Below are 115,343 nucleotides of genomic sequence, written 5' to 3' on the forward strand. Positions count from 1 at the left end.
CCATGTCATCCCTTTGAGTTTTAAGTATAACCTGTCTATGGTTATTGTCATTGGGCCGATGGAGCAGTACAACGTAAGATATTTCTCAAAGAGCATTGGATATTGTCTTGTCTTTATGGAAGTGTAGTTATATTAGAAAGTGGGCTGGGCTGAAAAGCCCAGCAATAGGAGTAGTACAAGCCTTATATGGATTTCGGCTGTTGCTGAGTGATGCAATGAATACCACCACCACCAGCAAATACATCCAAAGCATCGATTTGACTTATATGGTGGTTTGGAAAGAGCTTAGTGAACAATTCATAGGCGGCTTTATCTTGAGCTTCATAGCCAAAAGCGGGCATAACAATGCCTTTATTGGCTAAATAAAAGTTAATATAAGATAAAGTCAGTCGCTCACCGTGCATATAGGTTGCTGGTGGTTGCTCTACCGTATAGACCTCTAATTTTCGCCCTTGCGCATCCGTTGCTGCTTTAAGAATTTCCAGGTTTTCATGCAAGGTCGCATAATTTGGATCCTCCTTATCGTGAGTAATCAGACAAAGAACTTTACCTGGGGCGATAAAGCAGGCTATTTCATCGATATGGCCATCGGTTTCATCACCTAATAATCCTTTGTTCAACCAAATAATTTGCTTGCCGCCAAGGAAATCAAATAGATAGTGTTCTATTTCTTGTTGGCTGAGTTGCGGATTGCGATTTTCGTTAAGCAAACATTCACGGCTTGTTAAAATAGTCCCTTCGCCATCAACATGAAAAGAACCCCCTTCCATTACCAAGGGAGCCGAAAAAGATAATGCATGGGTTTTACTAATGACAGCAGCTGATATTTCATTATCTAAAGCACAATCCTTATAATTCCCACCCCAGGCATTATGAATCCAATTTACCCCTGCTAACTTTTTCTCTTTATTCAACAAAAAAGTAGGTCCTGTATCACGAGTCCAGGAATCATTAATTGGTAATGTATGAATAGTCACATTATCCCCACATAACTCTTTTGCTAAGTCTTCATCGCCGGGATTTACGAGCATGGTTACCGGCTCATACTGGGCGATTGAATTGGCAACAAGAGCATAGGCTTTACGTGCCTTCTCTAAGCCAATTTTAGACCACGTCTCAACATGACAAGGCCAGGCCATCCAGCATTGTTCATGTGGGTGCCACTCTGCGGGCATAAAAAAGCCACTTTGTTTTGGTGTCATTATTTGTTACTCCGTATGCTCAGCATCAAGATAGGTTAGTTGGGAAAAAACACTTCTTAATTCATTCAAATAAAATAAGGTTTTTTCTCGAGATAACCCGGCTTGGATAAGTTGTTTTTCATAGGACTGACTCAGTTTCTTGGTATCAAAATGAGCCAAATTCAATACATTAGTAACCGTATCCCCGCTGACTAGATCATTTAACTCAAAGGTGCCATCATCAAAGAGCTCGACGTCCAATGAATTGGTATCTCCAAATAAATTATGCAAATTACCTAAGATTTCTTGGTAAGCCCCTACTAAGAAAAATCCTAGAGCATAGGGTTTATTACTGTCATAAGGGGGCAGCATTAAGGTTGAATTTACGCGAGAGCTACCCAAGTATTCTTTAATCGTACCATCCGAATCACAAGTTAAATCTTGTAGGATGCAGTGCATTTCAGGAGCAACATTCAATTGAGAAATGGGTGCGATGGGGAAAATTTGTCCAATAGCCCAGGCATCGGGAATGGATTGGAAAAAAGAAATATTACAAAATATTTTTACCGCCATATCCTCATTTATTTTTAATAATAAGGCTTGTTCGCTGGGATTCTCCTCTGTTAAACGTTCCCTGAGCTCCATGCAAATATTGGTATAAAAAGACTCAACTTTTGCCTTCTCCTGCATGCTAATTACCCCATGTTTAAATAGGGAATGTGCTTCGTGCAATGAGTGTACAGCATAGTTATAGATTTCGATTGGTGAACTGTTTGTGATTGCTTGATAGGTGTCATAAATATCACGAATGACATGCGAGTCTTCTTCCTCAACACCGGGTAAGGCAGGGGATTTATCAACCATTTCAATATCCGAAATATCCGCAATAACCACGGCGTGATGTGCGGTTAAGGCGCGACCGGATTCAGAAATGATGTTGGGTTCAGGAATTTTTGCATCAAGACATAGGTGCTTTATGGCTAACAGAATATGGGTTGCGTATTCATTGAGGTTGTAATTCATCGAACAACCTTTATTCGCGCGCGTTCCTTCATAATCCACACTAAGCCCACCACCCACATCAATAGTGTTAATTGGTGCTTTTAATTGGCGTAGTTCGACGTAATAGCGTGCTACTTCTTGCATGCAATGGCGAATATCGTGAATATTGGCAATTTGTGAGCCTAAGTGACAGTGCATTAATTGCAAGCAATCTAACATATCATGTGCTTTTAATTGGGCGATTAATTCAAGCACTTGTTTGGCATTAAGACCAAATTTGGATTTTGAACCACCACTATTTTCCCATTTACCTGCACTTTTACTTACAAGACGAATACGTACTCCAAGAGTTGGTTTAATTTGTAGGCGTGCAGATTCTTTTAAAATGATATCCAGCTCAGATTTCTTTTCAATAACAATAAAGACTTGATGGCCCATTTGTTGTGCGATTAATGCAGTGCGAATATAGCTACTGTCTTTATACCCATTACACACAATGGTGCTGGATTGATTGCTGAGCATGCCAATTACGGCCATCAGCTCAGGTTTTGAGCCTGCTTCCAAGCCAATCGAGTTATTGGGTGATTTTAATAATTCTCTGACCACACTTTGCTCTTGGTTTACTTTAATGGGATAAACCAATTTATAAGAGCCTGTATATTCATTTTCGGTGATGGCATCAGCAAAGGCCTGATAGATGCGATGTACGCGATCATGCAAAATATCGGTACAACGAATTAATAAGGGTAAATGTAGGCCGGTTCGACGAGCGGCATCCACGATGGCCTGGAGTTCCACCCCTTTTTTTCCAGGTGCTTGGCTTATTTCAATATTCCCTTTGGAATTGACACTGAAGTATCCCTCACCCCAGTTTTCAATATTATATAAATTTGTTTCAGTTAATGAATTGTTGTTCATATGGTTTGAAATTCCAAAAAAAATTAACGAGCTTTAATGAGCTCTTGATAGGTTTCAGGTTCACGTTGTTGAGCAAAGGGAAATAGGCGTCCCCATAATGCCCGTTGGTTAAAATCTAATTCAGCAACCAATACCGCGGGTTGATTACGTGGTGCTTGTGCTAAAATTTCTCCCATGGGTGTGCTAATAAAACTGCTGCCGTAAAACTCTAGGTCGTCTTCACAGCCAATGCGATTGGTCGCGATAACAAAAGTATTGCTCATGATGCCTTGGGCGATCATCACTTTTTGCCACATGGGTTGGCTGTCAAAACCAGGTGCGGTTGGCTCCCCACCAATTGCGGTAGGATAAGTTAATATTTCTGCACCTTTTAAACCATAGATACGGGATAACTCTGGGAACCATTGATCATAGCAGGTTGGCAAACCCCATCGATGTCCAGCTATTTCATGCACGGGATAATCGGAATTCCCAGGTTTAAAGTAAAAATCTTCGTGGTATTTTTCGCCGCTGGGAATATGTTGTTTACGTGTTATGGCAATAAGTTGGCCCTGACTATTGTATGCTACGGCAGTGTTATAGCCGGCTTTTTCAAATAAGGATGAGGTAATCGAAACATTATAGGCCTTGGCGACTTTACTAACGAATTGGGCCGTGGGACCTGTATGAATGTCTTCCATATAGGGTTTGCCATCAACATCAGATCGGGTGCAAAAATATGGGCTTAGGGTTAGCTCTTGCAGACAGACTACGGTTGCGCCTTGTTGTGCGGCCGCTTGAATTCCTGCTTCCAGCTTGTCTTGGTGTTCTTTAGGATTTTCGTGCCATTTTTCTTGGACGAGTCCTACGGTTAATTTAGAGGTCATGCAAATACTCCTATACTGCGGTTATGGATCATAAGAAGCCCTTACAATGTAAGGGCATAGAAGTTTAAAAATGGGGTTAAAAAAATAAATCATAGACTAAGGCTTGAGTGCTCTGGGGATGGGGTTGCATTTGATACTGTTGATGAGGAGGCTAATGGGGATGTGCCATACAGGCTGTTACTATTAGTGCCAATAGAAACACGTTTGGCATTCATTTCCTTAGCAATAAGATGAAATGGGTCGGCACTATTAAATGCAGATGAAGCTAACAGCTCTAATTTATAACGTACAGCAGAGCGCACCTCCGTGCTTTTTTTAGATAATTTGCTACCAATTTCCGCTTCTTGTCCCGCTAAAAGCTTGGAAAGCATGGTGGAAAATTTGAGGCAGTTGTCTCTGCTAAAATCGCGATCGGTAAAAAATACTTCCGGTGTATCCCCGAGTAATTGTCCCATACTACGTCTTAAGGTAAATGCCGCATTGACCTCTTCCGAAAGGGCGCTGTTTGGAAAAATATTGCGGATGGTGTGCGCTAATCGGCTGCGATGCTCATCCGGTGTTAATAATGCCAGACGTTCGGCAATAGCTATTTCATTGTTTTCTAATATTTCGCATGCTAAAACATTAAAACGTTCAAGCAAGTCTGGAGTATTTTCTTCTAATAAAAATGCATGCGGTTGTGTATTTTCGTTATCCAGGATACCCAGAAGGCGTATTTTAGTTTGTAGGGCATCGTCAATGACCAAATAAAAACAGGTATCAGTTTGTACTGGTGAGTATAATGCTTTTGCTGCGCCCTTCAACTCGGCTAATTTATCTTGCGGGCAGCCACTTACCAGTTTAATCGCAAACTCGAGTTGTTCCTCTTCCGACAGTTCCGCATCTAATACGTCTTGGTGTTCGGCGAAGATGTCTCCTGCATCGACATCATTAAATAAGTCATAAGGTTTTTTATGTTCTAATAAATCAAGACGACTATAGGTCATTTAAATCTCCTTAATGTTAATGGTTGGGAAGTTTTCCTACATCGCTACAGTGTTTCAATTAAGTATTTTAAAGTTCTTTGGCGATAAATAAAAACTATGTCTAAACTTATAAAACATAGGTTTATGTGGTTTAGATCGCACGTGCATGAAGCATTTAAATCTCCCAAAGACCCAAGATTTAAATTTGTACAGATATAGTAACGGAATAAATTACAGCTGTCATGAATTTAAGCTAAAGTTTTCTGAGAAAATGTCGAATAAGTTATTAGATGCACGTTTTGCCTTTTAAAATTACAATAACAACAAGGAGTGGGCAATGTCTAAAAATCATTTATTACAAGACCCCTTTTTAAATGAGTTGCGTAAAGAAAAGGTGCCTGTTTCCATTTTCTTAGTCAATGGAATTAAATTGCATGGTGTTGTGGATTCTTTTGATCAGTATGTAGTGATGTTAAAGAACTCCATTACCCAAATGGTTTATAAACATGCTATATCTACAGTAGTACCATCAAGGGCGGTAAAAGTTCCTACTGAGGATGGAGCTGGTGGAAGCGAGGGAACTGTGGCAGACTAGGCATTTTTAACAACATAAATTGGGGATATCCCAATTTATCCTAAAAAAAGCTGTGGGTTTGCATTAAATATTCCTCGCTTTTTTTAGGTTAGTTGGCCTTTTTTGTCGGAGAATAAGTTTTGTTTGAACGTCCGCAAGGTGGTGAACGAGCTATACTCGTGCAATTGGCGCTGCCTGGGGTTGATGCTGAAAAAGCATTACAAGAATTTGAAGAGTTGGCATGTTCAGCGCAGGCTGAAATATTGGATTGCGTTTTAGGCACGCGTGCCACACCTGAAGCTAAATATTATATAGGTAAAGGTAAGGCGGAAGAGTTAGCACAGCTGGTTAAAGCCCTGGATGCCGAATTAGTCTTGGTCAACCATGAGTTATCTCCTTCACAAGAGCGCAACTTAGAGCGTTTGTTGGAATGTCGGGTCGTAGACCGTAGTGGCCTTATTCTCGATATTTTTGCACAACGTGCTCGTACCTTTGAAGGTAAATTACAGGTTGAGTTGGCGCAATTGCAACATTTATCTACCCGATTAATCCGCGGTTGGACCCATTTAGAACGGCAAAAGGGTGGTATTGGCTTACGCGGTCCAGGTGAAACTCAGTTGGAAACTGACCGACGTTTATTACGTGAGCGAATAAAATACATTAATAAACGCTTAGAAAAAGTACGTTGTAGTCGAGATCAAAATCGGCAGGCGCGTCGTAAAGCCTCTATGCCAACGGTTTCTTTGGTAGGTTATACTAATGCGGGTAAATCAACTCTATTTAATGTCTTAACCGGTGAAAGTATTTATGTAGCCGATCAATTATTTGCGACACTAGATCCTACTATGCGGCAATTAAGTTTACCAGGCTCCTCTTCGGTTATTTTAACGGATACTGTAGGCTTTATTCGGGATTTACCGCACCATTTAGTGGAAGCTTTTCGCGCTACTTTGGAAGAAACGCAACAGGCGGATTTATTGCTGCATGTTATTGATATTTCCGATCCGCATTGGCGCGATACGGTCTCCTCGGTGCAACAAGTTTTGGATGAGTTGGGAGTATTAGAAGTTCCGGTAATTCACGTATTCAATAAAATTGATTTGAAAGAAGATTGGGTGCCTAAGATTGATTACAATCAGGAATGGTGCAAAGTATGGATTTCTGCGGCGGCTAATCAAGGTTTGGATTTATTAAAAGAAGCCATTAGTACCCAGTTGCATGGTGCCATTTTGGTGGAAGATGTTCTATTGAAGCCTACACAAGCCAAACTTCGAGCCCAGCTCTATGAGCTAGGGGCCATTTTAAAAGAATCGATTAGTGACGAGGGTGAGTGGTTGCTGAAAATTCGCATCACACAGGCGCAAAAACAGCGTTTGTTTTTAAGTGAGACATCCTAATAAGCTTAATGAACGGCACTACATCGTAGTAAAACATCCTCATTTTAGGGAGGTTTTATTGTAGCGTAGGTACTATTTTCTCCCTGAGAGTTCACATTATACCTCCTTAAAAACTAATTTTGATTATAGATACTAAATTTTGACTATAAATGGATCATTTTTTATTGTTCTTGAGAAAGGTTTTCTAATGCGGGCACATTTTGATAGCAAAAAAAGTAGTAAAGTAGCAGCATTAATAATGCCCCTATATAGAAAGGGAGGTTAATTGATAATCCCAATAATGGGCCTGAAAGGAAACTTGCCGCAGCCATACAGATACCGATAATACTGGCCTGTAGCCCCATGGTTACTCCATGGTTCATTTCCGAGGATAGTTTTGACATAGTTGATAAATATAAAGGCATTAACACCGATGCAGCGAAAATAATGCATACATTTCCTAAGATAAAAGTTAGGTAATTGCCAAAATAACTGACATAAAGTAGAGAGGCGATAATAGTGCATACCGAGAGTTTTTTCATTGCTAAACTTTCAAGTTTGGTGCTGGGTAACTTATTGGTGAGGTTTAATGCGAGCATGTAAAAAACTACCATCGAAGAAAACAATACCCCAATTTGATAACTATTAAAGCCAAGTTTTACCATGGCAAAAGGGACTATGGTAAGAAAATAAAAATACCAAGCGAGTTGATAAAGGAAAAACTCTTTAAACACAGGATGATTATAGGTATTTTTTTCAGCAGAGGGCTCTTCCTTTTCGGATTCATTAGCTACGGGTTGTAAAGGACCTATTAAGGTAAAGTTCATAATTTTCATGGCTAAAATCAAGAATAAGGGGGTGGCATAATAGTAGAGAGGAACTGTGCCGGTAAAATTAATTAAAAATCCGCAAATGACCGGTCCAATAAACAAGCCTCCGGCATTCATGATTTCGGTCTTCCTAAATATCTCTGTTTTAGATTCTTTAATATGTGAGAGTAAAGACATAATTGCGACGCGCCCAAGCGTAAACCCCTCCAGGATTTTACTGAGAATAAAGATGCTTAAATTGATGGTAATAAGACTATATATCCCTAGACTGGTCGCGATAATGGCACCTAGAAAAAAGTAGAAGAGAATTTTTTTCTCGCCATAACGATCCGCTAAGTATCCGCATATTAGCCCTCCCACCGTAGAGCCCAAAAAATAAGCACCAAGGGTTAATCCATAGATATTCAGCTTGGTATTTTGCGTTACGCCGGACAAAAATTCATTTTGATGTAAAAAAATAGCTCCTAATAGGATTGGTAGCATACTGGAACTTATGCTGATAAAGAACAACATAATAAAAGGAACATTAGATGGGAAAAAATTTTTAAAAAACAACCGGATAGAGGATTTCATTATGTTTCTGTATGTTTTTTGAACAACTAGTGTTTGACTATAGACCATAGAACTATTTTTTTCCACTGTTCATCTTAACATGATAACTGTTGCAAGGGCTGCTTAGGGAACCAAGTTTTTTCTTGCCATTGTCAATGTTACCTCTCTGTTTGACATACAATGGATCGCGCTATTTATAAGTAGAAGTGATAAGCAAGTGTAGGGATACCGCGGTCAAGCCGCGGGAATTAAGGTCACATAGTTCTTATTAGCAAGTATACTTAAGTAAGTTCCCTAAATTGTAAGCTCCCAGATTACATCATATTAATTAGATGGAGCGGGGGGGCTTGAGCTTTCTGCTTGGCTTTCCTGAGCTTGTCTATCACTCGATGGCGATTTTTTATGTAAGAACCTTGGTAGTCTCAAAGAGGAAGATCTTTTCAATTTTTTCGTTTGGAGATGGGTCATAAAATCTGCATTTTCTTCTAAGTTGTTATACGTTAGTTTTTCAACATCATGAATTAGTTTTTCAAATCGGTCCAGTACTTCCGTTTTATCACGTTGGTGTTTTTGATATTTCTTATAAGTACTTAGGAATTTCTTTTTAAATACCTCCTGATTGACGTTGATTACCAAGTTGCCAGCGTCGCCCTCATTGGGCGTAAGGTAGGTAAGCACTATACTTTGTAGACGGGAATCAAATTTTTTACTACCAGCTACCCGGTAGCTGTCTTTTAAAAAGGAATAGAGTTCTATCATATTTCTTTGTTTAAAAAAGCTAAAAAATACTTTCTTTTCATCCGTTATAATAGAATCTTTGATGCGATGACATAAACAGCTTTTACTCTCGATACACATGAAAATTATCCTTAATTTATAATTATAAAATTCGCAATTTTTATTAAATATAGCTTCTTTTTTGCCAATATGTTGTAGAAACAGATTCTCTAATCATTATAAATACATCGATAGATGAAAAAATTTCAGTGCCAAGAAAAGTAATTCATGTGGAGATGGATTGTTTTTATGCTGCTATTGCAATGAGAGATAATTGATTACGTATCTAGGAACATTCGGCTGCTTTTTTAATAAAAATTACTTATTAAAATAAAAAATAGCGATTTAAAGTGTTGTCTACAGAGATTAAAAGTACCCAGCTTAGTTTTGAATATGATAGGAAATTATTTCAGAAAATTACCCTTATACTACCCTAAGCTCACCCGCTTACTGGGTTAGGGGCCATTATCAACAGCAACCTGTAGAAGAAGAGTCGTATTATCAAATATCTTTGTTTGATTAGACTACCCAACCATGGCCTCTTCCAATGCTCTGACATCTTGCCCACCATAGAGAGTATTTACCAGTTCTCCTTGGGGATTAAACACAAAGGTAACAGGTACTCCAGTAATATCACCTAAGCCCAAGGCAAAGGCGGGATCGGTGCGTAGTGAGGGGTATTGGATATTCAATTGCCTAATTAGACGGTGTTGTTTATCCAGTGGTAGTGCATCGTAATTTACAGCAAATAAGGCTACCGAATCATGCCCATGCTTGCGGTAAAACCGATTAAGTTCGGGGATTTCTTCAACACAAGTTTTACACCAGCCCGCCCAGTAATTAATGAGCACCCATTTTCCTTTCAATGAGGCAAAAGAAATATCCCGTCCTTGAATATCACGCAGCAACACATCCGCTTGGCTTGCTGTAGTGATCGTCATTAATAGGACAGCAGATAGTAATGTTTTTATTAGCGCACTCACGATTTACCTTAATAGCCAGGATTTCAATATGTGGATAGTATAGTGAATTCGCTATAAAAAAATAATACTATTTTTAAAGTGGGTACTATTTTTTACAAATAAGCGTCTATACTTCTCTATGATTTCAACATAACTAAGGAAAGTAATCATGTACAAGAAAATTTTAGGAACATTCGTATTAGCATTTTCTTTAATTCTTTGCTCTACGGCATTTGCTCATAATGGATGTGGGGAAGGCATGAAGCAAATGTTGGAGTCCTTAAAACTGGATGATGCACAAAAACAAAAAATTAAACCTATTTTGGAAAGCATGAAATCAACTATGCAGCAAAGTGGGGAACAGATGAGAGATTTAAGTAAACAAATCAATGAACAAGCTATTTCACCAAATATGGATCAATCTGCAGTGAGTGCTTTAATTGATAAAAAGACTAAGCTTCTTGGTGATATGATGAAAGCTAAAGTTTCTGCTAAAAATCAAATTTATGCAGTGCTCAATGATCAACAAAAAGCTCAATTACACGGTATGATGAAAAAAATGGAAGAAAAAATGGCAGAGAAATTTAAAAGCTGTCATGACGAAGAATAATTATTCTACATATCCTGTTCATTTCAAGGCATCCAGAATATTCTGGATGCCTTGTTGTTTCGCGAAAACCATCTAAACCTGACCTTGAATTTTGCATTCATCGCATCCATCTAGAAAAATACCACGGTGGGAAAACGTTTTTTTTTGAACTATGCTTAAATTAGGCAGCCAAATAAAATCAATTTTCCGTTTGAACCGGGATTTTTGATTTAATGAGGAGGTGGCGCCATGCGTGATATTAAAGTAGAGCGATTAACTTATGGCATGATGATCCGTGAAGGTGCGGGTGTTAAGTTGCATCGCTACATCGGGATTGAGCGTACGGATGAATTTGAGCCGTTGCTTTTACTCGATTATTTTGACAGTAATAATCCTATGGATTTTATGGCCGGTTTTCCACCCCATCCTCATCGTGGTTTTGAAACCATTACCTATTTACTCGATGGAAGTATTACCCATGAAGATAATAAGGGGCATAAAGGAACTATTGGGCCGGGAGATGTGCAATGGATGACTGCTGGTAAGGGAATTGTCCATTCTGAAATGCCCTCCGCAGAACATGGGCGCTTAACGGGTCTGCAATTGTGGTTGAATTTACCAGCTGCAGAAAAAATGCGGGAGCCTCGTTATCAAGAACTTCAAAGTGCGGACTTGCCTTTAGAGCATCATGATTCTGGGGCGGTAATCAAAGTGCTTGCGGGTACTACAGACAAAGGGACCACCTCACCAATTACCGATATTGCGACGGCTCCTTTATTTTTTGATATTAGCCTGCCTCTAGGAACAAGCATTCAACAACATATTTCTGCAGATTATCAGGCGGTATTATTAGTCATCTCTGGTGCAATTTTGGTTGGTGAACAATTGATACCACAAGGTGGGTTAGCCAAGCTGAGTGTAGGTGACGTGTTAACTTTAACCGCTGAAAAAGATAGCCAGTGTTTGCTTATTGCTGCGGCGAAGCTGCATGAACCGATTGCGCGTCATGGGCCTTTTGTCATGAACACCCCTGGAGAGGTTATGCAAGCATTGGATGATTTTCGCCAAGGCCGGTTTTAAGATTTAGCCTGGAGGGTATAGGAAATTCAAAGGTGAAAAGGAGTGATTTTTTGTACAGTATAATCGTCTTCATTTATCTGCGATTGCGGTGTGATGAGCTAGGTGAGGTCGATGGATAAGGATTAATTTAATTCAGACAGGATAGTTAATTACCGTATTAAAAAAAGACGAAGTAATCCCATTAATTGATGCGAATGGGATTTTGGAGCGCGATTTGAGCGGTGTAATTTATGAGCTGTCGAAACCTGGTTGTTTCGTTGCCTACTCTCAAGACGTGTTAACTAATGGCCAACCATTCGCCCAACAATGACTCCATGGTTTTACGTGCTTGTTGCAATGAGTCTGGATCATTCACTGATGGCCTACGCAAATCATCGCAATGTGCAGCACCGAAAATTAGTTGATAATTTAAATTAGAGTTGGTGGCATTGCCATTTTTGTTCGCCAATGACAAGGTTGACCAGGGATCTTGCTCTCCATTAGTAAAGAAAATTTTAGACACTAAACTATCCATTAAGGGATAATAAAGAGTTGAGTTTAGGTTTGACGTTTGTGCAGGCTGAGTCAGTTGAAATAAGCGCTTACATACCTGATGATGATAATTTAAATTGATTAAGGTCGAACGCGTGGATAGCTCCGTATTAGGATGGGCGTTTTGCCAGTAGCCATATTCTGTACAAGATTGATAATACCATTGGCGCATCGATAATCCGGGGGTAGTCGTATTAACCGTTTCATCCATCGCTCCTTGCGGGGTAAAGTCCACTGCATTAAGTCCAGAGCTTTGGTACAGTTTATGCGCCATTTTTGCATAGCCCACTAGTGGACTTGTATTGGATGAAAGAGCAGTACAGAATTCATCTTTTTCCCCATATTGCACAGCACCTGCCCCAATATCTGCAATTAGGTAGAGAAAATCCACTGGATCATCTACTTGACTTGCCCCAAAAAGTTCTTTTATTTGTGCCAAGTGACCCACGTCGTCTAAGCTTTCTTCTACGGCATGGAATACCTCGCGCATTTGCTCGGCGCAACGAGGACCAACTACTTCGGTAACATGTTGATCATATTCCACAAAATCCTCTTTAGCCATCACCGGTGCAGATGAAGCCAGGGCACCTGCCACTAAATAGGGGAATTTTAAACGATAGTAGGCAGAGAGAGAGCCTGGGTACGAACCACCAAATGCGATCCAGCGTCCCGTCCAGTTATTTTTCTGACTGATATGACGTTGAAAATAAGCCAAATCATTTAATGCTGCGTCAGTAGTTAAAAAGCGTAAATTTTTGGCAGATAAGCTGGTAACCGGCACACTGGCACCGTAGTAACGGTGTTCTAAGGCAATGAGTTTGGCATGAAATTTTTGTGCATAATGCCTAATTGCGCCATTAAGTGCATTCGGGGTGCATGTGGCTTCGCCACAAATGTAGAAAAATACGGGGGCGTCATCTTCCGGCCCGTAACGTTCATCGATGTAGTAACGTTGAGCAAAGGTGCCCTTGGTTGGAGTGCTATGGTCAATAAGTTGTTGGAAATTGTATTGTTGGGTTGTTGCCTCGGTTTTGAAGCTGTATTTTGCCTCCAGTTGCTGTTGCATATAACGCTCAACGGCTCCCGCATGGCTTGAGAAACTCAGCGCGCATAAACTTGCACACAGGGAAGTAAATTTAGTATTAAACATCATCATCCTTAATTGTGTTCAGATCGTTTTTATGGCATTATGTTCAAAATGTAATTAGTAAGGAAGATTTATGTTAAAAAAGCTTCTTGGAATCACATTGGTCTGCTGTGCTGCCGATGCTTTTGCAACGGAAACTGTAAATTTATATCATGCGCCATTAAGTAATTTAAAGCATTTTCCTTTTAAGCAAGGCCCAAAGAAAATGGCCGCTCGTGCCATGAGCAATTCTACTCCAGACACAACAAATAATAGTGTTTTACAAGAAGTAAACCAAACTAAGGACAGGTCACAAATTACTACGCGCTATCAACAGTTATATCACGGCATCCCGGTGGTGGGAGCGCAAGTGATGGTTAGCACAGGTGCAAATCAAAAGGGTTTATCCAACAGCAATGCTCAGGTGAATGGGCATCTTTTAGACCACATCCAGCTCAATATTCAGCCTGCTTTTAGCAAACAACAAGCACTAGAAATCGCTAAAAAGTCCTGGTTCAATTTTAATCCTCAGACACCGATACAAGCCGAGCAAATGGAGCTACAAATTCGTGCGCAGTCCGATACTGAATTAAAACTGGTTTATCAGGTTTCTTTTAAGAGCATTGAATCGAATAGCAAACCTGCTTGGCCATTTTTCCTTGTTGATGCTCAAACTGGTGAACTCATCAAGCAATGGAATAATGTGAAGAGTTTTGCTGACATTGGACCCGGTGGTAATGAAAAGGTTCATGAATATTGGTACGGCAAAGAGGGCTTACCCGCATTAGAAGTACAACAAGCGGGGGATGTCTGCACTATGGAATCCCCCACGGTGAGATTAGTAAATCTAAATTTCGCTTGGGATTGGAGTGGCATGATATCTACTCCTTTTAGTTATCAATGTAACAACAACCAAGAAGAGCTCATTAATGGTGCTTTTTCACCCAAGAATGATGCCTATTATTTTGGGCATACCATTGTGAATATGTACCGTGATTGGTATGGGGTAAATGCTTTACAAAAACCGGATGGTTCACCCAGTCAATTAGTCATGCGGGTGCATTTTGGTTCGAGTTACGACAATGCTTTTTGGGATGGACAATCCATGTCTTTTGGCGATGGTGCTGAGATGTATCCTCTCGTGTCTTTGGATGTAGCCGGTCACGAAGTAACCCATGGTTTTACCGAACAGCATTCTAACCTTGAGTATTATGATCAATCAGGCGCTTTGAATGAGTCTCTATCGGATATGGGGGGCCAGGCTGCACGTGCTTATTTATTAGAAACGACACCCCTGCTGTATAATAAAGTGTATTTACAAGCGGATGTGATCACTTGGGGAATAGGCGAGACCATTATGCGCGAGGAGTTTGGCAGGGCGTTGCGCTTCATGGATTACCCCTCATCAGACGGAAGTTCCGCCGATTGTATGGATAAGAATTTGGCGCAAAGTAATGGTGCTTATTGTGCGATTAGCTATGATGATGTCATGGCTTTTGCCCAGGAGAATATTCCTGAACCACAAAACCAACAAAACTTTATTGTGCACACTGCCAGTGGCATATTTAATAAGGCATTTTACTTAATGGCGAAAAGCATCGGCATTAAAAAAGCTTATCATGTGATGGTGATTGCTAACAGTAAGTATTGGACTCCTACCACTAATTTTGCACAGGGAGCTTGCGGAGTACTTTATGCAGCACGTGATTTAGCGGTTGATACCAATTTGGTGAAAACGGTTTTTGGTCAAGTAGGTGTTCCAACCGATACGTGTGCTTTTTAATCCAACTGGCTCAGTATATAGCAAGTGGGTAGAAAAGTTGGTTAATAGCAACCATGGATTTTTGCGTATAAGTACACGGGTTTTGTGCGTCAACATTTATCTTTTAGGTTGTTTTTTGTTCTAAATGCTGTCTGCCAGTCAAAAGTTAGTGTATAATAACGCTCTATTTTTATTTACTTTTCTCTTTTTTCAAGCAGGAATTGAATGACTAACTTTTTGATTATCTTGGGTATATTAGTATTAACCTTGATTTGTGTTGGCGTGATGGTGGTTAAAATTTATCGCCAACCTGCAGAACCACTCTCTTTTGGGCAATATTTGAAGCTTACGGTAAGTGGAATTATTGCTTTTATTGCGGATACCTTAGGTGTAGGTAGTTTTGCGGTTAATATTGCCTTGGCCAAATTAATGGGTACTTTTCGTGATGATGAAATGCCTGCAGTGAATAATGGTGCCCAAGTAATTCCCGGAACGATAGAGTCTTTATTTTTCATGCAATTAATCAATGTGGACATGACCACACTGCTGACTTTGGTTGCTGGGACCTGTGTTGGTGGTTTATTGGGTGGTTTTGTGATGAGTCGTCTGAGTAAGCAGGCTGTTCGTTTGGCCATGATGTGCGCTTTTGCCTTGATAATCTTTTTATTAATATCCCATCAATATCGATGGCTTCCTATCGGTGGTGAATTAACCGCATTACATTCTTGGAAATTAGTTATCGGATTTTTTGCCTTGATGGTCTGCGGTGCCCTAACCTCCGTTGGTGTGGGCTTATTTGTGATGGTGCAGGGCGTATTGTTTCTGATGAATGTATCTCCAGCCGTTGCTTTCCCTATTATGACCACCGCCGGAGCAATGCAGCAGCCCTTAACGACCCTCGTATTTTTACAACAAGATAAAATTCCTTTAAAGAAGACCTTAATATTAAGTCTCTCAGGATGTCTTGGTGTTTTCATGACCATTCCCTTATTTATGCACTTAACGGTTACTTGGTTGCATTTATTACTCTTAGGCATCCTCGTTTATAATTTCCAGGGGGTTACGCGTACCTATTTACGTAATCGGTCTGGCAAACGCTATACTCCTGTTACTGCTTCCACACCGCTCGCGGCTGCTGAATAGTAACGTGTTTGCTGGGTAGAAAAGCCCAGCAAACACTGTTTTTTCCGTTCCCAATGCTGGGCTTTACACCTCAGCCTACATTTATGATTTGCCACGAGAATAATCATTAACATAATGGCTTAAGTAAGTACTATTAGTTGTTTATAGATACCCAAAGACAACAAGCATTTGGGAGTCGCTTGGGTATATAGTATAATTAGTCCCCATTTTATTAAAAAAAGTATGTACTATGGATGAGCCAGTTAGTAAATCACAGAAAAAAAGAGACGCCGATTCTTTACAAAAAATAGGTGTGAAATTTATCGACCTTAGCTTGGCTAAGCTGGATTTATTACCTCTTCCAGATAATCTTTATAAGGCAATTGTTGATGCGAAAGCCATTAAAAGCCATGGTGCGACAAGAAGACAGGCACAGTTGATTGGTAAATTGATGCGTGCCGCTGATCATGAAGAAATTCTTGCTGCTTATGAACGCATCCTAGATGAGGAAAGTTCGGTTACCGCCTCATTCCATGAGGTGGAAGTTTGGCGTGATCGCTTAATTAATGAAGGCAAGACGGCATTAACCGAATTTATCGAAGCCTATAATCCAGAAGAAGTTCAACAATTAAGACAATTAATCAAAAAAGCAGTTGATGATCAGCATAAGGAAAAAAATACCGGTGCTGCCAAAGCTCTTTTTCGCTATTTAAGGTCCTGCATTCTATGAATTATTCCTTATTTGTAAGCTGTCCCCGTGGATTAGAATATCTATTGGAGGCGGAAGTGAAAGCGTTAGGCTTGGTGGTAACTCGTGTGAGCCCGCAGGGGGTCTATGGCGAAGCCAGCCTTACAGTAGTTTACCAATTATGCTTATGGTCACGCCTTGCCAACCGTGTGCAACTTATCCTGTTTAGCGGTTATGGTGGTACCGAACAAGCGCTACATCAATTGTGTACGGATTTTCACTGGCAGACGGTTTTTTCCTCAGACAAAACGTTGGCTATTGAGTTTCATGGTAGCTCGGAGCATATCCGCAATACGATGTTTGGTGGGCAAGTAGTTAAAGATGGAATCGTAGACCATTTTCGTCGATTGAACGGCGATCGCCCTTCGATTGATAAAGAAAAGCCACAAATTTTAATTCATGCTTATTTGAAAAATGATGAAGTCACGGTGAGTTTTGATTTAACCGGATATAGCTTGCATCAACGAGGTTATCGAACTCAATCCGGTAAGGCACCCATAAAAGAAAATGTGGCTGCTGCCTTATTAATCCGTGCTAAATGGCCAGAATTGGCGGCTCAAGGATATACTTTTCATGATCCATTTTGTGGCTCGGGGACCTTGGTAATCGAAGCTGCTATGATGGCAACTCATGTTGCTCCGGGCTTATTGCGTCAGGATCAATCGCTGCAATACTGGGCTCAACATCAAGAATCATTATGGGAAAAATTACGCTCCGATGCGCTACACCTGGTTAAGCCATTAACCGGCAAATTATTAGGGACAGATGCGGATCCTAAGGCAATCGAACTTGCTCGCGCGAATGCTGAACGGGCCGGTGTGGCTCCTTTAGTCGAGTTTACCATATCGGCTATGAATCACATTCAAGCACCAGTAGAAAAAGGTTTACTCGCTTGTAATCCTCCTTATGGTGAGCGTTTAGGCGATACCACGCAATTAGTGCCAATATATCAGCAGTTAGGCAAGGCTTTGCATGAGCATTATCAAGGCTGGAAGGCTGCAGTAATTACCTCCAGTCCTATTTTAGCCAAAGCAATAGGCTTGCGTTCTAACAAACAATATACCCTGTATAATGGTGCTTTAGAGTGTAAATTGTATTGTTTCGACATTAGCGGTACGAATGAGTTGAAGGGGGCGATGAGCGTTACTTTGTCGGAAAATGCGCAAATGTTATTTAATCGCTTGGAAAAAAACTACAAGCATTTACATAAATGGGCGCAAAAAAATCATATTTCGTGCTATCGAGTTTATGATGCAGACTTACCTGAATATGCTTATGCTATTGATATTTATAACGGGCATGTCGTACTTCAAGAATACGCTCCCCCAGCAAGTGTTCCGCCACATAAAGCAGAACGCCGCAGCTTAGAAGTACTGCAGGTAGTACCGCGAGCCTTGGGCATTGCGGCAGATAAGGTCGTGGTGAAACAGCGTAAACAGCAAAAGGGCAGTGAGCAGTATCAAAAGCTAAGCCAAACTCACCACACCATGGTGGTGACTGAAGGACAGGCGAAACTTAAAGTAAATTTGTATGATTACTTAGATACCGGTTTATTTTTAGATCACCGTCCGCTGCGTTTAAGCTTTGCGAAATTAAAACCTGGCATGCGTTTTCTTAATTGTTTTTGTTATACGGGGACTGCAAGTGTGCAGGCGGCGCTGGCTGGCGCGCAGACGACGAATGTGGATTTATCCAATACCTATTTGCGATGGGCGGAAGAGAATTTTCGCTTAAACCATTTAGATTTATCGCGACATCAGTTTGTGCAATATGACTGTCGTGAATGGCTGCGTACTTCTCGCGATCGTTTTGATGTGATCTTTCTCGATCCGCCAAGTTTTTCTAATTCGAAGCGTATGAATGATACTTTGGATATCCAACGCGATCACGTTATGCTAGTGAACGAAGCGATGCGCTTATTAAACCCAGATGGAACCTTATATTTTTCAACTAATTTTCGTCAGTTTAAGCTGGATCCGCAGTTGATGGAAAAATATGCGGTGCAAGATATTAGTGCGCAAACGATTGATCAGGATTTTAAGCGAAATCATAAGATTCATTATTGTTTTAAAATTAGAATGCGGCAATTTGCGTAGCGGCTACTAGGTGGAGGTTGGGCCATGTGTTATAGACCATGGGCCCAACCTAAAATTCCTACAATTTATTTTCTTCAATAACCCCACCATAAATCTGCACCTGCAATGATTTCATATATCCTGCCATGAAAAAAAGTTCTGCAACCAGAAACAAAGGAGCAATCAAAAGTTGGGATAAATTATCCATAAACGCAGGTTTTCTGCCTTCGATGTAGTGACCATAAAGCTGTAGCCCCCAACCGGCAATAAAAGTAATGATAAACGCCCAAATACCCAAAGTTGTTGGGCCTTCGGCACTAAACCAATGTGCTATCCATAATAAAAACAACATAATTGGTGTAATGGCTAAAGCTAATTGCCAATTTAAGAGGAAATAGTAAACTAAGATGGCGATAGTCGCGAACCAGGCTAGGTTACTGGCGAATACCCCAGGAATGATAATTTGGATGAAACCTAATAAAATCATCAAAGAGAGAACAATCAGTGGCACCCCGGCAAAATGCGTATAACGAGTAGTGGCGTTTTGATGATAAGTTGCATAAAACTGTGCTTGTTCAACAAAAGATTTCATTTTTAAGTGTCCTAGTAGTAGTTTTACTCTTAAAAACATAGCACATAATCTTGAAAAGCACATTTCACTTTTCCGTCAAAATCAATTCATTTGAGCTCGAGTTAGCGAAATGTAAACAGACTCTAGCTAGTCAAAAGTATAAGTTCCTACCACGTAAAGCACATTACCATTGGTAGACGAGCCTGGAATATAAGCTGCTTTTAGGGATACTTTGTGGATAAAGAAGCCTGCCCAAGGAACCGCGCCGGGGAATGGAATATTATGCATTATATCTGGGCGCGAAGTGATCAGGACTGAATAGCCTAACCCCGCTTTAATGTTTTTGTTGAGAGAGGCCACAAATAAATGGGCATAGCCAATCACGGGCTCCACATTTTTATGAGAGTCAAGAAATGCAAAGGCATAAAGGCCGTGCCAATTGCCGCGTTCATCAAAAAAGCCTTTGCCTAATCCGCCGCCCCATGCCAATTCATTATATTTTTTCTCGCGTATGCGCTCGGGGCTATAAGTATAGCGGTTGTGCCATGCGTATCCAGAAATGTAAAGGTCAGTTTTACCTTCGGTCCAAATTTGGTGAAAGCGTAGGCAAACGGGCTTAAAGAATGTGAGCCAATGGCTGCAATTTTCTGTTTCTTCGGCAGAAAATGCATTTAGGGAAAACAGCATTAATACGCCGATAACTAACTTTCTCATTTAATTTTTAACCTATAACTAGGCTTTCAACTAGAATTAAAAGCATAGTTCTTAATGCAATGTGTAACGGTAAAATCATAAAACAGGGTGCATACTATCATGGACTTGTTTCGCAAAAAAGAGATTAGTAGCTCATTGGAGAGTGAATCGCATTTAAACAGGTGTTTGACGGCGTTTGATCTTATCTTTTTTGGGGTCGGGGCGATTATTGGTGCCGGGATTTTTATTTTAACCGGGGTTGTTGCCGCAACCAAAGCAGGGCCGGCAATTGTTTTTTCCTACGTGCTTGCGGGCGGGGCCAGCATTTTTTCCGCCTTGTCTTATGCGGAGTTGGCTGCAATGATTGGTGGCTGTGGAAGTGCTTATGGTTATGCTTATGCTGGTTTTGGTGAGTTAATTGCTTGGATTGTGGGCTGGGATTTGCTGTTGGAATATGCCATTTCGGTATCCGCAGTTTCTGTAGGCTGGGGAAGTTATGCAAATGACTTTTTAATGGCCATTAAAATTCATATTTCTCCTTTACTTTTGCAGGGACCTGTTTATGGGGGTATTTTAAATTTACCTCCCGTACTTATCATTGCCTGCTTAACTGCATTATTAATTGCAGGAGCAAAATCCAGTTCGCGAATGAACAATATTATTGTATCGGTTAAATTATTAGTAGTTCTTTTATTTATCATTATTGCGACAAGAGAGGTTCGTGTTGAAAATTGGTCACCTTTTCTGCCTTTTGGCTGGATTGGGGTAATTGACGGCGCGGCATTAATATTTTTTGCCTACATTGGCTTTGATGCAGTCTCTACTGCTGCGGAAGAGGCGATTAATCCACAACGCGACATGCCACGTGGCATCATTGGTTCTTTGGTGATTTGTACCGTTTTATACATTATTGTAGCAGGACTGCTTACAGGGATCGCTCCATACTCCACATTAAATGTAGCCTCTCCCATTAGTCATGCATTATTACACCTCGGCTACAAAATTGCTGCAGGGCTTATTAGTGTGGGAGCGATTGCAGGTTTGACTACCGTAATGTTGGTGTTATTTTATGGCTTAACCCGAGTTATTTTAGCAATGTCGCGTGATGGTTTATTACCAAAAGCGATTGCCCACACTGTAGGATCTCATCATACACCGGCACGTATTATTTTACTGTGCGGCTGTATCATGGCCATCTTATCAGCCTTTGTCCCCATTGATGTTTTAGCTGAGTTAGTGAACATTGGTACCTTATTTGCATTTATTATCGTTTGTATTGGTGTGTTGTATTTACGCTATAAGCGACCAGAGTTAGAACGACCGTTTAAAACCCCAGGTATGCCTTATGTGCCGATTTTAGGCGTATGTAGCTGCCTGTATTTAATAATCCATCTGCCTGGGGTGACCTTGATGCGGTTTATTATTTGGATGGCTATTGGCTTGGTTATTTATTTTATTTATAGCCATAAGAATAGTGTCTTAGCAAAGAATAGCCGCTCATCCTGAGTTCATTGCCCTGAAAATGTCAATACTTTTGGGGCAGACGCTATATTTTTTCATTTTTCGTTTATTTGACACCTAATCTTTCATTGAAAAAGCATCCAAAAGGGTACAAACTAGGGCCCTCTTTGGTTAAAGACGACAGGAGTTGGTAACGAAATGGAACAGTTACAATCAGTGCATGTTCAAGATAAGCTTAAAGCTAATGGCCGAGGCAATACGGATAAGACGTTGATTACCATTGGGAATGGGTGTCGATTGACGATAGCGTCGTCCCAGCTTTTGACGCAACAAACGACCTCAATCGCTTTATCATTACAGGCTGCTCAATCTGTTGATGCCGCATATCAATTTTTAAAGGTTCATGTTGACTCTCGCATACCTATTTACGGGGTCAATACCAATTTTGGTGATCAAGTTCGTTATATTGACGCAGCAATTAAAGAAACCGAAGCTATGGATTACCATAGTGAGATTAATGAGCGTCAAGAAAACATTATACGCTCCTTATCTTGTGGTTTAGGAACCATTGTGTCACCTCATATCGTGCGGGCAACCATGATGCTGCGTGCCCATTGTTTAGCTCAAGGTTATTCTGGGGTTCATCCTGAATTAATTAATACGCTTTTGGATTTTATTAATGCGGGAATTACACCCGTTGTACGTTGTTATGGTTCTATTGGTGCCAGCGGTGATCTCATTCCTTTGGCAATGATTGCTGCTGCATTAATCGGAGAGGAGGTTGCGGTAAGTTATCAGGGCAAAGTAATGATGGCTCCGGAGGCAATTCAACTAGCAGGGCTTAAGGCGTATAAACCGGTAATGCGTGATGGCTTAGCATTGATAAATGGCACCTCCTTTATGACGGCAATTGCCAGTTTAGCAATGTATGATTTACAACGTCTCTTCCCGCAAATGCTCGCAGCTATAGCGATGACTTTAGAAGCCTTACTGGTGATCAATAGTGCTTATCATCCCATGGTGCATCAATTAAAGCAGCAAGTAGGTGAGTGCGATATCAATCAATTTTTTATTGATTTTTGGCAAGGCAGCCAATTATTAACCGATTTAGATGAGTTGCGGGCAACCGACTGCTCGCATAAGCCAGTACAAGATTATTATTCAATTCGCTCCGTCCCCCAGGGTTTTGGCCCATTCCAGGAAAATCTGCAACGCGCCATTGTCTGGATTGAAAATGAAATGAATTCGGTCAATGACAATCCGGTTATTGATGTGACGGAACAAAATATCCACCATAGTGCCAATTTTATGGGGTTCTATGTGACCGATGCCTGTGATATTTTGAAAATGAATATGGCGCAAGCATCAACATGGATCCATGCCTTACTGGCAAATTTAGTCCATCCCCGTAAAAATCATGACTTACCGGTGAATTTGGTTCCTAATCCCAGTAAGCATAATGGTTTTCGTTCTATGCAACTTTTATCCGCAGCCTTAGCGGTACAAAATCGTAAATTAGCACAATCGCATCAAGCGTATACCTTACCGACCGAGGGAGATAATCAAGATGTGAATAGCTTGGGAACCCATGCGGCTTTGGATTTTCAGGAGTCAGTTGCTAACTTAGAGCGGCTTACAGCAATTTTATTCCTCGCTGCGAGCCAGGCGTTGGAGTTACGAGGCATTGAGAAAGCCAGCGAGAAAGCTCGATCTATTTATCAGGTAATTCGTCAATATTCGCCAACTATAGAACATTGTCGGCCTATGTCTGAGGAAATTGCAGTGATTATTAAGCTGTTAAAAGATGGAGTTATCTAATGCTGGTTTATATGTTTCCTGGGCAAGGTTCACAAAAACGGGGAATGGGCCAGGATTTATTCGAGCAATTTCCTGAATATACGACTCAAGCCGATGCGTTGTTGGGCTATTCCATACGATCTTTATGTTTGGAAGATGTACAGCAGCAGCTCAATAATACCCAATATACGCAACCGGCGCTTTATGTCGTTAATGCCTTTTCTTATTTAAAGGCATTAACCGACGGTCAGCCCAAGCCTGATTATGTCATCGGGCATAGTTTGGGTGAATATAATGCGTTATTTGCCGCTGGCGTTTTTGATTTTGTCACCGGTTTGGCTTTGGTTAAAAAGCGTGGAGAGTTAATGAGCCAAATGCAGGGCGGGGGGATGGCTGCTGTGGTTGGACTATCAAGCCAAGAATTGAGCGCCTTACTTGAAGAGCAAGGACTATCAGGGCTTAGGATCGCTAATTATAACTCTTATCAGCAAATGGTTATTTCAGGCCCTCAGGCGGATATTCAGCGGGCGCAACCACTGTTTGCAGGTAGGGATAAGGTTTCCTTTATTCCTCTGTCGGTGAGCGGTGCCTTTCATTCGTTTCACATGTTGAGTGCTCAACAGGCTTTCGCTGAGTTTGTACATGGTATCGAGTTTGCTACACCATGTATTCCGGTAATCGCTAATGTTGATGCTGCACCCTATCACCCAGCAGTAATTAAAAGTAATTTAATTCAACAAATAGCCCAACCGGTACTATGGACTAAAACAATTGAATATTTGCAGACTAAGCCTAATATTCACTTTCAGGAAATTGGCCCAGGAACAGTATTAAGTGGTTTGCTACGCCGTATTAACAATATGGCGTAGGACGTCATCCCAACGTGCAGCCTTTTTTCTATAAAATCGATCAATTGCCCATAACAATAACATTAGATACAATGACTTAGAACAATTTAATAAGGACGTTAATGTGCGCCAATTATCTCATTTATCCCTAGCCATTGCTTCACTGTGCAGTGTCTCTCAGGCTATAGCGTCTGACTTTAGTTTACCTTTTGTTAACTCAGCAGGATTAGGTGTTGCCTATGCGGATTGGGCTACTGCTGCAGATGATGCCAGTACGGCATACACGAATCCGGCTGGGATGGTGAAATTGCCACATCAACAGGTCGTTGTTAATGCATTAGGAATTACCGGAACTGCTAATTTTACCGGTAGCGCACGTACTCCCTCCTATTCATTTCCTGAACCAATCGTGCAGTCTGGCGTTGCTCATAGTGGAATTAATGCCTTCATGCCCTCCTTTTATTACACCGCCCCACTAAGCAAGCGGGTGAGTGCGGGTGTACATTTTACAACTCCATTTGGATTAGGCACGAATTATGGTTCCACTCCGGATGTCATCACGCGTTATGCCGCAACACGTTCACAGGTTGTTGGTATGGATATGGGGCCGAGCCTGGCAGTTAAGATTAACGAGCGTTTTGCGGTTGGTGCGGGTTTTGATGCGTTACGTTTGGCCTTTACTTTAAATAATAAATATGGCCCACCGCTGTCCTTTATGGGCGACTCTACCTTAAAAAATCATTTAACCGGCTGGGGTTATGGTTGGAATGCTGGCGCTTTGTTTGATGTGACTAGGCAAACCCGTGTTGGTTTTAGTTATAATTCGTTGATTTCTATTCACACTACCGGGCATAGTACGGTTTATGCACCTAATAATGGTCCTGCTCTATTTCGCACCTCGGCGCAAAAAACGGACGCAGCACTTCCTGCCCGCGCTCAGCTAAGTCTGCAGCACGATTTCACCTCACGCTGGACGGGGATGTTTACCGCATTTTATACCAATTGGAAAACCTTCAATAAAATCACCATGAAGCACACGCAGACTCCATTTGGGGTGCCCAGTTCTGTGACCATTCCTTTCAATTATCATAATTGTTTTGATTATTCCGTGGGGGCGACCTTTAAGGCAACAAATCAGTGGTTATTACGTGGTGGGCTGCAATTTATGAATACGCCGTCTAATAACCAAGACCGAGGGGTTGCTGATCCCATAGGCAGTGCTACTGTGGCTGCAGTTGGTGCACATTTCCAAGCTACGGAAATGCTAGGCTTTGACTTTGGTGTGGGGCATTCCTTCTTTAAGCAAATGCCGATTAATTTTGCTTCTCAATTGACGGCACTTAAAGGACATACAAACACCCAGACAACAGTAATCGGTGGTCAGATTAATTGGAGCATTGCTTAAAGGTTTAACTAAGAAAGGCAGGTTATTTTTTGAACTATAATTAAGTGTGGTCTTTATAGGATTCTAAAGAACTCAGGAGTAATTATCATGGATCTAAACAGTTTAATGAGTCAAAGTCCTAAGGTCATGAGGGTACTTGAAGCCATAAAAAATGATCCTGCCTTTATTAGATGATTTAAAAGCCAGTCCTCAAGAGGCATTGAGTAAGATAGGTGTTGAGCTCAATGAAGAAGAATTAACTATGGTACAACAACTAGAAGGTTTTGAAGAAGAAGCCGAAGGGATCTTCAATAAAATAAAAGGTTTATTTGGCTTTAAAGAGGCTAACTAAAATTATTCTAAGGCGACTGGTAATGATTTTTATTTAAGTTTTTCTTAGCCAAATAGGTACTATGAGGCGAATAGACGACCTATTACCGCGGTTTTAGCCCCTGTAATGCGTCAAGATTATTTGCCAAGAAAAATTTAAGTCAGTGCTATTAATTGGAATTAAATGTTCTTTTCTTCCCTCTCGCCTGAAAATGCAACCACGGCATTACGGCCTTTATTCTTGGCTGCATATAAGGCTTTATCTGCTAATTCGATAAGTCTTTCTGTATCCTCACTGTCGGTTGGGTACATGGCAATACCTATGGAAATACTTAGGGGGCCGATGGGTTGTGCGCCATATTTGAGGCGTATTTTCGTTACTGCAAGTCTTATTTGTTCAGCTCTTACTTTGGCGTCTTCTATATTTATGTTATGAAAGATGAGAACAAACTCTTCGCCACCATATCGGGAAGCCAAATCTCCAGTTTTCGTAGCATGCTCTAATAGGGAGCCAACTTCTTTTAATGCCATGTCTCCAGCATCATGGCCAAAGGTATCATTAATTTTTTTAAAGTGATCTAAATCAAGCATTAAGATGGCAAAAGAGCTCTTTTCACTTTTTGCTCGGAGTTTTTGTTTGAAAAGTCCATCTTCTAGAAAACGTCGGTTAAATAAGCCGGTTAATGGGTCACGTATGGATTGATGGCGTAGGTTATCCCGTAAGCGCACATTAGCCAATGCTAATGCAGTCAACTCAGCAAAGGCGGTGATAAGAAGCTGTTGATCTTGATTTAAGGTAAACGACTCTTTCGCGATTTCCATATACAGTAGGCCATAAATATCATTTTGTGCCATCAATGGTACGCACATGATGGTATGCATTCTCTCGTCTTCAGCATGGAAATGCTCACAAACTAATTCATGATGTGATTTAACAATTTTATGGGGGCGCCCAAGCCTGATTGCCCAGCATTGTTCTGGGTTAAAAATAGATTCCTGAGCGGTCGGAGTTCCCCAGCGGCCTGCCATTTCTAAGTAGTTTTTTGACGGATGCATCACATAGAGATAGCCGCTGCAAAAAGTGAGCAATTGTTGGGCATATTTGCCCATGATACTGCTTAATTCTTTCAATGAGTTGGTGGCAAGCATAATGTCGCTCATATCAATCATTAGGGTTATTTGTTCATTTTTTATTTCTAATTCTTTGATGCTGGCGGTTAGTTTTTTATAGGATTCTTCAAGCTCAGTATGTTCGCGTACGCGATTAGTAATGTCGCTCACATTATGGACTAAGCCATTGATTTCATTGCGTTCATTAATAATGGGACTAGAACTTAACTCAAAAATATTTTTTTTTCCCTCATGTTCAAACTCAAGAACCGTAATTTGTTTATCGTAACGTAGAGAGTTAAGCCAGGATTGAGTCAGGTTACGTTTGTTTTCCGGCACATTGACAAAAGCTTTTTCGAACGTCATTCCTTGGGTTAAAGAGCAATCAAATATTTTTTTGAATTGAGTTTGATACAGTTCATTAAAAATTTGCACTTGAGATCCTTTATCTAAAGCGGCAATACCATCACTAGTGCTTTCAAGAATTTGTTTTAAATAATTGCGTACATCACGGTTTTTGTACTCGATAATTTTGCGGTTAATTAACTCAAAGTTAGCCAGTATGAAGGGTATGATTAACAGCACCATGCTGAAAAGACTGCCATAAATGATGAAGAGTTCATTGGCATACACACCGTGCATTAAGGCTTCATTTCTAGTTTTCAACAAGACTTCTTCTATCGCTTTGATTTCTTCCCCTAAGCTTTTGATTTGCTCAGAAACTTCATTATTTTCATAAAAATTGGCTAAGCCTTGTGGGGTATTAAATTGAGCTTTGCTTTTCAGTTCAGCTAATTGCATGAGCACGGTTACGCGCTCTTCAGCTAATTTGGTAAATTGAAGTATGCGTTCATTTTGCTCTGAATTATCTCGGGTGAGGGTGTTGAGGTTGTTTAAATGATTATTCAAGGTGGGTTTGAATGTTTTTAAATCCTTTAAAAAATTGATGTTTTCGGTAATAAGGTAAGCTCGTTGAGCTGATTCCATTGCGGTTAAGGTATATAAGGCACTATCTACCTGTCCTATTACTTTATAAGTGTGAATAACCCAGCGATTGGTTTCGGTTAATGATCTGAGTTGCCAATAGGATTTACCGCCAATCATCACTAGAATTAATAAGGCGATAATAAATAAACTGTTTAATATGAATTTGTTTAACTTAATTGGCCTTATTTTCCAAAGAAAACTTTGGTTTCTTTGTTTGTTATCATGCCTATCCATTGCTGAGCCCACAAATTATGCGTCAAATTAAATTATAGCCGGATTTAATAAGTTTCTCGAGTATTATTAGGGAGTTGGTTTAGGGTGAGCCTGATTACATAGGGTCGGCTTTCCTAAAATCGGTAATATTGTGCAAAGTTATCGACAAGAAACGCTATTTCCTCTAAATTCCGTCTTTTGTTGATTAGTAGGTTCTAATGCCCGCATATCTGAATCATTTGAAAATTTGGTTTCCTAAAAAAGGAACCCATCCGCTTGGTGGCATCGTCAATGAACTCAGGCTAATTGAACAAAGCATGTCTTACCGAGAGCGTGGTGAGAAGCTCATTTTATTAACAGATTTTAGTAGTAATGCGGATAGGGATGTTCACTATGTGACTTCTTTTTGCAATAAATACGATATTGCCTTAATGACCACAGACTTTATCAAAGGGGAATTAGTCAATGGGAGTTGGAAGGATAAGAAAATACAACTGAAATTATTTGAGATGGCAATGTTAGAACTAACTCATCCTGCAGGTCATCCAGTGATTGCTTCAGATATTTTCAGACTATTATCACCCGTATTAACGTTGGGGGCCTATTCAGATCTTGATAAAAAGATTAACTATGGACCAGAACCAGCATCGATGAGTTCTCTCCCTGCTTTAGTTTTAAATCTAACCTTGGATACGACAGTGGCTCCTATGGAAATAGAGTACCTGAATACAGATTTTATCTATGCAAAGAATACGGAGCATGGTTTTCTGCTAAGTCATCGTAAAACGATTTATACCAACTACTTAAACATTGATTATATTGCTAATATTCCTTTGGATTATATTGTCTGCATTTTTGGAAAAACGGTCACTTTAGATGAAGCTGCCATCAATGATTATCGGCAATTTACGCAAAACTATTTTATCGCGAAGCCAGAAAGAACCGCGAATAACGTTTTAGATTTTAGACAGGCATTGAAAGCAGCCTTTCCTCAGCATTGTGAACAGTATTTTTATTTTTATGTTGTGGCTATTTCCGGCCCTGGTGCTCTTCTTGACACATTGAATAGTCAGGTTCTGAGGATGGTTAAAGAGATTGCTGGTTTTAGTGTTTCTAAAACGCCTATTCGTTTAATTAATGAAGCGTCCCAAGGGGCTAGTGACCTTTCATGGATGGAGGTAGGATGTGGGGTGCTTAGAGAGCAAGGAGATAAAGTAACTCAAGCGACGCAAACCCTACAACGGTTTTGGCGCAGTCATAAAAAAGAGCCTGCAGCAGAGGCGACAAGCTCTTATGCGCCATGTGGAATGCCTTAGGAAATGGCGGTTTGCTTTTATCCTAGTGATAGGTCCTCGTGAATGAGGCATAGGTAGGAGTATGAGTGAGCATATGCTACTTAAGCTCATTCAGGATGACATACCTATCCGTGACGCATATCAAAATTATTCTAATGGCAACTTACGAAAACTTATGGCCAGGCGATTCCAGCCATTAATAGCTATGATGGCCATCGTCAGATCGACTGCCTCTTGTTCATCAAAATGAGCACGCATTTCTTGGTACACTTCATCGGGTACATGCGTTTCTGATAATAAGGTCACTGCTTCTGCCCATGCTAGCGCTGCACGTTCACGCTCGGTAAAAAAAGGGGCTTCACGCCATACCACCACAGTGTTTAATCGTCTTTGTGACTCCCCTGCTTTAATCGCATCGGCGCAATGCATGTCGACACAGAAGGTACAGCCATTGATTTGTGAGACGCGTAGTTTGACCAGTTCGAGTAATAATTTATCCAAGTTGGAGCAGTTAACATATTTTTCAACACTCATCATTGCTTTGAGTGCTTCTGGGGATGTTTTATAAAAATCGATCCGTGTATTTGTCATTCTAAGCTCCATGTGATTAAGTAATACTCATTCTTATAAATGAACGAATTGCCGCGGCTTCTCCATTCGATGAGAGCAATTAAAAGCCCCGTAGCAAGGCATGGGGCTTACGTAATGATGTATATATGAGCGCATTGTAAGTAACCCAGTTACGTCGATTAAGAAACCAATACGACAATTTTGCCGATTTGCTCATTAGACTCCATGTATTGATGGGCTTCGACAATCTGCTCTAATTTAAATGTCTGGGCAATTTTCGGCTTAAGGACCTTATTTTTCAGATGCTCAGAAACATAATGTACGCCTTGGGCCAGGAGATGTGGCGTGCTTGTTAGTTCAAACAAGGTATAACCACGGATAGAGAAGCCTTTTGCTAAAGCATCGAATAAGGGATAGGGTGTGGGCTCATTGGATAAGACCCCGTACTCAAAGATTATCCCTTGATTTGCTACAGCTGCGGCAAGTTTTTCAATTCCTGGTCCGCCAATGGGGTCGAAAACAATACGAGCGCCTTTGCCTTGGGTAATTTCGTGTACGCGTGTCGGCAAATCTTCAATATCCGTGACAATGACATGATCTGCGCCGAGTGCTTTTAAAGCGGACTCTTTCTTCGCTGTACGTGTGGTTGCAATGCTAATCGCCCCTTGTGCCTTGGCAATTTCAATCGCGGCTACTCCTACGCTACTGCTGGCAGCTGTAATGAGGACATAGTCTCCTTTGCTGAGTTTGCCATAATGGACTAGCGCGCCATAGGCAGTTAAGTATTGCATCCAAATAGCAGTTCCTTCCGCAAAAGAAAGCTCTTCAGGGTATGCGGCAAGAGCGTATGCGGGCACAATAGCTACATCACCATAAACCCCATATCTGCTCATATTAAAACAGGGAATAGTACTGAATTTTTTACCAAGCAATTCCGAGTCTACCCCCATACCTACTGCTTCAACAATTCCAGAGGCTTCATAACCTATTTTGGAGGGGAGCTGTGGGTCCACTAAATACTGCCCTTTGCGAAACATGACTTCTGCTCGATTTAAACCAATGGCATGTACTCTTAAACGTACCTCTCCAGGAGCGGGATTGGGCAAGGGCTGCTCTTCAATTTTTAATACCTCAGCGTTTCCCGTTTCATGAAAGCGAACAACTTTAGCCATTTCCGTCATAATTTTTCCTTATTATTTATAGGCGCTGCTAAACAGTCCCTAGTTCATACGCTACTTCATTAAAATGACATAATGCTTCAGTAATTTTGTGTATAACCTGCGTTCTTATTTCTTTTTCTCTGATGAACAGATGGCCACTATTAAATGACTTAAATTCACAGCCTAACAGCGAATGTGTACTCCAGCCTTGATGGTCTTCGGGACTCACCCAGGTATCCTGTTGCCCTAAAAATACTGTAGTCGCTAACTGCAATGGTGGCTCAGGAATATAAGTATAGCTCTTTACAATATTCATATCTCCGACAAAAATGGGCAGTAAAACTTGAATGATGCTCTTATTCATTCGTTCATCACTGTAATCAACGATGCCATTATCTCTAAACACCATGGCTAAAGTACTTAATTGGTGCTCATCCAATTGTCCTAAGCGCTCCTGATCTAAATCAAATAAGTTCACCTGCATTTGCTTTAAGGTATGTAGTAGGTTATCCAGGCTCTTGGAGGGGAGGCGCGGATCGGGGTAGGCTGAGGCAAAAAGATGTACTGGCAGGTCTAGATGATGGCGGCGTAAATAGCGAGTGAGTTCAAAGCTGATAAGTGAGCCAAAGCTATGGCCAAAAAAGGCGAAAGGTAAATCAAAATAAGGGCGTAACTCGGTGGCCAGTAACGGAATCAGCGTATCAATATTGGTAATGGGGGACTCTCTCATCCGATTTTCCCTGCCCGGTAATTGAATTGGGCAAACCTCAATAAAGTCTGGGAATTCTTGTTGCCACTCGCGATAAATAGAAGCACCTCCACCTCCATAAGGAAAGCAAAATAGCCGTAGTTTCGCCTCCGGTTTTATTTTGCGACTGGCGAGCCAAAGGCTATTGTTCTTGGCCGCTGCCGGGGCTGTTTGGGGTTTGATGTTTTTATCCACTAATATTTGTTCCACTATTTCTTGAATGGAGGGGCCCTGCATAATGAAGGGTAGTGAATAATTAAGGCCCAAGTTTGCTTCAATAACCCGAATTACAGCTAAAGCCATCAATGAGTCCATGCCTAAATCATGCAATGAGAGGTGTATATTTACATCAGAAACTGGCATTGCGAAAATAATGGCGAATTGTTCCGTTAAATACTCAATAAGTTGCGTTTTGCATTCCGTAAAGGGCCGCGATGCATCCCATTGAAATTGGGCTTGAATGTGCATCATCTTGTCGATTTGCATGGTGTCATTTAGCTGGGTCATGCATAAATTGGCGCATTTCATCAGCACTTGATATTGTTCATCTAATAAATACCAGTCACCAATAATGGTTTTGCCTTCCGGGGGTAATTCTTTTAAGACGGTATAAATATACTTTGGTGTCGCATGGCGATGAATTGTAATTTGTCCTATCTGTGATGCAATGTAAGGCTTCATCAGCTGTTGTGGTAAGAGTAAAAAGAGGGTTTGAATACAGGCATCAATAATTCCAGGATGCATCTGCAGCATAAATTGCCCACTGCGATCCGTGATTTTAGGGGCACGTAATTCACTCAAGAGTTTCCTGTCTTTTGTCCAGAACTGCTCCGTCCACCGAATGCTGTCGCCTGCAGGCATACCCATATTGATAATGCGTTGGTAAAAAGACTCAGCAGTGCCGTGGTACTGATGGGGTAACTCTTGGTCTTTTAGAGCCTGGGCTGATGATTCTGGTTGTAGGCTCAGGATGCCAAGGGCATTTTTTATCCAATTCTTTTGGTTATCACTACTATAAAAACTAAAGGCTATGGGTTGGTTATTGCGGGTCGATTCAATAATAAGCTGAACCCATACGGTTTTTCCGGCGAGCACTAATAATGGAGATGAAAAACTTAACTCTTGAATGTTTAATTGTGCTTGGGGGGCAAGTTGCTTGGCCGCATAGGCCAGCATTTCCAAGTAATAGCCAGCATGTAAGACATAAAACGAATCTTGGATTTCGGGTAGGGCTTGATGATCGAAGACAAATTCAAATTGCTGTAATGATAAGGGGGAGGCGAGCATTTTGCCCCGCAAGGGATAGCTTACTACCGCTTCATGTTTATCCCCCGGCCCTAGGCGTGGCCAATATTTTTTATGCTGCCAGGGATATAAAGGCAAATCTATTGCTGCATAAGAACGCGGTTCTTCATATTTTTTCCAATCGATGCTTGCTTGACTCACATAGCTAATTGCTAAATTTGTTACATCTGAAAATTCGCTGATTTTCGCTGCATTATTATTCTTTTTTGCTTCAAAGTTAATAAAAACACCCTCAATGGCTTGCTGCGGATTGGCGCTCAAGGTGGTTAGTTTATGCGATAAATCGGCAATGGAGTTGCTAATAATAGCCAGCCGCAGCGGATAGTGGCTGCGGCGTAAATGTAAGTTATAGCAAAGCTGGCCTAAGTTGATGCCGGAATTGTTTTTTAAGTAGATTTGCCATAAGCTAATTAAATCTTTTAATGCGCCGGCATCTTTTGCCGACAGGGTAAATAATTCAGGGTGGCCACTGATTCCGGGAGCTGGTACAAATTGTTCACTTAACGACAATTCATGCAACACGATATGGGCGTTGGCCCCACCAAAACCAAAGCCGCTCACTCCGGCAACCGCAACCTCCCCATAGCGTGGTAATGGTTCAGGTTTTTGCGGAATGGATAAATGATATTTAGCAAAGGGGATATGAGGATTGGCTTGCTGAAAATTGAGATGGGGAGGTATGACCCCATTTTTTAAGATTAACGCAGTTTTGATCATACTGATAATTCCCGCTGCAGGTTCTAAATGTCCCACATTGGTTTTCACCGAGCTAATCCAACAAGGTTTTTGTTCTTCACGTCTTTTGCCGATGACTTCACCTAGAGCTTGTGCCTCGATGGGGTCGCCAAGAAAGGTGCCGGTACCATGGCATTCGATGTAAGAAATATGCGCTGGATCCGTTTGCGCATGGCGATAGGCATCACGTAGTAATTGTTCTTGCTGTAAGCCATTGGGCGCTGTAAGCCCATTAGTTTTCCCATCTTGGTTCACGGCACTGCCGGTAATGACCGCATAGATTTTATCTTTATCCTGCAAGGCGCGTGACAGTGGCTTTAACACAATAGCCCCCGCTCCTTCTCCTTGGACATAGCCATCCGCTTGCGCATCGAAGGTGTGGCATTGTCCCGTGGGGGACAGCATGGTAGCTTTCGCTAATATTGCATGAATCGAGGGTAGCAGATTAATATTAACGGCACTTACCAAGGCTTGATCACAAAGTTTGGCTTGCAAGTTTAAGCAGGCTAATTGTACAGCAATAAGGGATGATGAGCAGGCAGTATCTAAAACCATACTAGGCCCATGTAAATCTAAAATGTAGGAAATGCGATTAGCTCCCATACTGATGGCACTTCCCGTGGGAATCAGTAAGGCATCCATGTCGGAGTCGAGCTGTTGTAAATGGCTAAACTGGCTTGCATACAAGCTGGAAAAAACGCCAGTATTCGAACCGGTTAAGTTATCCAGCGTTAATCCGGCATCTTCCAGCGATTCATAGGCTACTTCTAAGAGCAGGCGTTGCTGGGGGTCCATACGCAATGCCTCACGAGGGCTAATGCCAAAAAAATAGGCATCAAAGGCATCGATATCCGCTAAATAACCGCCCCAATACGCTAAGTTGGGATTGCGTTGAGTTTTTTCCTGTGTTTCTTTGAGTAGTTCCCAACGCTCTTCTGGAATGGGGGTAATAATGTTTTTACCTAGCTTTAATAAATCCCAAAACTCCTGAAGATTACGTGCTTGTGGCAGGCGGCAACTCATGCCAATAATGGCGATCGGATCAAATAACTTTTCCTGCTGCTCTTGCAGTTTCTTTTTCAGTTTTTTGATCATCAGCAGAGCATTTTTTAAGGTCGTCGTATCAGTCATAAGCCAACTCCAGTTCTTTTAATTCCGCTTCAAGAAGTTCATTCAATTGGGCATAATCCAGCTGATCCAGATTTAACTCTTCTTCTTTTGTTAACGGGGGCGGTGTTGGTAAGATCTCAATCTGTACCCGTTGTAGGATGTACTCAGTTAATTGCTTCAGCGTGGGGTAGCGATATAAATCCATCGGTGATACCACATCCGGAAAGTGAGTACCTAATTTTTCGGTGTAATTAATGCCGGTAATGGAGTCCATGCCATACTGTTCAAAAGGTATTTCCGCATCGATTTCATTCTGTTCTAAGGCTAGAACATTGGCAAAGAGCTGCAGAACCAAGGTTGTGATTTGTTCGGGGTTGAGCTTAGAAATCACCGCTGTGTGGTTGTTTGGTGCATATTCGGCTGCAAAATGCGCAAAAAAGTCCAACTGTTTCGCGGTCGCATTCACTTGGAAAAACTTTTTCCACTGCATCTTACATACGGTAATTTCCCCGGGGTTACTGCGTAGCAGCGCATCCAAAATGCTCCGGCCATCTTTAATACTTAAGGACGCCATGCCCACGGCATCTAAAAAGGCATCATGATTATGGCGATGGCTCATGCCCTTTTCTGACCAGGCGACCCAGTTAATACTTAAGGCGGGTAATTGCTGACTGCGGCGGTAGAGCGCCAGGCCGCTGAGAAACTCATTGGCAACGGCATAGGCACTAAGCCCAGCCATCCCAAAATGAGGTACGGCGGCAATCGAGGAAAATAACACAAAGCTGGATAAGGGGACCTGCATGAAGAGCTCATGTAAAACCAGAGCACCTTGGACCTTAACCTTGAGTACGTCACGCCACAGGCTTTCCTCCATCTCGGCAATTGGTACATTATCAGTAGTGACTCCGGCTAAATGAAACACGCCATCAATCTGCTGCTGCCAAGCTTTTTCCGTTTCTTGGATAAGCTGGTACATCTTTTCTTGATCAGCCACATCGACAGCAGCATATTTAACCTGGACGCCCTTGGCTGCTAATTGCTGCAGCAAGGTATTTTTTTCGATAGTTTGCGCTGATAGCTCGGTTGCCCCAGTTAGTAAGACAAAGCGCGTGCCCTGGGCCACGACATAGTCGGCTACTTCATAACCGAGGGCTCCCAGTCCCCCGGTAATTAAGGCAGCGACAGGCGGAGTCCATGCTGGCAGATTAGCCGGCAATGATTCTGTGGTAAAACGAATGCTATAACGCTCCTGATCGCGATAGGCAATATGATTTTGGTGGGCTTGGAGTACACCCAGTTCCTGAATTAGGTTTTGCGCATTTTGGCGTAGGCTGGCTTTGGCATCTAGGTCTAAAAGGAGCACCTGATAATTTGCTTGTTCGGCGGCAAAAATACGGGTCATGGACCAGAGCGGATGCTGCCACATGTCGACGCAGTCAGAATTACTTACCTGTTGCGCTTCTTGAGATACTAGGCTAAACAATAATTGCACGGGCCAAGTGTGCTGAATCAGCGCTTTAAATAAATAGAATAAGGCCAAAGTCGGATCGGCTGAGGCACGACTATTTAAATAAATAATTCCTTGTAATTGCTGGGCATGTTCTTGATGAATGGCAGCAAATAGGAGCTCGTAATCTGTTTTTTGTTCTGGGTTAATGTAATACACTTGTTCGCTGAGTTTGCTATATTGTTCACCGGAAAAACAATAAATACATGCATTAGCCCCCAGTCCTTCTTGTAAGAGCAAACCTAATTCTTGATCACTAAAGATTAACCATTTCCCAGCAGAAATCTTGCTATCTTTTGTACTTGCAAGAGGAGTATTTTCCCAACGGGTGGCGTAGAGCCACTCTTGCGCATCTAACGAAGTCGGTGCTGCAATTACTGGTATTGGCCCTGTAACGGGAAGAGGAGTTACAGGCGCAATAGCCGGCTTCTCTACCTCACGGGTAGGAATCCAGCAACGACGCTTGGTAAAGGGGTAGGTTGGTAAAGAAACAATTTGTCGGCATTCTTGGGCATAGAGCTGTTGCCAATCGATTTTAACGCCTGCAACCCAATGTTGTGCTAATTCAGCATGGCGCCCCCCTTGAATTAAGGTAGCTAAATCAGCCGGTGGCATGCTATTGGCGGCTTGCAGATTGATCCACATATTGGGAGCCCTTTGTGGATAATGAGCCAGGGTGGTGAGCAACTCGGCTTTGGTCGCGGCAATAATCGCTAATCGTGCGGTCATTGCTTCACGGCCTACTTGTAAGGTGTAGCACGCATTTTGTAGCCAAGCTGGTACATCGGTATGCGGGTTATTTTGCAAATACTGGTACATTTGTTGTACGCGGGCGCTGAGCCGATCTTCATTCAATGCCGAGAGTACGAAGAGGTAGGGTCCAGTATTGGTAGTCATTGGCTGAGTGTTCGCTTGGTATTCCTCAACAATCATATGCACATTGGCTCCCCCCGCACCAAAGGAGCTTAATCCGGCCCGACGTGCCATATTATTCTCGGGTATCCAGTCTTTAAGCTCCCGTTGCACATAGAAGGGTGAATTTTGGAAATCGATAAAGGGATTTAATTGCTCTGCATGCAGGCTGGGCGCAAGTTGTTGATGGCGCATTTGCAATAATACTTTCGCTAATTGGGAAATTCCTGCTGCCGACTCCAAGTGACCGATATTCGATTTAACTGAACCAATAGCGCAATATTGCGTATCTTGGCTAAAGGTTTCAAAGGCTTCTTGTAAGCCGCGAATCTCGATTGGGTCGCCTAAGGAGGTTCCTGTTCCATGCGCCTCAATATAGGAGATGCTGCGAGGATTAATATTGGCTGTCTTTAGGGCTTGCAGAATCACCGCTGCCTGGGCATTGGGGTTGGGTACCGTATAGCCACTAGTTTTGCCCCCATGATTCATGCTGCTGCCTTTAATGACGCCATAAATTGTATCATTATCCGCGATGGCTGCATCCAATGGTTTTAGTAAGACCGAACCTACTCCTTCTGAAGGCACATAGCCGGTGCCTCCTTCAGCAAAACTGGTACAGCGCCCTTGTTCGGACATAAAATTGAAGCTGCCTAAGAAATGATATTTGCTTGGGTGTAAGGACAGATTTACTCCCCCGGCTATGGCCATGGCACATTCACCACGGAGTATGCTTTCGCAGGCTAAATGAATGGCGGCAAGTGATGAGGAGCAAGCCGTATCCACCACAAAACTCGGGCCGTTGATATCCAGGAAATAGGAAATACGATTGGCAATCGAGAAGGATTGAATATCTAAAGGAACCTGATTGCCCTTTTGCCATTCTTCGGCAATAAATAAAGGATAGAAATTGTAGGTAACCCCAGCAAAGACGCCCACCGCATTGTTGGTGCGGTGCTTTAATTTTTCCCGGGTATAACCGGCATCCTCTAAGGTGGACCAAACGGATTGCATGAATAAACGTTCTTGTGGATCCATTAGCCCGGCATCACGGGGAGAAATATTAAAAAAGAGGGGGTCAAATTTGTCGACATCGGGGATGAATCCTCCATGAGGGAGGTATTGTTCTTTACCACCAATCAGTACAGGATGTTGTTTATAATCCCAACGATCATTGGGTACTTCACCCACGCAATCGCGTCCGGAACTTAAATTCTGCCAAAACTCATCCATGGTGTTTGCCATGGGGAAGGTACCGCTTAAACCAATAATGGCAATGTCGCGGGAGCTGGGTGTTGGCGCTTCCGGCTCACTTATCGTTTCCTGAGCAATGGGCACTGCCGGGATTTCTAAATTAATTGCGGAGGTTTCGTGGGCGCCTAAGGCAATTAATTGTTCGCGGTGTTTTTTTACAAAATAAGCCGTTAAATCCTTAAGGCGATTGCGCTCATACAGTAGGGTTTTGGGCAGGGTGCCAAAGTCTTTTTCCAAGCGGTTGGTAATTTCCAAACCAATAAGGGAATCTACTCCATAAACTTCATAGGTTTCATTGGCATCGATGAGTTCTGGATTGGTACGAAGTTTTTCCGCAAAGATTTGTTTTAAGTAGCTCAGTGTCCAGCTGTTCAAATCGTTAGCGGTCAAATTATTTAGCGTCAGAGGCAGAGTTTTGCTGACTATTGTTGCAGGCTGCAACTCTAAATCATACCAATAGCGTTGTTTGACAAAAGGATATGCGGGTAAGGAGGCAATACGTTGTTTGGGCTCTTCGGCATAGAGAAGAGACCAATCAATAGGGTAATGCTTCGTATATAAGTCCGCTAAAATAAATAGCTTCTGGCGATACTGGCTTGTATCTGTTCCTTGTTGCAAGGCATTGAGGGTGGCTTGATAAACCTCATGTAAGACCGGGCCCTGCATGGAGTAGGTTTGCCCTTCATTTAACAGACAAAATTCGGGAGTTTCATCATTGCTTAAGCTGTTTAGAGCGGCTAATAGCTCTTCCACGGAAGCCACGACCAAGGCACAACGATGCAAGAAATGTGCTTTACCGACATTGAGGGTAAAGCTTAGGGAACTTAAGGATACTGGGTTTTGCTGTTGTTCCAGCCAGTGTTTTAACGCTTTGATCTTGTGCTGTAAGCTTGGCGCTTGTTTTGCTGAGAGGGTTAGTAAGTAATAAGGTTTTACTTGCTGGAGCTCTATCGGCTGCTGATGCGGACGGCCTTCTTCCAACACCATATGAGCATTGGTGCCACCAAAACCAAAAGAGCTAATTCCCGCGCGTAGTGGTATTTCCTGACCCGCATTGTTTTGGCGACGTGCCCAGCGTTGTGGTTTTTGAGCAATATAGAATGGGCTATCTGCCAAATTAATAAAAGGATTTAATTCATGTAAGTGTAAGAGACCGGGTAATTGCTCATGGGTCATTGCCAGGATTAATTTCATCAAGCCTGCAATTCCTGAAGCGGGTTCCAAATGGCCAATATTCGTTTTCACCGAGCCAAGACCAATGCTGGCCGATTTAGCTTGCTGGCCTAGCAAGCTTGCGAAGGCTAGTTTGAGTCCTTCAATCTCTGTCGGGTCGCCCAAGGCGGTACCGGTGCCATGGGTTTCAATGTAGCTGATGGTTTCGGGACTTATATTGGCTTGGGTGTAGGCATTGATCAGTAATTCACTTTGCGCTTTAGCATTTGGTGCGGTTAGGGATTGTGCTTTGCCGCCATGATTTACCGCCGAAGCCTTGATTACTGCATAAATATGATCCCTATCGCGTCGTGCTTGTGCTAAGGGTTTAAGTAAAATACTGCCAACCCCTTCACCTTTGACATAACCATTGGCTGATTTATCAAAGGTCTTACAACGACCATCGGCAGAAAGTGCCCCCAGTTGACTCGTTACAATCAGGGTATCGGGGTTGAGCATTAAACTCACACCACCTGCAATGGCAACCTCGCATTCGCCATAACGAATGGCTTGTACGGCACGATGAATGGCTACTAGCGAGCTAGAGCAAGCAGTATCCACCGCTTCACTAGGACCTTGGAAATTAAAGAAGTAGGAAACCCGATTAGCCAACATGCTGTGCGAATTTCCGGTGGCAATAAAGCCGTGGAAGTCTTTTTGTTGTTTGGCAATTAGGGTTTGATATTCGCTAAACTCGACTCCAGCAAAAACCCCAACTTTAGCTGAGCTCAGCTCTAGTGGGTTGTAGCCGGCATCTTCGATGCTTTTCCACACGCTTTCTAAAAAGAGGCGATGTTGTGGATCCATCAGGTTTGCTTCACGTGTGGAAAGGTTAAAGAAGGCGGCATCAAATTGATCCATATCCTTGATAAAGCCACCCCATTTGGAATTACTTTTATTCGGATGTTGGGTGCTATCCCCATAATGAGTGCGCCAATCCCAGCGCTCCAGGGGTACTTCCGTGACTAGGTCGTGACCATCGAGCAAATGCTGCCAAAAGCTGGTTAAATCTTCGGATTGCGGGAAGATACCATGAATACCAATAATGGCGATATCAGGACTGGTGTCAGACTTGATGTGCCGCACTTTAGGCGTATAGGTCTTACTGGGTAAGGGCGCGATGTTGTGATGCGCTTGCATAGTCGTCTCGGGAAATTGCGCCATAATGTATTGGCCAATTTCCAGAATGCTGCTGTGAGTGTAGAAAACTGCAGGGGTAAATTCAGCCTTATAGTGCTCAGCAATGCGTTTGGCTAATTCAATAAAGTGTACCGAATCCATGCCATATTCACCCAGACTTTTTTCTGCCACTAGGCGTTGGGGTGCAATGCTTAATAGCTGTGAGACCTGTCGTATTAAAAAAGCACTTACTTTCTCATTTGAGGTTTCTGAAGAAAGGACTGCCTGAGGTTGTAGCGGTACAGGGAAGTGTTCCGCATCGTTATACCAATAACGTTCTTTAGCAAAAGGATAGGTAGGTAATGCGATTTTTTGCCGTGCTTCATGCGCATGCACTTGCTGCCAATCGAGAGCATAGCCGTCAACGTAAAATTTGGCTAAGGCGAGTAAGTTGTCTTCATACTGTTGTCCTGAGGCTAATTGCTGCATCAGTAGGGGGATTAAGGTATTGCCGATTACTTCTTGCCCTGTTTTCGATTTGCCCTGCAATTGCATGAATAAATGAGTGGGCAGAGTTGGTGCATCTACTTGTTGAAGCAATAGGATGGCTTCGTTAACCGAGCTAGCCACTAAAGCGCAGCGGTAATCAAAATGGCTTCTACCGGCATTTAAGGTATAGCTAATCTGCTGCAGATTGACTGCAGGATTGCGTTCTAACCAGTGGCAGAGGTCGCTGGCACGTTGTTTTAAGGCTGCTTTTGTTTTTGCAGACAGGGTTAACAAATAGTGTGATTTGGCTTTGGATGCAGATGGGGCTTGGCTGGGTGCTTCAGCAAGAATTAAATGAGCATTGGCACCCCCGGCACCAAAAGAGCTAATCCCTGCGATGCGCGGCCCTTGTGATGAAGCAGGCCACTCGCTTAAACTTTGCTGTACGGTAAATGGGGTGCTTGACCAGTCAATATTACTATTTAAGGTTTCCGATAAAATTGAAGGCACTAGACGTTGATGCTGTAATTGCAGTACCACTTTAGCAAGCGCGGCAATACCTGCAGCTGCTTCGCAGTGACCTATGTTCGCCTTTACCGAGCCAAGAGCATATTTGCTGTCCTCATCGTGTTTAAAGACTTTATTTAATCCTGCAATTTCAATGGGATCACCTAAGGAGGTTCCAGTACCATGTGCTTCCACATAGCTAACCATAGAGGGGTGAATATTGGCTTGCTGATAGGTTGCTGCAATCAATTCTGCCTGGGCATTTGGATTAGGCACGGTGTAGCCATTGGTTTTGCCACCATGATTAAGTTGGCTGCCTTTAATTACTGCATAAATGGCATCACCATCTTCCAGGGCCAGGGATAGCGGCTTTAATAAAACAGCTCCCACGGCCTCACCCGGAACATAACCATCACCACCTTCACCAAAGCTACGGCAATGCCCATCACTGGCTAAAAATTTTCCATGACTTAATAATAAATATTTGTTGGGATGTAGGGATAGATTTACTCCACCAGCAAGAGCTAATTGGCACTCGCCTTCGCGTAGGCTTTGGCAGGCTAAATGAATGGCGGTAAGCGATGAGGAGCACATGGTATCTAAGGCGATGCTGGGACCATGAAAATCAAAGAAGTAGGAGACGCGATTGGCAATTGAGGCGAATACCGAATTTGTGGGCACAAATTGCGGTGTTTCTTGATATTCAGTGGCGAATAATTGATATTCCCCATACATGACGCCCACATAGACGCCCACGTTCCTCCCAGCCAATTGCTCGCGCGCATAGCCTGCATCCTCGATGGTTTTCCAGGCTGTTTCTAAGAACAGGCGCTCTTGGGGATCCATGAGTGCTGCTTCGCGAGGCGAAATATTAAAAAATAAAGGATCGAATTTATCGACATCACTTAAAAAACCACCCCATTTACTGTAGGTCTTAGCCTGCGTGTCTTTATCCGCATCAAAATAATTCAATAAATCCCAGCGTTCGCTGGGAATTTCCGTAATGCAATCTTTTCCTGTTTGTAAATTCTCCCAGAACTCTGCCAAGTTCTGTGCTTGGGGAAAACGGCCGCTTATGCCAATAATGGCAATATCATCTTTGCCAATCGAGGAGGCTGCTTTTTTGCTGCTCGCAAGCTGCAGGCGTTTCGTAGATATTGCTAAAGAAGAGGTTGGTGTCTTCTCTGGGGTTAGGGGGCTTGTTGTATTAAGGCGCTGTGCTAATTGTTGTGCATGATGCTTAACAAAATAATCGGTTAAGGCGGCTAGGTTTTGGTATTCAAAGAATAAGGTTTTCGGTAGGGCGCTAAATTCGCGCTCTAAGCGTTGATTCAATTGAATAATCATCAAGGAATCAATCCCATAATGTTCAAAAGCCAAGTCTTTATCTAATTGCTCTGGGGTTAGTTTTAAGGTTTCTGCAATTAAGGTTTTTAATAAAACTGCGGCCTGTGTATGCAGCTCTGGGCTGGTAATGGCCGTGGGCTTCGCGTTCGCTTTTGCGATGTGGGCATGACTTTCTAATGCTTGTCTTAATTGGTGTTGATATCCAGGTAATACGATGCATTGGGTATCTGCATGCTCTAAGGCATGCACAAAGGCGGCTAAACCTTGCATAGTGCTAAGGCTGATTATTCCCAAACTGCGTTGCAATTCCTGCAGGTATTCGGGAGCGAGGGTCATCCCACCTTCCTCCCAGAAGGGCCAATTGATGGTCAGCGTAAGTCCAGAACAATGTCCGTGGCTTCTTTGCTGCTCGCGTTCATGGGCAAATTCATCAAGGAAGCAATTTGCATAGGCATAATCACTTTGCCCCGCATTACCAAAGATGGAGGCGACGGAGGAAAATACGGCAAAAAAGTCTAAAGGCTCTTTGCTGGTGGCCGCATGCAAATAGCATACGCCTTGTACTTTGGGCGCTAGAACCGCAGCCATTTCTTCCGTGGTTTTTTGACTAATAAAGCCATCCTGTGTGATGCCGGCGGCATGAATAATGCCATTAAGGGTGCCAAAATGCTGCTTTGCTTGGCGAATCAGTGCTTGTGCCTCATCAGCACGTGAGACATCTGCTTGCACATAGAGTACGGAGGCACCCTGTTGTTCTAATTCGGCAATTTGCTTTAATTGAGCATTTGCTAGGGAGGAGCGCCCACTTAACACTAATTTTGCTTGATGATGGATAGCCAAATGTTGCGCTACTAAATGGCCCAGTCCCCCCATACCACCCGTAATTAAATACACACCAGCTTGTTTTATTCGCGTTGTAGGTATTGCCTTTGCCATAGGCAGGGGCATATAGGAATTGATGTAACGGCGATTTTGCTGATCATAACGTACTTGAATTGCATCTTGCTCCAGCTCCTGGGCAAGCATGTGTAAATCATGCATCTCAATGATTCGGCAAGCAATACGGGGTTGCTCCAAATGCAGGCTTTTGGCTAAGCCTGCTAAGGCGCGCGCAAAAATAGAGCCTCCCTTACTGATACACAGAATTTGTACCTGATGTTCGGGTTTTAATTTGATTACTTCTGCGACTAAAGAATGCAGCAAATAGTAGGTTTGTGCCAAATGTTTTTGGATCATCATGGCGATGGGCAAGTTTGCTTCATCATGTTCTTCCAGGGCCAACAGAATGTATTCAGGTAGGGGCTCTGCATTCCCTTTAATTTTGGATACATGGTAATTTTCAATAAGTTGCGTGCTGGCCTGTGTAAATTGCATTTGGATGGAATTGATGGTCGCTGGATTACTGCCCAAAATAAGAATGGACTTAGCTGCCGTAGTTGCAACAGGCGTCAATGGTGCTTCCTGCCATATGGGTTGATAATAGCTTAGCGTAGTTTCGGGTTTTATTGTATCCAGGGCGCAGAGTGTAAAGCCGGTGATTAACAATAATAAAACTCCCTCGCGGTCGGTGACCTGCAAATCAAAACTGGGGAATTGTTCTTCATGTGCCTCCGAGACTAACTGAGCATAGACATAACAGGTTTCTGGTAAGTTGGCATAAATATCCATTTGTTCGAGCGCAAAAGGCAAATATAAGGTATGGCGATTTTTCAGTAGTGCCTGAGTGCTGTGGAAGATGCCATCGAATAGGCTGGGGTATAAGCCCAATTCGGCAGTTTTTGCGTTGGGCAATGATAACTTGGCAAGTAAATGAGCCTCATCATGATGCAATGATTGTATCACTTGAAACTCAGGGCCATAGACTAAACCGGACTGTTTAAAGTAGGTGTAAATTTCTTCTGTACTTTGTTGTTTTGGTAAAGTGAGTAGCCGCTGCTGGAGGTCCAAAGAGGAAGCGATGGGCTGTGGTTTTTCTGTCTGATAGTGAATTTGCCCGCTGACGTATTCCTGAGTTTTTTCAGGATTGCTCAGCATAAAGGAAATTCCTTCTGCTTCCGGGGTTAAATGTATTTGTAGTGATTGTGCCAAATCAGCTGCTTTAATGGTTTTTTTCCAGAAAATTTGGCTTAAACTGGTTACTACTCCTTGATTAATTAAGAGCAGGTCGGCAGCAACGCGTGCCATCTCCAAACAGACTACACCCGGTAGTACCGACTCGTTATGTACTTGGTGATCACTTAGGTAAAATTCATTACCGGTAAATTGCTTACTAAATGCGGGTGCGTTTAAAGTAGAAATATTTTCATCAATGAGCGGATGTAAACCAGGGCGTACTTTGTTCTTTTTCTCAACCCAATGGCTTTCTTTCGCAAAGGGATAGCTAGGCAGAGAAATCCGCTCTTGGTAGGTGCCATATAGTTGCTGCCAATCAATAGGTTTTCCTTGCAAGTACGCATCACGCAGTTCTATTAAGGCGGCGGGGTGTTTGCTTACCGCTAAATTATGGGTGGCATCGGTCTCGGAGAGAATAAATTGCAACAGTTCCGTGAGTTCAGCAACATGCTCGACAATGACGGCAAAACGCTTGTCGAAATGCTGTCTCCCTGCATTTAAGGTGTAGCTTAAAGTGGCCATACAGGGTAAAGCAGATTGGCGTTGTAACCAGTTGAGTAAATCAGCCATGCGTTGTTGTAAAGCAACGCTGGTCATAGCGGATAAGGTAATCAAATAGGGCGCTGCAGGCTTGGTGGTGGCATTATTTTTCCTGGGCGGGCTTTCTTCCAAAATCACATGCGCATTCGCGCCGCCAAAACCAAAGGAGCTGATTCCTGCGCGCCTTGGATTTTGGTTTGGCGTTTTTGGCCAGGGCATGGATTGCTCTAGAATGTAAAAAGGACTGTCTTTAATTTCAATGTAGGGGTTTAATTCCTGCAAATGCAAGTTGGCGGGCACTAGTTCGTGACGCATGGACAGTAAAATTTTAATGACGCCAGCGACTCCTGCAGCTGATTCCAGATGGCCAATATGGGTTTTTAGGGAACCTAAACCACAATAGCTTGATGGTAGTTCTGCAAGCTGTTGTTCTTTGGCCAGCTGTTGGAATGCCTTTTTTAACCCATTGATCTCAATAGGATCCCCTAGTGGGGTTCCCGTACCGTGGGTTTCGATGTAATTGATGCTGTTAACCGGCACCTGTGCTCGTTGGCAGGCTGCCACAATAACTTCCGCTTGGGCATTGGGGTTCGGCGCGGTTAAACTGCTGGCATGGCCGCCATGATTAATGGCGGTGCCTTTGATTATCGCGTAAATATGATCGCCATCTGCAAGAGCATTGGTGAGTTTTTTCAATAAAAGAGCGCCTACCCCTTCACCGCGTACATAGCCGTTAGCTTGCTTGTCGAAGGTTTTACAGCGCCCATCCTCACTGAGCATGCCCGCTTTATGGGCAGAGATAAAGGAGGTTGGGGTCAGAAGTGTATTAACCCCTCCGGCAATGGCTAGTTCACAATCACCTTGAAGAATGGCATTCACTGCTTGATGAATTGCGACTAACGAACTGGAGCAGGCGGTATCAATGGCCTCACTCGGGCCGCGCAAATTTAAAAAGTATGAGATGCGATTAGCAATCATGCTATTCATGGTACCGGTAGTCAGGTAGGCATCCATCACCTCGTTTTGCTGTAATAATTCTGCATAATCATGATTAAATACCCCGACAAATAAGCCGGTCTTTATGGCAGCAATTGCGCTGCTGGTATAGCCTGCGTCCTCAATAGTTTTCCATACAGTTTGTAAAAACAAACGTTGCTGCGGATCAATTAATTCGGCCTCGCGTGGGGAGATGTTAAAGAAGCTGGCATCAAATTGATCTACGCTTTCCATAAAACCGCCCCATTGCACGGTAAGATTACGCCAATCCCAGCGGGAAGTCGGTATTTCACTAATGCAGTCTTTCGCTTGGCATAAATTATCCCATAGGGCATCTACATCCGCAGCCTTAGGGAAGGTACCACTCATCCCAATAATGGCAATGTCTGATGATGTATCTGGATTGGGTTGGCGGGTATTTATTGCGGCGACTTCCCCTTGGTTTGCTAAGACATCTGCATAAAACTCTGCCAAAGTTGCGTATTCATAGAGGCCTGCGGGGGATAGGTTTAATTGATAGTGTTCATTAAGCAGTGAAACCAATTGAATGATATTAATGGAATTAAAGGCATAGCGGCTTAAAGGCACATGCAAGTCGATTTGCTCGGAAGGAAGTTGCAACACTTTAGCAACTAAAGCGCTAAAGTGGGTTTTTAAAGCCCCATCATTTTGCTCAACGACGTGGGGGGGAATGTTATGGGGATGAAGCTTGATTAAGGTTTTTGCGTCAAAGGCTTGCTGGCATTTTCTCCGTTGTAATTTGCCACTATCGGTGCGAGGTATTGCTCCTTTGGGAGTGAAGAAAACCTCATGAACACCGACGCCATGTTGGCGCATCAGGCTATGATGAATGGCATCTTGAATGGGTTGCCACAAAGCTGAATCACTATTTGGCTCCAGCTCTTGCACTACGATAATTTTTTCTTGTCCTGCTATGTTAGTGGAAAATACGATTTGCGGTAAATTTAATTGGAATTGATGGAGTGTTTCGGCAATAGTGATTTCAAAATCTAAGGGGTAATATTTTTTCCCATAAATTACCATCACTTCTTTTAATCTACCAGTCAGATAAAGTTCATTGGCGCTAATAAATCCTAAATCACCGGTTTTAAAATAATGGAGTTGGTCGCCGGGAACTTGTGCATTAAAGAGGTCACTTGTTTCTTCTGGGCGACGCCAATATCCAGGGACCACGGATTTGCCCGATAACCAAATTTCGCCTATTTCTCCTGGAGCAACCTGGCGGCCACTTTCTGGATCTACGGCGATGGCGTGTAATCCACCTAACAATTTTCCGCTGCTTACGCGCTGTTGTCCATTCGAGGGTTTTTGTCCATAGGTAACGGCAATTGCTCCGCTCACTTCAGACATACCATAGGCGGAGGAAAAGTGGGTTAAAGAAAAACCACAGGCTTGGAATTTTGCTGCAAAGGTGGTGAGCGTTTTTTGTTGAACAATTTCCCCGCCATTGACGGCGACTTTCCACTGTTTTAAATCGAGTTCGGCAAGCTCAGTTTCGCTAATATCCCTAATGCATAAATCATAACCAAAATTAGGCCCACCGCCATGAGAGGCGCGGTATTTGCTGATAGCTTTGAGCCAGAGCACTGGTTTTTGCACAAAGGCTGAGGGTGCCATGATAATTGCCGGGCTGCCATGATATAAGGGGACTAGTAAGCCACAAACCAGTCCATAGACATGTGTGTGGGGGGCCCAATTGAGGGTGACACTTTTATTATTGTAATGCCAGGCTTTGATTGTTTGGCTTAGACTATGTTTTAAATTGCCATGGGTAATGATTGCTGCCTTGGGTGCTGAAGTTGAGCCAGAGGTGTATTGTAAATAGGCAATGCTTTCGTCTGTAAGAATGGTGGTTTGATAATTGGCGGCGGTGTTTAGGTCGAGGGTATCGCTCGCGAGGACAAGGATTTCTTTGGTTACCACCGCATCCAAGGCCTGACGATAGGTTTCGGTGGTCAAGACAATGGTGGCCTCTGCATCGTCTGCAATACTATGAAACAAGTCCAGGTGCTTCCGCATGTCCTCCACCTTAGGGCAGGGGACCGGAACGGCTATGGCTCCTGCATACCAACAACCAATAAGGCTTGCTGTAAATTCGGCGCCGGTGGGGAAGAATAAAATAACGCGATTGCCAGGCTTATTTTGGGTTTGTAAATAGGCGGCAATTGCTTTTGCGCGTTGGTCTAGCTCGCCATACGAGAGCCATGGTGTTTCATATTGGCCATCTTCTAAATAAAGAAGGGCATTACGGGCAGGAGATTTTTGTGCTCGATTTTTGAGCACAGTAACAATATTGTGCATAAACAATTTCCATTTGCAAAACGATCCCTTTTGATAGCGCCATGCTACCAATACTGTTAAATAAAGTCATCCATGAAATTAGGAAATTTTTTTTTGTTATTATTTAATAGATAGTTAGGTGCAATATTCTCGTATTGTAGCTGGATGCACAAAAAAACTTTCAATTAGTAGGAATTACTGCGGTTTGAGCCACAGCTAAGCTGGAATATGGGGATCAAGCCACGGTAATTTGCTGTCCTTAGGGGCAATTAGAGGAGTTAGCTTTAATAGCAGGCTTTTTAAATCAAAAATTCCTATAATAAGTAAAGGCATACGATAAGTTTTTTAGTAAGGGCGAAAGTCCACTAAAAATTTTCACTAAATATTGGATTATTTTAATTATTTTGCCTACGCTAAAACAGCAATGCTCACTACTATTTAGGTGTTTTTTATCAAAGGAATTGATAATGAATATTTTGAAAATACAAGTAATGCGAGGTCCTAATTACTGGTCAAACTACCGTAAGCATTTGATTGTAATGACGCTTGATTTAAAACAATATGAAGAACTCCCGACAAATTGCTTACCCGGGTTTAAAGATAAATTACTGAGCTATTTGCCAGGCTTAAGAAAAGATTTTTGCTCTTTAGGCTACGAAGGTGGCTTTGTCGACCGTATGGAAGAAGGAACCTGGTTAGGACATGTTATTGAACATGTTGCTTTAGTAATGCAATGCGAAGCAGGCATGGAGTGTGGCTTTGGTCGAACTTATGGGACTGACAATCATGGGGTTTATGAGGTCATATTTTCCTACGAGCTGGAAAAAGCGGGTCTTTATGCTGCCTATGCCGCGGTGAATTTGGTGAGTGCTTTAGCTGAAGGAAAAGAGTATCCATCTTTTGCAGACGACATGGCTCACCTAAAAGAAATAAAAAGAACCGACGGATTTGGTCCCAGTACTCAAGCCATCATTGATGAGGCACGCAAAAGAAAAATCCCGTATAAGCGCCATAGTAATTCCTCTTTGATTACATTAGGTTATGGGAGAAATCAGCAAAAAATATGGACGGCTCTTAGCTCAAAAACCAGTTCTATTAGCGTGGATATTGCCGCTGATAAAGAATTCACGAAACGAATGCTTGAGGATCATTTTGTTCCTGTGCCACCCGGTATTACCATCGAATCAGAGGATGAGCTACCAGGAGCTATTGAGCAATTAGGTTATCCTTTAGTGATCAAGCCTTATGATGGCAATCATGGCCGGGGAGTAACTACTAAGATTCATGATTACGAAAAAGCTATTTTTGGTTTTGAATTGGCGAAAGATATTTCTGATAAAATCATTATTGAACGCTACGTTGCAGGCAATGATTATCGATTTTTAGTGGTCAACCATAAAGTGGTTGCTGTAGCCCAAAGGACTCCTGCGATGGTTGTTGGTGATGGCCTATCCACCATTGAACAACTTATCCATCTCGCGAATATGGATCCTAATCGTGGTGATGAACATGAAATGCCATTAACTAAAATTACCATTGATGAAAGTACCCTTTTAATTCTTTGTCAGAATAATTTAACCTTGCGTACCGTTTTAGCGCCAGGGCAAATTGCTTATTTAAAAGAAACAGCAAATTTAAGTGCAGGCGGTACGGCTACTGATGTGACTGATAGAGTGCATCCGCAAAATTTATTTTTTGCAGAACGTGCGTCAAAACTACTTAATTTAGATATTTGCGGTATTGATGTGGTTTCCGCAAATATTCAAATTCCGCTTAATGAAAATCACGGCGCCATAATTGAGGTTAATGCTGGTCCTGGTTTACGCATGCACTTGGCTCCTACCTACGGCAAAGCAAGAAATGTAGCCGAACCCATTTTGGATATGCTTTATCCCCCGTCTGCCCAGGCCACAATCCCCATCGTCGCGGTCACGGGAACTAATGGTAAAACTACAGTAGTGCGTTTAATTGAGCATATGGCTTATCGTGCGAATCACGCAACTGGCGCAACGACAACCGAGGGAATTTATTTAAATACTAAATTGGTTTACCACGGTGATTGCAGTGGGCCACTAAGTGCTGACGCGGTTTTACGTGATCCCTGTGTTGATTTTGCGGTTTTAGAGTGTGCTCGTGGGGGGATTTTGCGTTCAGGTTTGGGCTTTGATGAGTGTGATGTCAGCATTATTACCAATGTTGGTAATGACCATTTGGGGCTCAATGGTATCAATACCCTAGAAGAATTAGCCGAGGTTAAAGCCGTAGTTGCTTTAAGCACGAAGAAAAGCGGATGTGCAATTTTAAATGCGGATGATCCCATGGTTTATGCCCTGCGTTCAGAGTTGAATTGTAAGATTGCTTTATTTGCTTTATCTGAAAACGCAGCGATCCAAGCGCATTGCGATGCGGGTGGCTTAGCCGCTTATATTAAAAATGGTTACATTGTGATTCGTACTGGCCTAAAGCGAGAAATTTTAGCTGAAGTGAAAGAAATTCCCATCAGTTTTAAGGGGATGGCAACGAGTATGATTCAGAATATTTTGCCCGCAGTTCTGGCTGGGGTTATTTGCCGATTTTCTTTAGAAACGATCCGCGATACGGTATTTAATTTTCACCCTACGCCGGAAAATCTGCCCGGCAGAATGAACCTATTTCATTTACCCAATAACTGCGATGTTTTAGTGGATTATGCGCATAATGAAGGAGCGTTCTTAGAGTTAAAGAATTATCTAGATACCATTTATCGTAAGAAAAAAATAGGCATTATCGGAATGGCAGGGGATCGCCGTTCAGAAGATTTTCATGCCATTGGTTGCCATATAGCCGGGATGTTTGACGAAATTATTATTCGCCATGATGTCGATGGCCGTGGACGGACGAACGATGAAATTACTGAACTGTTATTAGCGGGAATCAAGAGTTCTAAATTCCAGCCGGCAGTTAAAATTATTTCGGATGAAGTTGATGCTTTGGAAGTTGTATTGGATGGTAATTGCTCTGATACCTTTATATTTTGTGCGGTTGAAAATGCATTTAGGGTGACTGGCGTCATGCAAGAAAAAGTTAAAGACGCTTATGTAGAAAGTGAGGCTTATGATGATACCGAAGGCTAAATTGCTTCTTATTGGTGGGGCTGAAAATAAAGGTGATGCTCCACCAGATGTTTCTGAGCAAAAAAAGGAATTTAGACGTTATGAAATTTTGAGTGAATTATTGCCGCCCTCAAATAAAAAGATAGAAATCATTACTACGGGTTCGGAAATTCAAAATGAAGTAAAAAAAGATTATGAGCAAGTCTTTCAGAATATGGGGTATGGCAATATTGATTTTCTCCCTATTAAAAAAAGAGCTGAAGCGCGGGGGAAAGAATACCTGAAGCGGGTTGAGGAAGCTGGGGCAATTTTTTTTACTGGGGGTGATCAGTTTCGTTTGTCGACTATCTTAGGGGGAACCCCAATAGTCGATCTCATTAGAGAGCGTTATTATAAGGACAGTGATGTCATTATCGGCGGAACAAGCGCCGGAGCAATGGTGATGTCTTCGATAATGATTATGGGGGGTGGTTTGTCGGAGGCCTTAATTTATCGTAATTTATCCACCTGCTCGGGGCTTGGTTTTTTACAATCATGCATCATTGACACGCATTTTATTAAACGAGGGCGATTTAGCCGCCTTGCACATGCCATTATTATTAACCCTGGGCAATTAGGTATTGGGCTGGGGGAGGACACTGCCTTAGTAATAAAACATGGTTCTGATGCGGAATGTTATGGTTCGGGAATGGTGGTCATCATTGATGGCAGGGATATTAATCAAACAAATATTACTGACGTTGATGAAGGCGAGGCTGTATTTGTTGAGAATCTCAAGGTGCATCTCTTAGTCAAAGGATGCCAATTTTCTCTTAGTAATCGTGCATTGAAAAGTCCGGAAATTCCTGCGAAAAAGGAATAAAGTTCGAGGGATATTATGAATAAGATTGCGATCGCAGTACATGGTGGTGCAAGCGAAGACAGTAGCTTTTTGCGTGAGAATCAGCGAGATGTTGAGCAGGGCTTATCGCAAGCGGTGGAGCAAGCTTATGCCGTTCTGGAAAAACGAGGAAGCTCATTAGATGCCGTTGTTGCTGCGGTGCAAACGCTTGAGGATAATCCATTATTCAATGCAGGTTGTGGTTCTGCTTTGAATTGTCGAGGCGAGGTCGAAATGGATGCCTCCATTATGGAGGGAAGTTTGTTACAGGCTGGTGCGGTATCAATGGTTGAGTGTGTTAAAAACCCAATCAGTCTAGCTCGTTTGGTGATGGAAAAAACCTCACATGTATTTCTTTCCGGTTATGGTGCATTAGAGCTGGCTACGGACTATAAGCTGCCTTTAGAACCTAAATCTTATTTTATCAAACCTCACCAATATGAAGCTTTTCAACGCTTAGTGCTAAGCGAAACCAAGGAAGAGCGACGTAATAAAAAATTGACGGGCACTGTTGGTGCGGTTGCCTTAGATATTTATGGGAATATTGCTGCTGGCACCTCAACTGGGGGTGTAAGTAATAGTCTGCCTGGCCGAATTGGGGATAGCTGTATTATTGGTGCTGGCTGTTATGCCAATAATGAAACCTGCGCGGTTTCGGGTACGGGAGTAGGGGAATATTTAATTCGTGGTGTTGTTGCCCATACGATTTCGATGATGATGGAATTTAATATGCCATTACAACAAGCTTGCGATCATGTAGTTCATGAACGCAACCAGCGATTAAAAGGGGAAATGGGAGTAATTGCCTTAAATCGTCAGGGTGATTTGGGTTTTTCTTTTAATTCTGAAATTATGAAAAGAGCATGGAAAAGTAGTACGGAAGCCCTACAGGTAAAGATTGATAAATAGGTCGCATAGAAAGTTCACTTAATCACAAGGAGGATCGCTATGGGGTACATTATTGGATGGTTGCTGGGTATTCCTGTTAGTATTTTGGTCTTAATCTGGCTTGTTTCTCACATTTAATCACAATAAGGATATTAATTATGATGACCGATCATTCTGTAAATGTAGTCGAGGGCCATAAAATAACCTGCATGTGCTGGACGGCAGTTATTGCCGGGGCCTTAGTTGGTTTAGGCATTGGCTTTTTGCTGAATTTGTTTGGGGCTGCGATTGGTTTAAGCGCATATAAAATGAATCAAAGTGAAGCGGTACTTGCCATTGGCGGAGTTATTGGACTATTAATTGGTGTGATTGTCGCCATGGGAGCGTCAGGCTTTGTTGCGGGTTATTTGGGGCGTTTTCATCATTGCTATTGCCATGGGGGGGTAATTTATGGCTTCATCACATGGAGTCTGGCATTAATATTAAGTGCCTTGTTCGTAATACCTACTATGCGTTATGTGGGATTTTATGCGGACAATATTAATTCTGCATTGATTGCCTCCGAGATTTCTAATGCGGCAGGCGGTGCGAACCCTGCTTCAGGTGCAAGCGCTACCCCCGCAGCAACTAAGGGGAATGTAGCCCCAACTCCTGCGAATCCTACGGGGACTAAAGAGCAAGCCTCTGCTCCTAGTCAGCCAATTAAATATCCTGCATGGACTGGTTGGATTTTGTTTATTTTATTCTTCGTTGGAGCGCTTTCAAGCTGTATTGGTGCTTGCTATGGCATGCGTTGCAAAGGATGTCATACGGTAAATAATTAACGACAACGCTAGTATAATCAAGGTTTTCTAAGTCTGAATTAGAAAAACCTTGATTATGCTGCGCTGCATCTTGGCTACAATTCTGCTTTATGAAAGAACGGTCCTGTCAAATAATAGACATCTAATGCCTGCCCGCTTATACTCTGCCAAAAAATGAAAATGCAGTTATCGCTAAGGTTTTACATGCTTGATCATTTGCAACTCGCAATTCTTAGTAAACAAGTATATTACAAAAAAGAGATAAAATTAGGGGATTGGCAACGCGTGTTCTGGAGTAGCGCCGATGGGTTAGGGGTTGCTGTTTACCAGAATAATAAAAATGAGATGGTTATTGCATTTCGTGGCCCAGATGCAAGTACACTAACCGATCTTATCTCTAATATTAAAACGATTGTCCCCATGCTTTGGGGAAGCAAACCCAATACGTTGACTTCGGCCAAACAGCTGGTGGAGGAAATGCGTAATCAACGTGGGGTGTTCATACGCTTGTGCGAATTTATCCGTACCCAATCACATAATCAACTGTATTTAACTGGTTATTCGTTAGGGGGGGTATTAGCAGGCCTTGTTGGTTATGAGTTACTTAAAGAGAAAGGTAAAACCTATGTCGTCGTAACTTTTGAAAATCCAGGTTATCTTCAATATATCGAGCAAGAGGATAGGACGCGTTATGCTCAGGACTTCCAGGCGCGATATTTTACTTATCTAACTAATCCAAATTTAATTAATACCTTTAATGATCATATAGGTACTATTTATCGTGTTAAGCTCAAAGCGTATAACAATGATTTATTGTCGCAAGGAAATTATTATATGCGCCGAGGGATGGAATGTGTCATTGATGACTTCTTGCGGTTTATGTTACTCGCCTGTGCTTTAAATGCGTTGAGTATCGTATTTTATGGCCATGAGATAATTCCACTTAGTTTTTTTTATTTACTTAATAAATTGATTGAAAGCACAGGTAAATTCTTTCCTGTTTCCGAATTTGACCTTCATAATTTTCTAGCACTATTTGTTAGCGTGTTGGGGGCGGTAAGTTATCGTGCTGGAATGCAGCTAGTCGATAAAATGGTTATGGGGATTTTAAAAAAACATCCTCTGGATGGGATTATTCTGGAGTTATCTAAGGTACAAGGAACAAATAATATCTGTACCATTGAGCAATGGCCTAGAAGTGGGCAATACATGAGGCATCAGGCACAGCATCTTTTAACCTGGTTAAATCCTCAAGGGCATTCTAGTGTTTTGAATCTACCCCATCTTGAACGAGTAGACGAAGAAAATATTCTTGGTATGCCAGGCTATAAGCAGAAATAAACCATTTGGGCCCAACCTATAATTCATTTAGCTATTCGCAAGTTTTTTATGGGCTGTGTTTGAGTATTTTTTCAAGAGCTTATAAAATTCTTTAGCCTCTAGGGGTTCACTGAAATAAAATCCTTGCATAATGTGGCAGCCATTTTCTTTCAAAAATTTTACTTGTTCTATGGTTTCTACACCTTCGGCTAGGCATTTAATTTCCATACTATTGGCTAAGGCGATGGTGTTGCACACAATATTACGACTGTCGACGCTGACATCAATATCCTGAATAAAGGATTTATCAATTTTAAGCTGATCTACTTTAAAAATTTCAGATTGCTAAATTCCGAATACCCCGTGCCAAAGTCATCAATAGCCAAGGAAATACCCATTTCCCTGAATTTATTAACAATGGGGATGGCTTCATTCGTGAAGGCTTCTGATTCGGTTAATTCTAATTCCAGATATTTCGGATCTAAGTCTTGAGTGGCTAATATTTCTGCAATGCACTCGACGAGATTCGGCTGAGCTAACTGTCTTGCAGATAAGTTAACTGACATTTTGAAGTTGGTAAAACCGTTCTTTTGCCATTTTTTTAATTGTAGACAGGCAGAACGCAATACCCATTCGCCAATGGGGAGAATCATATTATTCATTTCCGCAATGGGGATAAATTCTACCGGTGAGACTTTTCCTAATATAGGGTTCTCCCAACGCAATAAGGCCTCAGCACCGCAGATTGTTCCTGTCTCTAAGTCAATAAAAGGCTGGTAATTTAGGGTTAATTCATTTTTTTCAATCGCTCGATAGAGTTGATTTTCTATATTTAGTTGTCGAGTGGCATCTGCATTAATCATGGTGCTATAAATACGCACACTATTTCCACCGCTTTGGGCGGCTAATACGCGAGCCGCTTCGGCATTGGTGATCAATGTATCTGCATCGCGGCCATTGAGGGGAAAGATACTTACGCCAATGCTCGCAGTTAATTTCAATTCTTGTTTGGCAACATATACAGGATCGTTGATTACCGCAAAAAAATCTTGGACGCTGGTGCTTATATCCAGCTCATCGGAAATCGCATCAATTAAGATTACAAAGACATCTTGGCGTAGTAATGAAATGAAATATTGATTATTTTTGCCAAATAGTAATGCAAACCGTTGGGCGATGCGATGAATAATGGTCGCTGCAGCCTGATGGCCAATACTGTCATTGATTTTTACCATTCCATTAAGGGAAAAGCAGGCGATGGCAAAACTATAATGATTCGTCATGGCATTTTCAGTGGCGATATGTATTTGCTCATAGAGTAAGCGTTCATTAGGCAATTCGGTTAACAAATCATGGGTTGCCTGGTAGGTGACTAATTTAAGTGAAGTTTCCAGTTCCTCAGTACGCTCTTTTACTCGCTGTTCTAGAATGGCATTCATACTACTTAGTTTTGCCATTAGTAATTCATTTTCATAACCTAGGCGAACGACTTGGCGGATAATTTTATTACCAATAAAACAGGCAATGGTCATGAAAAGACCAAGGATTAAAAAGGCAGTGGTAATAGGCATATTGATATGATGACTGTCTGCGATACCTGGAGAGATTGCTGTATGATAAATAATTGTGGGGGCTAGTAAGCAGACAATACTAGAAAGCCCCATAGTCAAATCCATCGACGTTGAGAACGCAAAGCAAATTAAGACGGCTGACAAAAAGATAATCGTAGTGAGTTGTTGTTGGGGACCATCCATAAATAAAATACCTATACTACCCCAGATCAAACAGATTGTTATAAGCAAAGAGAGAAACCCTTTGCGGCATTTACGGATTTCAGCGGTAGTAATATTGCTGTATTCAAAACGCAGCCCCCACATAACATTGAGTAAATTTGCAACGACTAGGATACAGTACCAATAGATACTTAATCGTGATTCAGCTGAATTATACAGTGCCAGAACATAAAGGAATGCTCCTATTATATTTGCAAATGCACCAAGTTTAACCATGCTATGAAAAGAGAGTGACGTTTCAAACTCTATTTTTTTATCAATTTCTCGTTGTTCACTTAATGTTAACTGCGGTGTTTTAGTAAATTTATGTTTATTAAGGGGCTTAGACATTTGTGATCCTTGCCATACCAAAAAATCCATACGCATTGTTGGTTTAATCAACATAAAATAATTTTATGCGTATTAAATCGCTTTTTTTAAGTATAGCGTAATCGGCAAAAAAGAAAGGGATTTTAAAAAAACGTTATTTTGATGGTGGTTATGGAGAATATTTTTAATTTTCCTCGCGCAAAGAGTATGCTCATTTTAGCTCGAATTATCAGGGCTGGACTGCGGTAATTCGGCCTTCTATTAGGTCAGGTACATTTAGACGAATTTGGATGCGTTTGCACGTTGTTCCTATGGCTAATCTTTAAATTCTCAGCAATATCAACGCAGCAGCAAGCAAACCTGCGGCAGGAATAGTCAATAACCAGGAAAAGAAAATTCGACGTATGACGTTCCAATGTGCACCCTTTAAACCTCGAGTTAGGCCGACACCAGTTATGGCCCCGGTTACGGTATGTGTTGTAGAAACAGGCACCCCAAAATGAGTAGCGATGAATAAGGAAACCGCCGCCCCGCTCTCCGCAGCGCAGCCTCTCATGGCATTAAGACGGGTAATTTTAGTGCCCATAGTATGGACAATGCGCCATCCTCCAAATAGAGTCCCTAGGCTAATTACGGCTTGGCATGAAATGACCACCCACATAGGAACATAGAAAGGGCCTTCAATCCACGCGTTTGAAAATAACAATACCGCAATAATACCCATGGTTTTTTGGGCATCATTACTGCCATGAGTCAAACTTAGCAACGCAGAGGTACACAATTGGGCTCCATTAAACACTCGTTTCAAACTTTTCTTGCGTCGGCGTGGGAAAAATTTTTTCAAACTGTAAGTAATGAAAAGGCCCACTAATAAACCTAATACAGGGGAAATAAAAATACCTGCAATGACTTTAGTAATGCCCACAATTTTCAATGAAGCAAAACCGCTTTTGGCAATAGCGGCTCCTGCCAGGCCACCGATAAGTGCATGGGATGAGCTTGAGGGTAAGCCATAATACCAGGTAGCTAAATTCCAAACTATGGCCCCAAGTAAGGCGGCTAAAATTACATGTGAATCAACAACCTGAGGATCAATTAGCTCTTGGCCAATGGTTTTCGCCACCGTTAAATTAAAGACTAAGAACGCAATAAAGTTAAAAAACGCGGCCCAGATCACTGCTTGTCGAGGACTAAGCACTTTGGTTGTCACAATAGTTGCTATCGAGTTTGCCGCATCATGAAAACCATTAATAAAGTCAAAACAAAACGCAATAAAAATTACGATGAGTATGAGCAAGGTGGTATGATCCATATACAATGACGCTCCTGTCTTTTATGTTGTTATATATGGTAGCTGCTGTGCGTCATCAACTTAGATACTAGACTCATTATCCGTTTAATCGGCATAGGAAGCTCAATGCCTCCAGACGCAATTGCCGCCGTTGCGTGCTGCTCTTCATCTGCTTGCATTTGTTTTAGTATAGCTTGCGTTTTTTTATCTTGTGTCGGTAACTTTTGCAAATGATGTTTTAAGTGTGCAGTCACTTGCCGCTCGGTTTCTGCAACAAAGCCCAGGCTAATCTTATCTCCTGCAAATCCCGCCAGGGCCCCGAGCAAAATGGAACCACTGTACCATATTGGATTAAGAAGACTGGGTTTTGAGCCTAATTCATAGAGGCGCTCTTCACACCAGGCAAGGTGATCCACTTCTTCAGCGGCAGCGTCGCTCATTTGTTGTTTGATGTGTGTCAATTGGGCGGTTAGGGCTTGTCCTTGGTAAAGGGCTTGGGCACATACCTCTCCGGCATGATTAACCCGCATTAAGCCGGCAACATGTTTTTTTTCTCGCAAGCTGAGGGGATTGTCTTCGATCTCCACTGCGGGAGAATGTCGAGTACTGACTCGTTTGCTAGGAGGTAATACTGTGCGTAGCGCGTTGTCTACTTCAGATATAAAGGCATCAAGAAAACTCATTGTGCGCATGATTGTCTTAGCTAAGATAAGGTTGTCCTATATTAGCTGAATGAAGCCAGCTTTTAAACTATTCATAGAGGATGACTTCTTAACTTAACGCGATGGGTCTTATTACTTCCATTATGGTTGTTATTGGCACAAAGCTTAAGAAAATATTAAGTGTTTTTATGGCTGTTTAATTTTAAATCATTTATACTTGGGGATTCTGGAATTATTGGCATCAGGATTGGCATGTTTTTTTGCGTTTTTTAGATTAATAGATAAAGGGTTAGTTCAATGAGAAACCTTAAGGCAGCTTATAAACATAATATAATTGAACTATTTGAATCACAGGTACAGCACGTGCCGCAGTACCCTGCTATTAGTGAAGGCGATAAACACTTTACCTATAATTCCCTCAATGAAAAAGCGAATCAGCTCGCGAACTGCCTAAAAAAGCACCACGTGCGCTCGGGTGAATTTGTGGGAATCTTATTAGAGCCTGGAATCGATTTTATTGTTAGCGTGTTGGCTGTAGTGAAACTTGGGGCAGCTTATCTGCCCTTAGATGCCTTGGCGCCACCAGGCAGATTGGTGGAGCTAATAGATGATGCTCAGCCGAAAATGGTCATTACTAATGAACAATACCTATCTTTACTTGGTGAAGATAAAGTAGCAGTTCATCTAATCAAAAATTTGAATAGAGAATCCATTAGTTTTTCGCGAGAAAACTTATCTATTCCTATTGCGGCTGACGCTCCCTTGTATATGATGTACACTTCTGGCTCTACCGGAAGGCCCAAAGGGGTTATTGTTCCGCATCAAGCTGTCGTTAATCTCGTGAGCGAACAAAATGATTTTCGTTTGTGCGCAGGAGATGTAATTGCCCAGTTTAGTAATCTTGCCTTTGATGCCAGTTCCTTCGAGGTGTGGAGCGCTTTGCTTAATGGCGCGAATCTAGCCATTATACCCTACGCAATCAGAACCGAGCCTTCTCAGCTTAAACAGTTTATTGCGGAGAATCAGGTACGCTATTTATGCTTGCCTACGGGTTTTTTTCATCAACTGATTAAATCGGCAGCGACTACTCTTGATGGCATTCGTGTCCTTGTTTTTGGTGGCGAACAAGTTAATGCCAGCTTAGTAAAAAATTTTTTAGCCTATCGTAAAGAGCAGGCTTTAGCTATTGAACTGATCAATGGCTATGGCCCTACAGAAGCGACTGCTTATGTATGCCGACAGCGTATAGATGAACATAGCAGGTGGTCGGATGATTCTCTGTCCAGTATTGGTACCCCTATTAATAATGTAAGGATGTATGTACTCGACGAAAATAAACAGCCAGTTACTGAGGGCGAGCTGTATATCAGTGGGATTAATTTAGCGCTAGGTTATCATAAGGCGCCAAAACAGAATGATGAAAAATTTATTGCTAATCCTTTTTGTCAGACAGAGCCGTTCCAACGTTTATATAGGACGGGTGATCGCGTGCGCCAATTGGCTTCTGGGGAATATCTGTTTTTAGGGCGTTTTGACGATCAGGTTAAAATTGGTGGCTTTCGTATTCATTTGAATGAAATTGAAAGGCAACTCATGCGTTTTCCCGAAATTAGTCTGGCCGCGGTTAATGTAGAGCTCGGTGGGGGCTCACACAAGATGCTTGCCGCTTATATTATTTTATCGACCCAAGAGACGATAGTCAGTGCAGATGAGATTCGCAATTTTTTAAGTGAAGTATTACCTCCTTATATGTTGCCGGCTAAGTACGTCATGGTGGAGGAATTGCCGCTGACTTTAGTCGGAAAGGTGGATAAATCTAAATTAGACTCCCTACCTCATACTGATTTATCATTTCATATTGATACTTCTTCATCCAGTATGATTGAAGAGGTGATCAAAAAAATTTGGCAACATTTATTAAATCGTAAGGTTATTGATGTCCATAAAAATTTATTTGAATTAGGAGCAAGCTCTCTGTTAATCGCGGAAGCATGCAGCAAAATTAACAAAGAATTGCAATCGGAATTGCAAGTCGCGGATATTTTTTCGTACCCAACCATTTATAAATTAAGTTGCTATCTTGAGGGACAAATCGAGGTTCTAGCGGTAAAAACAGTTCAAGCTGCCGTCAGCAATGACGTGGCTATAATCGGGATGGCCTGCCGTTTTCCTGGTGCTAATTCACTGCCGGAATATTGGGATAACTTATGTATAGGAAAGGAAAGCTTACAGCGATTTGATCGGGAGCAATTGCCAAACCAACCCAGCAACGTTGCCGAAAAACATTTCGTTCCAGTGCGGGGGATTCTCCGAGGAATTGAGCAATTTGACGCAAACTTTTTTGGCTTTAACCCTGGCGATGCACAAATCGCCGATCCGCAACAACGGGTTTTTCTTGAATGCGCTTGGGAGGCATTAGAACATGCCGCCATTGCTCCAGAAAAATTAGAAGCGCAATCGATTAGTGTTTTTGCAGGGATGTCGGATAGCACCTATTTGCAAGAGAATCTCTTAAAAAGTACTTGGTTTAATAAGGAGCATGATCTCTTACAACAGCGAATTGCTACCAGTGCGAGCATGTTTAGCACACAAGTTTCCTATCGCCTCAATCTCAAAGGTCGTAGTATCAATGTGAATACCTCCTGTTCTACGGGCTTAGCTACGGTAGACCATGCATGCCAGGACTTAATTCTTGGATACAGTGATATTGCCTTGGCTGGTGCTGCATCGATTGTGGTACCCCAGACAGAAGCGTATGTCTATCAACATGGGGGCATCGTCTCTCCTGATGGACATTGTCGTCCCTTTTCTGATGCAGCTAATGGCACGGTTTTTTCTAATGGTGTGGGAGTTGTTATTTTAAAACGCTTAGAGGATGCGCTTACGGATGGCGATACCATTTATGCTGTAATTAAGGGGCGTGGTGTTAATAATGATGGCTCAGACAAGCTAGGATTTACCGCTCCAAGCACCCGCGGGCAAATGTCATGCGTACGGGAAGCCTTGAGGCAGGCACAAATAACGGCGGATGACATGGGGTATCTTGAGGCCCATGGTACCGCCACCGCCTTGGGGGATGTGGTTGAAGTAGGGGCTTTAACCGCCGTTTATCGCGAACAAACAGAACGAAAAGAGTTTTGCTTCCTGGGCTCAGTCAAAGGTAATATTGGTCATACCGAGGTAACTTCCGGAATTGCGGGATTAATTAAGACGGCCTTATGTCTGTATCATCGTCAAATCCCCCCTATGTGTGGTTTTCTTAAGCCAAATCCTGATTTATTTTTGCAGGACAGTCCTTTTTTGATTAATACCCACCTGCAGAATTGGGAAGTTATGAGGGGGCAGCGTTATGCGGGAGTCAGCTCTTTTGGCGTCGGTGGCACCAACATTCATATGGTATTAACTGAGCATAGCCAAGAAGCTGGCTCGCTGAGCGTTAATAAAGAGCAACTCTTTATTGTTTCTGCGAAAACCAAACGCGCTTTGCAGCAAAATACGGAAAAATTAGTGCATTATTTAACGACTCCAGCGTCTGCAGGTAATTTAGCTGATATTGCTTATACCTTGCAAAAAGGTCGAGAAGATTTTTCCTGGCGCCGTTTTGCGGTGGGTAAAACAGTAGATGAATTAATTCACAGTCTAAATCAAAATCCCATTGCTCAATGCCACGAGCCTAGCCCCAATGTGGTATTTATGTTTCCAGGACAGGGTTCGCAGTACCATTTAATGGCGATGGAGCTGATGGAAAAAGCGCCCTTTTTTGCTTTGTTAGTCGAGCAAGGGGTAAATCTTGCTAAGAATTACATCAATTGCGATCTCTTAGAATTAATCCGCACTCCAGATGATGCACGCTTAAACCAAACTCAGTATGCCCAACCAATTTTATTTATTATTGAATATGCTTTAGCGCAATTATTAATGAGTTATGGAGTGCAGCCAGATGTGCTTATTGGGCACAGCATTGGGGAGTACGTCGCGGCATGTTTGGCGGGTATCTTTTCTTTTGAAGACGCGATTATCATTGTGTGTGAACGTGGCTTATTAATGGCTGGGGCCGAGCGTGGCGATATGCTTGCTATTGAATGCAGTGCAGAAGAGTTTACTGTTTATCAGCAGCTTATTCCTGTAGAGCTGGCTTTGCATAATGCCGGCAATCATTGTGTTGCCTCAGGCTCTGTTGCTGAAATTAGAGCCTTGATGCAACAGTTGTCACGTTTGGGTAAACGTTATCAACAATTGAATGTTAGTCACGCGTTTCATAGTCGTTTTATGGCGTCCGTGGAGCGGCCATTTAAAGAAATGCTGACTAATATCTCTTTGTCTGCGCCGACTATACCGATTATTTCGAATGTAACTGGTACCTGGTTGTCCAGGGAGGAAGCCACAAATCCTGACTATTGGTATCGCCATATGCGCCATACCGTAAACTTTTGTGATGGTTTACATACCGCGCTGGCAGATGCGTGCTCATTCTTTATTGAAGTAGGACCTGGTCGTAGTTTAAGTACTTTCCTCAAGGAAGTTGTCGGGGGGACGGCAGCGGGTATTTCTATAACGCAGGTTTTAGCCCATCCCCTTGTTCAGCCGCGGGATTACCAACAGCTAATGTCTGCCTTAGGCGCCTTGTGGCAGCGGGGTATTCGCATTGATTGGAACAGCATCCACGCCAATGAAAAAAGGCAGCGAATCCCATTACCAACCTATGCCTTTCAACGGCAGCGCTATTGGGTTGAGCCGGATAATGTACGGCATGGTGCAGCAGGTAATCAGCAGATGTATGTTCCAGCCTGGTCGCATCAACCGGCGTATTTGGAGTCTTTAGTACTTAGCATCAATGATATTGCGGCACATAGTTGGATTATCGTTTACGATCGACAGGGATTTGCATCCCAAATCGTAGATTTCCTTAGCGCATATGGAGTAACTCCGATTTCTGTTGAATTCGCGAAAGAGTACGTGGCTCATTCCTCATCTCATTTTAGTATCAATGCTACTGAAAAAGCTCATTATGAGGCCTTATTTAAAACGCTAAAAAATCGGGTGCAACGTCCAATTATCGTGCATTTATCTTCCTGTGATAATGACGCGGTAACTTTGCTTTGTAATGACGAAGTCGAACAGCAATTAGCGCTTAGTTTTCATAGCCTGCTCTATTTAACTCAGGCCTATTTGCAACATATTGGCGAGCATATGCCCTTGCAATGTGCGCTGATAACGCGTGGCACCCAACAGGTGTTGGGTACGGAAACAATGGTACCGACTAATGCCAGTTTGATCGGGGCTTGCCGGGCTATCATGCATGAACATCCAGCCTTAATGTATCGGGTCTTTGATCTTCATCCAGATGAGTTAGCCGCTGATAGCCCCCTGTTAGTGAATGAAATTGTGCATACTTGCCTTCAGGGACAATGGGAGCGCCATCGCCCGATTATTGCCTACCGTCATGGTTTTCGCTGGGAGCTGGCTTATACTGAAAGTAAGACCTCGGTTGCCAAAAATCGCTTTAAAGATGATGGAGTTTACCTGGTTACCGGCGGGATGGGGGGCGTCGCTTTTAGTTTGTGTTCCGCTATTGCCAAGAGCGTTGCTCGGCCTACATTTATTCTCTTATCACGTAGCCCAGTTATTGCTTCCTCAACATGGGGCCCTATTTTGCATGATAGCCAGCACCCGTTGTATGCAAAAGTAAGTCGTTTACAACAATTACAAGATTTAGGTGCGAGGCTTTTTTGCCACCAGGTCGATGTAAGCCATGAAGCACCTTTAGGTGAGGCCATCTCGTATTATAAGAAGCAGTTAGGTCGTATTGATGGCATGATTCATGCGGCGGGGATTGCTGGAGGTGGATTGATGCAGCTAAAAACCAAAATTAAAGCCGATGCCGTGTTGGAGCCTAAGCTGCAGGGAACTTATAATTTAGCTCGAGCATTGCACGGAGTAACGTTGGATTTTGTAGTTTTAACTTCCTCCCTTGCGGCAGTTACTGGAGAAAAGGGACAAGTTGATTATTGTGCGGCTAATGCAAGTTTGGATGCCTTTGCCAGTGCCAGACTGTTTTCTACGCGGTGTATGTTGAGTTTGAATTGGAATAGTTGGCGTGAGCTGGGAATGACGGTTGAAACTCAACGTCCGCATGATGTGCACTATTTGGGGCGTGGCAATGATATTTCTTCTCAAGAGGGCCAGCAGTTATTTTTACAGGCAATGGAGCGCGATCATGCTCAAGTCATCATTTCCAATTATGAACCGGAACGTTACAGCATGATGTTGTTGCAATCTCCCTTGTCAATGCCAATGGGACAACCGAAAATGACACGCCATGATTTGAATGTGAGTGGTCGTTATGAAGTGCCCACCAATGAGCTTGAGACGCAATTGGCGCAATTATGGCAAGATAACTTGGGTATTGAGGAAGTAGGTATCCATGATGATTTTTTTGATTTAGGTGGCTATTCCCTAAAAGCATTGAGTTTAATTGAAAAAATAAATAAAACCTTTGTGGTTTGTGTATCGATACACCATTTGTACACAGCGCCTACGATTAGGCAACTCGCTCAACTCATCCAGACGAATCAAGATTGCAGATAAGAAAGTATTGGGAATAAATAGATGAATATAACTCGACAAGAAATACCAAATTTTGGTAAGGCCTATGATTTACTCAATGTCTCTTTTATTATTCTAAATCAACAATTGCATATTGATTATATTAATGACGCAGCTCGTAACATTTTGCACTTAACACCAAAACAAAATCGCGCCGAGCAGTCTTTTTTTGAGTTATGGACAACGTTAAAACTTCCTTCGCTTTTAGATGAGCGTGGCAAAATAATTAATCAGACCCCGATTGAAATTAATGGCGTGTTTCTCAGTTGGAAATGCATTGCAGCTTGCATTGATAATGAGGAAAAACTCTTCCTGCTTGGGAAAGATGTTACGGAAAAGGAGCGAATGTTCCAATCGATGGAAAGTGCTTGTGAGCAGATTTTAGGTTTTAAATTTAAGCAACGATACGCGCTGCCTTATTATATTAGTGAAGTGTATAACTATTTAAATGGGATTATTAATAAGATCCCGTGTTATGTGTATTGGAAAAACCGGGACTTGCAGTATATTGGTTGCAATCAGATGGCTGCCAATTTCATTAATTTGCAATCGACCGAAGACATCATTGGAAAGACTGATTTTGATGTGTTTAAAGATTGGGAGTTAGCGAAAGAATATCGTGCAACGGATGAGCAGATTTTTGCGACCGGTAAAGCGGTAATTAATCAGCCGGGGGAATTGATTAATGATGAAGGGGATGTGATCCATACTTTAGTCAGTAAAGTACCTATTTTTAATCAGGCGGGCGAGATTATGGGGCTTGCAGGTATTTCTGTTGATGTAACCGATTTAACCAAAGCGCAAGTATCTTCCGAGTTAGCTAACAAAGTTAAAACCGAGTTTATTGCCAATATGAGTCATGACATCCGTACGCCTTTAACCGGAGTAGTCGGTATGGCCAAGCTATTAGAGGATAACTTAAGTGATGCTTCGCAAAAACAATATGCCCACTGGCTTGGTGAAAGTGGTACGCAATTGCTCTCCATGCTGAATGGAATTTTAGATGTAGTGTCTGCAGATAATGTGAATGAAGCAGATGTTCATGTAGAGCCCTTTGATTTGCGTCAATTGGTGCATAACATAGAGCAGTTAGAACGCCCATCGACCATGATTAAAGGATTGGATTTGGTGGTTCGTATAGATGAGCGGATTCCTTCGTGTTTATGCAGTGATGCGACTAAAATTCACCGCATTTTACTTAATTTATTGGGTAATGCGATTAAATTCACGCAAGCAGGGCGTGTTGAAATCACCCTAGACCTTTTAGAACAAAATGAAACGTTTGCATGGATTCGATTTCATATTGCTGATACGGGTATTGGTATACCTGAAGAGTTACAAGACAAAATATTCGATCGTTTTTATCGGGGAACTCCATCCAATAAAGGAACCTATACTGGGCATGGGGTAGGTTTGCATATCGCGCAGTCTTATGTGGAGTTGCTGGGTGGCGAAATTCAGGTAAGCAGCGAGCTTGGCAAAGGAACAACGTTTTATTTTGATCTTTCATTGAAAATTGGTGAGTCTCGAATTAACATAATGCCCCCTCGCTTATCTGATGAAATGAACGATAGAATGGAGACGGTTTCTGGCATTAATTCCCCTAAGGAATCTTGTAAATTATTGTTGGTTGAAGATAACAAAATAGCTTTATTTACCTTGGAAAATCTAATTAAACTAGCAGGTTATCAATTTACTAGCGTTATGGATGGTGAAAGTGCCTTGCATCTGGCAAAAAAACAAAGTTTTGATTTAATTATTACGGATCTTGGTTTACCTGGTTTATCGGGCATTGATTTGACCCGAAAAATTCGTGAGTTAGAACGAGAGCAACATAAAGAACCGATACCCATCATTGGGTTAACGGCGCATTCGGAAGGTAAGATAAAAAGAAATTGTTTAGAGGCGGGAATGAATGAAGTGTTCACCAAGCCGATGACCACCGATGTGTTAGTGAGAATTAAAACGACTTATTTTTCCGAAACAGCTGCTCTTACGGCCCTTGTTACTAAACCTAAGACTGAGGGAGCAAGCTCCGAGTTATCAGGCAGTGAAGGATATTTATTTCAATTAGATTGCTATAAGCTTTTTAATGTACAGCGGGCTTTAGATGATATGGGGGGAGATATTAATCTACTGAAGAGTATTTTAACCTCAATTATGGAAAAGGAAACTCCTGCTGATTTACTTGAACTTGAGGATGCACATCGCCAAAACGATTGGCATACAGTGCAAAAATTAGTGCATCGTATAAAGAGTGGTTTTGTGTATTGCGGCGCTGAAAAATTGGTAAAAGCTTGCCAGTATTTGGAATTTTATCATAAAGCAGGCCATAGTTCGTTGTTGGATGCTTTATATAAACAATTGCTAGCGGTGGTCGAGGAAACCATGGAGGCGGTGCGATCTTGGTTGTTAATTAATTGATTTATATAAGTAAGACGTCATCCCGACGTCTTACTTAAGGGCAGTGGAGGCTTTCTTGACTCTCCAAATGATGAAGGTGCATCCTCTCCGAATCATCATCATCTTCTTCTTTCTCCTTTCCTATTTACAACAGCATCTTTCATCTCTTGGTGAAGGCCTGCTAATGCGGATAAAGATTGGGTTTATCCGTAGATGGAAATCTAGCTTCGGGAATAATTATACTGACGGTGCCCCCATATGCCTGTAAATCCATGGAGTACCAGTACACACTAGTTTGCACCATAAGCTGTAATCTAGCGTAAAGGTAGTTCAAAAATTAATATTTTGCTGTTCTTTATTTATACGGCTATTCAAAGCACCGATAAAAAGAATGATCGGCATAATTGAGTAAAGCCATATCGTGAACGCTATCCCCATAAGCATAAAGTTCATAATTCTCTCTAGCGGCATACTGGTTTATAAATTCATCTAACTTTTGTTGTCCAATACAATACTTATTTCGCATACGGCCAGTACTTTTATTGCTCCTTGTATCAAACTCCAGCTGCGTACAAATTACGTGATGAAACTGATATTTTTTGGCTAAGGGTTCGAGGTAAATATCCCACCCTCCACTAATTAAAATACAGCGATGACCTTGTTGCTGATGAAACTCGAGTCGTTCCATTGCTTCTTTACGTAATTTCTTGATGAGTACTTGTTCGATAAATTGTAAGGCTTGCTCATTGAGATCGTATTTATCTCGGCCTTTTAAAATAAGGCTATCAAGATAACTATGCCAACTTAAGCGATCCTGTCCGGATTGTCCTCTTGAATAAGCAAAACTCGATACGAGACTACTAAGCATTTTCGGGAAACCGGCCAAGTAGTTTAAAAAAAGCAGTCTACTTGGCAGACCTTTAGTTAATGTCCCATCAAAATCAAAGAGTGCAAGTACTTCTTTATCCATAACGTCTCATTAAAATGGTAAGACCAACGAAGGATTGATGGTCGTAATTAATTTGCCAAATAGATCTTTTATGTTTTCCAGAGCTGTATAATTTGTTGCTTCAAAACGCAGCGTTAAATAAGGTCCCGTATTGGAAGGGCGAATCAGTCCCCAGGCATTGTCATGCTTTACCCTTAGCCCATCGATCTGCACCAGTTCTCCTCCTAGGTACATGGGAGCATGGATAATTAACTGCTTCATGAATTCTTCCTTGTGCTGTTCTTCAATGTCAATTTTTAATTCGCTCGTACTTAAGGATTTAGGAAATTGCTTAAAAAAATTATGACTATCTTCTAACGGCTCACTTAACATTTCTAGTGTTCGTGCGGCAGCATAAATACCATCATCATATTCCAGCCAGCGATCGTTAAAGTAGAAATGCCCACAATACTCACCGCCGATCGCCGCTCTATGCTCTGACATACTGGACATAATATGCGCCATACCAGTTCGAGTCATAATCGGGCGTCCTTGATGGGCGGCGATGTACTCATTTAAATGTTGGGTACATTTAATATCAAATACAACGCCTGCATTGGGTTCTTTTTTCAGTAAGGCATCAGCAAAAGCCAACAGCAAATAATCGGAAGGAATAATACAGCCTTGGTTATCGACAATACCTAAACGATCGCCATCGCCATCAAAGGCCACGCCTAGGTCTGCACGTTGTTGCATAACCACTTGGCGTAGGCGAGTTAAATTTTCTTCTACGGAAGGATCGGGGTGATGGTTGGGAAAACTTGATTGCACGTCACAATATAAGGGAATAACCTCACAACCTAAAGTGGTTAATAGCGTTGGGACCACGTGTCCTGCCACTGCATTACCACAATCGACCACAACGCGAAGTTTTTTAATAGTTCCTGTACGTTCTTTAACGAGGCGAATGTATTTATTAATTATTTGTTCTGAAGGATATTGAACCAGTTTGCCTCGTTCTTGGCGATCGATTAAAAAATTTTCATTCATAATACGTTGGTATAAAGAATAGAGTCTATCCCCATAATAATTCTGATTCCCCAAGGTGAGTTTTAAGCCATTATAGTCTGCTGGATTATGGCTCGCAGTAACCATCAATCCAGAATGGCATTGCAAATCAAACATCGCAAAATGTAATACTGGGGTTGGTAGGCAGCCAATATCGATGACTTGAGTACCACTTTCTAATAAACCTTTAATCAATGATTCTGCAAATACATCACTACTCGCTCGACTGTCACGAGATAGCAAGAGAGTGTGCAATCCGTGAACTTCCTGTAGCTCACTTCCAATCGCCACACCTAAGGTATAATAAGTATTTTCATTTAAGTCCTCACCAACTTTACTACGAACATCATATTCTTTGAATATTGATAAAGGGGGTTTTATTAGATACGACTTGCTCATAATTAGCTCCACAAATTAGCTAAATTGTCACATGTACTTTCAGGTTTCTCGACAACCTCCTCAATTATCTTCAAAAACTGCTGAGTAAGATGATAAATAGTTTCACGGTCATATAGGTCAACTCGATATTTAAGGTATCCAGTTAATAAGGTTCTATCATAATTAAATTTTAATGATAGTTTGCGCGGGCTAGTGCCCCAAAGAGGTATCTTCGTACTATTCTGAGTTAATGGCTTCAGCTGAAAGCCAGGGTCAGCAGGCTTAAGGGTCAAGTGCTGGAAGTCAAAAGACACGTCAGGTACGGGTAAATCAAGTGCAGCAATTTGTTCGGGTTGCATGTACTGATATTCAAAAAACTGAACTAAGTCGTTTTGTAATTGTTTGGCCATATCAATGAAGCTCATTGTAGGGGCTGAATGGATCATCAGAGGCAATTCATTCGCTACATTACCCATCGTTGTTTGATACTTTTTAGTATCTCGTCCGGCACAAAACATAGTAATAAACGCGTGATCTGTTTTGCTAAATTGCGCCAATACTAATCCATAGGCGGCAAGAAGTAAATTAGGCAACGTAACTTGAGTTTGTTTGGCTAAATTTTGCAATTTATTAAGTAATTCGGCAGAAATATTCACCGATTCTTTCGCGCCAAACGCTGAGGCTTGTTGAGGTAACGGTCTATCCGTAGGCAAAACTGGAGGATTGTAGTTCTGCAGGGTATTACGCCAAAAAGCAACGTACTTCTCATAAGTACCATTAACTACATTCGTTAATTGCCAATCCACAAAATCTTCATAGGGTGTAGCCATGGGCAAGGGTTGTGTAGTGCGGTTTTGATTTTGTGCATAAAAATGCAGAATATCTTCAAACAGAATCAGACTACTACCGCCGTCGGTTAATAAATGGCTCACACTGACGGTCCAAACATAGCGCTCATCTGCTTGTTGAATCAAATAACTTTCCAATAAGGGCGCTTTGCTCAAATCAAAGGTGTGCGTGCGTACTTTTTGCAATAGTTGGTTGGTTTGTTGCGTTTGCTCTCCTGCCTCTAAAGCGCGAAGATCGATGTAGTGCAATTTAAAATCAACCTGCTCATGGCAAAATTGAAATGGGGTTCCCATCGAAATATGAAAACTGCAACGTAGCATGGGATGTCGCTCAAGAACCTGTTGAATGCTTTTTTCCAAAATCCCTACATCCACGGGTCCCTCAAGTTGGAACTGATTAGCCACTACATAAATAGGATTGGTGGGTTGATCCTGAATATGCTTCCAAATACGGGTTTGTTGCACCGATAGTTGTAATAGCTGGTGGTGCGTTATTGCCGTTGGTGATGCGGCGACCTCTTGTACTGGGGAAGCACCTATTTTTTCATTCAGAAAGTGAACCACATTTTCCAGCGAGCGGTCTTCAAAGAGTAACGCTTGGATGCTTAAATTTTCCAGCGATAATTTGGATTGAAGCTGGCGTACTAGTTCCATACCAAGAATCGAATCCATGCCCAATGATAATAAGTTGGTGCTCATGGGCAAGGTGTCGCTTTCTTTTAAACGAAGAATCATGCGAACTTCCTTCATGAAGAAATCCGTTAGCTCAGGGACCCGCTCCTCAGGTTGTTTACTCTTTAATTGAACCATCAGGTCTTGATGGTGTGGACTCATTGCTCCGGAGGTATGTGTTTGTTGGCTTTCTTGAGGTTCAGGAATAATCTCGGCCAATAATTTCTTATAAGAGCGTGGTAAAAGAGCCAGCTGTGAGGCCATATTGTTAGGCATTAAACACAGCTGGGTGAACGCGCCTGACATTGCATGTTTTAATGAGGTTAAGCCTAATTCCTCACTAATGTTGTGAATGCCATAAGCCGACCACGACTGTGCTAAATCGCGGGTCATGCCTACTTGTTGCCAAGGGCCAAAATTAATCGTCAATGCGGGCAATCCTGCTTGTACGCGGTAATGGGCTAAATTATCAAGAAAAGTATTCGCTGCCGCATAGTTGGCTTGTCCCGGTGTTCCCAGTAACGAACTAATTGATGAAAACATTACAAACTGTTCTAGCTCAGGGATAAGCTCCATACTTAAACAATGCAAATTATAGGAGCCTTGTATTTTAGCAGCGAAAACCTGATTAAATTCTTGCCATGTTAACTGCGACCATAAGCCATCACTTAAGGTGCCAGCGGCATGAAAAATTCCCTTAATTGCAGGCAGCGTATTTTGGATTTCAGTTAAAGCAATACGTAGTTGCTGGGAATCGCTCACATCTGTTTGAACATAGTTGATGTTTACACCCTCAACACGTAATGAATTAAGCATCACCGTTATTTCGTCGTTTAATGGACGTCTTCCAAGTAAAATAATGGAGTTTACTTCTTGCTCAATCAGCCATTTACATAAAACAGTGCCTATCCCCCCTAACCCACCAGTAATGAGATAAGAGGCATTTTTTACAAATGCTTTTTTATTTGCAACAGGGGGCAATAAAGCAGGGACGATTCGTGGTACATATAAGGAATCATTTTGATACGCGAGAATATTTTCATCTTGATGTTGGCCGAGTAGTTTGTGCAGTTGTAATGCCGCGCTTTGGGTTGTTATTTCCAATCCCACATCAAAATGATGATAATCCAGTTCAGGATATTCAAGCACCAATGTTTTGCCCATACCTATTAATGGGGAAAAAAATGGTAGGGATAGGGGCGGTATGGTTGTTGCTCCCCGGGTTACGGTCCATAGTTTGGTGTGTTTTTTGTTATGTATGAGCGTTTGTACTAGATGGAGTAAGCCTCCGCATGAGTTTTTAATTAATTGATTCATGTCATCACAAGTTAACGCCTCTAGTTGCCGCTCTTGGAAAAACTCAGTGCCAACCAAGCCCCATAAATAAAAAATGCCTTGGATTTCTTGGTGCTTACTTAACAGGCTTGAAAAATGTTCTGGTTCAGAAGGATTTAACACCGCTACGCCTTCAGACAGCGCAAATTTTCTTCCAGGATGTACCACTACAATCTCTGGTAAATAGGAAGACAAGAAATTTATCATATTCTGGCTTTCTGAATCTTGATTCGCAAAAATCAACCATTTACCAGTCAGAGCAGGCGCTCCATTTAGTTGCTGAATGGCTCCTAATGGTTTCCACTCCAACTGATAAAGCGCCTGGCTTAAACCACGATTTATGGCGTTACTTGCTTGAGTTTTTGGTCCCCCTGCTAGCCAATAGGATTGATGCTGAAACGCATAAGTTGGCAAATGTTTGGCATCGATTGATAGTCCAAAAGGAGCATCATAAGCATGCCAATTAATAGTATGGCCGTTCTCATGGAGTTGAGCGACTGCATCAGATAAGATTTGCCAGTCGGGGTGGTTTTTCCTGAGTGAGGCAAGCCATAAAACCTGGTGCGATGAACTAGCCTGTTGTCGGGCAAAAGTTAATAAAACAGGCTGTGGTCCTACCTCAATAAAGGTTTGATAGTTTTCTACAATTAACTCGTTGATTCCTTTGCTAAATTGCACTGTAGCCAGTACATGGTCAGCCCAATAATCTGCGTTGATGGTGGAAATCTCCTTACCACTAACATTAGATATAAGCACTAATTTGGGAGCATGGTACTGAATGGTTGCGGCAATTTGCTTAAATTCAGTAATCATTGGGCGTAAAAGCTCTGAATGAAAGGCATGAGACACTTGCAACTCAGTGGTGCGGAGCCCTTGCAACTGACACTGTTGATTTAATTGGCGAATGGCCTCGTCTTCGCCGGCAAATACCACTTGGTTAATGCTATTCACTGCAGCAATATTTAAGATGGCTTCCGGTGCCTGTGCTTTAAATTCATGCATTAAGGCTTGAGCTTGGGCCTCATCTGCATTCACACTAAGCATACTGCCTTCTTGTTGGGCTTGCATGAGTTGTGCACGGGCGGCAATAAGTTTTAAACCATCCGTTAAACTCATAACTCCAGCTACCGTTGCCGCGACATACTCGCCCACGCTGTGGCCGATAACCGCCGTAGGCACAATTCCCCAGCTCATCCATAATTGAGCTAAAGCATATTGAAGAACAAACAACGCCGGTTGAGTATACTGAGTTTGATTTAATAACGATGCCTGTTCTGGATCAAACATGACCTTGGTAAGCGGTTCTGGTAAATAATCTCCCAATAATTGGCTGCAATGATCGATCTCCTGCTTAAATAAAGGATGGGTATTATAAAGTTCCCACCCCATTCCAGAATATTGCGACCCTTGTCCAGTAAATAAAAAGGCAGTTTTCGCTGTATTTAATTCTGCGGCTTTATTTGTTGGCACGGTAGAGCGTAATTTCTCAATTAACTCCTCATTGGTTTGCACTGGAAAAGCCAGGCGATAATCTAAAGGACTGCGGCCAAGAGCAAGGTTGTGGCATAAATTGGCTACATCAAGACCCGCGTTGTCTTGAATATATTCTGCTAATCGTGCTTGTTGTGCTGCTAAAGCTTCTGGAGTATGTCCTGATAATGAAAACACATGTACTGGTCTTTCAGGTGTATCCGCAGCAGCCAGAGCATCTCCAGTTGGGGCTTCGGTAAGGATTAAGTGCGCATTAGTTCCAGTAAAACCAAAAGAGCTCACACCGGCATAACGAATTTGTTTCTGCGCGTCCGCTTCCCAGGCTTGCAAGCTTGTAGGTACTTGTGCCGGAATAGAGGCTAAGTCAATTAATGGATTGACTGTTTCAAAATGCAAATTGGCTGGGATTTGTTGATGTTGTAACATCAAAATGGTTTTGATAAGGCCTGCCATACCCGCAGCCGCTTCCAAATGACCGATGTTGCTTTTTACTGAACCTATATATAAATCTTTTTGGCGTGTGCCAGTGGCAAAAACCTCTTTCAACGCATTAAACTCAATTGGATCGCCTAAGCGGGTACCCGTACCATGAGTCTCAATATAATCAATTGCATCCGGAGAAATCCCCGCGGCATGGATGGCTTTACTAATTAAGTCTTGTTGGGCCTTTGGACTTGGCGCGGTAATGCCGTTACTGTGTCCATCGCTATTCACTACGGCACTTTGAATCACTGCTAAAATAGGGTCTTTATCGCGTTGTGCATCAGTTAAGCGTTTTAAAATGAGCACACCGCATCCTTCACTACGAACATAACCATCTGCTTTTGCATCAAAGACTTGGCATTTGCCATTAGGTGATAACATTCCTGCTTGCGAGAAGCTTACACTTAAAGATGGATCAAGAATGCTGTTTACCCCACCCACAATGGCTAGGCTATAGCCTTTTTCATGTAAATCCTGACACGCATTGAACACCGCAACCAATGAAGAAGAACATGCTGTATCCACGGCTATCGATTCACCATGAGTCCCTAAAAAATAGGCAAGGCGTCCAGCTGCGGCGCTATGGGCGTTACCTATGCCATAATAAGCATCAGTATTATGGTGTGCTGCATCATGTGCTAATTGGCTATAGTCATTAGAGGCGATTCCAATAAAAATAGCTGCATCAGTATCATCCAGCGATAAAGGGGCAATACCGGCTCGCTCAAGTGCTTCCCAGGTTAATTCCAGTAAAAGACGATGTTGCGGATCCATTGCCTCTGCTTCGCGACGACTAATATTAAATAGGGCCGCATCAAACTGATCAATATTATCAATAAATCCACCTTTAGATGTGGCTATTGTTCCTGCAACACCAGACTGTGCCGTATAGAGTGCAGAATCCCAACGGCTGGGAGGAACGTTGCTGATTCCATCTTTAGCGTTTTGTAAGAGCTCCCAAAATTCTTGTGGACTGTTGCTACCTCCTGGAAAACGACAGCTCATACCGATAATCGCTACCGGCTCAAAGCGTTTTTGGTGAATTTGTTGCTCGTTTTGTGGGGTAAGCGAATGATCTTCAGGAAGCAAATAGTTGGCTAGAGTGTCAATGGTGGTAAAGGACCATAATAAACTAGGATTAATTTCTTGATTTATCAATTGTCCCAGGGCTGCGGTAAACTGGACTGCGCTTACGGAGTCCATGCCGTAGTATGAAAAATTCTTATGCACATCAATTTGTTCTAACTGCAGCGATAAATTGGTGGCTAGCCATTGTTTCATCCATAAGGTTAAGCTGTTTTTTTCATGAGCGTTAGCTAAGCTAGGCACTTGTTGCTCTGATTGATTAGCTTTCCTTTGCCATTGGGCATACACGTGCAAATCCTTGGCCAGAAAAGTTTGTTTACACCCGCTGCGTTGTACCTTGCCACTTGAGGTTCGGGGCAATGACGATTGTTTGATTAAAACAATCTCGCTAGGCAATACGGGCAACTCTTGGGAACAACAATCTAAGATCGCCGAAAAAATCTCATCAAACTGTTTCGCACTACGATGTACTTCTTGAACCAGGATTAATTCGGGTTCATTATTTTCCTTTTCAATAACAAAGGCAGCTCCACCATGTTTTATTAACAACGGATGGCTTTTTTCAACACAATGCTCAATGTCTTGAGGATAAAGATTTTGTCCACGAATAATAATTAAATCTTTAAGACGTCCCGTAATAAAAAGCTCCCCATCGGAGGTTAAAAAACCTAAATCCCCAGTTCGTAAAAAGGGTTTGTCTTTAGAGGCTAATTTTAGGTTAAAAATTTCTTCATTAAGTTCAGGCTTATTCCAATATCCCTTCGTAACTGAGTCACCGTGAACAACAATTTCTCCAATTTTGTTTATAGGTAAAATGTCTAAACTAGATGGGTCAATAATTTCTAAGTCGTAGTTGCTATAGGGCGTGCCGCAGCCAACCAAAAGCACATGCTCTTCATCTGCTTGAGCTTCTTTGATGATGTTATTTTGAAATGCTTGCTTACTCGCTCGCATGAGCACTGTTTCGGTGCCCACTTTTTTAGTTGAGATCAACAAGGTGGTTTCGGCCATACCATAAGAAGGATGACAGGCATTGGCGCTAAAACCACATCCTGCGAACGCGTCACTAAATTGTTTTAAATGCGCCGCATTGACAGGCTCAGAACCATTTACTGCAAAAAGCCATGAGCTTAAATCCAATTCCTTTTTCTCTTCCTCGGTGATGACTCTGGAGCATAAATCATAAGCAAAGTCAGGTGCGGCCGAACATTCAGCGCGATAATCACTGATTGCTTTTAACCATTTTAATGGGTTTTTTAAAAAATCGGTGGGTGACATACTGACCACATGACCATTATAGGCCAAAGGAAAAAGTGTACAGCCAATCATGCCCATATCGTGAAATGGAGGTAGCCAAGAACAGAGAGTGGTTACCCGTCCCTCTAATTTTTCATTGATGCAGTGAGCATTAGCGATGATATTCTTGTGCGTTACCATCACCCCTTTGGGGTTTCCGGTAGAGCCTGAGGTATACTGTAGAAAGGCTACCTCTTCATTTGAAATAGTAGGAAACTGGGTTAAGGAAGGGAGCGTTTTTTCTTCCTCCTCGACAATGAGAACTTGTGTTTTATTTTCTTCATTAAAGTTCAGGCGATGTACTACGGCAGAAGAAGTAATGATCACCTGCACAGAAGCATCTTCGATAATTGATAACAATCTAATATTATGGCGACTGTTGGTAGGTGGATATGCTGGAACCGCAATAACTCCGGCAAGTAAACATCCTAAAAAGGAGACCAAATAATCGATGCCGGGATTCAATAAAATAATTGCCCGCGAGCCTGGCTCTGCACGCTTTAGGATTCGTGTGGCAAAATGCTCTATTTGCTCTAGCAATTCTTGGTTGGATAAAGAAAGGCTCTCTTTCTGAGTAAGGAACGTTAAGGCAGCTTTATCAGGATTGTTTTGAGCATTTCTTCTTAGTAGGTCGATGATGGTCACTGTGTTTTTTACATCTTGGCTCATTTTTCATCTCTGTTTATAACGGTATTGCTTCTTAAAGGTAGCACAAAATTTGAACAAATCCAGGTGGTTTTTTAATTTTATGCTGCACCGCCGTCTTAAAAAGGGATATTTGTTTTTAAATTCAATGCGAAAATCGAGTAAAAATCACTCGGGCTGGTCTATACTTAAGCAAATGTCATTTAATTGGTTTATGCTTTATTAACGTTAGGGTGTCGAGAGGAAGTTCAGGAATTGATTAAGTGACTTTGGCTTTAATTTCGTAAGAAAAAAGGAAACGACTATGCATCTACCTATTGAATCTGAGCTTCGGGCTTTTTTACAAGAACGTCATTTTTTAAATCCCGTTCTAATCAAAGAATCAGAAAATATGTTAGGAGCGTTATATTTCGCTCGCGAAGAATGTGGCAAAATAACAACGATAAAAATGATTAATAGAGGTAAATTAGAAGAATTATATCAATTAAATCATGCGGAGCTGATGAATTTTTTCACGTTGCATACAACGTATGTCAATGAGATAACTAAGAAAATAGCATCTCCTAAGTTAATTTCCATAAATAATTCATTTGTGCAGGAATACAATGATCTAGTGTTTTACATGATGCATTACATTCCCGGCGAAAATAAAGAACCATTTCATCTTAATCTTGATCAAAAAATCCAAATTGCACAAGCGCTCACTGCTATCCATCAAACTGAGCCACTTAATTTTAATAAGGATTTTTTTAATCTTAAATCGTATTTTTTTGCCAGTTGCTGGAAAAATCTTGTAACTAGTCATGGGTTGGCTTTAGTTGAAAAATTAGCAACACAATATTTAAATAATCCTTTAAAAAATTTGTTACGTGGCGTGTATGAACGGGTAACCTATGATGAAATTTTGCGAATAGGACAAGATACATCATCATTAGTTATTTGCCATTCCGATGTAAAACCTAAAAATGTTATTTGGAATAATGCCGGGGAGTATTATCTAGTTGATTGGGAAAATTTTTGCTTGATGCGTGCGGAAATTGATTTTGTTGATACGGTTACCAGTTGGGTGCGGCAAAAAAATGGTGACGAACAGTATTTAGATATGAGCCAGGCAAAATGTTTTCGAGATGCCTATGCCTTGCCTTTGGCCATTAATGATTTAGATATTTATATCTCTGCGGCAAAATGGATTTTTTGGGTTTTAACCTGTTATTCCCTGGCAAATGAAGCAATGCTTCGGGATGGTTTATCCATGCTTGCGCTTTTGGAAAATAACCATCAGGCATTACTTGATTTATCATAGGGATGTTTCGGAATGAATAAAAAGCAGTTCTTACAAATTTGGGCAAACCATGGGTTATTGACGGTTTTATTTAAGGTATTCAATTTTTTTATCTTGAATACCTTATTACAGCAATATATTACGTTGGAAGAGTTTCCGCTTTATGGTGCCTTAATTTATTTACCTACGGTAGTTCTGCTTTTTATTGTTCCTAAGCTCCTGGAAAAGACGAATGTATTTACCGCATTAAAACGCTGCCTTGATTTTATTCTAATCTTATTTCTCGGATTTTGGTTTGTTATTTTGACCGAGAAGGTACCACTGGATAGTTTGCTCGTTCTCCTGGCTTGTGTTGCTTTTTTAGCCTCAATGGAGTCCATTTTTTTTGATAAAGTAACCGCAACATATTGTGCCTATAAAGATTTACCTTTTGTCATTACAACCACCAGGCTTGCGAATACCTTGGGATATATAATTGGCCCACTTATTGGGAGCTTTTTTTTCAATAAATTATCGTTTGCCAACTTATTAGTAACCTCCATGGTGGTTATTTTGATTTATCGCATTTTCTTATTATTAGTCCATTGGAATTTACAGAAAAATGTTTCATTGCAGTCCCAATTTCACTCACAAGGAATTGAGCTTACTGTAAGCAGGCAATCGATTTTGTATTTATATAGTTTAAATTTTATGTGGCTTAATTTAGTGGCCATTATGATCATTCCCTTTTATTCTTTGTATTTTTCTGTTTCACAAATAGGGGTAATTCTTTCCTTTGCAGGGGTTGGCATGCTTGCAGGTAATTTATTTTCAATCTCTTTATTTAGGCGTTTTAATTACCTCCTTCTTTTTCATATAGCGGCACTGGGTTTGCTATTTAACTTGTGTATGGCTGCTTTTTTGGGGAGTAATTATTTTTGGAGTTGCTTTTTCATTGGGTTGGGAAGCTTTTTTAGTTCCGTTTGTTATGCCTTGGCCCAATATTTTTCTTTAAGCATTGTCGATTCTGAGTCCTTATCACATTTTTATGGGATTAGAAATTTTATTAATACGCTTATTTCATTAGTGTTATTTATTCTTTTATGGTGTTTGGTTAGTAGCTCGTTAAGTCATGTTCTGCGGGATTTTTTCAATATTCAACAAGCAAGTTTAATGTCTTTGTTTTTCTTATTGCTGGCATTTATTTGTATCATTTTTTATGCTTTTAACTTTATTTACAGTCGCCAACTTAAAGAATGTACGTTATCTTGAACTAAAGTTCATCCAGGCCTAATCTTAATATAGCTTGGATGCACGGTAGGGCGTCTTGGGGCGCAGATGGTATTAGAATGCCCCGGGTATCATCGACGCGACCACTCCCTGGGGTTGTGGGGGAGCAATAAATGGGGTATTTATTTCGATTGAGGCTACTTGTGTTTCGACTACTCCGGAAAATAGTAGTGCCCGCGGATAAGCGGGAGGGCGCATAATCCGTTCAAATTTATCTTGCAGCTTATTATCTTCAGGAGCAAGTAGTTCTATATCCAAGAGCAGGCTGGCAGGCTTGCGATGTTTCATCACGCGTTCAAAATTTTTTTCTGCATGCTCACCAGATAACAAGCCTAATGGAGAGATAAAGGTTAAGATTTTTGCTGCCGCAGCGGGGTTAACTAGATGAGTGGTTACGGCGATATTTTGGGCATTTAATAAATGTGCTTTATTTAACGTGATTAATGCTTGGGCCACTTGTTGTGGGGATGTCTCGTGCTGCACTATTGCAGCGAAATATTCTTGTTTTTCAGTGCCTGCGAGTAGTTGATGTGCTTGTAGCGTGTCAATTGCGGTAAAAAGCTGCTGAAGTTTCGGCGAATTTAAAAGAGATTGATAATCTCCATTAGGAACAGATTTTTTAGGTTTTGGATAGCTTAAAATGGCTACAGCATTTTCATCAGAGAAAAGCTGGTTTGCTTCTAATAATTTGCAGCATTGGAAAAGATCGCTTTCGATGAATTTATTAAGGCAGGGAAATTTTAATAATGGTGGCGTGTCGAGAAGTTCCTTAATAATCTCTAATGCAATCACATCCAATGTTTTTGTTGATTTAGATTGAATCTTGGCATTAAACAATTCTTGAATTTTTTTAGGGAAAAGTTTTTTCTCTGTTTCAGTTAGGTATTTATAGCTGGAGATGAAAGAAGATATTATTAATGCGTTTTTAGGCGATATATCACCCATAGTGTCCTGCCTTTGATTGGTCATGAATTGTGCATATTTTATGCTAAATGGGCTTAAAAAAGCAAGATTTAATTAATTTTGTTTAGTGTCACATAGGTATGTTGGGTTGTTAACCCGAACATCGGTACAAACGGTATGTGCTGGGCTTGGTCGCCCAGCCGGCGTGGCAAACTCAGCTATTGCGTAAATTGATTAACCGTTAGGGTCAATCGTTTCACCAATTCATCAATTTCTTCTTCAGTGATGGTGAGCGGAGGGAGTAAGCGCACGACTGTATCTGCCGTGACATTAAAGATGAGGCCATTGGCTAAACCTAAATTACGCATGTCCATAGCCGGTCTATCTAGCTCCACACCAATCATATAGCCTTTACCACGAATTGCTTTAACATGTGGATGTTCACCTAGGCTTTGAATAAGCTTATCCATCAAAAGGGCACTATTACGGGTAACACGATCGCAAATTTTATCACGCTCAATGACTTCCAATACCGTTAAAGCAGTAGCACAGGCTAGGGGATTACCACCAAAGGTAGAGCCATGATTTCCAGGCTTGAATAAATCCGTAGCTTTTTTACTCATAAGGCAAGCACCTATGGGTACGCCATTGCCTAGGCCTTTAGCTGTAGTAAGAATATCCGGTTGAATATTATGGTGCATGCAAGCATACAGTTTACCAGTACGTCCATTTCCGGTTTGGATTTCATCCAAAATAAGCATCCAATCATGCTGTTCACATAATTTGGCTACTGCACGCAAATAACCTTCTTCGGCGGCATAAATCCCACCTTCGCCTTGAATAGGTTCCAGCATTACCGCGACCACATCTTCGCGATTGGCCGCAATTGTGCGTATGGCTTCGATATCATTAAAGGGAGCGCGAATAAATCCAGGGACTAAGGGTTCAAAACCTGCTTGTACTTTACGGCTACCTGAGGCGGTTAGGGTCGCCATCGTACGTCCATGAAATGCACGTTCCATTACAATAATAGAGGGGGTTTCAATGCCTTTTTTATGTCCGTAAAGCCGAGTTAATTTAATAGCTGCTTCATTGGCTTCCGCACCGGAGTTGGCAAAAAATACTTGTTCCATTCCTGCCATCGAGGTGAGTTTTTCCGCAAGTAGCTCTTGTTGCTTAATATGAAATGTATTTGAGGTATGCAAGAGTTTTGCTGCTTGCTCTTGTATGGTTTTGGTCACATCTGGATGAGCATGTCCTAGCCCACAAACGGCTATCCCACTTAAGCCATCAAGATATGCTTTACCCTGTTCGTCATAAAGCCAAACGCCCTCACCATGAGTAAAGGTTATGGGCATGGGATTGTAACTCGTAATTAAAGCCATTATCTATCTTCCTTTTTAATCTTTTTGCCGTCCATTAAAATCGTAGGCTGGGCTTAACAGCCCAGCCTACGATTAGTCTAAATGGTAGTGACTTGGCAATTATCCCATCACTTACTTCATATTATCAGAGACGAATTCCCAATTCACTAATGACCAAAATGCACTGATGTAATCAGGGCGCGCATTACGGTAATCAATATAGTAAGCATGTTCCCATACATCGCAGGTTAATAGGGCGGTTAAACCTTCAGTCATGGGGGTGCCAGCGTTGCTGGTGCTTATAATCTTTAGATCACCCGCTTTATCTTGAGCAAGCCATGCCCAACCTGAACCAAAAGTAGTAGCGGCTGCTTGGGTAAATTGTTCTTTAAAGGCACTAAAAGAACCAAAATGCTTATTAATAGCCTCAGCTAGTTTACCCGTTGGCTCACCACCTCCATTAGGACTCAAACAATGCCAATAGAAGGTATGGTTCCAAATTTGCGCTGCATTATTGAATACCCCACCTTTGGATTTCATAATAATGTCTTCAAGAGACATTGATTCAAATTCAGTACCAGGAATTAATTTATTTAAGTTATTCACATAAGCTTGGTGATGTTTTCCATAATGATATTCAAGAGTTTCTTTAGAAATATGTGGTGCTAACGCATCCATTTCATAGGGTAATTTGGGTAATGTAAAAGTCATGGGGTTCTCCTTGTTTGTGAGTTGCCCTAAGTGTAGCAGGACAAATATGATATTCAATTAATATTTCTTTAAGATTCCATGCCTATTATTTAAGAAATTATTATTAATTTGGCTGGGGGCGGCACCTGCTTTTATCCTAGTGAGTCTGGTAGGGATCATGAAATAAGTTGCGGCCGTGCTAGCTTTTCGCCATAATTAGCGTTTTTATTATTTTAAAGGTACACGAGCGTGGATACAATCGAGAAAATTAAAAAACAAATCGCAGAAAATACGATTCTGCTGTACATGAAAGGATCCCCGAAGATGCCTCAATGTGGTTTTTCTGCGCGTGCAGTTCAATGCATCGAGGCCTGTGGTGTTGATTTTGCTTACGTAGATATTCTTGCTAATCCAGACATTCGTCAAATGTTGCCCCAAGTTTCTGATTGGCCCACCTTCCCTCAGTTGTATGTTAAGGGTGAATTGATTGGTGGCTCTGACATTATTGCTGAATTATTCCAGCAAGGTGAGCTAGAAACTATGTTACGCGATGCAATTGCCGTATAAAGTCTATTATATCTTGACTACCTTGGCTAAAGCAGCCAGATTTTTGCTTTTGATTCAAGCTAGCGAAATGTAAACGGCCCTCGATAATAATAATCTGCGCAAGGGTTCCTCTTGCGCGCAAATGGAGATCATAGAATGAGTGTACTAGTCGGACGTAAAGCTCCTGATTTTACCGTCGCTGCGGTGATGGGCAATGGTGAGATTGTAGATAAATTTAATTTGCATGAGCACATCAAAGGGAAATATGGATTGGTGTTTTTCTATCCTTTAGATTTTACTTTTGTATGCCCTTCTGAGCTGATTGCTTTAGATCACCGTATAGATGAATTCAAAAGCCGTAATGTGGAAGTAGTTGCTGTATCTATCGACTCTCATTTCACTCATAATGCATACAGAAATACTCCTGTAGAAAAAGGCGGAATTGGCGCAGTTCGTTACACTATGGCTGCCGATATGACTCACAGCATTTGCCAAGCTTACGGTGTAGAGCATCCTGCTGCGGGCGTTGCATTTCGTGGCGCATTTATTATCGATACTAAAGGTATGGTTCGCTCACAAGTTGTGAATGATTTGCCAATTGGTCGGAATGTTGATGAGCTCTTAAGAACGATTGATGCAGTACAATTCTTCGAAGAAAAAGGCGAAGTTTGTCCTGCGGGTTGGAGAAAAGGCCAAGCAGGTATGACCGCCTCACCCCAAGGCGTTGCTGAATACCTTGCAGAGCACTCGCGTTCTTTATAATTACGTGTAGCCCGTATTAGACGAAGTCGTAATACGGGTATTGCGACACTGATACACCCGTATTAAGCATTGCTAATGCGGGTTAATCTGTTTATCCATTATTATTTTTATTATTAAGCTGTAGCCTGCGCCACGTATTCGTCATCTCACAAAACAAATCTGCGGTTTTTTCTGCATCATAAATTGCTGAATGCGCTTCATGAGGGTCGAAAGGAACACCTGCCGCTTGAGCTGCTTTCGCTAATACGGTTTGTCCATAAATTAATCCCCCTAAGGTGGCTGTGTCGAAGCAAGTAAACGCATGAAAGGGGGATTGCAGCCCCGTTCTTTTGATTGCTTCCTTAACAAACAATAAATCGAACCAGGCGTTATGACCGACTAACACCGCCCTTTGGCAGTTCTGCTGCTTAATCGCACTAAAAATAGGTTTAAATAGTCGTTCCAGTGCAATTTTTTCTTCTACCGCGAAGCGAAGCGGTTGGTAGGGATCGATTTGGTTGAACTCTAGCGATTTTTGATCCAGCTCGGCTCCCGAAAAGGGTAAGATATGTTCAAAATGGCTGGTGCTGCGTTGTAAATTACCTTGTTTATCCATGGTGAGTAAGACAACACACATTTCCAGCAAGGCATTTTTCTGCGGGTTTATCCCAGCCGTCTCAACATCCACTACTACGGGCAAGAAGCCACGAAAGCGTCCCTTCATTGTACTGCTTAATGCATTATCAAGAGGGGACATGAGTACTCCATTGGATTGTTTCACCTGCCGCAATCGGTACAACCTGCTCTCTACCCAAGGGCATCGTTTTTGGTACGGTTTGCGGGGAATTAATCAACTCAACCTGCTCCTGATTGATGGGCAATTGATAAAATTCAGCGCCATAATGGCTCATAAAACGATTAAGCTTGGTTAATTGGTTTAACTCATCAAATACCTGCGCATAAAGTGCAAGGGCAAAGGGCGCTGAATAGATCCCCGCGCAACCACAAGCCGTTTCTTTATTGTTAATGCGGTGAGGGGCACTGTCCGTGCCGGCAAAAAATTTAGGATTACCACTGCATACTGCTTGTTGCAGTGCCTTTTGGTCACGTTCATGCTTCAAAATGGGAAGACAGTAATAATGAGTTCTAATACCCCCTGCAAGCAACTGATTACGGTTATATAGTAAATGATGGGGAGTAATGGTGGCGGCAATATTTTCTGGGGCTGTACGGACAAAGTTTACCGCAGCCTCGGTGGAAATATGTTCCAGGATGATGCGTAACCTCGGGAAATTAAGGACTAAGGGTTTTAAATACTCATCAATAAACAAGGCTTCACGTTCAAAAATATCGCTATGTGTTACCTCACCATGAATTTGCAGCACTAAATTCTGTTCTTGCATCACTTCAAGTAAAGGATAGAGCGCGCTCAAAGTCTTAGCGCCTGCTTCGGAATTCGTAGTTGCTCCGGCTGGATAAAGTTTGGCTCCTAATACATAGGGGGTGCTTGCGGCCTGCTCCAACTCTGCTGCGGTAACCGACTCGTTTAAATAGAACGTCATATAGGGATTGAAGCGATGACCACTGGGTAAGACAGCAAGAATTCTCTCTCTATAAGCACTAATTGCAGACAAAGTAGTCAATGCTGGTTTGAGATTAGGCATTACTAAGACACGGGCAAAATGCTCTGCACTGGCTGCCACGGTATGTTCTAATACTTCATTATCCCTAAAATGAACATGCCAGTCATCTGGTTGGCTGATAATTAGTGATTTCATAATTAAAGATTCTTAAAACAGTGTCGATATCTAAGGATAACATGAATTCAATCATGGGGATTATTAATAATGGAATTCAGTAATAATAGATGCGCGTTTGTAATACGCGTTGCAGTAAGCTATGCACTGGCTGTAAGTACAACATTCGCAATGGCACCAATTAATTATGCCTTTCCCATGGGTGGGGAAAAGAGTTGGAAGGTAACTGGTAATCCAATTCGTTGTGGTTTATCACTGACAATACCTAATTATGGAATCGGGTATTTTGAGCAATTCGCCGCTCAGCCACCGCATTTTGTTTTACGCAAGTGGGATGAAGTGAGTCGTCCTTTGCCTGCACGAATTATCGCTAGGGCTCCTATGTGGAAACCAGATGGTGCTACTTATCTTGTAGGCTCATTAATGGTTAATCCAGGTCCTTATGGAATTTTTTTAAAGCGAGATTCAACGTTAAAATTATTGACCTATTTATCTCAAGGCTATGAGCCTACTTTTAGATATCGCTCGGATATAGGATTTGATGTTTCTGTAGCATTGACGCCTCGTGGCTTTCAAACGCCTTATTCTCACTACCAGCGCTGTATTAGTAATTTATTACCCTTTGGGTTTGACCGGGTAAAAGAAAGTGTATTTCATTTTGCCCCAGATAGTCGTGAATTGTCGGATCAAGATAAAGATCAATTACGCCGAATTGCACGTTACACTGCAGCCGATCATCAAATTAAAGTAATTCGTATAATTGGTTATGCTGATGAAAGTGGGCGCAAAGGCTATAATAATGCAATCTCGCAATATCGTGCGCAAGCTGTACAAAATTATCTAATAACTTTAGGGGTTCCTGAAGAGCAATTATCGGTCACTTGGTTAGGAGCGTTAAAACCAGTGGCTAGAAATGATACAGATGCAGGTCGCGCGGAAAATAGGAGAGTTGTTGTCAGTCTGATTAAAAAATAGCGTCCGTGTTTAAAAAAAGTATCTTTATGAAAAATATTAATTTTTTTTTTGTAAATTTACTTGATTTATTAATTTTCGAAGCCATACTCATGGTGTTGCATGCTTCGAACCAAAGCGACGAAAGCATGCTGCTGGTAACTTTTAAATTGTAAGTTATCAAGTAAAAACTCAGAATTAATAAAAATAAAAATATAATACGGAGACTTAGCATGTTTAGTTTGAAAAAGACAACAGCAGCAGTACTCGCTTTAGGTAGTAGTGCAGTTTTTGCAGGAACAATGGGACCTGTCTGCACTCCAGGTAATGTGACTGTACCATGTGAGCGCACTGCATGGGATATCGGTGGTCAAGCCATTGATTTACAAGTCGTTAACAACAACGATTTCTTTATTGCTGATGCAACTGGAAATTACCGCGATCACAGTCGTTGGAATTGGGGCTTCCAATTAGAAGGTTCTTACCACTTCAATACTGGTAATGATGTTACTTTAACTTGGTACCATTTGGATGCTAGCAGACACCGCTTTGGGTTCGTCTCTGAATTAGATGGTGTTACAGGTCTTGCTGGTTACGCTAACGTTGGTCGTAAGTGGGATGCTGTTAATGGCGAATTAGGTCAATTCGTTGATTTCAGCGCAAACAAAAAAATGCGTTTCCATGGCGGCTTCCAATGGGCACGTGTTAAGACTAATCACGCTGTAGCTATTGATGATGCAACCACTGATCTAGTTGATTTTGCTTCTTGGGGCGAGACTCAATACAACGGTTTTGGTCCACGTACAGGTCTTGACATGAACTATGTGTTCGCTGGCTATGGTTTTGGTGTTTATGCTAAAGCAGCAGCAGCAATCTTAGTTGGTAGCTCTAAGTTTAACTCAGGTGCTTATGAGCTGGGCGTATCAGCTGTTCCTTTCCATGGCTCTAAAACTTCTATCGTTCCTGAGTTAGAAGCTAAGTTAGGTGCTAACTACACTTACACTATGGCTCAAGGGGATATTACTCTTGATGCTGGTTACATGTGGTTCAACTACTTCAATGCTTTAAGCAATGTTAGTGCTGCTACTAGTACTGCAAGAACTATGGACTTCGGAGCTTCTGGTCCTTATGTTGGTTTGAAGTACGTAGGTAATGTTTAATTTGTACATGTTAGATTTTGCTTAATCTCCCACTTTTTCACCTCATTTCTTTCACCAGAAATGAGGTGATTTTTTAGAAAATCACAAATTTATTATCCGCGCAAAATGGATTATTAATCCGCATGTTGGAACGAATAAATACAGTAACAGAAAAAAATTATCTATAAAACTTAGTTTTTTAACTAATTGTCTTGACTTATTTTCTCTCGATATAGATACTGCTCACCTTTTCATGCCTACGTCAAAAAAACGGCGTGCATGTTTTGTTAATAGCTTCTTTGTGTAAGTTAGTAACAAAATGGGAACTTAATAATAATTTATATGGAGACTACGCATGTTTAGTTTGAAAAAAACAGCATTAGCGGTACTCGCTTTAGGCAGCAGTGCAGCAGCATTCGCAGGTACAATGGGCCCAGTTTGCACTCCAGGAAACGTAACTGTTCCTTGTGAGCGTACGGCTTGGGATATCAGTGGCCAAGCTATTGATTTGCAAATCGCTAACAACAACCGATTCGTTGGTGTTCCTGACGTAAATGGTAACTTCCGCGACCACACTCGTTGGAACTGGGGTTTCCAATTAGAAGGTTCTTACCATTTCAACACTGGTAACGATGTAACTTTAACTTGGTATCATCTAGATACTGGAACTCACCGCTTCGCTTTCGACAGTGCATTTGAAGGTACTGACTTTAGTGTAGCTGCTGCATCTAACTACAAATGGGATGCTGTGAACGGTGAATTAGGTCAATTCGTTGATTTCAGTGCTAACAAAAAAATGCGCTTCCATGGCGGTTTCCAATGGGCTCGCGCTAAGCACAACGCAGGTTGGGCTGCTCTTGTAGCTCCAGCTACTGTTGACGCTATTGAGGGTTACAGTGCTCAATTCAACGGTTTTGGTCCACGTACTGGTTTGGACATGAACTATGTATTCGGTAATGGATTTGGTATTTACGCTAAAGCAGCAGCTGCTCTATTAGTTGGTAATACTAAGTTTAGTTCTGCATATGCTGATTCAACTACTCCTGCAGTTGCTTACCATGGTTCAAAAACTGCAATCATTCCAGAACTAGAAGCTAAATTAGGTGCTAACTACACTTATTCTATGGCTCAAGGTGATGTTACTTTGGACGCTGGTTACATGTGGTTCAACTACTTCAATGGATTTAGCCACGTTTCAGCTGCTAACCTTCTAAGTCACACTTCTGACTTTGGTGCTTCTGGCCCATACGTTGGTTTGAAATATGTTGGTAATGTTTAATTACTAGCCTAGTTTCATTACCCACCCTATTGTATCAATAGGGTGGGTTCTCCTATCCTTCTTCTGTACTAACCCTTCTTATGTTCCGTCCGTGACTTATTTCTCTAACAAAGCATGATTCTTGTCGCATTTTATCACGAGCTATTGGTACTTCAGATTACGGTGCATCAGGCCCTTATTTTGGCTTAAAATATGTAGGTTTGGTTTCAGAGACTTTCTCTCAGGTGCATGTATATCCCTTTGAGCTCCTATCAACTTTAAATGACTATCATTTTGATTTTCTTGACTTATTTCTGTGCCATGATAGATACTAGGTGCCCTTAACGGATAAGCGTGGTTGTCCGTATATTTTTTGTACAAAGGCAATAAAGAGAATTTTGATAATATTTATAAAAACATGGAGACCTGGGATGCTTATTTTAAAAAGAATAATCCTTCTCGTACTCACCTTTGGCAGTGGAGTGCTTTTTGCAGGTACCATGGGGCCTGTGTGTTCGCCAGGAACTATGACCGTACCATGCAATCAAACGGCATGGAGTTTGGCGGCCAATGCGCTGTATTTACAAACAAATTTTAATCAAACATTTTCCTATTATCCTCGAGGAGACAATGATATTTATAATGGCCTTGGTGGACAATGGGGGTGGGGTTTTCAATTAGAGGCATCCTATTTATTTAACACGGGTAATGATGTAACGCTTAAGTGGTATCATTTGGATGGTGCTAACGGGAGTTTAAAATTTAATCCTTTTGGTGAATTTGATCCACTGAATGTACGTTTAGCATTGAAAACCCAATGGGATGCCGTAAATGGTGAGATGGGCCAATTCGTCACGCTTTCACGTGATGTTAACTATCGCTTTCATGGTGGTTTTCAATTTGCCAGGCTGAAAAATACAATGGATGCAAGGGTGGCATTTATTCTGCCTGCAGATTTTTTAGCTTTGGTTGATGCAGACAGCATACCTGCCCCCCAAAATCTTAATTACACTACTTCGTTTAATGGTTTTGGACCGCGTACGGGTATTGATATGGATTATATTCTGGCTGATGGATTTAGTCTGTATGCTAAAGCAGCTACGGCATTACTGGTCGGTTCGATTAAGTCACATGCTAGGGGGTTGGCCGAGCCATTAACTTCTGTGCATAGTTCCTATTCTGCGATCGTTCCAGAGCTTGAGGCTAGTGTAGGGCTTACCTATAGTTATCCAACTAAGCGAGGGGATTTCCTTTTTGATTTAGGCTATTTGTGGGTGAATTATTTTAATCCATTAAGAAATCAAAATATAATTAAGAATCTAGCAAATAATCAAACAGTTACTTCAGAAAATAGATCAAGTGATTTAAGTATTTCAGGTCTTTATTTCGGATTAAAGTATGTGGTAAATATTTAAAGATTATCCTTCAAGATATTTCGGTGATTATGTTGACTTTGTTAAAGTTGATCGGGGATAATTTGGCGAGGTGCAGTGCTTTTATAGCGCGAGAATGTACCCTTGCTAAAAAATTTAGTTTCTAGTTAGAATGAGCTATAAACGGAAATTATAGGCCGTGTAAACAGGCCCTAATAAGAAAGTGGAGATATGCATGTTAAACCTGAAACAAACAGCGATAGCTGCTCTTGCCTATGGCTGCAGCGCCGTATTCGCTGGCACCATGGGGCCTGTTTGCACCCCGGGTAATGTTACAGTTCCTTGCGCCAAAACAGCATGGGGCGTTGGTGGACATGCTCTCTATCTACAAACCACTGTAAATCACGATTTTGCTTATTATCCAACCGCCGCCGATCCAAACGAGTTCAATGATCAAGGTGGGCAATGGAGCTGGGGTTTTCAGCTCGAAGGTTCGTACCATTTTAACAGCGGTAATGATTTTACATTAACCTGGTACCATTTAGATTCAAGTGCTCATGATATTCTGCTTAACCCACTCCTGTTTTCTGCAATTGATGTCTTTTCAAAAGAAAAAGTGAAATGGGATGCTGTTAATGGTGAGCTAGGTCAATTTGTTGACTTTAGCGCGAATAAAAAAATGCGTTTCCATGGTGGTTTCCAATTTGCGCGAATCAAGCCAACGACGGATGTGGACGTTACAAAATTAGCCGTTTCAGGTACGCCGGTTACCGAAAATTTCCAAGTTGTTTCTGTGTATAATGGTTTTGGTCCACGCACAGGTCTTGATATGGCCTATGAGTTTGGCAATGGCTTTGGTGTTTATGCCAAGGGGGCAGCTGCTGTTTTAGTCGGTACTGCTAAGTTTAATGATGATGGTTTCCATTCTGTATCTGGATCCATTGTTCCCGGAGGTACGGTTACCCCATTTCGTTTTTCTACAACGGCACTTGTTCCCGAGTTAGAAGCTAAATTGGGAGTTAACTATACATACGCAATGGCGCAAGGTGATATTACCCTGGATGCTGGTTATATGTGGTTTAATTATTTTAGCCCAAACAGACAGGTTAGCCCCGCATTGATTGCTGAAAGATCAGATTTTGGTGCTTCAGGTCCGTATTTTGGCTTGAAGTATATTGGTAATGTTTAATTTCTTAATTGATTAAGATCTTAGGGTTTGTTTACATGATTACTTTCTTGGATGTAATGACAAGTACGTGATGTGTAAATAGGCCTAGTGAAGCCCGTCGCCAATTGATGGGCTTTTTTTCAAACGGAGTTTTTATGCTAAAAAAGACAACTATTGCTGTATTGGGATTGGTAGCAAGTGGCTATGCGGCTGCTGGCGCTATGGGGCCTGTATGTACACCTGGAAATGTTACTGTTCCTTGTGATGCAAGAAAATGGGAATTAGGGGCTGAAGCACTGTACATGCGTCCTATCTACGGCGCTCAAAAAAGCCTACAGTTTGTTCCAAGCTTGACAACGAGTGTTAGTTCAGAAGTGGCTGACGTACGTGATCAGTGGAGCTGGGGCTTCCGGGTAATGGGATCGTTCTACTTCAACACAGGTAATGATGTTACTGTAAACTGGACCCATTTAAACTCTAAAGCAGATTTCAATAATATTGTAGCTCCTTTGGTGGTTCCTCCGGCGACTGTTATACAAGTTCCAGCAAATTACGAAAGCCGTGATCAATTTGATCAAGCGAATATCGTCTTGGGTCAGCATGTTGATGTTAGTGTCAGAAAGAAAATGCGTTTCTTTGGAGGTATGCAATATGCAAACATTCAATCTAATGCAACTAACTATCTAAACTATCCTTTAATTCCGCTGCAGTTTGGTTCAACGGTTTCTGTATTTGATAATACCGATTTTAAAGGTTTTGGTCCTGTTACCGGAATTGATTACTCTTATGCCTTATTTAATGGTTTAAGCGTAACTGCCAATGGTACTGGTTCCATCCTGGTTGGAACCACACGTTATCATGAGGGTTTCGTCGTTGATAATCTTCATGCTATTTATGCGAATTTTTATTCTCGTAAGAAAGCGATTGTTCCAAGCTTAGAAGCAAAACTAGGCTTGAATTATGCGCATGATTTCTGGGAAGGGACTATAAACATTGATGCGGGGTATCAAGCGATTAACTACTTCAATGCACTGACTACACAATCGTTCCAATTACCAAATGCTCCAACTCACGCTGTCAACTACGGGCTCTTTGGTCCTTATTTCGGTCTGAAATACGTAGGTAACGCATAAGTTATCAAACAAGTAGCCGTATTAGTGTAACGTAAATACGGCTACTTATGTCACATTGCTCCCGTATTACGAGTTCGGCTAAGACGGGACGCACATCCTCCATTCTCCTAAAAGATTTTTATGAGCCTGCCTAAGGCATGTCGTTTTTTACATTTAAGATAAAAAGGAATTTATATAATCTATGGATGGCGACAACTATCTTGTCCATTATTTTTTCAATTAAGTTTTAATTTAGCTCTAGTCATCATTAAATTCACAAGATATACTTTCTGGCCACACCCTGTGTGGAAGTAAAAAATAATAAACAGGAGTAGCCGCATGAAGATTAAAAAACTTGTATTGGCTTTAGTCTGTTTTTCATCGCCACTCTATGCGGAAAATGATCAACAGTTGGAACGTGAAATAGAACGTTTACAAAAGCAAACACAACAACTGCAATCACAATTAATTGCTTTACAAAAAAAACTAGTAACACACACAACAAAACATTCTGCTGCGCCCGCTCGTTCTCAAAAAGCTGCCGCCACCCCGCGCTCGACAAAGGTTGATGCGCCGCAAGTTGCAGATAAACAGCACACAGACCGTGGAAAAAGTAAGTTAATTAGATACCATTCTTCCCCAGTTACGGTTCATGCGCCGGAGGCGAAACCAGCATCTATCGGTTTTTATCCTACCGCGTTAGTAGCTGATAATCGAGTTGTTACTTATATTGCCGGCACCCCAGTAGTCACTTCCCCATACTTGGGATCGCGACCCGCATTTGATGGTTCAGATTATATTGTTAACATTTCAAGTATTAACCGTGATATTCGCTTAATGCAGCAGCGCCGTCGTTTATATGATGCTTATAAACAGATTGGTTATCCGATTCCTGAACGCCCTATTATTGCAATTAGTGGTAAAGCCGAGCCTATAGGCATGGTTAACTCATCTTACATGGGCGAAACGAATACGGATTTAACTTTAGGCTCCAGTGAATTAGCCGTAGCTGCCGCCCTGAATCAGAATGTTGAAGCTTATATGTCGATTGCTTATGATGAGAGCCCACCGGAAATTGGTCCTCGCATCAATAACTCCGCTTTCAGTTTGAACTTGGGATTTGTGAATATTGGTAACTTAGATAAAACACCATTTTATTTTACAGCAGGACAATTATATGCCCCGTTCGGGCGTTACTCGAGCTCGATGGTAAGTGCTCCGCTTACTATGAATTTAGCACGTACTAAGACCCGGCCATTTATTTTAGGATATAAATCACAAACGGATCGCGGACCTTTTGCTGCAGTTTATATTTATCGCAGTGACACCCAGTCAGGAAAATCTGGTGTAGGTGGCGCTAACTTAGGTTATTCTTTTGCTGTAAATGATATTACTGGGGAAGTTGGTGCGAGCTATATTAGTTCGATAGCCGATTCATCAGGTATGCAAAATACCGCCGCAAATCCTGGAACATTTGGTGGTTTTGGTTCCTTATTGCATGGAAGTGAAATTGTTCGCAAAACCCAAGCGGTGGATGTGTATGGTAACCTAGGTTTTGACCGCTTTAACTTGACGGCAGAATGGGTAGGGGTAACTCAGCCATTTAGAGCTCAAGATTTAAGCTTCAATGCACGTGGAGCCAGGCCTCAAGCTTTGGAAACCGAATTTGGGATGACCTTTAAGAGCTTTAATCGTCCGTCATCGATTGGCATCGGTTATCAATGGACTAAGGATGCTTTAGCGTTGAACTTACCTCAGCAACGTATTATCGGGGTATATAACATCTCTATTTGGAAAGATACTGTTGAAAGTCTTGAGTACCGACATGATATGGATTACGGGAAAAATAACTTTGCTAATGGTAATGCTCCAGCAGGTGTTATCAATGCGCCGACACTAGGAACCGGGCGTTCTGCTGACACTGTTTCAGCACAAATAGGCGTTTATTTCTAATTAATGTAGGCTGGGCTTGTCAGCCTAGCCTACGCATTACGCTATCTTTTTCTTTAAGTCAACGCCATTAGTGGCATGCAACCAGGCTACATTCTTTGTGCTATCTTTAAACATATAATGCTTCGCATAAAGGATGGCTATGCGTTATCTGTTTTTAGTTAAAAATATAATCGCCATATTTCTTATTGTTTTTATTTACTCTTCATCGTCTTATGCCGTAAAAATAGTAGAACTAAGCATTAAAGGTTCCATAGGTCCTGCTACTGCCGATTACATCGTACGTGATGTAACCCAAGCACAACATGCAGATTTAATCCTGGTACTTCTTGATACCCCAGGAGGACTTAATGAGTCGATGCGAACCATCGTGCAAACCTTTTTAGCCTCTAAAGTTCCCATTGTCGTTTATGTCAGTCCTACTGGTGCTCGTGCCGCCAGTGCCGGAACCTATATATTATATGCGGCAACCTTAGCAGCTATGGCGCCTGGAACTCAATTAGGTGCTGCAAGTCCCGTTAATATTAGCGCCCAGTTTTCAGGAGCCTCAGAATTTGGCCAGCATTCAGATATTATGAATAAGAAAGTAACTAATGATGCGGTGGCAACCATACGTTCTCTGGCACAATTACGAGGACGTGATCCCGTATTTGCGCAAAAAGCGGTAATAAATGCAGAAACGCTCACCTCAACAGAGGCCTTAAAACAAAAAGTGATTAATTTTATTGCTAAGGATGAGCAGGATTTATTCGCTCAGCTCAATGGGATGGTTGTTACTCAAAATAATCAAAAAATAACCCTGAATACTACCAATCCCCAAATACAACGAATAAATCCGGATTGGCGTACCTATTTCTTATCTTTAATAACTGATCCTACAGTGGCCTATCTGCTACTGCTCTTGGGTATCTATGGTATTTTCTTCGAATTAGTTAATCCCGGTTTTGTACTGCCCGGTGTCATCGGGGCTATTGCTCTTCTTATAGCCTTTTATGCACTGCAGCTATTACCGGTGAATTATGCCGGCTTTTTACTTATTATTGTGGGAATTGGATTTATTATTGCCGAAGCCTTTTTACCTGCTTTTGGCTCCTTGGGAGTTGGGGGGACGATTGCATTTCTTATTGGTTCAATCATGCTCATAGATGGCCCTGAACATACCTTCCATGTTGCCTGGTCAGCAATTTTGGGAATGGCTATGGTTAATATTATTATTTTCATTATTCTTTTAGGTAGTGTGGTTAGAGCCCGGCATCAAAAGCTTAGGCATGGAGTGGAGGTCTTAATTGGTGGGCAGGGGCAAGCATTTGGGGATATTAATATGAAGGGACAAGTGATAATCCACGGTGAAATTTGGAGTGCTTCATCACGCCACTTTATTGCTGCAGGCAAGCCGGTCATTGTGGTTGGATCTTCAGGATTAGTGTTGCATGTTGAGGAAGAAACGGGAACACAAGGAGAATGAGATGGGACCTTTTTTAGGGGTAATTTTTGCAGCCATCCTGCTGCTATTAATATCTGCAGTTAAGGTTTTTCGAGAGTATGAGCGGGGTGTCGTGTTTATGCTCGGACGTTTTTGGCGGGTTAAAGGCCCTGGATTAGTACTAATTATTCCAGTGATTCAGCAAGTAGTGCGGGTGGATTTACGTACCATTGTTATGGATGTACCGAGTCAGGATGTGATTTCGAAGGATAACGTCTCCGTACGGGTAAATGCGGTGCTTTATTTTCGGGTTGTTGCTCCAGAGAATGCGATTATTCAAGTGGAAAATTATTATGAAGCCACCAGCCAGCTGGCGCAAACCACTTTGCGTTCTGTCTTGGGACAGCATGAGCTTGATGAAATGCTTTCTGAGCGCGAGCGATTGAATAGCGATGTGCAAAAAATACTCGATGCGCAAACGGATAATTGGGGCATCAAAGTGTCCAATGTGGAAATCAAGCATGTAGATTTGGATGAAAGTATGATCCGTGCAATAGCCAAACAAGCTGAAGCTGAACGAGAACGCCGTGCCAAAGTAATTCATGCCGAAGGGGAATTACAAGCTTCAGCAAAATTACTGCAAGCATCGCAAGTCTTAGCACAACAGCCGGAGGCGATGCAGCTCCGTTATTTACAAACTTTAGCGGCAATTGCCGGAACGAATAACTCGACGATTGTATTTCCGATGCCTATGGAGCTGGGGGATATTTTAGCGAAGATGGCGAAAAAATAATGAGCAAACTGCAAAGGTATTGCTTGCAGTTTGATGATGTTTCAGCGTTTTTTATAATTTTCATCTAAACTGCTGCTCCTCTCGCTTTGTAGCTTCCCCTTTCGTTTATTTGTTTTTTATGATAGAACTTCTTTTTTGAAAAAATTATGAGGTTTCATCGTGTCGATTAAGTCAGATAGATGGATTGAAAAAATGGCGCTTGAACATGGAATGATTTCTCCATTCGAGTCGAACCAAGTACGTGAAAATGCTGGTGGACGAATTATTTCTTATGGGGTATCCAGTTATGGATACGATGTGCGCTGTTCAAGGGAGTTTAAGATCTTTACTAATATCAATTCGTCTATCGTTGATCCGAAGGCATTTGATGAAAATAGTTTTGTGGATGTGGAATCCGATGTATGCATTATTCCACCAAATTCTTTTGCTTTAGCGCGCACAGTCGAGTATTTCCGTATCCCACGAAATGTATTGACTATTTGTTTGGGTAAATCCACTTATGCACGTTGTGGCATTATTGTTAATGTTACTCCCTTAGAGCCTGAGTGGGAGGGGCATGTAACCTTGGAATTTTCGAATACCACGCCCCTACCTGCAAAAATTTATGCTCATGAAGGCGTTGCACAAATGCTATTTCTGGAAGCAAGCGAAGTTTGCGCTGTTTCCTACCGCGACCGTGGTGGTAAATACCAAGGACAGACAGGCGTCACTTTGCCACGGACTTAAAGAAAACTCGAAAATAGACTGGGCTGTGAAGCCCAGCAATAAGCTCATCGAATTATCGTTGCTGGGCTTTTCAGTCCAGCTTTCACGCGGCACTTGACGCCATTAATTAAATGAGGCCAATGCCGCTCATCGCGACAATGAAATTTACATCCCGTTCCCTATTCTTCCTCAGCTGGCAATTCGTACTGTGAACGAGACATATCAACACGTTCACGTAATTCTTTACCTGGTTTAAAGTGTGGGCTGTATTTAGCCTTAGTCACTACTTTTTCCCCTGTTTTTGGATTGTGGGCATTACGTGGCGGACGATAATGTAGCGAAAAGCTACCAAAGCCACGAATTTCAATCCGCTGATTTTTAACGAGTGCATCACTCATTAGTTCTAATATCTTATTAATCCCATCCGCTACTTGTTTTTCAGTAAGATGCGTCATTCGAGCAGCAATGTGTTCTATGAGCTCCGATTTAATCATACCCACCTCGTGATTGTCGCTTGTTCCAAAGTCTGTCACCATTACAGATTTAGGTGCGGACAATGCCCTTGTTCTATAAGTATAGATCGGGTAAAAAATTATTCAATGTTTTCAAGACAGTTAGTATTTACTCTTTTTTCGCGCATGTATATAGGCAAAAACCACCCCCCAGCTCATTTCAATTTGCGTTTGCAAAATTACCTTAAAGTACTTGCCAGGTAAGGTTTTGCTGGTAGTGATGACAACTTTCAGATTGGGTAATTGCTCCAGCCGGGCACAAATTTTTTCCCAGGTTGGGCCGAAAAATGAGGTTGAATTAATAAAAATAATTGTCGCCTCATCTAAATTTACTTCCAGAAAATCCCCTAAAATAAATTCAATCTTCTTTGTTTGTTCTGCATAACCGGACAATTGAGCTAAATAATCTACTTGTCTGCAGGCATTAAAATAAAGTTGTGGTAGGATTTCTATTCCTACACTTTTAGATATAGGATAAACCATTGCGCAAGCGAGCACTGCCTTTCCTACCCCACAGCCGAGATCATAAAATACAGTTTGTTCGTCGGGCTGAGTTAGTGAAAAAAGTGCTAAGAAGGGTAAAAATTTAATTTCACCATAAACATAATCGAGTGAATCACTTTTTTGCCGTGCTTGTTGGGACAAGAGGAATCCATTTGCATGGTGGTATAATTGGTGAAAAACTCGCTCATGTTCATCGATATGCAATGTTTTTTTCCATTGGCTAATGCGTCCTTGTTTAATAAGGCGGGGCAGATAGTGGCCGCTCAAGGCAAAGATTAAAATTAAATAAATAGAAATGGCAATGAAAGAGAGCAATGCTAGATCCTTAGTAGCTGTTTACTTAATGATGCTAATTTAAGCGAACACGTCATCCCTTATTCAGTTTGGAGTGATCTATGTTCCTTATAATACGTTCCTAACCTGGTTAGGAACGATTAATATAGGCTAATATCTTTGTTTTTTCTTCTTGGCTTAATTTCGGCCATACCTGTAATAACATCCGCCCAGCTTGGCGCTCATTTTGGGCAACATGATGCATTTCCCATGGAAGTTCACCGTTAAGATAAAGAACGACAATAAACGCCGTTAAAATAGTAATAAGCACAGCAAAAAAATTAAAGCGTAATTGAAAGCTATGCAATAATTTATTACTTTTATGCACTGCATCATTAGCCGTCTGTTTCACGAGCTCGCAGCTTTCATGGGCAATGCGTTGAAATTGATCTGGAGCATAGGGGGTTAATTGTTTATTAAAATGCTGTATTAATTGATCTCGATGCTGGTTAATTTGAGCCAAAGATTTGTCAGTTAATAGGCTGATAGACTCTTGCTGTTGTTGTAGACGCAGCGCATGCTGTTCAATTTCTTGCCGCCAAGCATCCATTTTTGCTTCTGCCAATTCAAAATAGGCAATAAATTCACGAGAATGCTGTAACAGTTCTTGGGTACGAATCCAATTATCATCCTGATATTGTTCCATGTTCCTCTTTAGCTCCTTTAAATATTATTAAATTAAGTCAAGCTGGGTAAAGTGTGGGCAAATGGTCTAGAATTATGGTGCTGAGGTTTATTTTATAGGGAATATTTTATTTTGAAAATAATGACTAATATCTGAACAAACAAATCATTAGTTAATATTTCCTTAATTTAGATTCATTAGAATGGACTTAAATTGGTAATTAAGGGGCGCGTTATGGTGGCACGCAGTACTAGTGGATTCTTTAGAGCTCCTGCGGAAAATGCACAAAACCAGGGCAAAGAATATGAATGTATTAATGTCGGCGGCGAGCAATTTCATGCTGTGGCCGTGGCGTTAATTGATTATTTACAAAATAACTCGCCTATTAATGATGCTGTTTTGAAAAAAGTATTAGGTCGTTTCTATCAGTATTTCCCTCAGCATGCAGTTAATGACGCCTACCTGACGCCTAAAGAGCGTATGGGGCGATTGCTTAGTAATTCTCGTAAATCAGAGTTAGTTGAAAGTATGGCTTATGTATTACGTCAATTAACGGTTGATAAATTATATGAAGATCACTTAAATCTGGTTTATCGAGATGTTTTTGCTAAAGTGCCTAAAGACACTGCTAAAAGTTATTTACGGGATATGAAAACGGTTATGCCTCCAGTTGCTTTAAAAGCGTTAGAAGATAGTTTAAATATTGCGATTACTTTATCTTTTAAAGAACCGGATCACGAGCTTAGAAGACGTGACGGTGTTGTCGATAACGATCAGCCTGCACTTCGTTTACAAGTACAAGGAGATAAATATTATCCTGAAGTAAAACGAAAAGCTGATTTTACCTTTGTAGGACAGTTAGCGATTAGCACGAAACCAATGCTAATGCCAAATGAGCAAGAAGGGAAAATGAATGACATCATAACGGCAATTTCTGCGGAAAATCGAGAGCTTTTACATGCCTATGAGCAACAACGGAATGCTTTTTTAAGTATGGTGGCTGCAGGCGAGCTCTCTTCTACGCAACTAAGGGATTTATATATTAGTTTTCTTCCTGAGCAAGAATATAACGCCGGTTTCATTACCCGTTTAGAGCAAGATGCTCATCCTATTATTGCCACAGCTCCTGTCAGCTCAGAAAAACGAATGGTGCAATTGTTGACTAATGCCTTAGCAAGCTGGGTGATTGTCGGTGCAGTGGATAAAGAAGAGTTGTTTGACCGGATAGAAAATACACCAGTTAACGCTTCCGTTAAAGCTCATTAAACTATTGTAAGAGAGGTATAAGTAGCCCGTATTAGACAATGTCGCAATACGGGCTACTTACACATCAAAGAAAATTCTGTGCTTTCATCCACTCATCATTTGCAAATTTAGACATGTAGTTACGAATAGAATCTGGTAGGATCACTAAGCATTTTTGTCCTTTCTTTAATGTTTTGGCTGCTTGTAATGCGCCCCACATTGCCGCACCAGAAGACCCACCGACTAATAAACCTTCATCGCGTATCAGTTGTCTTGCCATATGGAATGAGTTTTCATCATTGGTTTTGATGTATTGATCAATTAACTTATTGTCTAATACCTCAGGGAAGAAATCATAGCCAATTCCTTCTACTTGATAGGATTTAATTTCAGCACCCCCGCCTAAAATTGAGCCTTCTGGATCAATGCCGATAATTTTAATGGCAGGATTGTATTCTTTTATGCGTTTGGCAATGCCAGTAATTGTTCCGCCAGTGCCTACACCTGCAACGACCATGTGTAAGTCCATACCAAAATCATCAATGATTTCTTGGGCTGTGCCACGATAATGTGCATTAGGATTATTGGGGTTAGCGTATTGATCTAAAATATAGGAGTTGGGAATTTCTGCTTGTAGTCTTTTAGCTAGAGAAATGTGGCTTTCAGGATCATTATAAGCAGCTTCAGTGGGAGTCCTGTATATTTTTGCACCCAGACGTTCCAAGACAGATTGTTTTTCTTGGCTCATTTTCTCTGGCATAGTAATAATTACTTTATATCCTAAAACAGCACCAGCTAGAGCGATACCAATACCGGTATTCCCAGAAGTGGGCTCAATCAATGTATAGCCTGGTTTAATCAAGCCATCTTTTTCAGCATTAACTACCATTTCATAACCAATACGGTCTTTAACCGAACCACCGGGGTTAAAGAATTCACACTTAGCATAAAGTTCACAATCTAATTCGTGGCCCAGGCGATTAATTTTTACAACAGGGGTGTTGCCAATGGTATCGAGTATGTTTGGGTAAATCATGCGGGTAATCCTTTAGTAAGTGATAAATCTGTTTGATTATAGGGCGGTTATGTGAAAAAACAAAATCTTCTTAGTTTTTGGTGGTGATTTTGATTTTTATCACTTATATTTAATAAGTTAACAAAAAAGCAGGGAGCAAATGATGATAAATTATAACTTAATTAAATGTGGTTTCTTGGGGGCTGCTTTAACATTCGGTTTAACCGCGTGCAGCTGGGATATGCAACGCCACGATCATGTAGATACTCGTTATGTACCTATGGAACAAAACAAAAAAGTAGTGCAACAGAAGCATAAAGCAAAACCAGTACAAAAATCTTATGCCTCTAAAGATCCTACTCAAAAAGCAACACCTGGACCAGTGCGTAAAGCAGCTCCTCAGATTCCAGTAATTCAATAAGAGCAATCGCAACCTAAGATCCCGCGGCTTGTCCGCGGAATCTTACCCCATACCAGGATTCTGTGGACAAGCCATGGAACCTCGGATCGCTGTGAGTGTATAACTTAAAAATCCCTTATGTTCTCCTCTGTACTAAACTAATAATTAAATTGTATCAAGGAGCGTGCAATGACGAACGTAGCAGAAGTATTGGTGGATACCTTAAATAATGAAGGCGTCAAACGTATTTATGGAATTGTAGGAGATTCGTTAAATGGGATTACGAATGCTTTGCAAAAATACAAAGACATACAATGGGTGCATGTTCGTCATGAGGAGAGCGGTGCTTTTGCTGCTGGAGCTGAAGCACAATTAACAGGGGAGTTGACTGTTTGCGCGGGCAGCTGTGGCCCAGGTAATTTGCATTTAATCAATGGCCTTTATGATTGCCATCGCAGCAAAATTCCTGTCTTGGCAATTGCGGCGCACATTCCCAGTGCGGAGGTGGGTGGGGATTATTTCCAAGAAACTCACCCCAATATTTTATTTAAGGAGTGCAGTTGTTTTTGTGAGGTAGTCAATTCTGCAGAGCAAATGCCGCGCTTACTGAATATGGCCATCCAGGCTGCTAAGGCTAAATCAGATGTTGCCGTGTTGGTTATTTCAGGAGATGTTGCACTGCAACAGGCTCGTTTTGAGGCAAGCAGAAAGCGTATCGCCAGTGTACGTCCCAAGGTTATCCCTCCTGACTCGATATTAAAAGATATTGCCGAACGCCTCAATGCCGCTAAAAATATTACCATTTTTTGTGGTATTGGCGCAGCAGACGCACACGAGGAATTAATGCTCTTGTGTCATACCCTCAAAGCCCCGGTAATTCATACCGTCCGCGGGAAACCATTTATTGAGCCGAATAACCCGTATGATGTCGGAATGACGGGATTTATCGGGTTTTCTTCTGGTTACCATGCCATGGAAGCTTGCGATACCTTACTCTTGTTAGGAACCAGTTTTCCCTACCGGCAATTTTATCCTACTAAGGCACAGGTTATCCAAATTGATTTGCATGGTGAGCAATTAGGTAAACGAGTAGAGATTAATGTTGGGGCAGTGGGTGATATTGCCTGTACCCTAAAAGCCTTAACTCCTTTACTGAATATCAAAGAGGACAGTAGTCATTTAGACAAAGCAAGAGCCCATTACCTCAAAGCGCGTCAAGGCTTAGATGTTCTGGCAAGTCCTACACCGGATCACTCCCCCCTACATCCACAATATTTAGCTCATTGTGTAAGCATGATTGCTGAAGACGATACGGTTTTTACTGCTGATGTTGGGACGCCAACTGTTTGGGCTGCGCGTTATTTAACGATGAATGGGCAAAGACGACTGTTAGGTTCATTTAACCATGGCTCAATGGCTAATGCGCTTTCCCAAGCAATAGGTGCTCAAGCAAGTTACCCCGACCGCCAAGTGATTGCGCTGTGTGGGGATGGCGGGTTTTCCATGCTAATGGGTGATATTTTAACGTTGGTTCAACATAAACTTCCGATTAAAGTCATTATCTTTAATAATGGTGCTTTAGGTTTTGTGGAAATGGAGATGCATGTTGGTGGGATGTTGGATTACGCTACTACTTTAGTAAATCCTAATTTTGCCGCAATGGCAGAAGCCGTGGGGATTAAGGGTATTCGCGTGGAGAGCGCCGAAACTTTAAATAGTGATTTACATACGGCATTTGCTCATGATGGCCCAGTCGTCGTTGATGTAGTGGTGCATCGTAATGAATTAATCGTGCCGCCTAGTATTGAGGCCGCTCAAGTTAAAGGCTTTAGTTTGTATATGTTAAAAGCCATTATTAATGGTCAAGGGGATACGGTTTTGGATTTGGTGAAGACTAACTTATGGCGTGGTGACTAAATCGCACCAGGATTGAAGCTATATTCGTGTTGCATAATACGGGATCGGTGCCGAAATCAGGCATTGATCCCATGCTATTTTCGTCTGGGCGAAATTAAGGTTTAAACGATGAGTCCTCAAGCGGCTCTCTCAGCAATGAATCGTCAATTAATTCTTTATTTGCCTTGGAACGGGTAGTGCGATTTCCAAAAAGAGTTGCTTTTTTGCCATCGTCACGATACATCTCATTGTGAACGGTTTTCGCGTTTTTATGGTCTTTTTTTGCAGAAGGAATTAAGCTTTTTCCCATAATAAATCCTGTTAAAATTAAATATTAGTATCTTTTTTCCTAGCAGCATGCAGCTAAGGCGAGCAACTATGCAATAGAATGACACTCAATTTCAAGAAATTTTTACTGTAGAAAGATAGAGATAAGTTTAATGGGGAAGGTAGCCCGTATTAGACGAAGCCTTAATACGGGATGTTCTGGGGCAAATCCTCGTATTACGCGGCGCGAATACGGGCTAGGAAAATGATTACTCAGGAGCAATCATTTTCTCCGGACGGACCAACTCTGCAAAACGCTCAGCAGTTAAGTAACCTAACTTCACCGCTGCTTCTTGTAGTGAAGAATTATCCTGATGGGCCGTTTTCGCAATTTTAGCGGCTTTATCATAGCCAATATGCTGATTCAATGCGGTAACTAACATTAAGGAATGATGCAGGTAGTAATCAATCACTGTGCGATTAGGTTCAATACCTTCAGCGCAAAATTCTTGGAAGGAATGGCAAGTATCGGTTAAGAGGTTAAGTGAATGCAGGAAGTTAAAAATCATAACCGGCTTAAACACATTTAACTCAAAATTTCCCTGACTGTCTGCGATACCAATAGCCGTATCATTGCCCAATACTTGAGCACAGACCATAGTCATGGCTTCAGATTGAGTAGGATTCACTTTACCAGGCATAATCGATGAACCAGGCTCATTTTCAGGAATAGTGAGCTCACCAATTCCGCAACGAGGGCCGGAAGCTAACCAACGAATATCATTAGCTATTTTCATCAGAGCACAGGCTAAAGTTTTCATTGCTCCGTGCGCAAAGACTAAAGGCTCATGTGAGGCAAGAGCGGCGAATTTATTTTCAGCACTGACAAAGGGCAATTTCGTGATTTGAGCAATGTGCTCTGCTACTTTAGTGGCAAACTGCGGATGGGTATTTAAGCCCGTTCCAACCGCGGTGCCACCTGCAGCAAGTTCATATAATTCAGGAAGTACTGCTTCTAAGCGTTTGATGCAAGCATCAAGCTGAGCCACATAGCCAGAAAATTCTTGACCTAAAGTAATGGGTACTGCATCTTGTAAATGAGTTCGGCCGATTTTCACGATATCTTTAAAGGCTTCCATTTTTGCAGCAAATACATTGCGGAGGTTTTTAACGGTAGGAATTAATTTTTCGTTCAACGCAACTGCTGCCGCAATATGCATAGCTGTGGGGAAGGTGTCATTCGATGACTGGGACATATTCACATGATCATTCGGATGAACAGGTGCTTTACTACCCATGACTCCACCTGCCATTTCAATCGCACGGTTGGAAATAACTTCATTGGCATTCATATTCGATTGGGTGCCACTTCCTGTCTGCCACACATGTAACGGAAAATGTGCATCCAATAAGCCTTTACTCACTTCATCTGCGGCTTTAACGATTAAATCTGCCTTATCTTGAGGTAATTTACCTAAATCCAAATTGGTGAGGGCTGCTGCTTTTTTCAAAATACCAAAAGCATGAGTCACTTCGCGTGGCATAATGTCTTTGCCAATATTAAAGTGATGTAGCGAACGCTCGGTTTGTGCCCCCCAATATTTATCTGCTGGGACTTCAATTTCACCCATACTGTCTGATTCGATACGCATTGTGCTCATAGTATTCAGATTCCTCGAATTAAAAAGGAAAATTTTAACACAGGGTATAATTATTCCGTACGTGGCTCTTGTAAAAAATCGGAAATAAATTAACTTAGTGGGCTTATCAAGCATTTAGGAAGCTAATCAGAGTGAGAACAGTTCGTATTTATCAACCGGGTGATTATCAATGTGGCCAGCTTTTAGAATTATCACCAGAGGCAAGTCAGCATGTTGGGGTGGTCTTGCGCATGCAAGCAGGAGAGCTCTTGACCCTGTTTTCTGGAGGTAATCGCGAGTTTACCGCAACCATTCAGGCGGTGAAAAAAAAGCAGGTTATCGTCATGATTGATGCTATGGCTGAAGTGAGCAAAGAATCGCCACTGCACATCCATCTCGCGCAAGCTATTTCTAAAGGGGAGCGGATGGAGTTCGTCATGCAAAAAGCCGTTGAGTTAGGCGTAAGCAGCATTACACCCATTATTACCGCGCGTTGTGTGGTTAAACTAGATAAAGAACGCATGGCGAAAAAGTTACATCAGTGGCAGTCTATAGTTATTGCCGCCTGTGAACAATCCGGTCGAAATACTGTCCCCCAAGTACACCAGCCATTGAGCTTAACGCAGTATCTTCAGGAAGCTCAGGCAGCATTAAAATTAATTTTGCATCCGGGGACCAATAAAACCTGGCGTGATTATCGTCTTGGCAATACGAGTATTAGCTTACTGATTGGCCCAGAAGGAGGGTTAAGTGACGATGAAATTACCACGGCTTGTGCCCAAGGATTTCAACCTTTATCTCTAGGTCCACGGATATTGCGCACGGAAACTGCGGCAATTACTGTGTTAAGTGTGTTGCAAGCTGTGGGCGGTGATCTATAATAGATTGGATTAGGGTTTGTTTTGATCCTAAAGAATTCCAAATAACTGAGGTTTACACATGAGTGAACATATTAAAACGGTAACTGACGCAAGCTTTGATCAAGATGTGATTAATGCAAATAAGCCAGTATTAGTGGATTTTTGGGCTGAATGGTGTGGTCCTTGCCGTGCATTAACACCTGTATTAGAAGAAGTGGCTGCAACTCATGGTGCAGATATTTCTTTTGCAAAAATTAATATTGATGAAAATCCACAAGCTCCAGCAAAATTCGGTGTAATGAGTATTCCTACACTGATTATATTTAAAAATGGCCAAGTGGAAGCAGTTAAGATGGGCTATTTATCTAAGTCTCAATTAAGTGCTTTTGTTGAAAGCCACGTGTAAATATTCATTATTCTTTATAAATAATGTTGGATCTTAATTTAAAGCTGTGATACTGTTTGTTTATGTGACATGCTGGAATAGAGTCATGTTACATAAGCAGCAGAATCCTTAGCTGCTTTCTTAAATTTATAAATTTTCTCGGATAAACCAATCTTAAACAACAAATCAAGTGAGAAGTATGAATCTTAGCGAACTTAAGCAATTACCTATTGCCGATCTCTTTAATATCGCCCAAGAGATAGGTGTCGAAAATCCTTCCCGTATGCGCAAACAAGAAATTATTTTTGCTATTCTTAAGGCTCATGCCTTAAAGGGAGCTGACATCCATGGTGATGGTGTTTTAGAAGTCCTGACTGATGGTTTTGGTTTCTTGCGCTCTGCAGATGGTTCTTATTTGGCCGGTCCAGACGACATCTATGTATCGCCCAGCCAAATCAGACGTTTTGGTCTGCGTTCTGGCGATACAATTTCAGGAAAAATTCGTCCACCTAAAGACAGTGAACGTTATTTTGCCCTGTTGAAGGTTGATGAAATTAACTATGATTCACCTGACAGTGCTAAGCGAAAGATTCTTTTCGAAAACCTTACTCCTTTATTTGCTTCCGAGCGCTTAGTTATGGAGCAGGGCAATGGTAGTACAGAAGATCTGACCGCCCGGGTGGTGGATTTATGTGCTCCTTTTGGTCGTGGCCAACGTGGATTGATTGTTTCTCCGCCGAAAGCGGGTAAAACATTAATGTTACAAAACATTGCTCGCTCTATAGAAAAAAATTATCCAGAATGTTACCTCATTGTTTTATTAATTGATGAGCGTCCTGAGGAAGTTACTGAGATGCAACGCTCCGTTAAAGGTGAAGTGGTTGCCAGTACTTTTGATGAACCAGCTAATCGCCATGTTCAAGTTGCGGAAATGGTTATTGAGAAAGCGAAGCGTCTAGTTGAGCATAAGCGTGACGTAGTTATTTTATTAGACTCGATTACTCGTTTAGCCCGTGCCTACAACACTGTAATTCCTTCTTCAGGAAAAGTATTAACGGGGGGTGTGGATGCAAATGCATTACAAAGACCTAAGCGTTTATACGGTGCTGCACGTAACATCGAAGAAGGCGGTAGTTTAACCATTATTGCTACAGCTCTGGTTGACACCGGTTCTAAGATGGACGAAGTAATTTATGAAGAGTTCAAGGGTACCGGTAACATGGAAATCCACTTGAGCCGTAATATTGCTGAGCGTCGTGTATTCCCTGCGATCAACATTAACCGTTCTGGTACACGTCGTGAAGATCTCTTATTAAGCCCAGAAGACTTACAACGTACTTGGATTCTACGCAAGATTCTCCAATCTATGGATGAATGTGATGCAATTGAGTTCTTGATTGAGCGCATGAAGAACCATAAGACCAATGCTGAATTCTTTGATGCAATGAAACGTCAAGAGTAATTCATTTTATGTAGGTTGGGTTTTGAGGGTATAGTGTAGGTTGGGCCGATGGCCCAACATTGAGTTCTCGTGTGGCTTGAGCTCTTGTTGGAGCCGAGGCCCAATCTACAATTTATAAATATAATCTTTAACTAATAGCAATGCCCCAAAGCCCCCTAAGGCTGTTCGAAGGGATTTTCCATGAAATACTCTGACCTAAGAGACTTTATTACCCAACTTGAATCACGTAATTTATTAAAACGGATTGAGTATCCAGTATCTCCTTATCTTGAAATGACCACCGTAAGCGACCGAGTTTTACGTGCTGGCGGCCCTGCTTTACTCTTCACCAACACCACTCATCATCAGATGCCTGTTTTAACGAATCTCTTTGGTACCGTAGAACGAGTTGCTCTGGGTATGGGCGAAGAAAGCATCAGTGCCTTAAGAGAGGTGGGGAAATTATTAGCCGCCTTAAAAGAGCCGGAGCCACCTAAGGGATTTAAAGACGCATTTAATAAATTGCCATTGCTCAAGCAGGCACTCCATATGGCTCCGAAAATAGTAAGTGGTGCTGAGTGTCAAACTCATGTATGGGAAAAAGATGAGGTGGACTTAACCACTTTACCGATTCAAACCTGTTGGCCTGGAGATGCTGCACCACTAATTACTTGGGGTTTAGTTACGACTAAAGGCCCACATCAAAGCCGTGAGAATATGGGTATTTACCGGCAGCAATTATTAAATAAAAATCAATTGATCATGCGCTGGTTATCGCATCGTGGCGGTGCCTTGGATTATCAAGCATGGCAACAAGCTTATCCTGGAGAGCGTTTTCCGATAGCAGTGACACTGGGCGCAGATCCGGCAACGATTTTAGCGGCAGTGACCCCAATTCCAGATACCTTATCCGAATATGCTTTTGCAGGCTTATTACGTGGCCAACGAACACGTTTGACCCGTTGTATTGGCAATGACTTACATGTGCCCGCCAGTGCGGAGATTGTTTTGGAAGGCTATTTGGAACCTGGAGTCGAGGCTCCTGAAGGACCTTATGGCGATCACACCGGTTATTATAATGAAGTACAATCATTCCCAATCTTTACTGTTGAACGTATTACGCATCGCGAGCAACCTATTTATCATAGTACCTATACGGGTCGTCCACCGGATGAGCCCGCGATTTTAGGTGTGGCGCTTAATGAGGTTTTCATTCCTTTATTGCAAAAGCAATTCCCAGAAATTGTTGATTTTTATTTGCCCCCAGAAGGCTGTTCTTATCGTTTGGCAGTGGTTACCATCAAAAAGCAATATCCAGGGCATGCAAAACGAATAATGATGGCGGTATGGTCTTTCTTACGTCAATTTATGTACACCAAATTTGTTATTGTTTGTGATGATGATGTTGATGCACGTAACTGGCAGGATGTGATTTGGGCAATGACCACCCGTATGGATCCAGCGCGGGATACGGTAATGGTCGATAATACCCCTATAGACTATCTTGATTTTGCTTCACCTGTTTCGGGCCTAGGTTCGAAAATGGGGATGGATGCTACCAATAAATGGCCAGGGGAAACCCAGCGTGAGTGGGGCGTTCCAATTGTTATGGATGAAGAGATATTAGATAAAGTTAATGGTTACTGGTCGTTATTGGGGTTGGGTGCATGAGTAAAAACAACATCAAGGCCCGGGTTGAGCAAATTACGCCGCTGACGGATAGTATTATGCAGTTGGTGTTAGCCCCCGAAAAATACGTGGATTATTATGCAGGGCAGTATTTACAAATTATTCTGGGAACGGAGGCATTTAGTTATTCCATTGCTAATGCGCCTTTAGGTTCGCATCGTTATGAATTGCACATTCGCCACAGCCAGGAAAATCCATACAATCAACGCTTATTTGCGCATATAAAAGAACACGGAAGTGTTACTATTAATTTACCGTTTGGTGATTGTTGTATTGAGCGTTTGGATGAACAGCGCCCAATATTATTTATTGCCGGTGGGACAGGTTTTGCTCCGATAAAGGCGATGATTGAGCATTTATTATCGAACGGAGACAAGCGGCCCTTTGAGCTTTATTGGGGCGCGCGAATGCAAAATGATTTGTACATGGATGAAAAAATCAGTAGTTGGCAGGCTCATGTGGAGCGCTTTAATTATTTTTCGGCGCTTTCTGAAGAGAATTCTGATCCACTGGTTTCTTTGGTTCTATCGCGACATGCACAGGATATAGCTGATTGGCAAATTGTCATCAGCGGACCTTTTGATATGGTTTATAGTATCCGTGATACTTTAGTCGAGCGCGGTGCATCCCCAGAGCATTTATTCTCGGATGCATTTAGTTTTGAAACGAAATAAGGAGAGGTTTCATGCAAACACTTTATGAAATTCTAGGATTAGTTGGGGCTGGTTTGATTTTGTTCATTCTGTACCGTTCAATTAAGGGGAATCCTGAGCAGTTCAGTAGAGCAAATTTAAGTAACAGTTTTTTTACTCTGGGTGTTTTAGCCTTGGTCCTCATTGGCTTCATCGCCATATTAGTATTCACGCTACGTCACACGTAGCCTAGATGTAATCAAGGTTCCCTTAGCCAGATACTTAGGAAAACCTTGATTACACTAACCCTGCATAAAGTCGCTGGATTCTATTAATGCTTGGCGTTAAGATTATGATACTGTCCACCACGTTCTTTAAGATACATCGCCAGATTCGGATTATTAATAGGCAACTCACTCGTATCTTCTACGAGCATACATTCCTCAACATAAGTCATTTGACTGCTATCATCCACTAACAAACGATACCAAGGATTTCGTGTGGTAAATTCCCGTTGCGGAGCTTGAGGGTTATATCGTCCAGAAGCTTGGAACAACGGATCCACATCTACAATAATTGCTCGATAACGGCTGTGTTTATGAATGACTAAATCCCCAATATTAAAGCGAGCTGTTTTATTCATGTGATGTCCTTTTTTTGGCGCCTTACACCAGATATCGGTCAAAATAAATTTATCTTGAGTGTCGCTTTGTTGCTTGTAATTAAGCGCATTTGTGTAGGTCTCTAGGAAGTCATCTTGTAGGCCGGGCCTATGGTATGGCAGGTTCGAATGATGAAGTTCGCCTGTTGGCTTTTAAGGAGAACAGAACGTCGGGCCATGGGCCCGACCTACGAGAATATGCTATTTGGTGTAAGCAATCAGGCTAAACCGAGCGATTGTGCTGGCGTTGTTCTTGCGTCTCACTTGGGGAGAGATCTTCATTTTTTCGTCCTTGTTGAGTCGCAAATAAAGTAGATGATGCCTGTTTTTGTTGCAAAATATTTTTCGCTGTTGCTAGGTCTTGAGATAAAGCACTGTGTTTTGCTCGGGCGCTAATTAGCTTTGCACCGACTTCTGGCAGGAGTCTTTCACATGCAGCTTGATGATGAGCCAAGTCTCTTCGTTGATTGATCATACTTAGCCTATTTTGTTCGAGAATCACTTCCTCGAGTTGCTTGTCGTTGCTTTGCGCTTCCTCAATTTTTTGATTATATAAATTAATGAGTCGTTTCATCGCCATGATTTTTCTTGGTGCTTTATCAATTACGATTTTTAGCAGCCGGTGTTCTTCCGCGAGACCTTGATAATGATCATGGGCGCTACGAACTTGCTGTTCTAGTCGAGAAATTTTCTCATTAAGTTTTCCATCACTCATTTTTTCCACCATTAATTTGTCCAACTCATGATCAAATTATAGGCTAAAATCACCGAGTGGGTATGTGATGTTGCAAGCTCATTGATCTTTTAGACAAAATAAATCGTGAGGATAATTCCTGTTTCATAAAGCAAGCACAGGGGTACCGCAAGCATAATTTGTGAAAAAACATCGGG

78 protein-coding genes and 1 pseudogene (1 of these 79 only partly in view) are annotated in these 115,343 nt (G+C 41.8%); 44 read left to right on the top strand and 35 right to left on the bottom strand.

Going from position 1 to position 115,343, the window contains the following annotated elements:
- Nucleotides 1–182: 182 nt before the first annotated feature.
- The 4 genes from E1P08_RS05595 to E1P08_RS05610 form a co-directional block, all read right to left on the bottom strand.
- Nucleotides 183–1,202 carry an agmatine deiminase family protein gene (locus E1P08_RS05595; RefSeq protein ID WP_133136051.1) on the bottom strand — a complete coding sequence of 340 codons (1,020 nt, stop codon included), beginning with the start codon at nt 1,200–1,202 and terminating at the stop codon, nt 183–185.
- A gap of 6 nt (nt 1,203–1,208) precedes the next feature.
- Nucleotides 1,209–3,101 (bottom strand): biosynthetic arginine decarboxylase, encoded by a 1,893-nt coding sequence (speA, locus tag E1P08_RS05600; protein WP_133136052.1) that lies wholly within the window; start codon nt 3,099–3,101, stop codon nt 1,209–1,211.
- A gap of 23 nt (nt 3,102–3,124) precedes the next feature.
- The gene (locus tag E1P08_RS05605) at nt 3,125–3,967 is read right to left on the bottom strand and encodes a carbon-nitrogen hydrolase (RefSeq protein WP_133136053.1); all 843 of its coding nucleotides are present in this window, start codon (nt 3,965–3,967) and stop codon (nt 3,125–3,127) included.
- 89 nt (nt 3,968–4,056) lie between these two features.
- The gene (locus tag E1P08_RS05610; RefSeq protein ID WP_133136054.1) at nt 4,057–4,953 is read right to left on the bottom strand and encodes a hypothetical protein; all 897 of its coding nucleotides are present in this window, start codon (nt 4,951–4,953) and stop codon (nt 4,057–4,059) included.
- Between the two features lie 316 nt (nt 4,954–5,269).
- On the opposite strand from E1P08_RS05610, the gene hfq reads away from it, so the two are divergent.
- Nucleotides 5,270–5,527 carry an RNA chaperone Hfq gene (gene hfq / locus E1P08_RS05615; protein ID WP_133136055.1) on the top strand — a complete coding sequence of 86 codons (258 nt, stop codon included), beginning with the start codon at nt 5,270–5,272 and terminating at the stop codon, nt 5,525–5,527.
- 119 nt (nt 5,528–5,646) lie between these two features.
- Nucleotides 5,647–6,903 carry a ribosome rescue GTPase HflX gene (gene hflX, locus E1P08_RS05620; RefSeq protein WP_133136056.1) on the top strand — a complete coding sequence of 419 codons (1,257 nt, stop codon included), beginning with the start codon at nt 5,647–5,649 and terminating at the stop codon, nt 6,901–6,903.
- Between the two features lie 161 nt (nt 6,904–7,064).
- Here hflX and E1P08_RS05625 read toward each other — a convergent pair whose 3' ends face one another.
- From E1P08_RS05625 to E1P08_RS05635, 3 genes are all read right to left on the bottom strand, one after another.
- The gene (locus E1P08_RS05625) at nt 7,065–8,333 is read right to left on the bottom strand and encodes an MFS transporter (protein ID WP_341272477.1); all 1,269 of its coding nucleotides are present in this window, start codon (nt 8,331–8,333) and stop codon (nt 7,065–7,067) included.
- 255 nt (nt 8,334–8,588) lie between these two features.
- Nucleotides 8,589–9,122, bottom strand: a complete 534-nt coding sequence (locus E1P08_RS05630) for a hypothetical protein (RefSeq protein ID WP_133136058.1) — start codon at nt 9,120–9,122, stop codon at nt 8,589–8,591.
- A gap of 443 nt (nt 9,123–9,565) precedes the next feature.
- Nucleotides 9,566–10,024: a TlpA disulfide reductase family protein gene (locus tag E1P08_RS05635; RefSeq protein ID WP_133136059.1), complete on the bottom strand. Its 459-nt coding sequence runs from the start codon at nt 10,022–10,024 to the stop codon at nt 9,566–9,568.
- Nucleotides 10,025–10,172: 148 nt separating this feature from the next.
- Here E1P08_RS05635 and E1P08_RS05640 point away from each other — a divergent pair, with 148 nt between their 5' ends.
- Both E1P08_RS05640 and E1P08_RS05645 read left to right on the top strand, forming a co-directional pair.
- Complete coding sequence (locus E1P08_RS05640) at nt 10,173–10,613, top strand: Spy/CpxP family protein refolding chaperone (protein ID WP_133136060.1); 441 nt, start codon at nt 10,173–10,175, stop codon at nt 10,611–10,613.
- A 228-nt stretch (nt 10,614–10,841) separates the two neighbouring features.
- Entirely contained in the window at nt 10,842–11,672 is an 831-nt protein-coding gene (locus E1P08_RS05645) for a pirin family protein (RefSeq protein ID WP_133136061.1), read from the top strand.
- Nucleotides 11,673–11,949: 277 nt separating this feature from the next.
- On the opposite strand, the gene E1P08_RS05650 is transcribed toward E1P08_RS05645, so the two are convergent.
- Nucleotides 11,950–13,353: a S28 family serine protease gene (locus E1P08_RS05650; RefSeq protein ID WP_242602387.1), complete on the bottom strand. Its 1,404-nt coding sequence runs from the start codon at nt 13,351–13,353 to the stop codon at nt 11,950–11,952.
- 70 nt (nt 13,354–13,423) lie between these two features.
- Between E1P08_RS05650 and E1P08_RS05655 the strand changes: the two genes are divergently transcribed.
- The 4 genes from E1P08_RS05655 (at nt 13,424) to rlmKL (ending at nt 19,057) form a co-directional block, all read left to right on the top strand.
- A complete protein-coding gene (locus tag E1P08_RS05655) occupies nt 13,424–15,112 on the top strand; it encodes a M4 family metallopeptidase (RefSeq protein WP_133136063.1) in 1,689 nt (562 codons plus the stop codon).
- Nucleotides 15,113–15,316: 204 nt separating this feature from the next.
- Nucleotides 15,317–16,234, top strand: coding sequence for a sulfite exporter TauE/SafE family protein (locus E1P08_RS05660; RefSeq protein WP_133136064.1), 918 nt, complete (start codon nt 15,317–15,319; stop codon nt 16,232–16,234).
- Nucleotides 16,235–16,463: 229 nt separating this feature from the next.
- Nucleotides 16,464–16,943 (top strand): ribosome biogenesis factor YjgA, encoded by a 480-nt coding sequence (gene yjgA, locus E1P08_RS05665; RefSeq protein WP_133136065.1) that lies wholly within the window; start codon nt 16,464–16,466, stop codon nt 16,941–16,943.
- Nucleotides 16,940–19,057: a bifunctional 23S rRNA (guanine(2069)-N(7))-methyltransferase RlmK/23S rRNA (guanine(2445)-N(2))-methyltransferase RlmL gene (gene rlmKL / locus E1P08_RS05670; RefSeq protein ID WP_133136066.1), complete on the top strand. Its 2,118-nt coding sequence runs from the start codon at nt 16,940–16,942 to the stop codon at nt 19,055–19,057. The genes yjgA and rlmKL overlap by 4 nt, the downstream gene beginning before the upstream one ends.
- Before the next feature lie 58 nt (nt 19,058–19,115).
- On the opposite strand, the gene E1P08_RS05675 is transcribed toward rlmKL, so the two are convergent.
- Nucleotides 19,116–19,628 (bottom strand): Mpo1 family 2-hydroxy fatty acid dioxygenase, encoded by a 513-nt coding sequence (locus E1P08_RS05675; RefSeq protein WP_133136067.1) that lies wholly within the window; start codon nt 19,626–19,628, stop codon nt 19,116–19,118.
- Between the two features lie 126 nt (nt 19,629–19,754).
- On the bottom strand, nt 19,755–20,321 hold the full coding sequence (pagP, locus tag E1P08_RS05680) for a lipid IV(A) palmitoyltransferase PagP (RefSeq protein WP_133136068.1): 567 nt from the start codon (nt 20,319–20,321) through the stop codon (nt 19,755–19,757).
- Between the two features lie 99 nt (nt 20,322–20,420).
- On the opposite strand from pagP, the gene E1P08_RS05685 reads away from it, so the two are divergent.
- The 5 genes from E1P08_RS05685 (at nt 20,421) to E1P08_RS05705 (ending at nt 26,142) form a co-directional block, all read left to right on the top strand.
- Nucleotides 20,421–21,806, top strand: coding sequence for an amino acid permease (locus tag E1P08_RS05685; protein ID WP_133136069.1), 1,386 nt, complete (start codon nt 20,421–20,423; stop codon nt 21,804–21,806).
- 153 nt (nt 21,807–21,959) lie between these two features.
- Complete coding sequence (locus E1P08_RS05690; RefSeq protein WP_133136070.1) at nt 21,960–23,579, top strand: HAL/PAL/TAL family ammonia-lyase; 1,620 nt, start codon at nt 21,960–21,962, stop codon at nt 23,577–23,579.
- Complete coding sequence (gene fabD / locus E1P08_RS05695) at nt 23,579–24,427, top strand: ACP S-malonyltransferase (protein ID WP_133136071.1); 849 nt, start codon at nt 23,579–23,581, stop codon at nt 24,425–24,427. Before E1P08_RS05690 ends, fabD begins: the two co-directional genes overlap by 1 nt.
- Nucleotides 24,428–24,530: 103 nt before the next feature.
- On the top strand, nt 24,531–25,811 hold the full coding sequence (locus tag E1P08_RS05700; protein WP_133136072.1) for an OmpP1/FadL family transporter: 1,281 nt from the start codon (nt 24,531–24,533) through the stop codon (nt 25,809–25,811).
- 151 nt (nt 25,812–25,962) lie between these two features.
- Nucleotides 25,963–26,142 (top strand): hypothetical protein, encoded by a 180-nt coding sequence (locus E1P08_RS05705; RefSeq protein ID WP_242602388.1) that lies wholly within the window; start codon nt 25,963–25,965, stop codon nt 26,140–26,142.
- 158 nt (nt 26,143–26,300) lie between these two features.
- On the opposite strand, the gene E1P08_RS05710 is transcribed toward E1P08_RS05705, so the two are convergent.
- Nucleotides 26,301–28,451 carry a GGDEF domain-containing protein gene (locus E1P08_RS05710; RefSeq protein ID WP_133136073.1) on the bottom strand — a complete coding sequence of 717 codons (2,151 nt, stop codon included), beginning with the start codon at nt 28,449–28,451 and terminating at the stop codon, nt 26,301–26,303.
- Nucleotides 28,452–28,648: 197 nt separating this feature from the next.
- Between E1P08_RS05710 and E1P08_RS05715 the strand changes: the two genes are divergently transcribed.
- Entirely contained in the window at nt 28,649–29,746 is a 1,098-nt protein-coding gene (locus E1P08_RS05715; protein ID WP_133136074.1) for a hypothetical protein, read from the top strand.
- Between the two features lie 126 nt (nt 29,747–29,872).
- Here E1P08_RS05715 and E1P08_RS05720 read toward each other — a convergent pair whose 3' ends face one another.
- The 4 genes from E1P08_RS05720 to E1P08_RS05735 form a co-directional block, all read right to left on the bottom strand.
- Complete coding sequence (locus E1P08_RS05720) at nt 29,873–30,316, bottom strand: carboxymuconolactone decarboxylase family protein (protein ID WP_133136075.1); 444 nt, start codon at nt 30,314–30,316, stop codon at nt 29,873–29,875.
- A gap of 158 nt (nt 30,317–30,474) precedes the next feature.
- Nucleotides 30,475–31,476: a zinc-dependent alcohol dehydrogenase family protein gene (locus E1P08_RS05725; protein WP_242602389.1), complete on the bottom strand. Its 1,002-nt coding sequence runs from the start codon at nt 31,474–31,476 to the stop codon at nt 30,475–30,477.
- Nucleotides 31,477–31,504: 28 nt separating this feature from the next.
- Nucleotides 31,505–35,374 (bottom strand): beta-ketoacyl synthase N-terminal-like domain-containing protein, encoded by a 3,870-nt coding sequence (locus E1P08_RS05730; RefSeq protein WP_133136076.1) that lies wholly within the window; start codon nt 35,372–35,374, stop codon nt 31,505–31,507.
- On the bottom strand, nt 35,367–49,667 hold the full coding sequence (locus E1P08_RS05735) for an SDR family NAD(P)-dependent oxidoreductase (RefSeq protein WP_133136077.1): 14,301 nt from the start codon (nt 49,665–49,667) through the stop codon (nt 35,367–35,369). The genes E1P08_RS05730 and E1P08_RS05735 overlap by 8 nt, the downstream gene beginning before the upstream one ends.
- Nucleotides 49,668–50,113: 446 nt before the next feature.
- On the opposite strand from E1P08_RS05735, the gene cphA reads away from it, so the two are divergent.
- From cphA to E1P08_RS05760, 5 genes are all read left to right on the top strand, one after another.
- Nucleotides 50,114–52,759 (top strand): cyanophycin synthetase, encoded by a 2,646-nt coding sequence (gene cphA, locus E1P08_RS05740; protein WP_133136078.1) that lies wholly within the window; start codon nt 50,114–50,116, stop codon nt 52,757–52,759.
- Nucleotides 52,740–53,600, top strand: a complete 861-nt coding sequence (locus E1P08_RS05745) for a cyanophycinase (protein ID WP_242602390.1) — start codon at nt 52,740–52,742, stop codon at nt 53,598–53,600. The genes cphA and E1P08_RS05745 overlap by 20 nt, the downstream gene beginning before the upstream one ends.
- Nucleotides 53,601–53,615: 15 nt before the next feature.
- Complete coding sequence (locus E1P08_RS05750; protein ID WP_133136079.1) at nt 53,616–54,527, top strand: isoaspartyl peptidase/L-asparaginase family protein; 912 nt, start codon at nt 53,616–53,618, stop codon at nt 54,525–54,527.
- A 137-nt stretch (nt 54,528–54,664) separates the two neighbouring features.
- Complete coding sequence (locus E1P08_RS05755) at nt 54,665–55,330, top strand: hypothetical protein (protein ID WP_242602391.1); 666 nt, start codon at nt 54,665–54,667, stop codon at nt 55,328–55,330.
- Between the two features lie 183 nt (nt 55,331–55,513).
- Nucleotides 55,514–56,650, top strand: a complete 1,137-nt coding sequence (locus tag E1P08_RS05760; RefSeq protein WP_165485101.1) for an alpha/beta hydrolase family protein — start codon at nt 55,514–55,516, stop codon at nt 56,648–56,650.
- 27 nt (nt 56,651–56,677) lie between these two features.
- On the opposite strand, the pseudogene E1P08_RS05765 reads toward E1P08_RS05760, so the two are convergent.
- The 3 genes and pseudogenes from E1P08_RS05765 to coq7 all read right to left on the bottom strand — a co-directional run bounded on the left by E1P08_RS05765 (nt 56,678) and on the right by coq7 (nt 60,714).
- Nucleotides 56,678–58,806 (bottom strand): annotated as a pseudogene (locus E1P08_RS05765) (putative bifunctional diguanylate cyclase/phosphodiesterase).
- 247 nt (nt 58,807–59,053) lie between these two features.
- Nucleotides 59,054–60,043, bottom strand: a complete 990-nt coding sequence (locus E1P08_RS05770) for an inorganic phosphate transporter (RefSeq protein WP_133136081.1) — start codon at nt 60,041–60,043, stop codon at nt 59,054–59,056.
- Nucleotides 60,044–60,072: 29 nt separating this feature from the next.
- On the bottom strand, nt 60,073–60,714 hold the full coding sequence (gene coq7, locus E1P08_RS05775; RefSeq protein ID WP_133136082.1) for a 2-polyprenyl-3-methyl-6-methoxy-1,4-benzoquinone monooxygenase: 642 nt from the start codon (nt 60,712–60,714) through the stop codon (nt 60,073–60,075).
- A 267-nt stretch (nt 60,715–60,981) separates the two neighbouring features.
- On the opposite strand from coq7, the gene E1P08_RS05780 reads away from it, so the two are divergent.
- Both E1P08_RS05780 and E1P08_RS05785 read left to right on the top strand, forming a co-directional pair.
- Nucleotides 60,982–67,272 carry a polyketide synthase gene (locus tag E1P08_RS05780; RefSeq protein WP_133136083.1) on the top strand — a complete coding sequence of 2,097 codons (6,291 nt, stop codon included), beginning with the start codon at nt 60,982–60,984 and terminating at the stop codon, nt 67,270–67,272.
- A 21-nt stretch (nt 67,273–67,293) separates the two neighbouring features.
- Entirely contained in the window at nt 67,294–69,714 is a 2,421-nt protein-coding gene (locus E1P08_RS05785) for an ATP-binding protein (protein ID WP_133136084.1), read from the top strand.
- Nucleotides 69,715–70,060: 346 nt separating this feature from the next.
- Here E1P08_RS05785 and E1P08_RS05790 read toward each other — a convergent pair whose 3' ends face one another.
- The 3 genes from E1P08_RS05790 to E1P08_RS05800 are packed head-to-tail and all read right to left on the bottom strand — an operon-like array spanning nt 70,061 to nt 79,947.
- On the bottom strand, nt 70,061–70,663 hold the full coding sequence (locus E1P08_RS05790) for an HAD family hydrolase (protein WP_133136085.1): 603 nt from the start codon (nt 70,661–70,663) through the stop codon (nt 70,061–70,063).
- Between the two features lie 9 nt (nt 70,664–70,672).
- Nucleotides 70,673–72,088 (bottom strand): phosphomannomutase/phosphoglucomutase, encoded by a 1,416-nt coding sequence (locus E1P08_RS05795; protein ID WP_133136086.1) that lies wholly within the window; start codon nt 72,086–72,088, stop codon nt 70,673–70,675.
- Between the two features lie 2 nt (nt 72,089–72,090).
- Entirely contained in the window at nt 72,091–79,947 is a 7,857-nt protein-coding gene (locus E1P08_RS05800) for a type I polyketide synthase (protein WP_133136087.1), read from the bottom strand.
- Nucleotides 79,948–80,227: 280 nt separating this feature from the next.
- On the opposite strand from E1P08_RS05800, the gene E1P08_RS05805 reads away from it, so the two are divergent.
- Nucleotides 80,228–81,226: a phosphotransferase gene (locus E1P08_RS05805; RefSeq protein WP_133136088.1), complete on the top strand. Its 999-nt coding sequence runs from the start codon at nt 80,228–80,230 to the stop codon at nt 81,224–81,226.
- 12 nt (nt 81,227–81,238) lie between these two features.
- Complete coding sequence (locus E1P08_RS05810; RefSeq protein ID WP_133136089.1) at nt 81,239–82,456, top strand: MFS transporter; 1,218 nt, start codon at nt 81,239–81,241, stop codon at nt 82,454–82,456.
- Nucleotides 82,457–82,528: 72 nt separating this feature from the next.
- Here the strand turns inward: E1P08_RS05810 and E1P08_RS05815 are convergent, their stop codons facing one another.
- The 3 genes from E1P08_RS05815 to sodB all read right to left on the bottom strand — a co-directional run bounded on the left by E1P08_RS05815 (nt 82,529) and on the right by sodB (nt 85,452).
- On the bottom strand, nt 82,529–83,419 hold the full coding sequence (locus E1P08_RS05815; RefSeq protein WP_133136090.1) for a hypothetical protein: 891 nt from the start codon (nt 83,417–83,419) through the stop codon (nt 82,529–82,531).
- 176 nt (nt 83,420–83,595) lie between these two features.
- A complete protein-coding gene (locus E1P08_RS05820; RefSeq protein WP_133136091.1) occupies nt 83,596–84,762 on the bottom strand; it encodes an aspartate aminotransferase family protein in 1,167 nt (388 codons plus the stop codon).
- Between the two features lie 111 nt (nt 84,763–84,873).
- Nucleotides 84,874–85,452, bottom strand: coding sequence for a superoxide dismutase [Fe] (sodB, locus tag E1P08_RS05825; RefSeq protein ID WP_133136092.1), 579 nt, complete (start codon nt 85,450–85,452; stop codon nt 84,874–84,876).
- A 228-nt stretch (nt 85,453–85,680) separates the two neighbouring features.
- Between sodB and grxD the strand changes: the two genes are divergently transcribed.
- Both grxD and E1P08_RS05835 read left to right on the top strand, forming a co-directional pair.
- Nucleotides 85,681–85,998: a Grx4 family monothiol glutaredoxin gene (gene grxD / locus E1P08_RS05830; protein WP_133136093.1), complete on the top strand. Its 318-nt coding sequence runs from the start codon at nt 85,681–85,683 to the stop codon at nt 85,996–85,998.
- A gap of 135 nt (nt 85,999–86,133) precedes the next feature.
- On the top strand, nt 86,134–86,739 hold the full coding sequence (locus tag E1P08_RS05835) for a peroxiredoxin (RefSeq protein ID WP_133136094.1): 606 nt from the start codon (nt 86,134–86,136) through the stop codon (nt 86,737–86,739).
- 91 nt (nt 86,740–86,830) lie between these two features.
- Here E1P08_RS05835 and rnt read toward each other — a convergent pair whose 3' ends face one another.
- Together rnt and pyrC are read right to left on the bottom strand one after the other, a co-directional pair.
- Nucleotides 86,831–87,475 carry a ribonuclease T gene (rnt, locus tag E1P08_RS05840; protein WP_133136095.1) on the bottom strand — a complete coding sequence of 215 codons (645 nt, stop codon included), beginning with the start codon at nt 87,473–87,475 and terminating at the stop codon, nt 86,831–86,833.
- Nucleotides 87,462–88,496, bottom strand: coding sequence for a dihydroorotase (gene pyrC, locus E1P08_RS05845; RefSeq protein ID WP_133136096.1), 1,035 nt, complete (start codon nt 88,494–88,496; stop codon nt 87,462–87,464). The genes rnt and pyrC overlap by 14 nt, the downstream gene beginning before the upstream one ends.
- Before the next feature lie 69 nt (nt 88,497–88,565).
- Between pyrC and E1P08_RS05850 the strand changes: the two genes are divergently transcribed.
- From E1P08_RS05850 to dcd, 10 genes are all read left to right on the top strand, one after another.
- Complete coding sequence (locus E1P08_RS05850) at nt 88,566–89,450, top strand: flagellar protein MotY (RefSeq protein WP_133136097.1); 885 nt, start codon at nt 88,566–88,568, stop codon at nt 89,448–89,450.
- A gap of 209 nt (nt 89,451–89,659) precedes the next feature.
- Nucleotides 89,660–90,586: an Lpg1974 family pore-forming outer membrane protein gene (locus E1P08_RS05855; protein ID WP_133136098.1), complete on the top strand. Its 927-nt coding sequence runs from the start codon at nt 89,660–89,662 to the stop codon at nt 90,584–90,586.
- A 334-nt stretch (nt 90,587–90,920) separates the two neighbouring features.
- Nucleotides 90,921–91,844 carry an Lpg1974 family pore-forming outer membrane protein gene (locus E1P08_RS05860; protein ID WP_133136099.1) on the top strand — a complete coding sequence of 308 codons (924 nt, stop codon included), beginning with the start codon at nt 90,921–90,923 and terminating at the stop codon, nt 91,842–91,844.
- Nucleotides 91,845–92,254: 410 nt separating this feature from the next.
- Entirely contained in the window at nt 92,255–93,238 is a 984-nt protein-coding gene (locus E1P08_RS05865) for an Lpg1974 family pore-forming outer membrane protein (protein WP_133136100.1), read from the top strand.
- Between the two features lie 193 nt (nt 93,239–93,431).
- On the top strand, nt 93,432–94,385 hold the full coding sequence (locus E1P08_RS05870; RefSeq protein ID WP_133136101.1) for an Lpg1974 family pore-forming outer membrane protein: 954 nt from the start codon (nt 93,432–93,434) through the stop codon (nt 94,383–94,385).
- A 134-nt stretch (nt 94,386–94,519) separates the two neighbouring features.
- Complete coding sequence (locus E1P08_RS05875; RefSeq protein ID WP_133136102.1) at nt 94,520–95,497, top strand: Lpg1974 family pore-forming outer membrane protein; 978 nt, start codon at nt 94,520–94,522, stop codon at nt 95,495–95,497.
- A gap of 318 nt (nt 95,498–95,815) precedes the next feature.
- A complete protein-coding gene (locus E1P08_RS05880) occupies nt 95,816–97,429 on the top strand; it encodes an LbtU family siderophore porin (protein ID WP_133136103.1) in 1,614 nt (537 codons plus the stop codon).
- A 139-nt stretch (nt 97,430–97,568) separates the two neighbouring features.
- The gene (locus tag E1P08_RS05885) at nt 97,569–98,891 is read left to right on the top strand and encodes an NfeD family protein (protein ID WP_133136104.1); all 1,323 of its coding nucleotides are present in this window, start codon (nt 97,569–97,571) and stop codon (nt 98,889–98,891) included.
- 1 nt (nt 98,892) lies between these two features.
- A complete protein-coding gene (locus E1P08_RS05890) occupies nt 98,893–99,642 on the top strand; it encodes a slipin family protein (protein WP_133136105.1) in 750 nt (249 codons plus the stop codon).
- A gap of 159 nt (nt 99,643–99,801) precedes the next feature.
- Entirely contained in the window at nt 99,802–100,368 is a 567-nt protein-coding gene (gene dcd, locus E1P08_RS05895) for a dCTP deaminase (protein WP_133136106.1), read from the top strand.
- Nucleotides 100,369–100,526: 158 nt separating this feature from the next.
- Here dcd and E1P08_RS05900 read toward each other — a convergent pair whose 3' ends face one another.
- From E1P08_RS05900 to E1P08_RS05910, 3 genes are all read right to left on the bottom strand, one after another.
- Nucleotides 100,527–100,841, bottom strand: a complete 315-nt coding sequence (locus E1P08_RS05900) for an integration host factor subunit beta (protein ID WP_058534152.1) — start codon at nt 100,839–100,841, stop codon at nt 100,527–100,529.
- A 120-nt stretch (nt 100,842–100,961) separates the two neighbouring features.
- Nucleotides 100,962–101,678, bottom strand: a complete 717-nt coding sequence (locus tag E1P08_RS05905; RefSeq protein ID WP_133136107.1) for a class I SAM-dependent methyltransferase — start codon at nt 101,676–101,678, stop codon at nt 100,962–100,964.
- Between the two features lie 109 nt (nt 101,679–101,787).
- Nucleotides 101,788–102,342, bottom strand: coding sequence for a hypothetical protein (locus E1P08_RS05910; protein WP_133136108.1), 555 nt, complete (start codon nt 102,340–102,342; stop codon nt 101,788–101,790).
- A 213-nt stretch (nt 102,343–102,555) separates the two neighbouring features.
- On the opposite strand from E1P08_RS05910, the gene E1P08_RS17325 reads away from it, so the two are divergent.
- Nucleotides 102,556–103,587, top strand: a complete 1,032-nt coding sequence (locus E1P08_RS17325) for a hypothetical protein (RefSeq protein ID WP_207387339.1) — start codon at nt 102,556–102,558, stop codon at nt 103,585–103,587.
- Nucleotides 103,588–103,651: 64 nt separating this feature from the next.
- On the opposite strand, the gene E1P08_RS05920 is transcribed toward E1P08_RS17325, so the two are convergent.
- Entirely contained in the window at nt 103,652–104,602 is a 951-nt protein-coding gene (locus tag E1P08_RS05920) for a pyridoxal-phosphate dependent enzyme (RefSeq protein WP_133136109.1), read from the bottom strand.
- 139 nt (nt 104,603–104,741) lie between these two features.
- Between E1P08_RS05920 and E1P08_RS05925 the strand changes: the two genes are divergently transcribed.
- Both E1P08_RS05925 and poxB read left to right on the top strand, forming a co-directional pair.
- Nucleotides 104,742–105,002 (top strand): hypothetical protein, encoded by a 261-nt coding sequence (locus E1P08_RS05925; protein WP_242602393.1) that lies wholly within the window; start codon nt 104,742–104,744, stop codon nt 105,000–105,002.
- A 168-nt stretch (nt 105,003–105,170) separates the two neighbouring features.
- Nucleotides 105,171–106,898 carry a ubiquinone-dependent pyruvate dehydrogenase gene (gene poxB, locus E1P08_RS05930; RefSeq protein WP_133136110.1) on the top strand — a complete coding sequence of 576 codons (1,728 nt, stop codon included), beginning with the start codon at nt 105,171–105,173 and terminating at the stop codon, nt 106,896–106,898.
- 94 nt (nt 106,899–106,992) lie between these two features.
- On the opposite strand, the gene E1P08_RS05935 is transcribed toward poxB, so the two are convergent.
- Together E1P08_RS05935 and fumC are read right to left on the bottom strand one after the other, a co-directional pair.
- Nucleotides 106,993–107,187 carry a hypothetical protein gene (locus E1P08_RS05935; RefSeq protein WP_133136111.1) on the bottom strand — a complete coding sequence of 65 codons (195 nt, stop codon included), beginning with the start codon at nt 107,185–107,187 and terminating at the stop codon, nt 106,993–106,995.
- Nucleotides 107,188–107,413: 226 nt separating this feature from the next.
- Complete coding sequence (gene fumC / locus E1P08_RS05940) at nt 107,414–108,805, bottom strand: class II fumarate hydratase (RefSeq protein ID WP_133136112.1); 1,392 nt, start codon at nt 108,803–108,805, stop codon at nt 107,414–107,416.
- Between the two features lie 131 nt (nt 108,806–108,936).
- Here fumC and E1P08_RS05945 point away from each other — a divergent pair, with 131 nt between their 5' ends.
- From E1P08_RS05945 to E1P08_RS05970, 6 genes are all read left to right on the top strand, one after another.
- Nucleotides 108,937–109,665, top strand: coding sequence for a 16S rRNA (uracil(1498)-N(3))-methyltransferase (locus tag E1P08_RS05945; protein ID WP_133136113.1), 729 nt, complete (start codon nt 108,937–108,939; stop codon nt 109,663–109,665).
- A 58-nt stretch (nt 109,666–109,723) separates the two neighbouring features.
- Nucleotides 109,724–110,050 carry a thioredoxin gene (gene trxA, locus E1P08_RS05950; protein WP_058534143.1) on the top strand — a complete coding sequence of 109 codons (327 nt, stop codon included), beginning with the start codon at nt 109,724–109,726 and terminating at the stop codon, nt 110,048–110,050.
- Between the two features lie 178 nt (nt 110,051–110,228).
- Nucleotides 110,229–111,491, top strand: a complete 1,263-nt coding sequence (gene rho, locus E1P08_RS05955; protein WP_006869409.1) for a transcription termination factor Rho — start codon at nt 110,229–110,231, stop codon at nt 111,489–111,491.
- A 180-nt stretch (nt 111,492–111,671) separates the two neighbouring features.
- On the top strand, nt 111,672–113,141 hold the full coding sequence (gene ubiD, locus E1P08_RS05960) for a 4-hydroxy-3-polyprenylbenzoate decarboxylase (protein ID WP_133136114.1): 1,470 nt from the start codon (nt 111,672–111,674) through the stop codon (nt 113,139–113,141).
- Nucleotides 113,138–113,833, top strand: a complete 696-nt coding sequence (locus E1P08_RS05965; RefSeq protein WP_133136115.1) for an NAD(P)H-flavin reductase — start codon at nt 113,138–113,140, stop codon at nt 113,831–113,833. Before ubiD ends, E1P08_RS05965 begins: the two co-directional genes overlap by 4 nt.
- A gap of 11 nt (nt 113,834–113,844) precedes the next feature.
- Nucleotides 113,845–114,039, top strand: coding sequence for a hypothetical protein (locus E1P08_RS05970; protein WP_133136116.1), 195 nt, complete (start codon nt 113,845–113,847; stop codon nt 114,037–114,039).
- Between the two features lie 83 nt (nt 114,040–114,122).
- Here E1P08_RS05970 and hspQ read toward each other — a convergent pair whose 3' ends face one another.
- The 3 genes from hspQ to tatC all read right to left on the bottom strand — a co-directional run.
- Nucleotides 114,123–114,434 carry a heat shock protein HspQ gene (gene hspQ / locus E1P08_RS05975; RefSeq protein WP_133136117.1) on the bottom strand — a complete coding sequence of 104 codons (312 nt, stop codon included), beginning with the start codon at nt 114,432–114,434 and terminating at the stop codon, nt 114,123–114,125.
- Between the two features lie 241 nt (nt 114,435–114,675).
- Nucleotides 114,676–115,167: a hypothetical protein gene (locus tag E1P08_RS05980; RefSeq protein ID WP_133136118.1), complete on the bottom strand. Its 492-nt coding sequence runs from the start codon at nt 115,165–115,167 to the stop codon at nt 114,676–114,678.
- Nucleotides 115,168–115,256: 89 nt separating this feature from the next.
- Nucleotides 115,257–115,343, bottom strand: the 3' end of a protein-coding gene (tatC, locus tag E1P08_RS05985; protein ID WP_165485102.1) for a twin-arginine translocase subunit TatC. It continues 615 nt past the right edge of the window; only the last 87 of its 702 coding nucleotides appear in the window; the start codon falls outside the window, past its right edge; it ends in the stop codon at nt 115,257–115,259.

The organism is Legionella rowbothamii, from assembly GCF_900639985.1.
In the GTDB taxonomy this organism is placed as follows: Bacteria; Pseudomonadota; Gammaproteobacteria; order Legionellales; family Legionellaceae; genus Legionella; species Legionella rowbothamii.

Excerpts from the sequence above, each read along its gene's own strand:
- E1P08_RS05595 (WP_133136051.1), bottom strand. The coding sequence starts at position 1,202 with ATGACACCAAAACAAAGTGGCTTTTTTATGCCCGCAGAGTGGCACCCA.
- speA (WP_133136052.1), bottom strand. The coding sequence starts at position 3,101 with ATGAACAACAATTCATTAACTGAAACAAATTTATATAATATTGAAAAC.
- E1P08_RS05605 (WP_133136053.1), bottom strand. The coding sequence starts at position 3,967 with ATGACCTCTAAATTAACCGTAGGACTCGTCCAAGAAAAATGGCACGAA.
- E1P08_RS05610 (WP_133136054.1), bottom strand. The coding sequence starts at position 4,953 with ATGACCTATAGTCGTCTTGATTTATTAGAACATAAAAAACCTTATGAC.
- hfq (WP_133136055.1), top strand. The coding sequence starts at position 5,270 with ATGTCTAAAAATCATTTATTACAAGACCCCTTTTTAAATGAGTTGCGT.
- E1P08_RS05625 (WP_341272477.1), bottom strand. The coding sequence starts at position 8,333 with ATGGTCTATAGTCAAACACTAGTTGTTCAAAAAACATACAGAAACATA.
- E1P08_RS05630 (WP_133136058.1), bottom strand. The coding sequence starts at position 9,122 with ATGTGTATCGAGAGTAAAAGCTGTTTATGTCATCGCATCAAAGATTCT.
- E1P08_RS05640 (WP_133136060.1), top strand. The coding sequence starts at position 10,173 with ATGTACAAGAAAATTTTAGGAACATTCGTATTAGCATTTTCTTTAATT.
- E1P08_RS05645 (WP_133136061.1), top strand. The coding sequence starts at position 10,842 with ATGCGTGATATTAAAGTAGAGCGATTAACTTATGGCATGATGATCCGT.
- E1P08_RS05650 (WP_242602387.1), bottom strand. The coding sequence starts at position 13,353 with ATGTTTAATACTAAATTTACTTCCCTGTGTGCAAGTTTATGCGCGCTG.
- E1P08_RS05655 (WP_133136063.1), top strand. The coding sequence starts at position 13,424 with ATGTTAAAAAAGCTTCTTGGAATCACATTGGTCTGCTGTGCTGCCGAT.
- E1P08_RS05660 (WP_133136064.1), top strand. The coding sequence starts at position 15,317 with ATGACTAACTTTTTGATTATCTTGGGTATATTAGTATTAACCTTGATT.
- yjgA (WP_133136065.1), top strand. The coding sequence starts at position 16,464 with ATGGATGAGCCAGTTAGTAAATCACAGAAAAAAAGAGACGCCGATTCT.
- rlmKL (WP_133136066.1), top strand. The coding sequence starts at position 16,940 with ATGAATTATTCCTTATTTGTAAGCTGTCCCCGTGGATTAGAATATCTA.
- E1P08_RS05675 (WP_133136067.1), bottom strand. The coding sequence starts at position 19,628 with ATGAAATCTTTTGTTGAACAAGCACAGTTTTATGCAACTTATCATCAA.
- pagP (WP_133136068.1), bottom strand. The coding sequence starts at position 20,321 with ATGAGAAAGTTAGTTATCGGCGTATTAATGCTGTTTTCCCTAAATGCA.
- E1P08_RS05685 (WP_133136069.1), top strand. The coding sequence starts at position 20,421 with ATGGACTTGTTTCGCAAAAAAGAGATTAGTAGCTCATTGGAGAGTGAA.
- E1P08_RS05690 (WP_133136070.1), top strand. The coding sequence starts at position 21,960 with ATGGAACAGTTACAATCAGTGCATGTTCAAGATAAGCTTAAAGCTAAT.
- fabD (WP_133136071.1), top strand. The coding sequence starts at position 23,579 with ATGCTGGTTTATATGTTTCCTGGGCAAGGTTCACAAAAACGGGGAATG.
- E1P08_RS05705 (WP_242602388.1), top strand. The coding sequence starts at position 25,963 with ATGATCCTGCCTTTATTAGATGATTTAAAAGCCAGTCCTCAAGAGGCA.
- E1P08_RS05710 (WP_133136073.1), bottom strand. The coding sequence starts at position 28,451 with ATGGATAGGCATGATAACAAACAAAGAAACCAAAGTTTTCTTTGGAAA.
- E1P08_RS05715 (WP_133136074.1), top strand. The coding sequence starts at position 28,649 with ATGCCCGCATATCTGAATCATTTGAAAATTTGGTTTCCTAAAAAAGGA.
- E1P08_RS05720 (WP_133136075.1), bottom strand. The coding sequence starts at position 30,316 with ATGACAAATACACGGATCGATTTTTATAAAACATCCCCAGAAGCACTC.
- E1P08_RS05725 (WP_242602389.1), bottom strand. The coding sequence starts at position 31,476 with ATGACGGAAATGGCTAAAGTTGTTCGCTTTCATGAAACGGGAAACGCT.
- E1P08_RS05730 (WP_133136076.1), bottom strand. The coding sequence starts at position 35,374 with ATGACTGATACGACGACCTTAAAAAATGCTCTGCTGATGATCAAAAAA.
- E1P08_RS05735 (WP_133136077.1), bottom strand. The coding sequence starts at position 49,667 with ATGCACAATATTGTTACTGTGCTCAAAAATCGAGCACAAAAATCTCCT.
- cphA (WP_133136078.1), top strand. The coding sequence starts at position 50,114 with ATGAATATTTTGAAAATACAAGTAATGCGAGGTCCTAATTACTGGTCA.
- E1P08_RS05745 (WP_242602390.1), top strand. The coding sequence starts at position 52,740 with ATGATGATACCGAAGGCTAAATTGCTTCTTATTGGTGGGGCTGAAAAT.
- E1P08_RS05750 (WP_133136079.1), top strand. The coding sequence starts at position 53,616 with ATGAATAAGATTGCGATCGCAGTACATGGTGGTGCAAGCGAAGACAGT.
- E1P08_RS05755 (WP_242602391.1), top strand. The coding sequence starts at position 54,665 with ATGATGACCGATCATTCTGTAAATGTAGTCGAGGGCCATAAAATAACC.
- E1P08_RS05760 (WP_165485101.1), top strand. The coding sequence starts at position 55,514 with ATGCTTGATCATTTGCAACTCGCAATTCTTAGTAAACAAGTATATTAC.
- E1P08_RS05770 (WP_133136081.1), bottom strand. The coding sequence starts at position 60,043 with ATGGATCATACCACCTTGCTCATACTCATCGTAATTTTTATTGCGTTT.
- coq7 (WP_133136082.1), bottom strand. The coding sequence starts at position 60,714 with ATGCGCACAATGAGTTTTCTTGATGCCTTTATATCTGAAGTAGACAAC.
- E1P08_RS05780 (WP_133136083.1), top strand. The coding sequence starts at position 60,982 with ATGAGAAACCTTAAGGCAGCTTATAAACATAATATAATTGAACTATTT.
- E1P08_RS05785 (WP_133136084.1), top strand. The coding sequence starts at position 67,294 with ATGAATATAACTCGACAAGAAATACCAAATTTTGGTAAGGCCTATGAT.
- E1P08_RS05790 (WP_133136085.1), bottom strand. The coding sequence starts at position 70,663 with ATGGATAAAGAAGTACTTGCACTCTTTGATTTTGATGGGACATTAACT.
- E1P08_RS05795 (WP_133136086.1), bottom strand. The coding sequence starts at position 72,088 with ATGAGCAAGTCGTATCTAATAAAACCCCCTTTATCAATATTCAAAGAA.
- E1P08_RS05800 (WP_133136087.1), bottom strand. The coding sequence starts at position 79,947 with ATGAGCCAAGATGTAAAAAACACAGTGACCATCATCGACCTACTAAGA.
- E1P08_RS05805 (WP_133136088.1), top strand. The coding sequence starts at position 80,228 with ATGCATCTACCTATTGAATCTGAGCTTCGGGCTTTTTTACAAGAACGT.
- E1P08_RS05810 (WP_133136089.1), top strand. The coding sequence starts at position 81,239 with ATGAATAAAAAGCAGTTCTTACAAATTTGGGCAAACCATGGGTTATTG.
- E1P08_RS05815 (WP_133136090.1), bottom strand. The coding sequence starts at position 83,419 with ATGGGTGATATATCGCCTAAAAACGCATTAATAATATCTTCTTTCATC.
- E1P08_RS05820 (WP_133136091.1), bottom strand. The coding sequence starts at position 84,762 with ATGGCTTTAATTACGAGTTACAATCCCATGCCCATAACCTTTACTCAT.
- sodB (WP_133136092.1), bottom strand. The coding sequence starts at position 85,452 with ATGACTTTTACATTACCCAAATTACCCTATGAAATGGATGCGTTAGCA.
- E1P08_RS05835 (WP_133136094.1), top strand. The coding sequence starts at position 86,134 with ATGAGTGTACTAGTCGGACGTAAAGCTCCTGATTTTACCGTCGCTGCG.
- rnt (WP_133136095.1), bottom strand. The coding sequence starts at position 87,475 with ATGTCCCCTCTTGATAATGCATTAAGCAGTACAATGAAGGGACGCTTT.
- pyrC (WP_133136096.1), bottom strand. The coding sequence starts at position 88,496 with ATGAAATCACTAATTATCAGCCAACCAGATGACTGGCATGTTCATTTT.
- E1P08_RS05850 (WP_133136097.1), top strand. The coding sequence starts at position 88,566 with ATGGAATTCAGTAATAATAGATGCGCGTTTGTAATACGCGTTGCAGTA.
- E1P08_RS05855 (WP_133136098.1), top strand. The coding sequence starts at position 89,660 with ATGTTTAGTTTGAAAAAGACAACAGCAGCAGTACTCGCTTTAGGTAGT.
- E1P08_RS05860 (WP_133136099.1), top strand. The coding sequence starts at position 90,921 with ATGTTTAGTTTGAAAAAAACAGCATTAGCGGTACTCGCTTTAGGCAGC.
- E1P08_RS05865 (WP_133136100.1), top strand. The coding sequence starts at position 92,255 with ATGCTTATTTTAAAAAGAATAATCCTTCTCGTACTCACCTTTGGCAGT.
- E1P08_RS05870 (WP_133136101.1), top strand. The coding sequence starts at position 93,432 with ATGTTAAACCTGAAACAAACAGCGATAGCTGCTCTTGCCTATGGCTGC.
- E1P08_RS05875 (WP_133136102.1), top strand. The coding sequence starts at position 94,520 with ATGCTAAAAAAGACAACTATTGCTGTATTGGGATTGGTAGCAAGTGGC.
- E1P08_RS05880 (WP_133136103.1), top strand. The coding sequence starts at position 95,816 with ATGAAGATTAAAAAACTTGTATTGGCTTTAGTCTGTTTTTCATCGCCA.
- E1P08_RS05885 (WP_133136104.1), top strand. The coding sequence starts at position 97,569 with ATGCGTTATCTGTTTTTAGTTAAAAATATAATCGCCATATTTCTTATT.
- E1P08_RS05890 (WP_133136105.1), top strand. The coding sequence starts at position 98,893 with ATGGGACCTTTTTTAGGGGTAATTTTTGCAGCCATCCTGCTGCTATTA.
- E1P08_RS05900 (WP_058534152.1), bottom strand. The coding sequence starts at position 100,841 with ATGATTAAATCGGAGCTCATAGAACACATTGCTGCTCGAATGACGCAT.
- E1P08_RS05910 (WP_133136108.1), bottom strand. The coding sequence starts at position 102,342 with ATGGAACAATATCAGGATGATAATTGGATTCGTACCCAAGAACTGTTA.
- E1P08_RS17325 (WP_207387339.1), top strand. The coding sequence starts at position 102,556 with ATGGTGGCACGCAGTACTAGTGGATTCTTTAGAGCTCCTGCGGAAAAT.
- E1P08_RS05920 (WP_133136109.1), bottom strand. The coding sequence starts at position 104,602 with ATGATTTACCCAAACATACTCGATACCATTGGCAACACCCCTGTTGTA.
- E1P08_RS05925 (WP_242602393.1), top strand. The coding sequence starts at position 104,742 with ATGATGATAAATTATAACTTAATTAAATGTGGTTTCTTGGGGGCTGCT.
- poxB (WP_133136110.1), top strand. The coding sequence starts at position 105,171 with ATGACGAACGTAGCAGAAGTATTGGTGGATACCTTAAATAATGAAGGC.
- E1P08_RS05935 (WP_133136111.1), bottom strand. The coding sequence starts at position 107,187 with ATGGGAAAAAGCTTAATTCCTTCTGCAAAAAAAGACCATAAAAACGCG.
- fumC (WP_133136112.1), bottom strand. The coding sequence starts at position 108,805 with ATGAGCACAATGCGTATCGAATCAGACAGTATGGGTGAAATTGAAGTC.
- trxA (WP_058534143.1), top strand. The coding sequence starts at position 109,724 with ATGAGTGAACATATTAAAACGGTAACTGACGCAAGCTTTGATCAAGAT.
- rho (WP_006869409.1), top strand. The coding sequence starts at position 110,229 with ATGAATCTTAGCGAACTTAAGCAATTACCTATTGCCGATCTCTTTAAT.
- ubiD (WP_133136114.1), top strand. The coding sequence starts at position 111,672 with ATGAAATACTCTGACCTAAGAGACTTTATTACCCAACTTGAATCACGT.
- E1P08_RS05965 (WP_133136115.1), top strand. The coding sequence starts at position 113,138 with ATGAGTAAAAACAACATCAAGGCCCGGGTTGAGCAAATTACGCCGCTG.
- E1P08_RS05970 (WP_133136116.1), top strand. The coding sequence starts at position 113,845 with ATGCAAACACTTTATGAAATTCTAGGATTAGTTGGGGCTGGTTTGATT.
- hspQ (WP_133136117.1), bottom strand. The coding sequence starts at position 114,434 with ATGAATAAAACAGCTCGCTTTAATATTGGGGATTTAGTCATTCATAAA.
- E1P08_RS05980 (WP_133136118.1), bottom strand. The coding sequence starts at position 115,167 with ATGAGTGATGGAAAACTTAATGAGAAAATTTCTCGACTAGAACAGCAA.